Annotated in this window: 110 protein-coding genes (1 of these 110 only partly in view); 53 read left to right on the forward strand and 57 right to left on the reverse strand. The window is 59.0% G+C overall.

Annotation, left to right across the window (positions count from 1 at the left end):
• Positions 1–100 precede the first annotated feature (100 nt).
• The 4 genes from dnaA to gyrB are packed head-to-tail and all read left to right on the forward strand — an operon-like array spanning position 101 to position 6311.
• Positions 101–1621 carry a chromosomal replication initiator protein DnaA gene (gene dnaA, locus QFW87_RS00005; protein WP_046056621.1) on the forward strand — a complete coding sequence of 507 codons (1521 nt, stop codon included), beginning with the start codon at positions 101–103 and terminating at the stop codon, positions 1619–1621.
• Between the two features lie 39 nt (positions 1622–1660).
• On the forward strand, positions 1661–2764 hold the full coding sequence (gene dnaN, locus QFW87_RS00010) for a DNA polymerase III subunit beta (RefSeq protein ID WP_008155702.1): 1104 nt from the start codon (positions 1661–1663) through the stop codon (positions 2762–2764).
• A gap of 20 nt (positions 2765–2784) precedes the next feature.
• The gene (gene recF / locus QFW87_RS00015) at positions 2785–3888 is read left to right on the forward strand and encodes a DNA replication/repair protein RecF (protein ID WP_056738504.1); all 1104 of its coding nucleotides are present in this window, start codon (positions 2785–2787) and stop codon (positions 3886–3888) included.
• A gap of 5 nt (positions 3889–3893) precedes the next feature.
• Positions 3894–6311: a DNA topoisomerase (ATP-hydrolyzing) subunit B gene (gyrB, locus tag QFW87_RS00020; protein WP_283189516.1), complete on the forward strand. Its 2418-nt coding sequence runs from the start codon at positions 3894–3896 to the stop codon at positions 6309–6311.
• Between the two features lie 289 nt (positions 6312–6600).
• On the opposite strand, the gene QFW87_RS00025 is transcribed toward gyrB, so the two are convergent.
• From QFW87_RS00025 to glyQ, 4 genes are all read right to left on the reverse strand, one after another.
• Positions 6601–7380, reverse strand: a complete 780-nt coding sequence (locus QFW87_RS00025) for a lysophospholipid acyltransferase family protein (protein WP_283182337.1) — start codon at positions 7378–7380, stop codon at positions 6601–6603.
• Positions 7381–7462: 82 nt separating this feature from the next.
• Complete coding sequence (gene gmhB / locus QFW87_RS00030) at positions 7463–8002, reverse strand: D-glycero-beta-D-manno-heptose 1,7-bisphosphate 7-phosphatase (protein WP_165353315.1); 540 nt, start codon at positions 8000–8002, stop codon at positions 7463–7465.
• Between the two features lie 4 nt (positions 8003–8006).
• Positions 8007–10061: a glycine--tRNA ligase subunit beta gene (gene glyS, locus QFW87_RS00035; RefSeq protein ID WP_283182338.1), complete on the reverse strand. Its 2055-nt coding sequence runs from the start codon at positions 10059–10061 to the stop codon at positions 8007–8009.
• The gene (gene glyQ, locus QFW87_RS00040) at positions 10058–11011 is read right to left on the reverse strand and encodes a glycine--tRNA ligase subunit alpha (protein WP_008155694.1); all 954 of its coding nucleotides are present in this window, start codon (positions 11009–11011) and stop codon (positions 10058–10060) included. The genes glyS and glyQ overlap by 4 nt, the downstream gene beginning before the upstream one ends.
• An 81-nt stretch (positions 11012–11092) precedes the next feature.
• Between glyQ and tag the strand changes: the two genes are divergently transcribed.
• From tag to QFW87_RS00055, 3 genes are all read left to right on the forward strand, one after another.
• Positions 11093–11650, forward strand: a complete 558-nt coding sequence (gene tag, locus QFW87_RS00045; protein WP_283189517.1) for a DNA-3-methyladenine glycosylase I — start codon at positions 11093–11095, stop codon at positions 11648–11650.
• Between the two features lie 40 nt (positions 11651–11690).
• Positions 11691–12578, forward strand: coding sequence for a lysophospholipid acyltransferase (locus tag QFW87_RS00050; RefSeq protein ID WP_283189518.1), 888 nt, complete (start codon positions 11691–11693; stop codon positions 12576–12578).
• Positions 12579–12650: 72 nt separating this feature from the next.
• The gene (locus tag QFW87_RS00055) at positions 12651–12890 is read left to right on the forward strand and encodes a PilZ domain-containing protein (RefSeq protein WP_046056616.1); all 240 of its coding nucleotides are present in this window, start codon (positions 12651–12653) and stop codon (positions 12888–12890) included.
• On the opposite strand, the gene QFW87_RS00060 is transcribed toward QFW87_RS00055, so the two are convergent.
• The 5 genes from QFW87_RS00060 to def form a co-directional block, all read right to left on the reverse strand.
• Positions 12891–13205, reverse strand: coding sequence for a tetratricopeptide repeat protein (locus QFW87_RS00060; RefSeq protein WP_283189519.1), 315 nt, complete (start codon positions 13203–13205; stop codon positions 12891–12893).
• Positions 13206–13382: 177 nt separating this feature from the next.
• Positions 13383–14756, reverse strand: coding sequence for a Trk system potassium transporter TrkA (gene trkA / locus QFW87_RS00065; RefSeq protein WP_283189520.1), 1374 nt, complete (start codon positions 14754–14756; stop codon positions 13383–13385).
• Between the two features lie 22 nt (positions 14757–14778).
• Entirely contained in the window at positions 14779–16089 is a 1311-nt protein-coding gene (gene rsmB, locus QFW87_RS00070) for a 16S rRNA (cytosine(967)-C(5))-methyltransferase RsmB (RefSeq protein ID WP_282479388.1), read from the reverse strand.
• Positions 16086–17045 (reverse strand): methionyl-tRNA formyltransferase, encoded by a 960-nt coding sequence (gene fmt / locus QFW87_RS00075; RefSeq protein WP_283189521.1) that lies wholly within the window; start codon positions 17043–17045, stop codon positions 16086–16088. The genes rsmB and fmt overlap by 4 nt, the downstream gene beginning before the upstream one ends.
• Before the next feature lie 57 nt (positions 17046–17102).
• The gene (gene def / locus QFW87_RS00080; RefSeq protein WP_027926190.1) at positions 17103–17609 is read right to left on the reverse strand and encodes a peptide deformylase; all 507 of its coding nucleotides are present in this window, start codon (positions 17607–17609) and stop codon (positions 17103–17105) included.
• A 172-nt stretch (positions 17610–17781) separates the two neighbouring features.
• Here def and QFW87_RS00085 point away from each other — a divergent pair, with 172 nt between their 5' ends.
• The 3 genes from QFW87_RS00085 to QFW87_RS00095 all read left to right on the forward strand — a co-directional run bounded on the left by QFW87_RS00085 (position 17782) and on the right by QFW87_RS00095 (position 20599).
• On the forward strand, positions 17782–18807 hold the full coding sequence (locus QFW87_RS00085) for a LysM domain-containing protein (RefSeq protein WP_283182343.1): 1026 nt from the start codon (positions 17782–17784) through the stop codon (positions 18805–18807).
• Positions 18808–18886: 79 nt separating this feature from the next.
• Positions 18887–19987, forward strand: coding sequence for a DNA-processing protein DprA (dprA, locus tag QFW87_RS00090; RefSeq protein WP_283189522.1), 1101 nt, complete (start codon positions 18887–18889; stop codon positions 19985–19987).
• 54 nt (positions 19988–20041) lie between these two features.
• On the forward strand, positions 20042–20599 hold the full coding sequence (locus QFW87_RS00095; RefSeq protein ID WP_283182345.1) for an L-threonylcarbamoyladenylate synthase: 558 nt from the start codon (positions 20042–20044) through the stop codon (positions 20597–20599).
• A gap of 113 nt (positions 20600–20712) precedes the next feature.
• Here the strand turns inward: QFW87_RS00095 and QFW87_RS00100 are convergent, their stop codons facing one another.
• Complete coding sequence (locus QFW87_RS00100; protein ID WP_283182346.1) at positions 20713–21690, reverse strand: NADPH:quinone reductase; 978 nt, start codon at positions 21688–21690, stop codon at positions 20713–20715.
• A gap of 179 nt (positions 21691–21869) precedes the next feature.
• On the opposite strand from QFW87_RS00100, the gene hemF reads away from it, so the two are divergent.
• On the forward strand, positions 21870–22784 hold the full coding sequence (gene hemF / locus QFW87_RS00105; protein ID WP_283189523.1) for an oxygen-dependent coproporphyrinogen oxidase: 915 nt from the start codon (positions 21870–21872) through the stop codon (positions 22782–22784).
• Between the two features lie 13 nt (positions 22785–22797).
• Entirely contained in the window at positions 22798–23619 is an 822-nt protein-coding gene (gene aroE / locus QFW87_RS00110) for a shikimate dehydrogenase (protein ID WP_283182347.1), read from the forward strand.
• Between the two features lie 91 nt (positions 23620–23710).
• Here the strand turns inward: aroE and QFW87_RS00115 are convergent, their stop codons facing one another.
• From QFW87_RS00115 to betC, 3 genes are all read right to left on the reverse strand, one after another.
• Positions 23711–25279 carry a SulP family inorganic anion transporter gene (locus QFW87_RS00115; RefSeq protein WP_283189524.1) on the reverse strand — a complete coding sequence of 523 codons (1569 nt, stop codon included), beginning with the start codon at positions 25277–25279 and terminating at the stop codon, positions 23711–23713.
• Positions 25280–25529: 250 nt separating this feature from the next.
• Positions 25530–26450, reverse strand: a complete 921-nt coding sequence (gene choX, locus QFW87_RS00120; RefSeq protein ID WP_283189525.1) for a choline ABC transporter substrate-binding protein — start codon at positions 26448–26450, stop codon at positions 25530–25532.
• A gap of 19 nt (positions 26451–26469) precedes the next feature.
• The gene (betC, locus tag QFW87_RS00125; RefSeq protein WP_283189526.1) at positions 26470–27981 is read right to left on the reverse strand and encodes a choline-sulfatase; all 1512 of its coding nucleotides are present in this window, start codon (positions 27979–27981) and stop codon (positions 26470–26472) included.
• Positions 27982–28095: 114 nt separating this feature from the next.
• Between betC and QFW87_RS00130 the strand changes: the two genes are divergently transcribed.
• Positions 28096–29046, forward strand: a complete 951-nt coding sequence (locus QFW87_RS00130; protein ID WP_095126794.1) for a LysR family transcriptional regulator — start codon at positions 28096–28098, stop codon at positions 29044–29046.
• On the opposite strand, the gene QFW87_RS00135 is transcribed toward QFW87_RS00130, so the two are convergent.
• Positions 29033–29704, reverse strand: coding sequence for an NAD(P)H-binding protein (locus QFW87_RS00135; protein ID WP_283189527.1), 672 nt, complete (start codon positions 29702–29704; stop codon positions 29033–29035). The genes QFW87_RS00130 and QFW87_RS00135 overlap by 14 nt on opposite strands.
• A gap of 83 nt (positions 29705–29787) precedes the next feature.
• Between QFW87_RS00135 and QFW87_RS00140 the strand changes: the two genes are divergently transcribed.
• Entirely contained in the window at positions 29788–30114 is a 327-nt protein-coding gene (locus QFW87_RS00140) for a DOPA 4,5-dioxygenase family protein (protein ID WP_283189528.1), read from the forward strand.
• A gap of 5 nt (positions 30115–30119) precedes the next feature.
• On the opposite strand, the gene QFW87_RS00145 is transcribed toward QFW87_RS00140, so the two are convergent.
• On the reverse strand, positions 30120–30521 hold the full coding sequence (locus QFW87_RS00145; protein WP_283189529.1) for a GFA family protein: 402 nt from the start codon (positions 30519–30521) through the stop codon (positions 30120–30122).
• 318 nt (positions 30522–30839) lie between these two features.
• On the opposite strand from QFW87_RS00145, the gene QFW87_RS00150 reads away from it, so the two are divergent.
• Both QFW87_RS00150 and QFW87_RS00155 read left to right on the forward strand, forming a co-directional pair.
• On the forward strand, positions 30840–32147 hold the full coding sequence (locus QFW87_RS00150) for a CitMHS family transporter (protein ID WP_282379672.1): 1308 nt from the start codon (positions 30840–30842) through the stop codon (positions 32145–32147).
• A gap of 85 nt (positions 32148–32232) precedes the next feature.
• Positions 32233–33000 carry a TerC family protein gene (locus tag QFW87_RS00155; protein WP_283189530.1) on the forward strand — a complete coding sequence of 256 codons (768 nt, stop codon included), beginning with the start codon at positions 32233–32235 and terminating at the stop codon, positions 32998–33000.
• A gap of 150 nt (positions 33001–33150) precedes the next feature.
• Here QFW87_RS00155 and QFW87_RS00160 read toward each other — a convergent pair whose 3' ends face one another.
• Entirely contained in the window at positions 33151–33432 is a 282-nt protein-coding gene (locus QFW87_RS00160; protein ID WP_283189531.1) for a DUF6124 family protein, read from the reverse strand.
• A 458-nt stretch (positions 33433–33890) separates the two neighbouring features.
• Here QFW87_RS00160 and QFW87_RS00165 point away from each other — a divergent pair, with 458 nt between their 5' ends.
• The 12 genes from QFW87_RS00165 to QFW87_RS00220 all read left to right on the forward strand — a co-directional run bounded on the left by QFW87_RS00165 (position 33891) and on the right by QFW87_RS00220 (position 46482).
• On the forward strand, positions 33891–34388 hold the full coding sequence (locus tag QFW87_RS00165; protein ID WP_283189532.1) for a PAAR domain-containing protein: 498 nt from the start codon (positions 33891–33893) through the stop codon (positions 34386–34388).
• A gap of 18 nt (positions 34389–34406) precedes the next feature.
• Positions 34407–35564 (forward strand): hypothetical protein, encoded by a 1158-nt coding sequence (locus QFW87_RS00170; protein WP_283189533.1) that lies wholly within the window; start codon positions 34407–34409, stop codon positions 35562–35564.
• Positions 35564–36196: a hypothetical protein gene (locus QFW87_RS00175; protein WP_283189534.1), complete on the forward strand. Its 633-nt coding sequence runs from the start codon at positions 35564–35566 to the stop codon at positions 36194–36196. Before QFW87_RS00170 ends, QFW87_RS00175 begins: the two co-directional genes overlap by 1 nt.
• 50 nt (positions 36197–36246) lie before the next feature.
• On the forward strand, positions 36247–36840 hold the full coding sequence (locus QFW87_RS00180; RefSeq protein ID WP_283189535.1) for a hypothetical protein: 594 nt from the start codon (positions 36247–36249) through the stop codon (positions 36838–36840).
• Between the two features lie 281 nt (positions 36841–37121).
• Entirely contained in the window at positions 37122–38780 is a 1659-nt protein-coding gene (locus QFW87_RS00185) for a Na/Pi cotransporter family protein (protein ID WP_283189536.1), read from the forward strand.
• 56 nt (positions 38781–38836) lie between these two features.
• Positions 38837–40225 (forward strand): insulinase family protein, encoded by a 1389-nt coding sequence (locus QFW87_RS00190; RefSeq protein ID WP_283189537.1) that lies wholly within the window; start codon positions 38837–38839, stop codon positions 40223–40225.
• 124 nt (positions 40226–40349) lie between these two features.
• Positions 40350–41408 (forward strand): IS110 family transposase, encoded by a 1059-nt coding sequence (locus QFW87_RS00195; protein ID WP_283184626.1) that lies wholly within the window; start codon positions 40350–40352, stop codon positions 41406–41408.
• 477 nt (positions 41409–41885) lie between these two features.
• The gene (locus tag QFW87_RS00200) at positions 41886–42917 is read left to right on the forward strand and encodes a DUF5924 family protein (RefSeq protein WP_283182361.1); all 1032 of its coding nucleotides are present in this window, start codon (positions 41886–41888) and stop codon (positions 42915–42917) included.
• Between the two features lie 53 nt (positions 42918–42970).
• Entirely contained in the window at positions 42971–44119 is a 1149-nt protein-coding gene (locus QFW87_RS00205; protein ID WP_283182362.1) for an ABC transporter permease, read from the forward strand.
• Positions 44116–44919 carry an ATP-binding cassette domain-containing protein gene (locus QFW87_RS00210; protein ID WP_283182363.1) on the forward strand — a complete coding sequence of 268 codons (804 nt, stop codon included), beginning with the start codon at positions 44116–44118 and terminating at the stop codon, positions 44917–44919. Before QFW87_RS00205 ends, QFW87_RS00210 begins: the two co-directional genes overlap by 4 nt.
• A 1-nt stretch (position 44920) precedes the next feature.
• Positions 44921–45859, forward strand: coding sequence for an MlaD family protein (locus tag QFW87_RS00215; protein WP_283189538.1), 939 nt, complete (start codon positions 44921–44923; stop codon positions 45857–45859).
• A complete protein-coding gene (locus QFW87_RS00220; protein ID WP_283189539.1) occupies positions 45856–46482 on the forward strand; it encodes an ABC-type transport auxiliary lipoprotein family protein in 627 nt (208 codons plus the stop codon). Before QFW87_RS00215 ends, QFW87_RS00220 begins: the two co-directional genes overlap by 4 nt.
• A 118-nt stretch (positions 46483–46600) precedes the next feature.
• Here QFW87_RS00220 and QFW87_RS00225 read toward each other — a convergent pair whose 3' ends face one another.
• From QFW87_RS00225 to QFW87_RS00245, 5 genes are all read right to left on the reverse strand, one after another.
• Complete coding sequence (locus tag QFW87_RS00225) at positions 46601–47830, reverse strand: spore maturation protein (RefSeq protein ID WP_283189540.1); 1230 nt, start codon at positions 47828–47830, stop codon at positions 46601–46603.
• A gap of 205 nt (positions 47831–48035) precedes the next feature.
• Positions 48036–49367, reverse strand: coding sequence for a glutamate/aspartate:proton symporter GltP (gene gltP, locus QFW87_RS00230; RefSeq protein ID WP_283189541.1), 1332 nt, complete (start codon positions 49365–49367; stop codon positions 48036–48038).
• Between the two features lie 695 nt (positions 49368–50062).
• Positions 50063–50527, reverse strand: coding sequence for an inhibitor of vertebrate lysozyme family protein (locus tag QFW87_RS00235; protein ID WP_283189542.1), 465 nt, complete (start codon positions 50525–50527; stop codon positions 50063–50065).
• Between the two features lie 2 nt (positions 50528–50529).
• Positions 50530–50694, reverse strand: coding sequence for a DUF1328 domain-containing protein (locus QFW87_RS00240; protein ID WP_003177151.1), 165 nt, complete (start codon positions 50692–50694; stop codon positions 50530–50532).
• A gap of 81 nt (positions 50695–50775) precedes the next feature.
• Entirely contained in the window at positions 50776–51063 is a 288-nt protein-coding gene (locus QFW87_RS00245) for a hypothetical protein (RefSeq protein WP_056738445.1), read from the reverse strand.
• Positions 51064–51498: 435 nt separating this feature from the next.
• Here QFW87_RS00245 and algB point away from each other — a divergent pair, with 435 nt between their 5' ends.
• The gene (algB, locus tag QFW87_RS00250) at positions 51499–52845 is read left to right on the forward strand and encodes a sigma-54-dependent response regulator transcription factor AlgB (protein ID WP_283182370.1); all 1347 of its coding nucleotides are present in this window, start codon (positions 51499–51501) and stop codon (positions 52843–52845) included.
• A 10-nt stretch (positions 52846–52855) separates the two neighbouring features.
• Positions 52856–54646 carry an ATP-binding protein gene (locus QFW87_RS00255; RefSeq protein WP_283182371.1) on the forward strand — a complete coding sequence of 597 codons (1791 nt, stop codon included), beginning with the start codon at positions 52856–52858 and terminating at the stop codon, positions 54644–54646.
• A gap of 12 nt (positions 54647–54658) precedes the next feature.
• Here QFW87_RS00255 and QFW87_RS00260 read toward each other — a convergent pair whose 3' ends face one another.
• The 7 genes from QFW87_RS00260 to QFW87_RS00290 form a co-directional block, all read right to left on the reverse strand.
• Positions 54659–56272: an EAL domain-containing protein gene (locus QFW87_RS00260; RefSeq protein ID WP_283182372.1), complete on the reverse strand. Its 1614-nt coding sequence runs from the start codon at positions 56270–56272 to the stop codon at positions 54659–54661.
• A 75-nt stretch (positions 56273–56347) separates the two neighbouring features.
• On the reverse strand, positions 56348–57127 hold the full coding sequence (locus QFW87_RS00265; RefSeq protein WP_283182373.1) for an N-acetylmuramoyl-L-alanine amidase: 780 nt from the start codon (positions 57125–57127) through the stop codon (positions 56348–56350).
• Between the two features lie 103 nt (positions 57128–57230).
• Positions 57231–59309 (reverse strand): diguanylate cyclase, encoded by a 2079-nt coding sequence (locus QFW87_RS00270; RefSeq protein WP_283189543.1) that lies wholly within the window; start codon positions 59307–59309, stop codon positions 57231–57233.
• Positions 59306–60184: an endonuclease/exonuclease/phosphatase family protein gene (locus tag QFW87_RS00275; RefSeq protein WP_283189544.1), complete on the reverse strand. Its 879-nt coding sequence runs from the start codon at positions 60182–60184 to the stop codon at positions 59306–59308. The genes QFW87_RS00270 and QFW87_RS00275 overlap by 4 nt, the downstream gene beginning before the upstream one ends.
• Positions 60185–60198: 14 nt before the next feature.
• Complete coding sequence (locus QFW87_RS00280) at positions 60199–60840, reverse strand: thiol:disulfide interchange protein DsbA/DsbL (RefSeq protein WP_008156010.1); 642 nt, start codon at positions 60838–60840, stop codon at positions 60199–60201.
• Between the two features lie 200 nt (positions 60841–61040).
• Complete coding sequence (locus tag QFW87_RS00285; protein ID WP_283182376.1) at positions 61041–61652, reverse strand: cytochrome c4; 612 nt, start codon at positions 61650–61652, stop codon at positions 61041–61043.
• 46 nt (positions 61653–61698) lie between these two features.
• On the reverse strand, positions 61699–61989 hold the full coding sequence (locus QFW87_RS00290) for a c-type cytochrome (RefSeq protein ID WP_008156007.1): 291 nt from the start codon (positions 61987–61989) through the stop codon (positions 61699–61701).
• A 191-nt stretch (positions 61990–62180) separates the two neighbouring features.
• Here QFW87_RS00290 and yihA point away from each other — a divergent pair, with 191 nt between their 5' ends.
• A complete protein-coding gene (yihA, locus tag QFW87_RS00295; protein ID WP_283182377.1) occupies positions 62181–62822 on the forward strand; it encodes a ribosome biogenesis GTP-binding protein YihA/YsxC in 642 nt (213 codons plus the stop codon).
• 301 nt (positions 62823–63123) lie between these two features.
• Here yihA and polA read toward each other — a convergent pair whose 3' ends face one another.
• Positions 63124–65895: a DNA polymerase I gene (gene polA / locus QFW87_RS00300; RefSeq protein ID WP_283189545.1), complete on the reverse strand. Its 2772-nt coding sequence runs from the start codon at positions 65893–65895 to the stop codon at positions 63124–63126.
• Between the two features lie 74 nt (positions 65896–65969).
• Here polA and QFW87_RS00305 point away from each other — a divergent pair, with 74 nt between their 5' ends.
• Positions 65970–66260, forward strand: coding sequence for a DUF2782 domain-containing protein (locus QFW87_RS00305; protein WP_046055305.1), 291 nt, complete (start codon positions 65970–65972; stop codon positions 66258–66260).
• 58 nt (positions 66261–66318) lie between these two features.
• A complete protein-coding gene (locus tag QFW87_RS00310) occupies positions 66319–67269 on the forward strand; it encodes a homoserine kinase (protein WP_283182379.1) in 951 nt (316 codons plus the stop codon).
• 117 nt (positions 67270–67386) lie between these two features.
• Here the strand turns inward: QFW87_RS00310 and QFW87_RS00315 are convergent, their stop codons facing one another.
• Positions 67387–68307 (reverse strand): zinc ABC transporter substrate-binding protein, encoded by a 921-nt coding sequence (locus QFW87_RS00315; RefSeq protein WP_283189546.1) that lies wholly within the window; start codon positions 68305–68307, stop codon positions 67387–67389.
• A 66-nt stretch (positions 68308–68373) separates the two neighbouring features.
• Between QFW87_RS00315 and zur the strand changes: the two genes are divergently transcribed.
• The 4 genes from zur to QFW87_RS00335 are packed head-to-tail and all read left to right on the forward strand — an operon-like array spanning position 68374 to position 71176.
• Complete coding sequence (zur, locus tag QFW87_RS00320; RefSeq protein WP_033059798.1) at positions 68374–68856, forward strand: zinc uptake transcriptional repressor Zur; 483 nt, start codon at positions 68374–68376, stop codon at positions 68854–68856.
• Complete coding sequence (gene znuC / locus QFW87_RS00325; protein ID WP_283182381.1) at positions 68856–69641, forward strand: zinc ABC transporter ATP-binding protein ZnuC; 786 nt, start codon at positions 68856–68858, stop codon at positions 69639–69641. The genes zur and znuC overlap by 1 nt, the downstream gene beginning before the upstream one ends.
• Positions 69634–70422, forward strand: coding sequence for a zinc ABC transporter permease subunit ZnuB (gene znuB, locus QFW87_RS00330; RefSeq protein WP_046044875.1), 789 nt, complete (start codon positions 69634–69636; stop codon positions 70420–70422). The genes znuC and znuB overlap by 8 nt, the downstream gene beginning before the upstream one ends.
• A 37-nt stretch (positions 70423–70459) precedes the next feature.
• Complete coding sequence (locus tag QFW87_RS00335; protein WP_283182382.1) at positions 70460–71176, forward strand: PA5502 family lipoprotein; 717 nt, start codon at positions 70460–70462, stop codon at positions 71174–71176.
• Positions 71177–71310: 134 nt separating this feature from the next.
• Here QFW87_RS00335 and katE read toward each other — a convergent pair whose 3' ends face one another.
• The gene (katE, locus tag QFW87_RS00340) at positions 71311–73449 is read right to left on the reverse strand and encodes a catalase HPII (protein WP_283189547.1); all 2139 of its coding nucleotides are present in this window, start codon (positions 73447–73449) and stop codon (positions 71311–71313) included.
• Positions 73450–73713: 264 nt separating this feature from the next.
• Here katE and QFW87_RS00345 point away from each other — a divergent pair, with 264 nt between their 5' ends.
• From QFW87_RS00345 to QFW87_RS00355, 3 genes are all read left to right on the forward strand, one after another.
• Positions 73714–74721: a methionine ABC transporter ATP-binding protein gene (locus tag QFW87_RS00345; RefSeq protein WP_056738424.1), complete on the forward strand. Its 1008-nt coding sequence runs from the start codon at positions 73714–73716 to the stop codon at positions 74719–74721.
• Positions 74721–75395 carry a methionine ABC transporter permease gene (locus QFW87_RS00350; protein ID WP_149628620.1) on the forward strand — a complete coding sequence of 225 codons (675 nt, stop codon included), beginning with the start codon at positions 74721–74723 and terminating at the stop codon, positions 75393–75395. The genes QFW87_RS00345 and QFW87_RS00350 overlap by 1 nt, the downstream gene beginning before the upstream one ends.
• Before the next feature lie 104 nt (positions 75396–75499).
• Entirely contained in the window at positions 75500–76273 is a 774-nt protein-coding gene (locus tag QFW87_RS00355; RefSeq protein ID WP_283182384.1) for a MetQ/NlpA family ABC transporter substrate-binding protein, read from the forward strand.
• 148 nt (positions 76274–76421) lie between these two features.
• Here the strand turns inward: QFW87_RS00355 and QFW87_RS00360 are convergent, their stop codons facing one another.
• The 5 genes from QFW87_RS00360 to QFW87_RS00380 are packed head-to-tail and all read right to left on the reverse strand — an operon-like array spanning position 76422 to position 80330.
• A complete protein-coding gene (locus tag QFW87_RS00360) occupies positions 76422–77057 on the reverse strand; it encodes an SCO family protein (protein ID WP_283189548.1) in 636 nt (211 codons plus the stop codon).
• Positions 77054–77953: a heme o synthase gene (gene cyoE, locus QFW87_RS00365; RefSeq protein WP_008152463.1), complete on the reverse strand. Its 900-nt coding sequence runs from the start codon at positions 77951–77953 to the stop codon at positions 77054–77056. Before cyoE ends, QFW87_RS00360 begins: the two co-directional genes overlap by 4 nt.
• On the reverse strand, positions 77941–79020 hold the full coding sequence (locus tag QFW87_RS00370; RefSeq protein WP_283182386.1) for a COX15/CtaA family protein: 1080 nt from the start codon (positions 79018–79020) through the stop codon (positions 77941–77943). The genes cyoE and QFW87_RS00370 overlap by 13 nt, the downstream gene beginning before the upstream one ends.
• Positions 79021–79030: 10 nt before the next feature.
• Positions 79031–79624, reverse strand: a complete 594-nt coding sequence (locus tag QFW87_RS00375; RefSeq protein ID WP_095127244.1) for a hypothetical protein — start codon at positions 79622–79624, stop codon at positions 79031–79033.
• Positions 79590–80330, reverse strand: coding sequence for an SURF1 family protein (locus QFW87_RS00380; protein WP_283182387.1), 741 nt, complete (start codon positions 80328–80330; stop codon positions 79590–79592). The genes QFW87_RS00375 and QFW87_RS00380 overlap by 35 nt, the downstream gene beginning before the upstream one ends.
• A 70-nt stretch (positions 80331–80400) precedes the next feature.
• Between QFW87_RS00380 and QFW87_RS00385 the strand changes: the two genes are divergently transcribed.
• Positions 80401–80604 (forward strand): twin transmembrane helix small protein, encoded by a 204-nt coding sequence (locus QFW87_RS00385; RefSeq protein ID WP_283182388.1) that lies wholly within the window; start codon positions 80401–80403, stop codon positions 80602–80604.
• A gap of 3 nt (positions 80605–80607) precedes the next feature.
• Here the strand turns inward: QFW87_RS00385 and QFW87_RS00390 are convergent, their stop codons facing one another.
• The 4 genes from QFW87_RS00390 to coxB all read right to left on the reverse strand — a co-directional run bounded on the left by QFW87_RS00390 (position 80608) and on the right by coxB (position 84944).
• Entirely contained in the window at positions 80608–81495 is an 888-nt protein-coding gene (locus QFW87_RS00390) for a cytochrome c oxidase subunit 3 (protein ID WP_283182389.1), read from the reverse strand.
• A gap of 33 nt (positions 81496–81528) precedes the next feature.
• Positions 81529–82086 (reverse strand): cytochrome c oxidase assembly protein, encoded by a 558-nt coding sequence (locus tag QFW87_RS00395; RefSeq protein ID WP_150657828.1) that lies wholly within the window; start codon positions 82084–82086, stop codon positions 81529–81531.
• A 55-nt stretch (positions 82087–82141) separates the two neighbouring features.
• Positions 82142–83734, reverse strand: a complete 1593-nt coding sequence (gene ctaD, locus QFW87_RS00400; RefSeq protein WP_283182390.1) for a cytochrome c oxidase subunit I — start codon at positions 83732–83734, stop codon at positions 82142–82144.
• 82 nt (positions 83735–83816) lie between these two features.
• Positions 83817–84944: a cytochrome c oxidase subunit II gene (coxB, locus tag QFW87_RS00405; protein ID WP_283182391.1), complete on the reverse strand. Its 1128-nt coding sequence runs from the start codon at positions 84942–84944 to the stop codon at positions 83817–83819.
• Positions 84945–85315: 371 nt separating this feature from the next.
• Between coxB and QFW87_RS00410 the strand changes: the two genes are divergently transcribed.
• Positions 85316–85966: a hypothetical protein gene (locus QFW87_RS00410; RefSeq protein WP_283189549.1), complete on the forward strand. Its 651-nt coding sequence runs from the start codon at positions 85316–85318 to the stop codon at positions 85964–85966.
• 44 nt (positions 85967–86010) lie between these two features.
• On the opposite strand, the gene QFW87_RS00415 is transcribed toward QFW87_RS00410, so the two are convergent.
• The 3 genes from QFW87_RS00415 to QFW87_RS00425 all read right to left on the reverse strand — a co-directional run bounded on the left by QFW87_RS00415 (position 86011) and on the right by QFW87_RS00425 (position 89664).
• The gene (locus tag QFW87_RS00415; protein ID WP_283182393.1) at positions 86011–87540 is read right to left on the reverse strand and encodes a SulP family inorganic anion transporter; all 1530 of its coding nucleotides are present in this window, start codon (positions 87538–87540) and stop codon (positions 86011–86013) included.
• Between the two features lie 90 nt (positions 87541–87630).
• Positions 87631–88362, reverse strand: a complete 732-nt coding sequence (locus tag QFW87_RS00420; protein ID WP_056738405.1) for a carbonic anhydrase — start codon at positions 88360–88362, stop codon at positions 87631–87633.
• Between the two features lie 243 nt (positions 88363–88605).
• On the reverse strand, positions 88606–89664 hold the full coding sequence (locus QFW87_RS00425; protein WP_283189550.1) for a PA0069 family radical SAM protein: 1059 nt from the start codon (positions 89662–89664) through the stop codon (positions 88606–88608).
• Positions 89665–89894: 230 nt separating this feature from the next.
• Between QFW87_RS00425 and QFW87_RS00430 the strand changes: the two genes are divergently transcribed.
• Positions 89895–90200, forward strand: coding sequence for a hypothetical protein (locus tag QFW87_RS00430; RefSeq protein ID WP_283189551.1), 306 nt, complete (start codon positions 89895–89897; stop codon positions 90198–90200).
• 103 nt (positions 90201–90303) lie between these two features.
• On the opposite strand, the gene QFW87_RS00435 is transcribed toward QFW87_RS00430, so the two are convergent.
• Genes QFW87_RS00435 through QFW87_RS00445 form a run of 3 tightly spaced genes read right to left on the reverse strand, consistent with a single transcriptional unit; the run spans position 90304 to position 94145 of the window.
• On the reverse strand, positions 90304–91605 hold the full coding sequence (locus QFW87_RS00435; protein WP_283189552.1) for a cytochrome c: 1302 nt from the start codon (positions 91603–91605) through the stop codon (positions 90304–90306).
• A 12-nt stretch (positions 91606–91617) separates the two neighbouring features.
• Complete coding sequence (locus tag QFW87_RS00440; RefSeq protein WP_283182396.1) at positions 91618–93402, reverse strand: GMC family oxidoreductase; 1785 nt, start codon at positions 93400–93402, stop codon at positions 91618–91620.
• Between the two features lie 2 nt (positions 93403–93404).
• Entirely contained in the window at positions 93405–94145 is a 741-nt protein-coding gene (locus tag QFW87_RS00445) for a gluconate 2-dehydrogenase subunit 3 family protein (protein ID WP_283182397.1), read from the reverse strand.
• 299 nt (positions 94146–94444) lie between these two features.
• Between QFW87_RS00445 and QFW87_RS00450 the strand changes: the two genes are divergently transcribed.
• The gene (locus tag QFW87_RS00450; protein WP_283189553.1) at positions 94445–95089 is read left to right on the forward strand and encodes a tyrosine-protein phosphatase; all 645 of its coding nucleotides are present in this window, start codon (positions 94445–94447) and stop codon (positions 95087–95089) included.
• Positions 95090–95098: 9 nt separating this feature from the next.
• Here the strand turns inward: QFW87_RS00450 and QFW87_RS00455 are convergent, their stop codons facing one another.
• From QFW87_RS00455 to prlC, 3 genes are all read right to left on the reverse strand, one after another.
• A complete protein-coding gene (locus QFW87_RS00455) occupies positions 95099–97141 on the reverse strand; it encodes a M3 family metallopeptidase (protein WP_283189554.1) in 2043 nt (680 codons plus the stop codon).
• Positions 97142–97255: 114 nt separating this feature from the next.
• Positions 97256–97543, reverse strand: coding sequence for a YheV family putative zinc ribbon protein (locus QFW87_RS00460; protein WP_129439613.1), 288 nt, complete (start codon positions 97541–97543; stop codon positions 97256–97258).
• Entirely contained in the window at positions 97540–99591 is a 2052-nt protein-coding gene (gene prlC, locus QFW87_RS00465; RefSeq protein WP_283189555.1) for an oligopeptidase A, read from the reverse strand. The genes QFW87_RS00460 and prlC overlap by 4 nt, the downstream gene beginning before the upstream one ends.
• Positions 99592–99680: 89 nt before the next feature.
• Between prlC and QFW87_RS00470 the strand changes: the two genes are divergently transcribed.
• The 3 genes from QFW87_RS00470 to QFW87_RS00480 all read left to right on the forward strand — a co-directional run bounded on the left by QFW87_RS00470 (position 99681) and on the right by QFW87_RS00480 (position 101559).
• Positions 99681–100226 carry a gamma carbonic anhydrase family protein gene (locus QFW87_RS00470; RefSeq protein ID WP_283189556.1) on the forward strand — a complete coding sequence of 182 codons (546 nt, stop codon included), beginning with the start codon at positions 99681–99683 and terminating at the stop codon, positions 100224–100226.
• A 26-nt stretch (positions 100227–100252) separates the two neighbouring features.
• Positions 100253–100903 carry an HAD family hydrolase gene (locus tag QFW87_RS00475; RefSeq protein ID WP_283182402.1) on the forward strand — a complete coding sequence of 217 codons (651 nt, stop codon included), beginning with the start codon at positions 100253–100255 and terminating at the stop codon, positions 100901–100903.
• 191 nt (positions 100904–101094) lie between these two features.
• Positions 101095–101559 (forward strand): transposase, encoded by a 465-nt coding sequence (locus QFW87_RS00480; protein ID WP_283189557.1) that lies wholly within the window; start codon positions 101095–101097, stop codon positions 101557–101559.
• A 121-nt stretch (positions 101560–101680) separates the two neighbouring features.
• Here QFW87_RS00480 and QFW87_RS00485 read toward each other — a convergent pair whose 3' ends face one another.
• Positions 101681–102757: an aminopeptidase gene (locus QFW87_RS00485; RefSeq protein WP_283189558.1), complete on the reverse strand. Its 1077-nt coding sequence runs from the start codon at positions 102755–102757 to the stop codon at positions 101681–101683.
• 59 nt (positions 102758–102816) lie between these two features.
• Between QFW87_RS00485 and QFW87_RS00490 the strand changes: the two genes are divergently transcribed.
• Together QFW87_RS00490 and QFW87_RS00495 are read left to right on the forward strand one after the other, a co-directional pair.
• Entirely contained in the window at positions 102817–103239 is a 423-nt protein-coding gene (locus QFW87_RS00490; RefSeq protein WP_283182405.1) for a hypothetical protein, read from the forward strand.
• A gap of 40 nt (positions 103240–103279) precedes the next feature.
• Positions 103280–103702, forward strand: a complete 423-nt coding sequence (locus QFW87_RS00495) for a hypothetical protein (RefSeq protein WP_283182406.1) — start codon at positions 103280–103282, stop codon at positions 103700–103702.
• Positions 103703–103708: 6 nt separating this feature from the next.
• Here the strand turns inward: QFW87_RS00495 and QFW87_RS00500 are convergent, their stop codons facing one another.
• Together QFW87_RS00500 and QFW87_RS00505 are read right to left on the reverse strand one after the other, a co-directional pair.
• A complete protein-coding gene (locus tag QFW87_RS00500; RefSeq protein ID WP_074872359.1) occupies positions 103709–103942 on the reverse strand; it encodes a DUF1161 domain-containing protein in 234 nt (77 codons plus the stop codon).
• A gap of 155 nt (positions 103943–104097) precedes the next feature.
• Positions 104098–104529 carry an OsmC family protein gene (locus QFW87_RS00505; RefSeq protein WP_008152515.1) on the reverse strand — a complete coding sequence of 144 codons (432 nt, stop codon included), beginning with the start codon at positions 104527–104529 and terminating at the stop codon, positions 104098–104100.
• A gap of 241 nt (positions 104530–104770) precedes the next feature.
• Here QFW87_RS00505 and QFW87_RS00510 point away from each other — a divergent pair, with 241 nt between their 5' ends.
• Complete coding sequence (locus QFW87_RS00510) at positions 104771–105772, forward strand: LLM class flavin-dependent oxidoreductase (RefSeq protein ID WP_154978426.1); 1002 nt, start codon at positions 104771–104773, stop codon at positions 105770–105772.
• Positions 105773–105836: 64 nt separating this feature from the next.
• Here the strand turns inward: QFW87_RS00510 and QFW87_RS00515 are convergent, their stop codons facing one another.
• Together QFW87_RS00515 and QFW87_RS00520 are read right to left on the reverse strand one after the other, a co-directional pair.
• Positions 105837–106061, reverse strand: a complete 225-nt coding sequence (locus QFW87_RS00515; RefSeq protein WP_283182408.1) for a DUF1161 domain-containing protein — start codon at positions 106059–106061, stop codon at positions 105837–105839.
• Between the two features lie 122 nt (positions 106062–106183).
• On the reverse strand, positions 106184–106399 hold the full coding sequence (locus QFW87_RS00520; protein ID WP_008027736.1) for a dodecin: 216 nt from the start codon (positions 106397–106399) through the stop codon (positions 106184–106186).
• 155 nt (positions 106400–106554) lie between these two features.
• Between QFW87_RS00520 and QFW87_RS00525 the strand changes: the two genes are divergently transcribed.
• Positions 106555–106881 (forward strand): DUF883 family protein, encoded by a 327-nt coding sequence (locus QFW87_RS00525; protein ID WP_054047930.1) that lies wholly within the window; start codon positions 106555–106557, stop codon positions 106879–106881.
• Here QFW87_RS00525 and QFW87_RS00530 read toward each other — a convergent pair.
• Positions 106878–107771, reverse strand: a complete 894-nt coding sequence (locus tag QFW87_RS00530) for a LysR family transcriptional regulator (protein ID WP_283182409.1) — start codon at positions 107769–107771, stop codon at positions 106878–106880. The two genes, QFW87_RS00525 and QFW87_RS00530, sit on opposite strands and share 4 nt — an antisense overlap.
• Before the next feature lie 112 nt (positions 107772–107883).
• Between QFW87_RS00530 and trpB the strand changes: the two genes are divergently transcribed.
• Together trpB and trpA are read left to right on the forward strand one after the other, a co-directional pair.
• Positions 107884–109119 (forward strand): tryptophan synthase subunit beta, encoded by a 1236-nt coding sequence (gene trpB, locus QFW87_RS00535; protein ID WP_283182410.1) that lies wholly within the window; start codon positions 107884–107886, stop codon positions 109117–109119.
• Complete coding sequence (gene trpA, locus QFW87_RS00540; protein ID WP_283182411.1) at positions 109119–109931, forward strand: tryptophan synthase subunit alpha; 813 nt, start codon at positions 109119–109121, stop codon at positions 109929–109931. Before trpB ends, trpA begins: the two co-directional genes overlap by 1 nt.
• Before the next feature lie 302 nt (positions 109932–110233).
• Here trpA and QFW87_RS00545 read toward each other — a convergent pair whose 3' ends face one another.
• On the reverse strand, positions 110234–112195 hold the full coding sequence (locus tag QFW87_RS00545; protein WP_283182412.1) for a DUF4105 domain-containing protein: 1962 nt from the start codon (positions 112193–112195) through the stop codon (positions 110234–110236).
• On the reverse strand, positions 112192–112362 hold the 3' portion of the coding sequence (locus QFW87_RS00550; RefSeq protein ID WP_283182413.1) for a DUF2388 domain-containing protein. It continues 150 nt past the right edge of the window; only the last 171 of its 321 coding nucleotides appear in the window; the start codon falls outside the window, past its right edge; the stop codon is at positions 112192–112194. The genes QFW87_RS00545 and QFW87_RS00550 overlap by 4 nt, the downstream gene beginning before the upstream one ends.

A 112362-nucleotide genomic window follows, 5' to 3' on the forward strand; every position in this document is an offset into this window, starting at 1 on the left:
TCATGGATGGTGAACAACCTTCATGTGGATAAGTCGGGGCCTGGTCGGCTACAATGGCCGCTTGTTTTTGCCTCACCGGCTTTCAACTTAGGGGATATCCGTGTCAGTGGAACTTTGGCAGCAGTGCGTGGAGCTTTTGCGCGATGAGCTGCCTGCCCAACAATTCAACACTTGGATCCGTCCACTACAGGTCGAAGCCGAAGGCGACGAGTTGCGTGTCTACGCACCGAATCGTTTTGTTCTCGACTGGGTCAACGAAAAGTACCTGGGCCGCGTCCTTGAACTGCTGGATGAGCATGGCAATGGCATGGCGCCGGCGCTGTCCTTATTAATAGGCAGCAAACGCAGTTCGGCACCGCGTGCCGCCCCGAATGCTCCGTTGGCCGCCGCTGCTTCACAGGCTCAGGCCGCTCAAGCACCTGTCAGCGCCCCGGCGCCAGCCCAGGTAGCCGCTCCGACCAAGCGTGCAACGCAAAAAGTTGCCGAGGTTAATGAAGAGCCATCGCGCGACAGCTTCGACCCGATGGCCGGTGCCAGTTCGCAACAGGCACCGATTCGCGCCGAACAACGTACGGTGCAGGTCGAAGGCGCGCTCAAGCACACCAGCTACCTGAACCGCACCTTCACCTTCGAAAACTTCGTCGAGGGCAAGTCCAACCAACTGGCCCGGGCTGCGGCCTGGCAAGTGGCGGACAATCCCAAGCACGGTTACAACCCGCTCTTCCTTTATGGTGGCGTCGGTTTGGGTAAAACCCACTTGATGCACGCGGTGGGTAACCACCTATTAAAGAAGAATCCGAATGCCAAGGTTGTGTACCTGCATTCCGAGCGGTTCGTGGCCGACATGGTCAAGGCCCTGCAGCTGAATGCGATCAACGAGTTCAAGCGCTTCTACCGTTCGGTGGATGCGTTGCTGATCGATGACATTCAGTTCTTCGCCCGTAAAGAACGTTCCCAGGAAGAGTTTTTCCACACCTTCAACGCCCTGCTTGAAGGTGGCCAGCAGGTCATTCTCACCAGTGACCGCTACCCGAAAGAAATCGAAGGTCTTGAAGAACGCCTCAAATCCCGCTTCGGCTGGGGCCTGACGGTAGCCGTCGAGCCGCCGGAGCTGGAAACACGCGTGGCGATCCTGATGAAAAAGGCCGATCAGGCCAAAGTCGATCTGCCCCATGACGCGGCGTTCTTCATTGCCCAGCGTATTCGTTCCAATGTCCGTGAGCTGGAAGGCGCGCTCAAACGCGTGATCGCCCACTCGCACTTCATGGGCCGCGATATCACCATCGAGTTGATTCGCGAATCCCTGAAAGATCTGTTGGCACTGCAAGACAAACTGGTCTCTGTGGATAACATTCAGCGCACTGTCGCCGAGTACTACAAGATCAAGATCTCCGACTTGTTGTCCAAACGTCGTTCGCGTTCGGTAGCTCGTCCGCGTCAGGTCGCCATGGCGTTGTCCAAAGAACTGACCAACCACAGCTTGCCGGAAATCGGTGACGTGTTTGGCGGCCGGGACCACACGACTGTTTTGCACGCCTGTCGCAAGATCAACGAACTTAAGGAATCCGACGCGGACATCCGCGAGGACTACAAGAACCTGCTGCGTACACTGACCACTTGATGAACACCAGCGCAGCTTATTAAGGCAAGGGACTAGACCATGCATTTCACCATTCAACGCGAAGCCCTGTTGAAACCCCTGCAACTGGTCGCAGGCGTCGTCGAGCGCCGACAGACCTTGCCGGTGCTCTCCAACGTGCTGCTGGTTGTCGAAGGCCAGCAATTGTCGCTGACCGGTACCGACCTGGAAGTCGAGCTGGTCGGTCGTGTACAACTCGAAGAGCCTGCGGATCCAGGTTCCATCACTGTGCCTGCGCGCAAGCTGATGGATATCTGCAAAAGCTTGCCGAACGATGCGCTGATCGACATCAAGGTCGACGAGCAGAAGCTCGTGGTGAAGGCCGGCCGTAGCCGCTTCACCCTGTCGACCCTGCCGGCCAATGACTTCCCGACTGTGGAAGAAGGCCCAGGCTCGTTGACGTGCAGCCTTGAGCAAAGCAAATTGCGCCGTTTGATCGAACGCACCAGCTTCGCCATGGCCCAGCAGGACGTGCGTTACTACCTCAACGGCATGCTGTTGGAAGTTTCCGAAGGCATCATCCGCGCCGTGGCCACCGACGGTCACCGTCTGGCCATGTGCTCGATGAAGGCCGATATCGGTCAGCCGGATCGCCATCAGGTGATCGTGCCACGTAAAGGTATCCTTGAACTGGCGCGCCTGCTGACTGAACCGGACGGTATCGTCAGTATCGTACTGGGTCAGCACCACATTCGTGCGACCACTGGCGAGTTCACCTTCACCTCGAAACTGGTCGACGGTAAATTCCCGGACTACGAGCGTGTTCTGCCGAAAGGTGGCGACAAGCTGGTCCTCGGCGATCGTCAGGCCCTGCGTGAAGCCTTCAGCCGTACCGCGATTCTGTCCAACGAGAAGTACCGCGGCATCCGTCTGCAACTGGCCAACGGTCAGCTGAAGATCCAGGCGAACAACCCTGAACAGGAAGAAGCGGAAGAAGAAGTGGGCGTCGAGTACAACGGCGGCAATCTGGAAATCGGCTTCAACGTGAGCTACCTACTGGACGTGTTGGGCGTCATGACGACTGAGCAGGTTCGTCTGATCCTGTCCGACTCCAACAGCAGTGCGTTGGTGCAAGAGTCTGACAACGACGACTCGGCCTACGTTGTCATGCCGATGCGTCTGTAATCATGCTCAGCAGAAGCTAGATGTCCTTAAGTCGCGTCTCGGTCACCGCGGTGCGCAATCTGCACCCGGTGACCTTCTCCCCCTCCCCCCGAATCAACATTCTTTACGGCGCCAACGGCAGCGGCAAAACCAGTGTTCTGGAAGCCATTCATCTGCTGGGGCTTGCCCGTTCGTTTCGTAGCACCCGCCTGTTACCGGTCATCCAGTACGAGCAGCTCGCCTGTACGGTGTTTGGTCAGGTGGAGATGGCTGAGGGTGGGCACAGCGCCTTGGGGATCTCCCGCGACCGTCAAGGCGAGTTCCAGATTCGCATCGACGGGCAGAACGCTCGTAGCGCGGCGCAGCTAGCGGAAATTCTGCCGCTGCAGTTGATCAACCCTGACAGTTTCCGATTGCTGGAAGGCGCACCGAAGATTCGCCGGCAGTTTCTCGACTGGGGCGTGTTCCACGTGGAACCACGATTCATGTCCACCTGGCAGCGCTTGCAGAAGGCCCTGCGCCAGAGAAACTCTTGGCTGCGGCATGGTACACTTGACGCCGTTTCGCAAGCGGTTTGGGACAGGGAACTGTGCCAGGCCAGCGCTGAAATTGATGAATACCGCCGCGCTTACATCAAAGCCTTGAAACCAGTCTTTGAACAGACCTTGAGCGAACTGGTTGAGCTCGAGGGCTTAACGCTCAGCTATTACCGAGGTTGGGACAAAGACCGCGAGCTGAGTGCAGTGCTCGCCGGGTCCCTTCAGCGGGATCAGCAAATGGGTCATACCCAGGCCGGACCACAGCGTGCTGATTTGCGTCTTAGATTGGGCGCACACAACGCAGCGGACATTTTGTCTCGCGGTCAGCAGAAGCTGGTGGTCTGTGCATTGCGGATTGCCCAAGGGCACTTGGTCAGCCAGGCCCGACGCGGCCAGTGTATTTATCTGGTGGATGACCTGCCGTCCGAACTGGACGAGCACCACCGCCGCGCGCTTTGCCGCTTGCTGGAAGACTTACGCTGCCAGGTGTTTATCACCTGTGTAGATCACGAATTATTGAGGGAAGGCTGGCAGACGGAAACGCCAGTCGCTCTGTTCCACGTGGAACAGGGCCGTATCACCCAGACCCACGACCATCGGGAGTGAAGGCATTGAGCGAAGAAAATACGTACGACTCAACGAGCATTAAAGTGCTGAAAGGCCTGGATGCCGTACGCAAACGTCCCGGTATGTACATTGGTGACACCGACGATGGCAGCGGTCTCCACCACATGGTGTTCGAAGTGGTCGATAACTCGATCGACGAAGCTCTCGCCGGCCACTGCGACGACATCAGCATCATCATTCACCCGGACGAATCCATCACCGTTCGCGACAACGGTCGTGGCATCCCGGTAGACGTGCACAAAGAAGAAGGCGTCTCGGCAGCCGAGGTCATCATGACCGTGCTGCACGCTGGTGGTAAATTCGACGACAACTCCTACAAAGTATCTGGCGGTCTGCACGGTGTAGGTGTGTCGGTTGTGAACGCCCTGTCCGAAGAGCTGGTCTTGACCGTTCGCCGCAGCGGCAAAATCTGGGAACAGACCTACATTCACGGTGTTCCAAAAGAACCGATGAAAATCGTCGGTGAGAGTGAAAGCACCGGCACCCAGATTCACTTCAAGCCGTCCGACCTGACGTTCAAGAACATCCACTTCAGCTGGGACATCCTGGCCAAGCGGATTCGTGAACTGTCCTTCCTCAACTCCGGTGTCGGCATCGTCCTCAAGGATGAGCGCAGCGGCAAGGAAGAGCTGTTCAAGTACGAGGGTGGCCTGCGTGCGTTCGTTGAATACCTGAACACCAACAAGACCCCGGTCAACCAGGTGTTCCACTTCAACATCCAGCGCGAAGACGGCATCGGCGTGGAAATCGCCTTGCAGTGGAACGATAGCTTCAACGAGAACCTGTTGTGCTTCACCAACAACATTCCACAGCGCGATGGCGGTACTCACCTGGTGGGTTTCCGTTCCGCTCTGACGCGTAACCTGAACACCTACATCGAAGCCGAAGGTCTGGCGAAGAAGCACAAAGTCGCGACCACCGGTGACGATGCCCGTGAAGGCCTGACCGCGATCATTTCGGTTAAAGTGCCGGATCCGAAGTTCAGCTCCCAGACCAAAGACAAGCTGGTTTCTTCCGAAGTGAAGACCGCAGTCGAACAGGAAATGGGCAAGTACTTCTCCGACTTCCTGCTGGAAAACCCGAACGAAGCCAAACTGGTCGTCGGCAAGATGATCGATGCGGCTCGCGCTCGTGAAGCGGCGCGTAAAGCCCGTGAGATGACCCGCCGTAAAGGCGCGCTGGATATCGCCGGCCTGCCGGGCAAACTGGCTGACTGCCAGGAAAAAGACCCTGCCCTTTCCGAACTGTACCTCGTGGAAGGTGACTCTGCTGGCGGCTCCGCCAAGCAGGGACGCAACCGTCGGACCCAAGCCATCCTGCCTCTCAAGGGTAAGATCCTGAACGTCGAGAAGGCGCGCTTCGACAAGATGATCTCTTCGCAAGAAGTGGGCACCTTGATCACCGCGCTGGGCTGCGGCATTGGCCGCGATGAGTACAACATCGCGAAGCTGCGTTACCACAACATCATCATCATGACCGATGCTGACGTCGACGGTTCGCACATCCGTACCCTGCTGCTGACCTTCTTCTTCCGCCAGTTGCCGGAGCTGATCGAGCGCGGCTACATCTACATCGCCCAGCCGCCGCTGTACAAGGTCAAGAAAGGCAAGCAAGAGCAATACATCAAAGACGACGACGCCATGGAAGAGTACATGACGCAGTCGGCCCTGGAAGATGCGAGCCTGCACCTGAACGAGGAAGCCCCGGGTATTTCCGGACCCGCCCTCGAGCGTCTGGTGAATGACTTCCGTCTGGTAATGAAGACCCTCAAGCGTCTGTCGCGTCTGTACCCACAGGAGCTGACCGAGCACTTCATCTACCTGCCTGCCGTTAGCCTGGAGCAATTGTCCGATCACGCTGCAATGCAGGATTGGATGGCCCAGTACGAAGTTCGCCTGCGCACCGTCGAGAAGTCCGGCCTGGTTTACAAAGCCAGCCTGCGTGAAGACCGTGAACGTAACGTCTGGCTGCCTGAGGTCGAACTGATCTCCCACGGCTTGTCGAACTACGTCACCTTCAACCGCGACTTCTTCGGCAGCAACGATTACAAGACTGTTGTTTCTCTGGGCGCTCAACTGAGCACCTTGCTGGACGACGGCGCGTATATCCAGCGTGGCGAGCGCAAGAAGCCGGTCACCGAGTTCAAGGAAGCCCTTGAATGGCTGATGGCCGAAAGCACCAAGCGTCACACCATCCAGCGATACAAAGGTCTGGGTGAGATGAACCCGGATCAGCTGTGGGAAACCACCATGGACCCAAGCCAGCGCCGGATGCTCAAAGTGACCATCGAAGACGCCATTGGCGCGGACCAGATCTTCAACACCCTGATGGGTGATGCGGTCGAGCCTCGTCGTGACTTCATCGAAAGCAATGCCTTGGCGGTTTCCAACCTGGACTTCTGATCCAGAGCGAACCTGCCAAACGAAAAAGGCCAACGCTCAAGCGTTGGCCTTTTTTATTTCTGCGATTCCGTGAAAGCAGGCCCCGCGTGCCCTTTGTGCGAAGCCTGAAACCCAACAAACTCCAGGCATAAAAAAACCGGCTATATCAGCCGGTTTTTTTGCGCCCGAAAAAAACTTATGCACCATTTCCCGAATTTTATGTGTTTAGGAAATATGTATATAAATCATAAAGTTAAAAACATAAATCGCTACTTTTTGACAAAACGGTACACAGGTTATCCACAGAATCTCAGACAGCCATCTGATCGTTGGCCGAGGGGGTCGCAGGGGCTGCTGGAATCGAACCCATTTCCCGCTGCATCTGCTGGTTCCAGCTCTGCACCCGGTCATTCAGGTCAGCAATGGCTCGCGGCCCGCTACCCTCGGCATACATCGGTGCGCCGATGATCACGGTAATGACGCCCTGCTTCTTCGCCCAACCGGTTTTCGGCCAGAACTTGCCAGCATTGTGCGCAATCGGCAGCACGGGAAGTGCGGCGTTGACGGCTAAAGCGGTACCACCGCGAGAGAATTTTCCGATGGTGCCGTAAGGAACGCGCGTTCCTTCTGGAAAGATCAGGACCCAGACGCCGTCTTTCAGCAGTTCATCGCCCTTCTTCGCCACATGCTTGAGCGCCGCTTTCGGGTTGTCGCGGTCGATGGCGATCGGTCGCAGCATGGCCATCGCCCAGCCGAAGAACGGCACGAACAGCAGTGAACGCTTGAGCACTTGGCTCAACGGCTCGAAGTAAGCCGATAGAAAGAACGTCTCCCACGTGCTCTGGTGGTTCGACTGAATCACACAGGGCTGGTCTGGAACGTTCTCGGCCCCCTTCACTTCGTAGCTGATACCGAGAAAGACTTTGCTCAGCCACAAGGCGCAGCGGCACCAGTACACATTGATGAAGCGATAGCGCGCCTTGAACGGCAGAAAAGGCGCGATAAAAAAGCTCAGGCTGCACCAGAGCAAGGAACTGGTGCCCAGCAGCAGGTAAAAGAGGAAGGTTCTGATGGCCTGCAGTATCGACATGGCGACATTTACCGTTGCGGGCACTGCCCGCCTATTCAAGCGCACTCCCGATCAATCCTTGGCCAGGAATATCAGAAGCACTCTAATTGTGGATAAGTTCTGCGGCAATCGCCGCCAGATCGTCAAAAATCAAGGTGCCTACCGGTAGGGTCTTGCCCAAAGTCTTTTCGCCTTTCCCGGTCTTTACCAAAACTGGCTGAGAATCGACGGCTTTGGCGGCCTCCAGGTCACCAAGGGTATCGCCGACGAACCAAAGATTGGTCAGCGATACGTTGTAATGTGCGGCGATGGTTTTCAACATCCCGGGTTTTGGTTTGCGGCAATCGCAGCCATCGTCCGGCCCGTGCGGGCAATAGACGATCAGCCCGACTTCACCGCCCTGCTCCGCCACCCGCTCGCGCAAGCGCTCGTGCATGGCGTCCAGGGTGGCGATGTCGTAATAGCCGCGAGCGATGCCCGACTGGTTGGTAGCGACCGCCACCGTCCAGCCGGCCTTGCTCAACTGCGCGATGGCTTCGATCGAACCAGGGAGCGGAATCCACTCCTCCACCGACTTGATGTAAGCGTCGGAGTCGTAATTGATCACCCCGTCCCGATCGAGAATCAGCAGTTTCAACAGCAGCCCCTCAGCCCAGCAGCGAAATGTCGGCGACGCCGAGGAACAGCCCACGCAGGCGCGACAGCAACGCATAACGGTTGGCGCGGACCTTGGCATCTTCAGCGTTGACCATCACGGCTTCGAAGAACGCATCCACCGGCTCGCGCAAGGCAGCCAGACGTGCCAGCGATTCGCTGTACTGACGCGCCGCCGCCATCGGCTGGACAGCCTGGTCAGCTTGCTGGATCGCCGAGTACAGGGAGAACTCGTTGGCGTTGTCGAAGTACTTGGCTTCCACGACCGAAGGAACAGAGCCTTCGACCTTGCTCAGCAAGTTCGAAACGCGCTTGTTCACCGCGGCCAGGGCAGCGGCTTCCGGCAATTTGCGGAAGGCTTCTACCGCTTGTACGCGCTGATCGAAGTCCAGCGCCGAACCCGGTTTCAGGGCACGCACCGACAGGTAAGTCCCGACATCAACGCCTTCGTCTTCGTAACGGGCACGCAGACGGTCGAAGATGAACTCCAGCACCGAATCGTTGAGGCCGGCAACCTTGACCTTGGTACCGAACGCATTCACGGCAAACGCCACGGCATCGTTCAAGTCGAGGTCGAGCTTCTTGTCGATCAGGATGCGCAACACACCCAGCGCTGCACGGCGCAAGGCGTACGGGTCTTTGCTACCGGTTGGCAGCATGCCGATACCGAAAATGCCCACCAACGTGTCGAGCTTGTCAGCGATGGCCACGGCCGCACCGGTCAGGGTGGTCGGCAGTTCAGCGCCGGCACCGCGCGGCATGTACTGCTCGTTCAGCGCCAGAGCGACTTCTTCCGGCTCGCCGTCGTTGAGGGCGTAGTAGTAACCGGCGACACCTTGCATCTCCGGGAACTCACCGACCATCTCGGTCGCCAGGTCGCACTTGGACAGCAGGCCTGCACGGGAAGCCCATGCGGCGTTACCGCCAATGCGTTGGGCGATGAACGCAGCGAGTTTGGAAACGCGCTCGGCCTTGTCATAAACGCTGCCGAGTTTTTCCTGGAACACCACGTTCTGCAGGCGCAGGTTGAAGTCTTCGAGTTTCTGCTTCTTGTCTTGCTTGAAGAAGAACTCGGCGTCGGTCAGGCGTGGGCGAACCACTTTCTCGTTACCGGCGATGATCTGTTGCGGGTCTTTGCTTTCGATGTTGGCCACGGTGATGAAACGTGGCAGCAACTTGCCGTCGGCATCCAGCAGGCAGAAGTACTTCTGGTTGTCCTGCATGGTGGTGATCAGGGCTTCTTGCGGCACGTCGAGGAAACGCTCTTCGAACGAGCACACCAGCGGCACCGGCCATTCAACCAGCGCGGTCACTTCGTCGAGCAGCGCTGGCGGCACGATCGCCGTCCCTTCCTGCATCGTCGCCAGCTCTTCGACGCGCTTGCTGATCAGTTCGCGACGCTCGTTTGCGTCGGCGAGTACGTAAGCAGCACGCAGGTCGGTCAGGTAGTTGGCCGGCGAGGTGATGCGCACGCTTTCCGGGTGATGGAAGCGGTGACCACGGGAATCGCGGCCGGACTTCTGGGCGAGGATGGTGCAATCGATGACCTGGTCACCGAGCAGCATCACCAGCCACTGGGTCGGACGAACGAATTCTTCCTTGCGAGCACCCCAGCGCATGCGCTTGGGAATTGGCAGGTCGTTCAGGGAATCTTCGACGATGGTCGGCAGCAGGCTCGCGGTCGGTTTGCCGGCGATGCTTTGGCTGTAACGCAGTTTTGGGCCGCTCTGATCGATTTCGCTCAGGTCGACGCCGCACTTCTTGGCAAAACCCAAAGCTGCTTGAGTCGGGTTGCCTTCGGCATCGAACGCGGCCTGACGTGGCGGGCCATCGAGGTTGATGCTGCGATCCGGCTGCTGAGTCGCCAGATCGGTGATCAGCACAGCCAGACGACGCGGCGCGGCGTAGACGGTTTTGGTTTCGTAGTTCAGGCCAGCGGCTTGCAGGCCCTTGTCGATACCGGCCAGGAACGCGTCGGCCAGGGTGTTCAGGGCTTTGGGTGGCAGTTCTTCGGTGCCCAGTTCAACCAGAAAATCTTGAGCACTCATTGTGCAGCCTCCAGCTTGGCCAGTACTTCATCACGCAGGTCTGGGGTCGCCATCGGGAAGCCCAGCTTGGCGCGAGCCAGCAGATAGGCTTGCGCAACGGAACGCGCCAGGGTGCGCACTCGCAGAATGTATTGCTGACGCGCGGTCACCGAGATTGCCCGGCGCGCATCCAGCAGATTGAAGGTGTGGGAGGCCTTCAACACCATTTCGTAGCTCGGCAACGGCAGCGGCTGGTCGAGTTCGATCAGGCGCTTGGCTTCGCTTTCGTAGAAGTCGAACAGTTCGAACAGCTTCTCGACGTTGGCGTGTTCGAAGTTGTAGGTCGACTGCTCCACTTCGTTCTGGTGGAACACGTCGCCGTAGGTCACTTTGCCCATCGGGCCGTCCGCCCAGACCAGGTCGTAGACCGAGTCCACCCCTTGCAGGTACATGGCCAGGCGCTCAAGACCGTAAGTGATCTCGCCGGTCACCGGGTAGCACTCGATGCCGCCCGCTTGCTGGAAGTAGGTGAACTGCGTTACTTCCATGCCGTTGAGCCAGACTTCCCAGCCCAGGCCCCAGGCGCCCAGTGTTGGCGATTCCCAGTTGTCTTCAACGAAGCGAATGTCGTGGACCAGCGGGTCCAGGCCGACATGCTTGAGGGAGCCCAGGTACAGTTCCTGAAAGTTGTCCGGGTTCGGCTTCAGCACGACCTGGAACTGGTAGTAGTGCTGCAGACGGTTCGGGTTTTCGCCGTAGCGGCCGTCAGTCGGGCGACGACTGGGCTGCACATAAGCGGCGTTCCAGGTTTCCGGGCCGATGGCGCGCAGAAACGTTGCAGTGTGGAAAGTCCCGGCGCCTACTTCCATATCGTAGGGCTGAAGTACCACACAACCTTGCTCGGCCCAGTATTGCTGGAGGGCGAGGATCAAGTCTTGGAAGGTACGCACGGCTGGCGTAGGCTGGCTCACGAAATTCACCTGTTTCTTGGGCTGCGATTTAAAGAGCGGGAGTATACCCGATTCGGTCCAGCGCACGCCCCCTGGAGCCTTATGCCACGCTGCTTTTGGTGTTCCGAAGATCCGCTGTACATGGCTTATCACGATCAGGAGTGGGGCACGCCGCTACGCGATGCGCAGGGATTGTTCGAGTTGCTTTTGCTCGAAGGGTTCCAGGCGGGCCTTTCCTGGATCACCGTGCTGCGTAAACGTGAGCGATATCGCGAGGTGTTGTTCGGCTTCGACGTACAACGGGTGGCGCAGATGAGCGATGCGGAAATCGATGAATTGATGCTCGATCCGGGCATTATTCGCAATCGCCTCAAACTCAATGCGGCCCGGCGCAACGCCCAGGCCTGGCTGGCACTGGAGGATCCGGTGGAGTTTCTCTGGTCCTTCGTTGACGGCAAGCCTGTGATCAATCATTTCAAGGATCGCAGTGAAGTACCGGCCGTGACGCCGACCGCCGTGGAGATGAGCAAAGGCCTGAAAAAGGCCGGCTTCACGTTCGTCGGCCCGACTATTTGTTACGCGCTGATGCAGGCCTCGGGCATGGTCATGGACCACACCCGGGATTGCGATCGCTACGCGGCGCTGGCGAACGGCGGTTAGAATAGCCGCCTCGCGCACAGCACAAGATCAGGAGTGACCTGTGGATAAGTTTAAAGGCGCCTTGCTGGTAGGCGCTCTGCGGCTGTTTGCCCTGCTTCCGTGGCGGGCAGTGCAGGCAGTGGGCTCGGTCATCGGCTGGGTCATGTGGAAAACCCCCAACCGTTCCCGCGATGTCGTGCGGATCAATCTCGCCAAGTGCTTCCCCGACATGGACCCGGCCGAGCGTGAGCGTCTGGTGGGCCAGAGCCTGAAAGACATTGGCAAGTCGCTGACCGAAAGTGCCTGCGCCTGGATCTGGCCGGCTCAGCGCTCCATTGATCTGGTGCGTGAAGTCGAAGGTCTCGACGTATTAAAGGACGCCCTCGCCTCCGGCAAAGGGGTCGTCGGCATCACCAGTCACCTGGGCAACTGGGAAGTGTTGAACCACTTCTATTGCAACCAGTGCAAACCGATCATTTTCTATCGCCCGCCCAAGTTGAAAGCGGTGGACGATTTGCTGCGCAAGCAACGGGTGCAACTGGGCAACCGCGTGGCCGCTTCCACCAAGGAAGGTATCCTCAGCGTCATCAAGGAAGTGCGCAAAGGTGGTGCAGTGGGCATTCCCGCTGACCCGGAACCGTCCGAATCCGCCGGGATTTTCGTGCCGTTCTTCGCCACTCAGGCCCTGACCAGCAAATTCGTACCGAACATGCTCGCCGGCGGCAAAGCGGTCGGCGTGTTTCTGCATGCGCTACGTCTGCCGGACGGTTCGGGTTACAAAGTGATCCTCGAAGCCGCGCCAGAAGCCATGTACAGCACCGATACCGAGACGTCCTGCGCAGCCATGAGCCAAGTGGTCGAGCGCTATGTGCGGGCGTATCCGAGCCAGTACATGTGGAGCATGAAGCGCTTCAAGAAGCGTCCGCCGGGTGAAGAACGCTGGTATTGAGTTGATTGGCATGATCTGTGGATAACCTTGAGGCCAGGGTTATCCACAACCGTTCAATAAAGGGCGCAGAAGATGTCCGAACACCGCAAATCGTTTCGCATCAAGATCAGTCACCACAGCTTCGGCGAATGCCTGGGCCAGACGCGTAACCTGTCGACGACAGGCGTCTACGTCAAGCATCCGGGCCTGTCGACATTGCCCAAGGGCGCGGTGGTATACGGTCAGGTGCAGGACTTACCCACAGGCGCGCCGCGGGTGCGCATGGAGGTGGTGCTGGTGGATGCCGAGGGCATTGGCCTGCGATACCTCTGATCAGTGAGCCTGACGCTCAAGCTTCTTCAGAAACACGGTCATTTCCTTTTCGGCCTGCTTGTCGCCATGGGAGCGAGCGGCTTCCAGACCCTGTTCCCACGCCTGACGTGCGGATGCGAAATCCTTAAGCCCCAGATGGGCCTTGCCCAATAGCTTCCAGGCCGCTGAATACTTCGGATCAAATTCGACGCAACGCTGGAAATGCTCGGCGGCCTTGGCGTTTTCCCCAAGATCCAGATAACCCTTGCCCAGCCCGAAGCGCAGCAATGAGTTATCCACACCCTTGGCGAGCATTTTTTCCAGGGATTCGATCATGGTGAATTCCTTATTCGGGTGTCTCAGGGAGGGATCTGTTTTCGTGAGATCGCCTTCGCGAGCAGGCTCGCTCCCACAGTTGATCTTCAGTGAACACAGATTTTGTGTACGGCAAAAATCCATTGTGGGAGCGAGCCTGCTCGCGAAGAGGCCCGTCCGGCCACCGCAAATCCCGGATCAGAAGAAGCTGAGTCCCACATGGAACAGCTTTTCCACATCCCGAATATGCTTTTTATCCACAAGGAACAGAATCACATGGTCGCCAGCCGCGATCACTGTGTCGTCGTGGGCAATGATCACCTCTTCGTCACGGATGATTGCGCCAATGGTGGTGCCCGGCGGCAGGCCAATGTTCTCAATGCACTTGCCGATGACCTTACTCGACTTTTCATCGCCATGGGCAATCGCCTCGATGGCTTCCGCCGCGCCCCGGCGCAATGAGTGCACGCTGACGATATCGCCGCGACGCACGTGCGCCAGCAAGGTGCCGATGGTCGCCAATTGCGGGCTGATAGCGATGTCGATGTCGCCGCCCTGGATCAGGTCGACGTAGGCCGGGTTGTTGATGATCGTCATCACCTTCTTCGCACCCAGGCGCTTGGCCAGCAGCGACGACATGATGTTGGCTTCGTCGTCGTTGGTCAGCGCCAGGAAAAGGTCGGCGTCGGCGATGTTCTCTTCCAGCAGCAGATCCCGATCCGAAGCGCTGCCCTGCAATACCACGGTGCTGTCGAGGGTGTCCGAGAGATGACGGCAGCGCGCCGGGTTCATCTCGATGATCTTCACTTGGTAACGGCTTTCGATGGCCTCGGCCAGACGTTCACCGATCTGCCCGCCGCCAGCAATGACGATGCGCTTGTAGCTCTCATCGAGGCGGCGCATTTCGCTCATCACGGCGCGAATATTCGCCTTGGCGGCGATGAAAAAGACTTCGTCGTCTGCCTCGATCACCGTATCGCCCTGCGGCAGGATCGGCCGATCACGACGAAAAATCGCCGCCACACGGGTTTCGACATTCGGCATGTGTTCACGCAACTGACGCAGTTGCTGACCCACCAGCGGGCCGCCGTAGTACGCCTTGACCGCCACCAATTGGGCTTTGCCTTCGGCGAAGTCGATCACCTGCAAGGCGCCCGGATGCTGGATCAGGCGCTTGATGTAATTGGTGACCACTTGCTCCGGGCTGATCAGCACGTCCACCGGGATCGCTTCGTTGTCGAACAGCTCGGAGCGAGTCAGGTAGGCGGCTTCGCGAACCCGGGCGATTTTGGTCGGCGTGTGAAACAGGGTGTGGGCGACTTGGCAGGCCACCATGTTGGTTTCGTCGCTGTTGGTCACCGCCACCAGCATGTCGGCGTCGTCCGCGCCGGCCTGACGCAGCACTGTCGGCAGTGAACCGCGGCCTTGCACGGTGCGGATGTCCAGCCGATCACCGAGGTCGCGCAGGCGTTCGCCGTCGGTGTCGACCACGGTGATGTCGTTGGCCTCGCTGGCCAAGTGTTCTGCCAGCGAACCGCCGACCTGCCCTGCGCCGAGGATGATGATTTTCATCCAGTCACTCCCTTAAAACCCATTAACCGCGCGCGGCGGCGATCTTGATCAGCTTGGCGTAGTAGAACCCGTCGTGGCCGCCGTCCTGGGCCAGCAATTGGCGACCGTGAGGCTGCTTGATACCGGCTTGAGTGGCGAGGTCCAGTTCACGGGCGCCCGGCGTACGAGCGAGGAAGGCTTCGATCACTTCGGTGTTCTCGGTCGGCAGCGTCGAGCAGGTGGCGTAAAGCAGGATGCCGCCGACCTCCAAAGTTATCCACATGGCATCGAGCAGCTCACCTTGCAGCACCGCCAGCGCAGCGATGTCGTCGGGTTGACGAGTCAGCTTGATGTCCGGGTGACGACGAATCACACCGGTGGCCGAGCACGGCGCGTCCAGCAGAATGCGTTGGAACGGCTTGCCGTCCCACCAGGTCGCGGTGTCGCGGCCGTCGGCGGCGATCAGTTCGGCGCTCAGGCCCAGGCGTGCGAGGTTTTCCCGCACTCGCACTAGACGCTTGGCTTCCAGGTCCACCGCCACCACGCCGGCGAGTGCCGGCTCGGCTTCAAGGATGTGGCAGGTCTTGCCGCCCGGTGCGCAGCAGGCGTCCAGCACCCGTTGGCCCGGTGCCAGGTCGAGCAGATCGGCGGCCAGTTGCGCGGCTTCGTCCTGCACGCTGATCCAGCCTTCGGCGAAACCCGGCAGGCTGCGCACGTCGGCAGCGGCTTCGAGAATGATGCCGTCCTGACTGTAAACGCATGGCGTGGCGGCGATGCCGGCGTCGGTCAGCAACCCGAGGTAAGCATCGCGGCTGTGATGACGACGGTTGACCCGCAGGATCATCGGCGGATGCGCGTTGTTCGCCGCACAAATGGCTTCCCATTGTTCAGGCCAGAAGGCTTTCAGGGATTTTTGCAGCCAGCGCGGGTGGGCGGTGCGCACGACCGGGTCGTGTTCCAGCTCGGCCAGCAGCGCTTCGCTTTCACGCTGGGCGCGGCGCAGCACGGCGTTGAGCAAGGCCTTGGCCCAGGGCTTTTTCAGCTTGTCGGCGCAACCCACGGTTTCACCGATGGCGGCATGGGCCGGAACCCGGGTGTAGAGCAACTGGTAGAGACCGACCAGCAACAGCGCTTCGACATCGGCATCGGCTGCCTTGAACGGCTTCTGCAGCAACTTGGCCGCCAGCGCCGACAAACGCGGCTGCCAGCGCGCGGTGCCGAATGCCAAGTCTTGAGTGAAGCCGCGGTCGCGGTCTTCGACCTTGTCCATTTGCGTCGGCAGGGAACTGTTGAGTGAGGCTTTTCCGTTAAGAACAGCAGCAAGTGCCTTGGCGGCGGCCAGACGTGGATTCATTGAGCGTCTGCCGCTTGACCGAGGACGGTGCCGACGGCGAATTTCTCACGACGGCTGTTGAACAAGTCGCTGAAGTTCAGCGCCTTGCCGCCGGGCAATTGCAGACGAGTCAGACACAGGGCTTGCTCACCGCAGGCGACGATCAAACCATCCTTGCTGGCGCTGAGGATTTCCCCCGGTGCGCCCTGCCCTTCAGCGAGGCTGGCGGCCAGGACTTTCAGCGCTTCGCCGTTCAGCGTGCTGTGGGTAATCGGCCATGGATTGAAGGCGCGAACCAGGCGTTCCAGCTCAACCGCCGGGCGACTCCAGTCGATGCGCGCTTCGTCCTTGTTCAATTTGTGAGCATAAGTGGCGAGGCTGTCGTCCTGCACTTCGCCTTCCAAAGTGCCCGCAGCGAGGCCGGCAATCGCCTGAATCACGGCTGGCGGACCCATTTCGGCCAGACGGTCGTGGAGGCTGCCACCGGTGTCTTCACCGGTGATCGGCGTGGTGACTTTGAGCAGCATCGGCCCGGTGTCGAGGCCCAGTTCCATGCGCATCACGGTCACACCGCTTTCGCTGTCGCCCGCTTCGACGGCACGCTGGATCGGCGCCGCACCGCGCCAGCGTGGCAGCAAGGAGGCGTGGCTGTTGATGCAACCCAGGCGCGGAATATCCAGCACCACTTGCGGCAGGATCAGGCCGTAGGCGACCACCACCAGCAAGTCCGGTTTGAGCGCGGCCAGTTCAGCCTGAGCGTCTTCGTTGCGCAGCGTCGGCGGTTGCAGCACAGGAATGTTGTTTTCCAGAGCCAACTGCTTGACCGGGCTGGGCATCAGTTTTTGCCCGCGACCCGCCGGACGGTCCGGTTGGGTGTAGACCGCGACGATCTCATAAGGGCTGTCGAGCAGGGCCTTGAGGTGATCGGCGGCGAATTCCGGGGTGCCGGCAAAGACGATGCGCAGTGGCTCAGTCATTCAAAAGGTCTCGCAAAAGAAAAAGGCTTGCCGCAGCAAGCCTTTGAAAGGAGGGCATCAAGCGTTCTGGCGATGGAGCTTTTCCAGTTTCTTCTTGATTCGGTCGCGTTTGAGACTGGACAGGTAGTCAACGAACAATTTGCCGTTCAGGTGGTCGCATTCATGCTGGATGCACACCGCGAGCAGGCCTTCGGCGATCAGTTCGTAAGGCTGGCCGTCGCGGTCCAGGGCCTTGATCTTGACCTTCTGTGGGCGATCCACGTTTTCGTAGAAGCCCGGCACCGAGAGGCAGCCTTCCTGATATTGCTCCATCTCGTCGGTCAGGGTTTCGAACTCGGGGTTGATGAACACCCGTGGTTCGCTGCGGTCTTCGGAGAGGTCCATCACGACGATACGTTTGTGCACGTTGACCTGGGTCGCGGCGAGGCCGATGCCTGGCGCTTCATACATTGTTTCAAACATGTCATCGACCAACTGACGCACTTCGTCGTCCACTACGGCCACAGGTTTGGCGATAGTGCGCAGGCGCGAATCGGGGAATTCGAGGATGTCTAAAATGGCCATAAGCTTAATTGCTGCACGTTTGAGGTAATGTCGGGTCGATGGCCTGGCGGGTCCGAAGATGCAGGCTACCGTTGTAAAACGTAGCTTCCTGCTCTTTTTGGTGAAGAGTCGGGAGCGAGCCACGAGGGCTCTGGCGTTCTACGCGAATGCACATAATAAAGGGATTCACCGCATGAGGAAATCACTACTCGCCTTGCTCCTTCTGGCCTCGGCCGGTTTGGCACACGGGCAAGTGCAACTCAAGGAAGGTTTTCCACAGCAATACACCGTGGTATCGGGTGACACACTCTGGGACATATCGGGGAAATACCTTCGTGAACCGTGGAAATGGCCGGAACTCTGGCAGGCCAATCCACAGATCGAAAACCCCAATCTCATTTACCCCGGCGACTCGCTGTCGCTGGTCTACGTCAACGGGCAGCCACGCCTGACCCTCAATCGCGGCGCTTCCCGGGGCACCATCAAGCTGTCGCCACGCATCCGCAGTAGCCCGGTTGCCGATGCGATCCCGAGCATTCCGCTGCAATCGATCAACAGCTTTCTGCTGAGCAACCGCATCGTCGATAAGGTCGAGGACTTCGACAAGGCGCCTTATATCGTCGCTGGCGATGCCGAACGCGTACTCAGTGGCACCGGTGACCGAATCTTCGCTCGCGGCCACTTCGACCCGGCTCAGCCGGTTTACGGCATCTTCCGTCAGGGCAAGGCCTACACCGATCCTGTCAGTAAAGAATTTTTGGGGATCAATGCCGATGACATCGGCGGTGGCGAGATTGTGGCCACCGAAGGCGACGTCGCCACCCTGGCGCTGCAACGCACCACTCAGGAAGTTCGCCTCGGCGACCGCTTGTTCAGCGGTGAAGAGCGCTCCATCAACTCAACCTTCATGCCCAGTGCGCCCAAAACCGAGATCAACGGGTTGATCATCGACGTGCCGCGCGGGGTTACCCAAATTGGCGCGCTGGACGTGGTCACGCTGAACAAGGGCCAGCGCGATGGCCTGGCCGAAGGCAACGTGTTGGTGGTGATGAAAACCGGCGAAACCGTGCGTGACCGGATCACCGGCCAGCCATTGAAAATCCCGGATGAGCGCGCCGGTTTGCTGATGGTTTTCCGCACCTACGACAAGCTCAGCTACGGGCTGGTGCTCAACGCATCACGCTCCCTGGCGGTGCTGGACAAGGTGCGAAATCCTTAACAGGCTCCACAAGTTACCAACAGAGTTATCCACAGCTTATTCCCGTTTGAACGGGGCTCATAACGATCAAGGATGATCCATGTCGCTGTCTGCTTTTGCACCGGTTTCCCCTGCGGAACTGGAAGCTCGTTTACGTTTGCATCGCCTGCCGGAACTCGGTCCTGCGCGATTCAAGAAATTGCTTGAGGCCTTCGGCTCGGCGTCCAAAGCTATCAGCGCGCCGGCCAGTGCCTGGCGTTCGTTGGGTTTGCCCCTCGCTTGCGCGGAGGCCAGGCGCTCCAGTGAAATCCGTGATGGCGCGAGCCATGCATTGGCCTGGTTAGAGCGTCCGGGCCAACATTTACTGATGTGGGACCAATCTGACTATCCGGCACTGTTGGCGGAAATCAGTGATGCGCCGCCGCTGTTATTCGTGGCGGGCGATCCCGGCATTCTGGAAAAACCGCAGCTGGCGATGGTCGGCAGCCGTCGCGCTTCGCGGCCGGGCATGGACACCGCCGCCGCCTTTTCCCGCAGTCTGGCCGGCGCCGGTTTTGTCATTACCAGCGGTTTGGCACTGGGCATTGATGCCGCCGCGCATCAAGCCGCTTTGGACGTGGGGGGGCGAACGGTCGGTGTACTTGGCACGGGACTTGAAAAGTTTTATCCACAGCGTAATCGACGACTGGCAGACGCCATGATCGCCTCGGGCAGCGCAGTGCTTTCGGAGTTCCCGCTGGACGCCGGGCCGACCGCCAGTAACTTCCCCCGGCGCAATCGAATCATCAGCGGTTTATCCCTGGGCGTGCTGGTGGTCGAGGCGAGTGTCGCCAGCGGTTCGTTGATCACCGCGAGGCTGGCGGCGGAACAAGGGCGCGAGGTGTATGCAATCCCAGGCTCGATTCATCACCCGGGCGCAAAGGGTTGTCATCAGCTGATCCGCGACGGCGCGGTGCTGGTAGAAACCATCGAGCATATCCTCGAAGCGTTGCGCGGCTGGCAGCATTTGCCATTATCCACAGCGACACCAGCGGTGACACATCCGTTGCTCATGCTGCTGCATGCCGCGCCCCACACCAGTGAAGCGTTGTCCGTCACCAGCGGCTGGGCCTTGCCGAAAGTGCTGGCAGCGCTGACGGAGCTGGAAATGGACGGCCGTGCGGTCTGCGAAAGCGGGCGCTGGTTTGCGCGGGTGAGCTAGGTTTTATAAGGAAGATCGGTAAACTGCGCAGAGCCTTATTCCGGAGAGTTTTTCATGGTCAACAATTGGCGTGTGCAACAAGCCGCGCAAGCCATTCGCGCAGGGGCGGTGATTGCCTATCCAACCGAGGCAGTCTGGGGCCTGGGTTGCGACCCGTGGGACGAAGAAGCGGTAGAACGTCTGCTGCTGCTCAAGGGTCGGTCGGTGGATAAGGGCCTGATTCTGGTCGCCGACAACATTCGCCAGTTCGATTTTCTCTTCGAAGACTTCCCTGAACTGTGGATGGATCGCATGGCCAGCACCTGGCCGGGGCCGAATACCTGGCTGGTGCCGCATCAGAATCTGTTGCCGCAGTGGATTACGGGTGTGCACGAGACGGTGGCGTTGCGGGTCAGCGATCACCCGTTGGTGCGGGATTTGTGCGCGGTGGTCGGGCCGCTGGTTTCGACCTCGGCCAATCCACAGGGCCGGCCGGCGGCGCGCACACGGATTCGCGTGGAGCAGTATTTCCGTGGGCAGGTTGATTTGGTGCTGGGTGGGAATTTAGGTGGTCGCAAGAACCCGAGCGTGATCCGGGATCTCGCGACCGGGAACGTAATTCGCCCGGATTGAGACCGCAGTGCGGCCATTCGCGAGCAGGCTCGCTCCCACATTGATTTTCAGTGGACACGAGATTTGTGTTCAACACCGATCCTGTGGGAGCGGGCTTGCTCGCGAAGAGGCCCTCAAGGCAACAGAACAGTCGAACCAGTCGTACGCCGCGCCGACAACTCGGTCTGCGCCTGCGCCGCTTCGGCCAATGGATACTTCTGGCTGATGTCCACCTTCAGCTTGCCGCTGATGATCATCTCGAACAGTTCATCCGCCATTCGCTGCAAGTTCTCGGCGTTATTGGCGTAGGTCGCGAGCGTAGGCCGGGTCACGTACAACGAACCCTTTGCCGAGAGAATCCCCAGGTTCACCCCGTCTACCGCACCCGACGCATTGCCGAAGCTCACTACCAGCCCGCGAGGCGCCGCGCTATCAAGCGAAGTCAGCCAAGTGTCCTTGCCCACGCCGTCGTACACCACCGGGACTTTTTTCCCGTCAGTCAATTCCAGTACACGCTGTGCGACGTTTTCATGACTGTAATCGATGGTTGCCCAAGCGCCGTTGGCCATGGCCAGTGCGGCTTTCTCCGGTGAGCTGACCGTGCCGATCAACTTCACGCCCAAGGCCTTTGCCCACTGGCAGGCCAGGGAACCGACGCCACCCGCGGCAGCGTGAAACAGGATGGTTTCGCCACCCTTGAGTTCATACGTCTGACGCAGCAGGTACTGCACGGTCAGGCCCTTGAGCATTACGCCCGCGGCCTGTTCGAAGCTGATCGCGTCCGGCAGGTGCACCAGATTGGTCTCCGGCAACACGTGAACGTCGCTGTAGGCGCCCAACGGACCGCTGCCGTACGCCACGCGATCACCCACTTTGAACCGGGTGACTTCACTGCCCACCGCCTCGACCACGCCCGCGCCTTCCGAGCCCAGGCCCGATGGCAGGGCTGGCGGCGCATAGAGGCCGCTGCGGTAATAGGTGTCGATGAAATTCAGGCCGATGGCCTTGTTAGTCACGCGAACCTGCTGCGGGCCGGGCTCGGCGGGTTGGTAATCGACATAATCGAGCACTTCAGGGCCGCCATGGGCGCGGAACTGGATACGCTTAGCCATCAGAACTCTCCTTAGGTCTTAGCTACTAGAGTTGTAGCGCGAAGCTCCCTATCGAACTCCCAAGCTTGATCTTCGTCAACTGCGGCAGGTCCATCTGCGATGTTATGCTACGCGCCCATTTGCGCCGGCCCCCGCTCCCATGGAGCGCCGCGTAGCTTTGCCCGATTCAAGGTGATGACATGACGACCCGCACCGAGGCCGTAAAAGCCTACCTGCTCGACCTGCAAGACCGCATTTGCGCGGCCCTCGAAGCTGAAGACGGCGGCACGCAGTTCGTCGAAGACGCCTGGACCCGGCCTGCCGGCGGTGGCGGTCGCACCCGGGTGATCGAAAACGGCGCGGTCATCGAAAAGGGCGGCGTCAACTTTTCCCACGTCTTCGGCAGCGGTCTCCCACCGTCCGCCAGCGCCCATCGCCCAGAACTGGCCGGCCGTGGCTTCGAAGCCCTTGGCGTCTCTTTGGTTATTCACCCGCACAACCCGTATGTGCCGACGTCCCACGCCAACGTGCGCTTTTTCATCGCTGAAAAAGAAGGCGAAGAACCGGTCTGGTGGTTCGGCGGTGGCTTCGACCTGACCCCTTATTACGGCAATGAAGAAGACTGCGTGCATTGGCACCGCGTCGCGGAGCAGGCCTGCGCGCCGTTCGGTCCGGATGTTTACCCGCGCTACAAGGCCTGGTGCGACAGCTATTTCCACATCAAACATCGCCACGAGCCGCGCGGCATCGGCGGCCTGTTCTTCGATGACTTGAACGAGTGGGACTTCGACACCAGCTTCGCCTTCATGCGTGCCATCGGTGATGCGTTCATCGACGCCTACCTGCCGATCGTGCAGCGCCGCAAAAATGATGCGTTTACCGCCAAACAGCGTGAGTTCCAGGAATTCCGCCGTGGGCGCTACGTTGAATTCAACCTGGTCTACGACCGCGGTACGCTGTTCGGTCTGCAATCGGGCGGGCGTACCGAGTCGATTCTGATGTCTCTGCCGCCGCAAGTACGCTGGAGCTACGACTGGAAAGCCGAGCCGGGCAGCGAAGAAGCACGGCTGACCGAGTACTTCCTGCAAGACCGCGATTGGTTGGCCAAGGCCTGAACGAGGAATCCTGATGGACCGTTACGTCGTATTCGGTAACCCGATTGGTCACAGCAAGTCGCCGCTGATCCACCGTCTGTTCGCCGAGCAGACGGCTCAAAAGCTGGACTACAGCACGTTGCTGGCGCCCCTCGACGATTTTTCCACGTGCGCCCGGACGTTTTTCCTCGAAGGTCGCGGGGCGAATGTGACGGTGCCGTTCAAGGAAGAGGCCTATCGTCTGGCGAACAGCCTGACGGCGCGGGCGCAACGCGCCGGTGCGGTGAACACTCTGAGCAAACTGGCCGATGGCAGTCTGCTGGGCGACAACACCGATGGCGCCGGATTGGTGCGGGACCTGACGGTCAACGCCGGTTTCAGCCTCAAGGGCAAACGCATCCTGCTGCTCGGTGCTGGCGGCGCGGTGCGCGGCGCACTGGAGCCGTTGCTGGCTGAGCAACCCGCCTCGGTGGTCATCGCCAACCGCACGGTGGAAAAAGCCGAACTGTTGGCGGAATTGTTCGCGGACCTGGGGCCGGTGTCGGCCAGTGGATTTGATTGGTTGAAGGAGTCGGTCGATCTGATCATCAACGCGACGTCCGCCAGTCTGTCAGGGGAAGTACCGCCGATTGCCAGCAGTTTGATCGAGCCGGGCAAGACGGTGTGCTACGACATGATGTACGGCAAGGAGCCGACCTCGTTCTGCCGTTGGACCAGTGAACATGGTGCGGCGGTGTCGATGGATGGCTTGGGGATGCTCGCGGAACAAGCGGCAGAAGCCTTCTTCCTGTGGCGCGGTGTGCGCCCGGATACGGCGCCGGTGCTCGCCGAACTTCGCCGCCAGTTGGCCCTTTAAAAGCTTCGCGAGCAGGCTCGCTCCCACAGGGGATCACCGAAAACCTGTGGGAGCGAGCCTGCTCGCGAATGGCTGCGATACCGATTCCGGATCAGTCTTCGAACCTTATGGGACATTTCTCCGCGCCTTCCAGCTTCCTCAATTCTTCCACCACCTGCGGCCGTGCACGCCGCAGGGTCAGGCTGCGATCCTGCCGCAGCAGCCGTCGCGCTTCCTGGTGCAGCATCTCCACGCCTGAATAGTCGATGAAATTGATCTGCTGCGCTTCAATCACCACGCGCGCGCCGTGCATTCGTTGCAGGCGTACTTGCAGGTAATGGCTGGCGCCAAAAAAGATCGAACCACCAACCCGAAGAATGTCTTCATCCCCATCTCGCCAATGCTGAACACGCGGTTGCGAGGTGCGTTTGAGGTAGAAGAACAGCGAGGCCAGCACCCCGGCGTAGATCGCAGTCTGCAATTCCAGCAGCAGCGTGGCGACACAGGTCAGCGCCATGACCAGGAACTCGGCGCGGCTGACCCGCAACAACGCGCGAATACCGCGATGATCCACCAGCCCCCAGGCGATCAACAGAATGCTGCCGGCCATGGCCGGGATCGGAATGTGCGCGATCAAATTCGCGCCGAAGATGGCGAACAGCGCCACCCACACCGCCGAAAAAACGCCAGCCATCGGCGAGCAGGCACCCGCTTCGTAGCTCAGGCCGGAGCGGGTGAAAGAGCCGGCTGACAGCGATCCGGAAAAAAACGCACCGACCATGTTCGATAAACCCTGGGCGCGGACTTCCTGATTGGCGTCGAGCAACTGTTGGGAGCGGGCCGACAAGGATCGGGCGATTGACAGACTGGTGACCAGCCCGAGCATGCCCACCGCCACCGCGCTGGGTAGTAAACGCAGAATCAGGTCCAGATCCAGCGGCAGCGGGCTGAAGGGCGGCAGCCGCCCGACAAATGCGCTGACCAACTTCACATGACCGAACATCGATGGCCAGAGCCAGACCAGCAATCCGCTCAGCACCAGGGTGATCAATAGCGTCGGCCAGCGTGGCAACAGCAGTTTCAACACCACGCCCACCACGACAGTCGCCAAGCCCAGCATTAACGAAGGTTTATTCACTTCGCCGAGGTGACTGAACAGCATCATCAAACTGTTCAGCGCTGTTGCCTGGTTGGGCAATTCCAGCCCCAACAGATTCGGCAGTTGGCCGATGGCAATCACCACCGCCGCGCCGAGGGTGAAACCCAGTACTACCGAGTGCGAGACGAAATTCACCAAGGCACCGAAGCGCAGCAAACCGAGCAGCCACTGGAAAATGCCGGCAAGCAGCGTCAGCAACAGGATCAGGGTGACGTAGTCCTCTGACGCGGGAACGGTCAGCGGACTGACGCTGGCGTACAAGACAATAGAGATCGCCGCCGTAGGACCGCAGATCAAGTGCCACGAAGAACCCCAGAGACACGCGATCAGCACTGGGACAATCGCAGCGTACAGACCGTATTCAGGTGGGAGACCGGCGATCAGCGCGTAGGCAATGGATTGCGGCAACGCGAGAATCGCACCGCTGAGGCCGACGATCAGGTCACGACCGACGCTGGCGCGGGTTTGCCGGGGCATCCAGCTGAGGAAGGGGAAGAGCGAATGGCGGCTAGGGAAGGCCATGGGTCCTCTCGGGTGAGATTTTGCGCAAGGGTAGCAGGGTGTGAGGAGTGTCAGGTTGATCGACCCCTCACCCTAACCCTCTCCCCAAGGGGTAGAGGGGACTGATCGAGGTGTTCTTTCGAGCTACATCGACCTGAGATATCGAGTCGAACTCATGTTAGAACAGCATGAAGATCGGCCCCCTTTCCCCCTCTCCCCTCTGGGGAGAGGGCTGGATCCTGAGTCAGACACAATACTCAGGATCGATCCATCAAAGCTTCGCCTTCACCGCCCCCAACGCATCCTTCCCATCCACTGTCTTCACCCCATCCAGCCATTTATCCAACACGGCCGGATTCGCCTTGATCCACGCCTTGGCCGCATCAGCATTGCTGACCTTCTTATTCACCACCTCGGCCATGATGCTGTTCTCCATTTCCTGGGTGAAACTCAGGTTGGTGAGCAGTTTGCCGACGTTCGGGCAGGCCTGTGCATAACCTTTGCGGGTCAGGGTGTAGACGCTGCCGGTGTCGCCGAAGTATTTCTCGCCGCCCTTCAGGTAATGCATTTTCAGTTGCACGTTCATCGGGTGCGGGGTCCAGCCGAGGAAGGTCACGAACTTCTGTTTCTTCACCGCGCGAGACACTTCGGCCAGCATGGCCTGCTCGCTGGACTCGACCAGTTTCCACTGGCCCATGTCGAAGTCGTTCTTCTTGATGATTTCCTGCAAGGAGATGTTGGCCGGAGCGCCGGAGCCGATGCCATAGATTTTCTTGTCGAACTTGTCGGCGTATTTGTTCAGGTCGGAAAAGTTATGCACACCCGCGTCCCAGACGTAATCCGGGACCGCGAGGGTGAATTCGGTGCCATCGAGGTTCTTCGCCAGTTGCGTGACATCGCCGGTGGCCACGAACTTGTCGTAGAAGCCCTGTTGTGCCGGCATCCAGTTACCGAGAAACACGTCGACCTGACCATCTTTCAAGCCGCCAAAGGTGATCGGCACCGCCAGCGTGTCGACCTTGGCCTTGTAGCCCATGCCGTCCAGCAGAAACCCGGTGATGGCGTTGGTCGCGGCAATGTCGCTCCAGCCCGGGTCGGCCATTTTCACCGTCTCGCAACTCTGCTCGGCATACGCCGATGCACTGCCCAGAGCCAGAAGCCCGACCGTCATTGCTGTGGATAACCTACGCATGGCATTCCCCTTAACATTATTAGTTTTGGCAGGGTTGTGGATAACGTGCTTTACGCTCCAGATCGTCGAGGTCGATGTGGTTGCGCATGTACTGCTGACTGGCGTCCACCAGCGGCTGGTGATCCCAGCTCTTCAGTTTGCCGATGGTTAACGCATCGGCGACAAAACGTCGGCGCCGTTGGCTGGCGAGCACTTGTTGGTGGATCGCCGGGATATCCCATTTAGCCCGTGCTTCGGCGAAAAATTCTTCGAAAAGCGGCCGATGTTGCGGCGATTGACTGAGTTCTTCCTGTTCGCGCGGGTCGTTGTGTACATCGAAGAGTAGGCAAGGGTCGTCTTCGCTGTAGATGAATTTGTAGGCGCCACGGCGAATCATCATCAGCGGGCTGATAGTGCCTTCGGCCATGTACTCGCCGAAGACCTCGTCATGACCGCCCTGCCCTTGCAGGTGCGAGACCAGTGAGCGGCCATCCAGCGGCAGCCCCGGCTCCAGCGACCCGCCGGCCAGTTCGACGAAGGTCGGCAACAGATCGGCAGTCGAGACCGCCGCGCTGACCCGGCCAGCCCCGAATTGCCCCGGTGCACTGATCAACAGCGGCACGCGGGCGGCCATTTCGTACCAATGCATTTTGTACCAGAGCCCACGCTCGCCGAGCATGTCGCCGTGGTCGCCGGAAAACACAATGATGGTGTCATCGATCAGGCCGGTTTCCTCGAGTGTTTGCAGGAGTTTGCCGACGTTGCTGTCGATATAGCTGCACGCACCAAAGTACGCCCGACGCGCATCGCGAATCTTATCCACAGGCAGCGGTTTGTCCCACAGGTCGTAAACCTTGAGCAAACGCTGGGAGTGCGGATCAAGTTCGGTCTGCGCCGGGGTTTCAGGCAACGGGATGTCGGCGTCGTCGTACATATCCCAGAAAGCCTTGGGAATGGTGTACGGGTCGTGTGGGTGAGTCATCGAAACGGTCAGGCAGAACGGCTGATCGCCGTCCTCACGGATGTGATCGAACAAATACTGCTGGGCCTTGAAAACCACCTCTTCGTCGAAATCCAGCTGATTGGTGCGTACGCACGGCCCGGCTTGCAGCACCGAAGACATGTTGTGAAACCAGGTTGGACGCACGTCTGGCTCGTCCCAGTTCACAGACCAGCCGTAATCGGCCGGGTAGATGTCGCTGGTCAGGCGTTCTTCATAGCCGTGCAGCTGATCCGGGCCGCAGAAATGCATCTTGCCCGACAGCGCGGTGCGGTAGCCGAGTCGACGCAGGTAGTGAGCATAAGTCGGTACATCGGCGGGGAAATCGGCCGCGTTGTCGTAGGCGCCGATCTTGCTCGGCAACTGACCGCTGACCAGGGTAAAACGCGACGGCGCGCACAATGGGCTATTGCAATAAGCGGCGTCAAACACCACGCCTTGGGCGGCGAGGCGGCTGAGATTCGGCAGTTTGATGGGCGAAGGGCCGTAGATCGGCAACATTGGCGCGGCCATCTGATCGGCCATGATGAAAAGAATATTCTTGCGCTTCATGTGATCGCGGCATTCCATAGTGAATATTTATGCGAGAGTGCTGCGATCGAGCATGTAGCCCATGCAATTTGTGGTAAAGCCCATGCGCGGCAATGACTAGGATAAGCACAGCTTATGTATGATGCCCTCGGTGATTTGTCTCTGGATTTGCTTCGCGCTTTTGAAGCGGCGGCCCGTCAACGCAGCTTCACGGCGGCCGCAGTGGAGCTTGGCACCACACAACCGGCCATCAGCCAGCAGATCAAACGGTTGGAAGAACAACTCGGGACGCGGCTGTTCGACCGGATCTATCGCGGCATCGAACTGACCGAAGCCGGGACGATCCTGTTTGAGCAGGTTCAGCTCGGATTGCAGAATATCGACGCAGGATTGAGCGCGATCAGCGCACAGCACCAACATGAAGTGTTGCAGGTCGCCACCGATTTCGCCTTCGCCGCGTATTGGCTGATGCCGCGGCTGCACCGCTTTCATGCCGCCAATCCTCAGGTGGATGTCAGTCTGGTCACCAGCGAACGCAGCCTCAACATGCTGCGCACCGATATTGATGTGGCAGTGTTGTTTGGTGATGGCCGATTCAAACAGGGCGAAAGCCATTGGCTGTTCAGCGAGGAAGTATTTCCGGTGTGCAGCCCGCTGCTGTTGAAGGATCGTCCCCTGCCCTTGCCCTCCCAGTCATTGCTCGAGTTCCCGCTGCTGCACCTTCGAGGCGAAAACAGCAGCAACTGGTTCGACTGGAGCGGCGTGTTTCGTGAGTTGGGGATTGCTTCTGCGCCAGCGCCCGGGCAATTGCGCTTCGACAATTACACGCTGTTGATTCAAGCGGCGATTGGCGGCCAAGGTGTGGCGATTGGATGGCGGCACCTTGTGGATAACTTGCTTGCGCAGGGATTGTTATGCCGACCGATTGCGGAAACGGTGATTTCCAGGCTCGGCTATTACGTGGTCCTGCCCCAGCGGAAACGGCGTGGAGCGCTGATTCAACAGTTTGTGGACTGGCTGATGGCTGAGCAGGCCAGCAGTGCGCAATCGTTGAACGGCCTGCCGCTGCCATCTATCGCTGTATAGCCTCGGTCGCGACGAAGGTCACGTGTTCGCCGACATGCAGGTTCAACCGCAATTCATCGGCAATCCCCACGGCCGCCCGGCTCAACCGTTCAAGCGGTTCGGCGAGGCCCGGCTCCAGGCTACTGCTGACGTGGCTGAAATGTTCGATGGTCAGCCCGGGCACCCCGCGGGGCGCATTCACCAGCGTCCAGTGCAGGGTGCTGCTTTGCAGGGCCTCGCGAATTTCTTCGGCGGCGTGGCGTTGAAGTTGATCTTCTATTTCCGGATCGTCCAATACCTCGAAATCGCCCACCAGAAATAACCGGGCAATTCCCGAGGCCTGCATGCCATCGATCAGAGCATCCACCGCCAGGACTTGCTCGACCGGGCCGGGCACGATGGATTTTTCCACGTGCTCGCTGTTCATCGGTAACCCGGGTGCATCCAGCAGACAGATCACCGCTGAACAACCGGCGACGCTTTGCTTGACCCGCTTGGCGTCGAACAAATCGCCGGTCTTGGTCCGCAGTCCCGGGCGCGGCGCGAGCGCCGTCAAATCATCGAGAATCGCGATCACTTCATGTTGGCGCCGCAGCATTTCAGCCATCAGCGCACTGCCCAGGCTACTCATGGCACCATAAAGCACCACTTTCACCACCGGGGTTTCGGCATTTTTCATGGCCGTGCTCCGTTCTTCCTATCTATATGGCGTGTGACCTGTGGGAAACAGCGCCAGTTCGACTCGGTTTCAGAGGGTTTCAAATGCAGCGGATCAGGGGCTACCACGCGCATGTCTATTTCGATGCCAGCACCCTCCCACAGGCGCGAGCCTTGTGTGAGCAGGCGGCGCAATTGTTTCCAGTGAAGATGGGCCGCGTCCATGAACGGCCGGTGGGCCCACACCCGGACTGGAGCTGCCAGTTGGCTTTCGAGCCGCAATACATCGGCGACGTGCTGCCCTGGCTTGTGCTCAACCGCAAGGGTTTGGTGGTGTTCCTGCACCCGGACACCGGCGACGATCTGCTCGACCACACCGAGCATGCCATCTGGATGGGCGCGATTCGGCCTCTGGATCTGTCTATTTTTTGATCAGTTTACAACTGTTCCTCGGGATCGCCGGGCAAATGTTCGTCCAGATGCAGCCAGGGCAGTCGGTTGTCAGTCCAGATATGCCTTTCGGCGGGTGCGTGCTCGGGATGATCGAGGGTGGCGATGGTCACGTCGATGCTATCCAGGCTGAGGTGCGTGACCAGCGCCAGTTGCGCCCCACAGTTTGAGCAGAAATACCGCACGCAGGTTGTTGAAGAGTCGTACTGCGCGGGTGTCCCTTTCACCCATTCAAAGGCTGACGCGGGCACGGTGATCCAGGTGGTCACAATCCCGCCGCTGACCCGTCGGCAAATCGAACAATGACAGTGGGCGATGTCGTGCAAAGGCCCGCTGAATTGATAGCGCAGATGTCCGCAGTGGCAGCCGCCTGTATGAATGTCGGCCATGTTTTTTCCTCCTGCCCCGTATTCAGGGACTGTGAACCCGTCCGACGACCGGTTGCACATCGGGTCAATGCTTTCATTCGCGAAAGCTGGGTGAAAGCTTCCCCGATTAGGATCGCCCCACTACCGGCAGCAGACCGGTCGGCCAATGCCAGTGTTTTATCGCTCGCACAGCCCATTTAACAACAACAATGGTGATCCTGATGTCCGCTTCTACCCGCCGCTTCGCTGTCACTCCGCCCATACGCCTCGTGCTTCCCGTTCTGCGCTGACCCACCCGGTTCGCCCATTCCCTAGCCGCGCTATGCCTGGAGTATTCCTATGCTGACTTTCCTTGGCTTTGCCATGGTCATCACGTTCATGTTCCTGATCATGACCAAGCGCCTGTCCGCGCTGATCGCTCTGATCATCATCCCGATCCTGTTCGCGCTGTTCGGTGGTTTTGCGCCGAAGATCGGCCCGATGATGCTCGAAGGCATCACCAAGCTCGCACCGACCGGTGTGATGCTGATGTTCGCCATTCTGTACTTCGCCTTGATGATCGATTCCGGCCTGTTCGACCCGGCCGTGCGCAAGATCCTCAAACTGGTCAAGGGCGACCCGTTGAAAGTTTCGGTCGGCACCGCCGTACTGGCGCTCGTCGTCTCCCTCGATGGGGACGGCGCGACCACTTATATGATCTGCGTGGCCGCCATGCTGCCGCTCTACAGCCGCATCGGCATGAGCCCGCGGATCATGGCCGGTCTGATCATCCTCGCCGGTGGCGTGATGAACATGACCCCATGGGGCGGCCCGACCGCCCGTGCGGCCAGTGCGCTGCATGTGGACCCGTCGGACATCTTCGTACCGATGATTCCGGCGATGGCTGCCGGGGTGCTGGCAATTCTCGTGATCGCCTACTTCTACGGCAAGCGTGAGCGTGCGCGTCTGGGTGAGTTGCACCTGGTGGGCGATGAAATCGACCACAGTGAAATCAGCGTTTCGCAATTCCCCGATGCCCGTCGTCCGAAGTTGATCTGGTTCAACGGCGCCCTGACCCTGGGCTTGATGTGCACCCTGATCGCGGGCCTGTTGCCGCTGCCGGTGCTGTTCATGGTGGCGTTCAGTATCGCGATGATCGTCAACTACCCGTGCCTCCAACAACAGAAGGACCGCGTTGCGGCCCACGCCGGTAGCGTGCTGGCGGTGGTCGGGTTGATCTTTGCCGCGGGCATCTTCACCGGTATCCTGACGGGCACCGGTATGGTCGACGCGATGTCGAAAAGCCTGCTGGCGGTCATCCCGGATTTCCTCGGCCCGTATCTGGCCGTGATCACTGCGCTGGTAAGCATGCCGTTCACGTTCTTCATGTCGAACGATGCATTTTATTACGGCGTGTTACCGGTACTTGCGGAAGCCGCCAGTCATTACGGTATAACCGCGGTGGAAATGGCACGTGCCTCGATCGTCGGTCAGCCCGTCCACTTGTTGAGCCCGCTGGTACCATCGACCTACTTGTTGGTGGCCCTGGCCGGTATCGACTTCGGTGACCATCAGCGCTTCACCCTGAAATGGGCAGTGCTGGTGTGCATGTGCATACTGGTTGCCGCGTTGCTGATGGGGATTTTTCCGCTGTTCAGCACTCTATAAGCCCAAGACTCACCATGACGGGTCCAGGCTTTGCTGTTTGAAGCCCGGGCCCTTCGTGGTTTAACAATCGCTCAAAGGAATACACATGGAATGGCTGACCAACCCTGAAATCTGGGTTGCCTTCTTCACCCTGACCGCCCTGGAAATCGTCCTGGGTATCGATAACATCATCATGATTTCGATCCTGGTCAGCCGCATGCCCAAACACATGCAGCAGCGCACCCGGATTTTCGGCCTGGCGCTGGCCATGGTCACGCGGATCCTGTTGTTGCTGTCGATCACCTGGGTCATGCGCCTCACCGCCGACCTGTTCGAAATGTTCGGCCAGGGTATTTCCGGGCGAGACCTGATCCTGTTCTTCGGTGGTCTGTTCCTGCTGTGGAAGAGCTCGCAAGAGATGTACCACGCACTGGAAGGCGAGGATGAGACCCACGAGGAACCGACCGCCAAGGGTGGCAGCTTCCTGTACACCATCATCCAGATTGCGATTATCGACATCGTGTTCTCCCTGGACTCGGTGATCACCGCCGTGGGTATGGTTTCCCATGTGCCGGTCATGGTCGCTGCGATCATCGTCGCCGTACTGGTGATGATGCTGGCGGCTGGCACCATCAGCGAATTCATCGACAAGCACCCGTCGCTGAAAATGCTGGCGCTGTCGTTCCTGTTGCTGGTCGGTACCGTGTTGATTGCCGAGTCCTTCGAAGTGCATTTGCCAAAAGGCTACGTGTACTTCGCCATGGCGTTCTCGCTGGCGGTGGAAGCGATCAACATCAAGATGCGCACCGCGATGATGAAAAAGAAGAAGCAGCAAGACCCAGTGAAACTGCGCAAGGACGTTCCGGGTCAGTAACCCGAACCTGTGCACTGGCTGGTGTCAGCCAGTGCACAACACCTGTGGGAGCGAGCCTGCTCGCGATAGCGGCCTGTCAGTCAGCATCAATGTTGAATGTGACGGCCCCATCGCGAGCAGGCTCGCTCCCACATTTTTTTTGCTCTGTGATTACCCTGGTGGATCGAGGTTATCCAGCACTCGATTTACCGCCAATTCCCCCAACATGATGCTTTGCTGAATCCCCAGCAGAGTGCTGCGCTGTGGGCCATCCAGAAACCCTGCGAAATCACTGGCCATTACGCTGGCTGACGCCAACGATTCGCAGGCGTGCGCGAGCAAGGTTTCGTTATCGACCTTGGGGTCTATGAAGAAAATGCCGCTGGGTTTGCGCGGCGGGAAGTCGTGGGGGACCAGATCGGTGTCCGGTGGGTTGGGCGTTACCTTGAACATAGATAGAACTCCAGTACTGATTACGTGGAGCCATCACTCTCGCTACCAAACGAAGGGTGGCGGCCATACACAGGTTGGTAGACCGGAGTACTGGAACCGGCGCCCCCGAAGGGACCCTGCGCATGGCCACCATAAAGCTGCGACCTCAATAAGCGTCCGCAAGAAGTGGCTATGCGCCAGACTCCGGGCTACCAAACCCGATCACTGTTTTTCAGCGACTGGGAAACGATAGAGACCCGGGCCAAGGCGCACAAGCCGGCGGATTCTGGCGTAACCGTAGGCAACGGCGCAAGGCGTTGTAGCCTCCGAGAAGTAACGCAGGGTGTCACTAAACGAACGCGTGAATCGCGTCGGAGAAATTGAAGAATTAGCCGACAGTCCATTCCAGAGGTTGACGCATCATGCTTGGGTGGTTAGCGTCCCCCGCTCGCTTCAAACGACAATGACAAGGAATGCATATGTCTGGAAAACCGGCTGCACGCCTCACGGACCCGACCACCTGTCCCCTCCCCGGTCACGGCACCAACCCGATTGCCAGCGGCTCACCCGATGTCTTTTTCAACGGTCTCGCCGCCGCTCGGGTCAGCGACAAATGCACCTGCGGTCAAGCCCTCAGCGGTGGATTCTCTTCAACGGTGTTCATTAACGGCCTGAACGCCATGACCCTCGACAGCACCGCCAGCCATGGCGGCGTGGTGATCGGCGGATCCGGTAACGTCATCATCGGCAGCAGTCACTCCTCCGCGCCATTCATTCCGCCCCTGCCGATCATTGGTCAGCCTTTGGTTGAATTCAAAGCCGTCAGCGCCGGCAATGGCGAACCGATTGCCCAACAAGACTACGAAATCGAAACCGCCGAAGGCCGCATCGTCAAAGGCCAGACCAACGCTCAGGGCATGACCCAAAGCGTCGCCACCTTACAGCCCGACCTCGCCGTAGTCCGCTGGACCGTCTGAGCCTCAAGGAAGAATGAAATGACCGGACAATGCATCGCTCCAGACGATCTGGACATGAAAAAACTCTGGGACAGCACCTGCGAACTCCCCGCCTGCAAACGCGAAACCACCACGGGCGGCCCCAACCCGAAAACCCGCGTCGAAGTGCCGTTGCTGACCTGCAACTGCCTGTGGCGCAGGTTTCAGAAAGAAGCCGAAGATTGGGTCGCACCGGGCGGTGTATTGATTGCTGATCCGCAAGCACGCAACCGCAAGATCAACGCGGCCTATGCGCAGTTGTGGCTGGCGGATAACCGGTTTCAATGGGCGGGGTTGGCGGCGTTTGCTTCGAAGCAGGTGGGGTGTGGGTTGATTCATGCCACCAAGTTGCAAACGGCTATTGCGGCGCAGAAGACGGCGCAGGAGAAATTGCGGACGGGTAAGTCGGAAGCCATTTTCGAAGGGTTTGGGTTCAAGCTCAGCAAGACTGATCCCGAAATCGAGAAAGAGTTAGCGAACGCCAAAGCGGCCAATCCTCTTCCCACTGAGGATATTACCTTCGGCGACAACTCCCGTTCCGCTGTTCAGCAGCAGTTGGACTACGTGTATGAAATGCTGGCGCTTGGGAACACTTCGCTATTTCTGGACGTTTATCCGTTGCATCGGTTTTTTATGGTGCGCGGCTTCAAAGAAATGGAAGCCTGTCTTCCCAAACGCAACAAACTCAAAAATGAAGTTCTCTGGCCCATCGCTGACAAAGTAGAGTTCGGTGCAGTGCGGGCAGAAGTGACCGATACTTTTAAAGCCATCGATGAAGGAAGAATTACCAAAAGCGTCGAATTTATGGCCGGTCACGAACAGCTGAACATTCTGCAACCTGCGATGTATGACGATTCCCACTTCGCTTATCTAATGCGCGGCACCCATGCCGGAGATGTCGTATCCGTGGTCACGGGGATACTGTCCGGGGCTGCAGAAGAAATCCAGTTGACTCTGGCAAGTCAATGCAAGACGGCAGACGGACGAAAGGTTACCTTCGGTAGTAATCCGTTGGCCAATCTGGCAAACAAGGATCAGCGAATGGAGTTCGTACTTCGTGCTGCAACACAATTCGATGCCTTATTAAAAAATCCCGAGTCAAAAGCCCAACTGAAGCAGTCCATTACAGAAATCTCCAAAGGCGGGGGGATCCGTTGATGAGATTCCTCAGCAGGTTGTCTCTGATAAGTATGAGTGCAATTCTTATTGGACTGGGTGTCGCCTACTTCAATTGGAACACGGAAATTTTAAGTGCGCATATTGGAAAGTCTTACAACGACACCGTTGAGGACTCCACATTTTCGGTGACTGCAAATACCGCTTTTTATCCAAGCAAGCCGCCGCACCCTAGCTCTACTTGGATATCGAAGCCAGTCATCATCCATTTTGATGATCCTGAGCATGGTTTTACGCTACCAGCAACCAAGTTTGGCGCTATTGGTTTTGATGAAGGCAAAGTCTCGACCATGACGACTTCTCCAATGCTGGAGACCCTGCCTTTCGATCAGATGATGCCCTTACTCAATCAGTTGCAGGGGATGCTAAAAGACTCGGGCTGGGTACCGCGCAACCGAGAGGAAAACTCTTGGTTAACTTTAGGCAGCGAAGTAGAAAAAAACGCGCTGCAGAAGCAGTTGTTCGATCAGGTCGTCGTCGTGATGCTCCTGATACCCCACAAATACAGTCTTGCGCTTAACGTCAAATGTTACGCCCGCTGTAATGAGCGCGACCCGAAAACGGCGAAGTATCTGATCGATGTCAGTGTAGGCTCGGATTACTACAGCGAATGAAGAGTCGCTCCAGACGGCGGCGTCGATGCTTGCAAAGAGCAGAATTTTTTATGCTGTTCATTTGTCTGACTTCCTTTCACCACCCGGTTGATTTTTTGAACGTTTATATCGGGAAGCCATACAGAGAAGTCGCACGAGACTCGACCTTCCCTGTTCAAGGCAACACGGCAATTTATCCTGGGGATCCTAACGACGCTAAAGATCCACCTCATCCGAGTTCTACCTGGATCAGCAACCCAGTTGTCATCCGATTTGATGATCCCGACTATGGCTTTACGCTGCCCGCTACCACGTTCGGTGCGATCGGGTGGTCCGAATTCAAAGCGATCACCCTGACTACGTCGCCGATGCTGGAAACCTTGCCGTTCGAGCAAGCGGTAACACTCCTTGAGGAGTTACACCAAAAGTTCAAACAAGTCGGGTGGACTCCAGAGCCTGTAGAAGGTAACGACTGGCTAAAAATAGAAACCAAGGAGGATAAGGTGCGGCTTCAGACAAAACTCTTTGATCAAGCGGACGGTGTCATCTTGTTGATTCCGCATAAATACAGCTTGATCCTTCACATCAAATGCTATGCCCGCTGCGCCGAACGAAACCCCCGAGACAGCCAAGTATCTGATCGACGTAGGGCTGGGCGACGATAACTTCAGCGATTGAACGCTGCTGCGCAGCCCCGCGGGAGCAAGCCCCTTCACCCAGGGGTTGTGTTCGTGCACCTTTTCAACTGAGCGGCAGGGGCCTTCTGGCCCCTTTTTCATCGACGCATCAACCTGTTTTCATGACAGTTTTGTTTCAATCGCTTCTTTAGCTGTGCGATGCTGGCGCACAGACCGTTAGCCAACTACAGCTTAAGTACACGAACGTAGAACGTCGCGCGGCACCGTCAACTTGCCCCTTTGGGGCGCTACCACCACAGGGGGCCTGCATGCTCACCCTGCTCAATTTGTTATCTGCCGTGGCCTTGTTGATTTGGGGCACGCACATCGTCCGAACCGGCATCCTGCGGGTCTACGGTTCCAACCTGCGCCATGTGATTGGCCGGAACATGTCCAAGCGCTGTCTGGCGTTCATCTCGGGGATCGTCGTGACGGCGATGGTCCAGAGCAGCAATGCCACCGCCATGCTCGTCACTTCCTTTGTCGGTCAGGGCCTGATGGCGCTGACCCCAGCCCTGGCGACCATGCTCGGGGCCGACGTCGGTACCGCGCTGATGGCGCGGGTGCTGACCTTCGACCTGTCATGGCTGTCACCGCTGCTGATCTTTCTTGGGGTGATTTTCTTCCTGTCGCGCAAACAGACCCGAGTCGGACAGATGGGCCGGGTCAGTATCGGACTGGGGCTGATCATTCTGGCGCTGCAACTGATCGTCGAGGCTGCCGCGCCGATTACTCAGGCCCAAGGCGTGAAGGTGATTTTTGCCTCGCTGACCGGCGACATCCTGCTGGATGCCTTGGTCGGCGCGCTGTTTGCGATGGTTTCCTACTCCAGCCTGGCCGCCGTCCTGCTGACGGCGACCCTGGCCGGCGCCGCAGTGATCAGCCTGCCCGTGGCCATCGGCCTGGTGATCGGCGCCAACATCGGCAGCGGCATCCTCGCCTTCCTCAGCACCAGCATGCAAAACGCCGCCGGCCGCCAGGTTGCGTTGGGCAGCTTGCTGTACAAGTTGATCGGCCTGTTGCTGATCATCCCGGTACTCGACCCGTTGGTGCACTGGATCGACAGCCTGGACTTCAGCCCTCAGGAAATGGTCATCGGCTTTCACCTGCTCTACAACACCGCGCGCTGCCTGCTCTTGCTGCCGAGTGTCGGGCCGATGGCCAGGTTCTGCGCGTGGGTGCTGCCGGAGCGCCCGCAAGTCAACGGTACTGCCAAATCGCGGCATCTTGATCCAACAGCGCTGGTCACGCCCAGTCTGGCGCTGGCTAATGCCGCCCGGGAAACCCTGCGTATCGGCGACCTGATCGACAACATGCTCGAGGCCATGCTCGACGTGCTGAACGGCAAGCAAACCGCCGTTACCCAGGAAATGCGGCGCCTGACCGATGATGTGGAATCGCTCTATGGCGCGATCAAACTGTATCTGGCGCAAATGCCCCGCGAAGACCTCAGCGAGCAGGACAGCCGGCGCTGGGCGGAAATCATCGAGCTGGCGATCAACCTTAAACTGGCCAGCGACCTCATCGAACGCATGCTGCGCAAGGTTCAGCAGCAGAAAACCTCGCAGCGTCGGTCTTTTTCCGAGGTCGGCCTCGAAGAGTTGGCGGGGCTGCACAGTCAGTTGATTTCCAACCTGCGCCTGGGGTTGTCCGTGTTCCTCAGTGCCGATAAGGAAAGTGCCCGCCAGTTGTTGCGTGAGAAACGTCGCTTTCGCGCACAGGAACGGCGCCTGGCCCATGCTCACGTCAGCCGATTGCAACGTAAGATCGTGCAGAGTATCGAGACCAGCTCGTTACACCTTGAGTTGATTGCCGACATGAAGCGTCTGAATTCGCTGTTTTGCAGCAGCGCCTATGTGGTGCTGGAAACTTCCGACACCGGTGCCCTGGCGGTCGACGATTTCGCTGACATCACTCATTCACCCTGAACGTCCACAGTTGCCTGAAGTCTGTTGAACTTACGCTAGCCGTATGGAAACCCGTTATGCGTTGTCTGTTGTTCGCCTGTCTGTTGCTTGGCTCATTCCCTTCATTTGCCCTGGATCGCTTTCAGGTCGAGGGCTATACGTTGCCCAACGGCCTGCAATTGCTGCTCAAGCCCGGTACCGAGCGCGGGCATGTGGCGATTCGTCTGGTGGTCGGCGTCGGCATCGATGATTTCAGCTGCGCCGACAAGGAGCTGCCGCACCTGCTTGAGCACTTGCTGTTCAGCGGCATCGACGCCACGGGCGAAGGCGGGCTGGAAGAGCGTATGCAGGCCTTGGGTGGCGAGTGGAACGCTTACACCAGCAATGCCGACACGACGTTCGTCATCGAAGCCCCGGCGAAAAACCAGCGCAAGGTCCTCGATCTGCTGCTGGCGCTGCTGACCCAGACCCGAATCGACGACAACGCCATCAACGCCGCCAAACAAGTGGTCGAGCGCGAAGACGGCGGCCATTACTCGCACCTGCAACGCTGGCTGGATCGACAGGATCTTGGCCACACGGCGAGTAATCAGCTGGCGGTGGAACTGGGCCTCAAATGCCCCGAGCGGCCTGAGGTCAATCACCTGACCCGCGATCAGTTGGAAAAGGTACGCAAGGCCTGGTACGCGCCCAACAACATGACCCTGATCGTCGTCGGCGACCTCGACCGGTTGCTGCCGGCCTATCTGGAACGGTCTTATGGCGCGCTTGACGCGGTCGACCCGAGTGATCACCCGCCCCTGCCGGCGATCCAGGCCAGTGCTGCCCATGAGCGCACCCTGAGTCACGGTTTTGTCGGCGGCAGTGCCAAGTTGCATTGGCTGGTGCCAGAGCCGGTGCTGGAAGATCAGCACGACGAAACCTTCGACTTGCTCAAGGACTATCTGGACTGGGCGCTCTACCGCCAATTGCGCCTGGCCCATGGCTTGTCCTACGGCCCCTCGGCCGAGCGCGAGGTGTTTGGCGGTGTGGGCTTCATGAGCCTGAACGCGGACCTTGAGCGCGACGACGTGCCCGAGGCCGAACAGGTGCTGGATGATCTGAAGGCCGGGTTGCTCAGGGACGGTCTCAATGCCGACACCTTCAACCGCCTCAAGCAGGCCGCCATCGCCCGCCAGGCCTGGGCCGTGCAAGGCAACAGCGCGTTGGCCGATTATTACTGGAGTGCCCTTGGGGACTACGAGGACGGCCGGTTCGCCAACCCGGCCAAGGAACTGCAAGGAGTGACGCTGGAGGAAGCAAACAAGGCCATGCGTGAATTGCTCATGCAGCCGGGCTACCTGCGGATCGAAAAGCCGTTGACCAGTGATGATCAGTTTATGTGGGCGATTGCCGGGATGCTGGGGCTCATCGTATTGATGCTGCTGGGGTGGCGCTTGCATCGAAGGACACCGCAAACCGCGTAATTGGATGGACTCGCCCAAGCCGAGGCGTCAATGCGCCACGGTGGCAGTCTAAACAGCCAACGACAGCGAGGGCGAGTCCATGAAAAAGCATACTTCGATTGATCAATTCCTGTCTTCTTCCGATTTGTCGGCCTGCACAACCGTGGCGGTCGATCTGGCCAAGCAGGTCTTTCAGGTCGCCGGTGAAGACGTCCTCGGCCAGGTGCACTACGAGCAACGGATCAAGTCGCGCGAGGCGTTTTATGAGTTTCTACGCCAGTTGCCGCCTCATGTCGTGGTTCTGATGGAGACCGGCCCGGGTGCTCAAGCCTGGGCCCGGCAGCTGCAAGACCAAGGCAATCTGGCGCGGATTCTTCCAGCCGGCTTGGTGACCACACATCGCAGCGGGCCTAAAAATGATCGCAACGATGCGCTGGCGATCCTGCGGGCTGGTCGCGATGAAAAGATCTGCGCAGTGCCGGTCAAAAGCGTTGCGGCGCTGGCAATGCAGGCGTTGCATCGCGCCCGCCAGGGCTATGTGCGTCGACGCACGGCGGTGAGTAATCAGATGCGCGGCCTGCTGCTCGAGCATGGCGTGGCCTTGGCGCAGGGCGATGTTGCGATCAGCCAGAAAATTCCGCGGGTACTGGAAGATGCCACCCAGCCGGTGCCGGGTCTGCTGCGTGAACTGATCGACGAACTGTTGGCCGAGTGGCGCCATTTGGGCGAACGCATCAGCGTGCTGACGGGGCGCCTCGAAGTGGCCGCCAACGCCGACATGACGGCGAAGCGACTGATGACTGTGCGCGGCATCGGCCCAGTCACTGCCACGGCACTGGTGGCCAAGGAAACCAAGCCTGAGCGATTTCCCAATGCCCGCAAGTTTGCCGCGTACTTTGGCATGGTGCCTGACCAGCACAGCAGCGGGCAGACGGTCCGGCTGGGGGACATGACCAAGCGAGGCGATGTTTATTTACGCAGCCTGATGATCCAGGGAGCCCATGCGGTACTGCAACAACTACGACCTGATTCCCAGCAACCCGATGACCGCCGCTTGTTGCGCTGGATGAGCCGACTGGGCCGTAAGGAGGCTGCGGTCAGGTTAGCCAACCGCAACCTGCGAATCGTCTGGGTGCTTCTACAGAATGACCAGACTTATCGTCGCCAGGCTGGTGATGGCCGGCAAGCGACGATGAGCCACTGAGCGACAGAGTTCTGCCACCGAGGTACTAACTGTCCGGCCCTTTGCTGAAAAAAAATTGACCCCAGGTAAGACCGGCGTGGATTGATGCCTTAGCTGCTACTGGCCTTCGAGGCCTGACTGTAATCGGCATGCCACGAGCTCTTCCAATTTTGGCCAGAAGCCGACGACGGCTTCCTCGAGTAGGCCTAATACATAGATGCAACGGGGCGGCAGTTTTTTTAAAAGCGGGTAGACAGTGGGGGCGAGTCCATACATAGCAGCTGGCGTAGCCTGCGTTCGGCTGCGCAGCAGTCGTAAACCATTCAACGCAGTCCATCAGGTATATCTGACGTAACGGATTTGCGCCTGCTGCGCAGCCGAACGCAGCCTTCGGCAGCTGCTACAAGGATTCGTGATCCGACCGCAGCCCCTCGCCACGCCGACCTCTCGGCGGTTACCCTGTCGAGGATTTTTCCCACGACGATTGCGAACCGCCGAATGCCTACTCTGACCCTATACGTCCAGCGCATCCTGGAGTTGATGAAGCGCTACCCAGGGGTCATTGCGCTCGGCGGTTTCATTTCCGGGGTCGGCAGCTTCATTCTGGTGGATCGCCAGCAAGGTCTGGCGACCTGGATCACCACCATCATGCTCGTCAGCTGGATCTGGCTGATGCTGGAAAACAGCCTCACCAAGCTGTTCGCCAGGATCTTCAAACGCGAAATCCCCAAACCTCTGCTGCGTTACGCCACGCAGATGATCCACCAGGAAAGCCTGTTCTTCGTCCTGCCGTTCTTTTTTATCACCACCACCTGGAACAGCGGCCAGCTGTTCTTCACCGGTCTGCTGGGCATCGCCGCGCTGATTTCTATCATCGACCCGCTCTACTACAAATGGCTGGCCCCCCGGCGCTGGGCGTTCCTGGCGCTGCATACCCTGACGCTGTTCGCTGCACTGCTGACCGCCCTGCCCGTCATCCTGCACCTGACCACCGCTCAGAGCTTCAAACTGGCCCTGGGCACCGCCGTCGTGCTGTCGTTCCCGAGCCTGGCGTCGATCTTCCCGATTCGTACCGTGCGCAACGCGCTGGCGATTCTCAGTATCACGCTGGGCATCGGCGCGCTCGGTTGGGTGCTGCGATCCTGGGTGCCACCGGCGACCCTGTGGATGACCGACGTGGCGATCAGCACGCAAATGCAGGACCGCACACCTGGCAAGAGTCTGGAAGAAGTCAGCGCCGACCAGATCCGTGGTGGCGGCCTGTACGCTTACACCGCGATCAACGCCCCGCGCGGTCTGGAAGAGCGGATCTATCACGTGTGGCAGTTCAACGGCAAAGAGGTCGACCGCATCCCCCTGGACATCCACGGCGGGCGCAAGGAAGGTTACCGGGCCTGGACCCACAAACAGAATTTCCCCGGCAACCCCGCGGGTAAGTGGCAGGTTCGGGTGCTGACCGAAGATGGCCAGGTCATCGGTGTGTTGCGCTTCGTGGTAAAGGACAACAAGCCTGCAACTGCCGCAAAGTAACCCGTTCGTGCTATTACGTAGAGCTGCGTAATAGCCGATAAAGCACGGAGCTTATGACCAGCAGCACAATGGCCGGCAGTGCCCGACTGGACACCTCTCACTCCCCTGCTCAGTTGCGGGTCACGGGTGACTGGACGCTTGCCCATTACGCCGATCTCAAGCAACTGAGCGAAAAGCTCCACGGCCAATACGACGACAGCACTCACATCGACCTCAATGGCCTCGGCGCGCTCGACACCGCCGGCGCGTCGCTGCTGGTGGAATTGCTCGGTTCCGAGCGTTTGGGGCGATCCGCCGAACACCCCGATTGCACACTGTCCTCGGCCGACCGTGCCTTGTTGCAGACGGTCTATTGCTCGCTGACCGACTTCTGCGTGCCGATCAAGGAACCGGAAATCAGCGTCGGCATTCAACTGCTGACCCGCATCGGCCGCGCGGTCGACGCGGTCTGGCAGGACACCCTGCAACTGTTGGGTTTCGTCGGCCTGATTCTGGAAACCATCGCCCGCGGTCTGTTTCGCCCCAAGCGCTGGCGTATCACGCCGATGGTGGCGCACATCGAACAGACCGGCCTCGACGCCGCGCCCATCGTTGCCCTGCTGACCTTTTTGGTGGGTGCCGTGGTGGCGTTTCTCGGGGCGACGGTGTTGGCGAGTTTCGGCGCGAGTATTTTCACCGTGGACCTGGTGGCGTTTTCCTTCCTGCGCGAATTCGGTGTGTTGCTGACCGCGATCCTGATGGCCGGCCGCACCGCCAGTGCATTCACCGCGCAGATCGGCTCGATGAAGGCCAACGAAGAAATCGACGCCATCCGCACCCTGGGTCTCGACCCGATGGAGTTGCTGGTGGTGCCGCGCGTGTTGGCCCTGCTGGTCGCGCTGCCGATGCTGACCTTTCTGGCGATGCTTTCGGGGATCGTCGGCGGCGGCGTGGTTTGCGCGGTGTCGCTGGATATCTCGCCGGCGATGTTCCTGTCGCTGCTGCAAACCGACATCGGCGTTCAGCACTTTCTGGTCGGGATCGTCAAAGCGCCGATCTTCGCGTTCCTGATCGCCGCCATCGGCTGTCTCGAGGGTTTCAAGGTCAGTGGCAGTGCCGAGTCCGTCGGCGCGCACACCACGTCGAGCGTGGTGCAGTCGATTTTTGTGGTGATCGTGCTCGACGCCGTGGCCGCGCTGTTTTTCATGGAGATGGGCTGGTGAGTCGACTACCCCGAGCGCCCTCCGAGGCGGTGATCGAAGTCCGCGGGCTGTGCAATCGCTTCGGCAGTCAGAGCGTGCATGAGAACCTCGACCTGGATTTGTACAAGGGCGAAATCCTGGCTGTGGTCGGCGGTTCCGGCAGCGGTAAATCGGTGCTGTTGCGCAGCATCGTCGGCTTGCGCCAGCCCAGCGAAGGGGTGGTGAAGGTCTTCGGTAAAAACCTGCCGACGCTGTCCGAACACGAACGCTCGCTGGTCGAACGGCGCTTCGGCGTGCTGTTCCAGAAAGGCGCCCTGTTCTCTTCGCTGACCGTGACCGAGAACGTCGCCCTGCCCCTGATCGAGCATGCCGGTTTGAGCCGAGAGGACGCCGAACACCTGGCGGCAGTGAAAATGGCCTTGGCCGGGCTGCCGCTGTCGGCGGCCGACAAGTACCCCGCTTCGCTGTCCGGCGGGATGATCAAGCGTGCGGCACTGGCCCGCGCGCTGGCGCTGGACCCGGACATCCTGTTTCTCGACGAACCCACCGCCGGCCTCGATCCGATTGGCGCGGCCGCGTTCGATCAATTAATCCTGACCCTGCGCGATGCGTTGGGCCTGAGTGTGTTTCTGGTCACCCACGACCTCGACACGCTCTACACCATCACCGACCGGGTGGCGGTGCTGGCGCAAAAGAAAGTGCTGGTGGCGGATGCCATCGACAAGGTCTCGGAAACCGACGACCCGTGGATTCACGAATACTTCCATGGCCCTCGCGGCCGCGCGGCGCTGACCGCCGCTCAACAGCTTAAGGAGGTCTGACATGGAAACCCGAGCCCATCATGTATTGATCGGCCTGTTCACCGTGATTGTGGTGGCAGGCGCCCTGCTCTTCGGCTTGTGGCTGGCCAAGTCCAGCGTCGACACCGAGTTCAAGGATTACGAAATCGTCTTCAACGAGGCGGTCAGTGGCCTGTCCAAGGGCAGCGCCGTGCAGTACAGCGGGATCAAGGTCGGCGACGTGGTGACCCTGCGTCTGGACCCGAAAGACCCGCGACGGGTGCTGGCGCGGATTCGTCTGGGCGGTGATACGCCGATTAAGGAAGACACCCGGGCCATACTGGCGTTGACCGGGATCACTGGGACTTCGATCATTCAGCTCAGCGGTGGTACACCGCAAAGTCCGACGCTCAAGGGCAAGGACGGTAATTTACCGACCATTATTGCATCGCCCTCGCCCATCGCCCGTTTGCTGAATGACAGCGGCGACCTGGTGGCCGGTGTGAACATGCTGATGCACAACGCCAATCAGATGTTTTCTTCGGAGAATGTCGAGCGCATCAGCAAGACCCTTGAACATCTGGAACAAACCACCGGCACCATCGCCGACCAGCGCGGCGATATTCGCCAGGCGATGCAGCAACTGGCCTCGGTCGGCAAACAGGCCGGCGTCATGCTGGAACAGACGTCGGCGCTGATGCGCAACGCCAATGGCATGCTCAACGATCAAGGCAAGCAGATGTTCGGCAGTGCCGAGCAGGCGATGAAGTCGCTGGAACAGAGCAGTGCGACCATCAACAAGCTGCTCACGACCAATCAGGATTCGCTCAACAGCGGCATGCAAGGCCTCAATGGTCTCGCCCCGGCGGTGCGTGAACTGCGCGACACCCTGACGTCGTTGCGGGCTATTTCCCAGCGTCTGGAAGCCAATCCCACCGGTTATTTGCTGGGCAATGACAAGAACAAGGAGTTCACGCCATGAAGCTGACTCAACTCGCCCTCCTCGCCAGCTTCATTGTGCTCAGCGCCTGCTCGATCCTGCCCAAGTCCGAGCCGTCCGATGTCTATCGGTTGCCTTCGGCCCAGAGCAGCGCATCGGCCAGTCACGGGACGCCGCAGCGCTGGTCGCTGCGTCTGACCAAGCCGCAGGCCAGCGAGGCCTTGAACAGCCCCAGGATCGCCGTGATCCCTCAGGGTGATCTGATCAGCAGCTACAACGCTTCGCGTTGGAGCGACCCGGCACCGGTGTTGCTGCGCAATCGTCTGTTGGATGGTTTCCAGCGTGATGGTCGGGTGCCGCTGCTCAGTACAGATGACAGCAATTTCCAGGCGGATTTGGAGTTAGGCGGTAGCCTGCAGGCATTCCAGACTGAATACCAAGGAACGCACGCGAGCGTCGTCGTGCGTCTGGATGCGTTGCTGGTGCGCGGTTATGACCAGCGAATCCTCGCCAGCCGACGCTTTGAAGTACGCCAGCCGTTGAGCGATGCGAAGGTGCCGGCGGTGGTGGCCGGGTTTGGCCAGGCCAGTGATCAACTGACGGCGCAGGTGGTGAGCTGGGCGGTTGAGCAAGGTCAAAAGGTTGCACCGCCGCTGAGGCCTTGAAGACCTACATATATCAATGTGGGAGCGAGCCTGCTCGCGATGGCGGTTTAACAGCCAACAGAGTTGTTGAATGTGCCGACCTCATCGCGAGCAGGCTCGCTCCCACAGGGTTTTTGGTTTATCCGAAGAACCAGTAGCAAACCCCGATCGCGCCGAGAACGCCGGCAAGCTCCGCCAGCAACGCACACCCCACCGCATGCCGCGCCCGCTGGATCCCCACCGCGCCGAAGTACACCGCCAATACATAGAAGGTCGTTTCGGTACTGCCCTGAATCGTCGCCGCCACCAGCGCCGGGAAGCTGTCCACGCCAGACGTTTTCATGGTTTCGATCAGCATCGCCCGGGCGGCACTGCCGGAGAACGGCTTGACCATGGCGGTCGGCAGCGCATCGACGAAGCGCGTGTCCCAACCGGCCCATTCCACCAGATGCCGAATCCCGTCCAGGCCAAAGTCCAGCGCTCCGGATGCCCGCAGCACGCCGACGGCACACAGCATCGCCACCAGATACGGCAGCAGGTTCTTGGCCACGTCGAAGCCTTCTTTGGCGCCTTCGACGAACGCTTCGTACACCTTCACCTTACGTAATGCGCCGATCACCAGAAACAACATGATCAGCCCGAACAGCGTCACGTTGCCGAGGATCGACGATAGGCTGGCCAGAGCGGTCGCTGAGAGCGTCGCCAGCAGCGCCATGAAGGCACCGAGGGTCAAGGCACCGGGAATCAGGTACGCGAGCACTACCGGGTCCCACAGGCGCAGACGCTGCATGAACGCCACCGACAGCAGGCCGACCAATGTCGAGCAACTGGTGGCGAGCAGGATTGGCAGGAACACCAGGGTCGGATCGGGCGCACCTTGCTGGGCGCGGTACATGAAGATCGTCACCGGCAGCAGGGTCAGGGAAGAGGCGTTGAGCACCAGAAAGAGGATCTGCGCGTTGCTGGCGATGGTGTCGCTGGGGTTGAGCTCTTGCAGCGCCTTCATGGCTTTAAGGCCGATTGGCGTGGCGGCGTTGTCCAGGCCCAAGCCGTTGGCGGCGAAGTTCAGCGTGATCAGGCCAATGGCTGGATGCCCGGCCGGCACTCCCGGCATCAGCCGTAGGAACAACGGGCCCAGCGCTCTGGCCAGCCACTCGACGATCCCGGCCTTCTCGGCAATCCGCAGAAAGCCAAGCCAGAGCGTCAGGGTGCCGAACAACAGGACCATGACTTCGACCGACAACTTGGCCATGGCGAAAATGCTTTCCACCATCGCCGCGAATATCCCGGCGTTACCGCCGATCAGCCATTGCGCCAGTGCCGAAACGGCAGCCACGATGAAGAAGCCAAGCCACAGGCCATTAAGCATCAGTCAAATCCCCCGAAGAATGCGGCGAATGATAGCGGGGTAGCCAGAAACGACAAACCCCGGATTTCTCCGGGGTTTGTTTAGCGCGATGTACGCGGACCAATGTGGGAGCGAGCCTGCTCGCGAAAGCGGTGTGTCAGTCAACAAAGATGTTGAATGTACCGACCCCTTCGCGAGCAGGCTCGCTCCCACAAGGGGTTTTGCATTAGTTGCTGGAAATCTCGCCAGCTGGCAATTTTTCCTTGCTGCGCCAGTGCGGCAAGGAGTTCCAGTAGCGCTGGCCCTTGGCGTCGTCGTACATGCCTTCCCAGCGGGCGATGACCAGCACCGCCAAGGCATTACCGATCACGTTCAGTGCGGTACGGGCCATGTCCATGATGCGGTCGACACCGGCGATGAACGCCAGGCCTTCGAGCGGAATACCCACGCTGCCCAGGGTGGCCAACAGCACCACGAAGGACACGCCCGGTACGCCAGCGATGCCTTTGGAGGTGACCATCAGGGTCAGCACCAGCAGCAATTGCTGGCTGATCGACAGATCAATGCCGTAGAGCTGGGCAATGAAAATTGCCGCGATGCTCTGGTACAGGGTCGAACCGTCGAGGTTGAACGAGTAGCCGGTCGGTACCACGAAGCTGCAAATGGCTTTCGGCGCGCCGTAGGCTTCCATTTTCTCGATCACGCGCGGCAGCACGGTTTCGGAACTGGCGGTGGAGTAGGCCAGCACCAGCTCATCCTTGAAGATGCGCATCAGCTTGATCACCGAGAAGCCGAACAGGCGAGCGATCAGGCCCAGCACCACGAAGGCAAAGAAGGCGATGGCGACGTAAACCAGGATCACCAGTTTGGCCAGCGGTATCAGCGAGGCGAAGCCGAAGTTGGCCACGGTCACCGCGATCAGTGCGAAAACGCCGATCGGGGCGTAGTTCATGATCATGTGAGTGACTTTGAACATGCTTTCCGACACGCCCTGGAACATCTTCACCAGCGGCTCGCGCAGGTCCGATTGCAGGCTCGACAGACCGAGGCCGAACAATACGGAGAAGAAGATGATCGGCAGCATCTCGCCGCGGGCCATGGCCGCGAAGATGTTCGACGGGATCAGGTTGAGGATGGTTTCGATGAACGCATGTTCATGCTGAACCTCGGCGGCAGTGGCCTGGTACTTGGAAATATCCACAGTACCCAGGGTGCTCATGTCGATGCCGGTGCCCGGATGGAACACGTTGGCCAGTATCAGACCGACCACGATGGCAATGGTGGTGACGATCTCGAAGTAAATGATGGTCTTCAGACCGATACGCCCGAGCTTCTTCGCGTCGCCGACGCCTGCAATACCGACGATCAAGGACGAGATCACGATCGGGATCACAATCATCTTGATCAGACGGATAAAGATATCGCCTGCTGGTTGCAGGACGTTGCTGATCCACCAGGCTTTTTCGGCACTGAAATGGTTGAGCAGCGCACCGATTGCAATCCCCAATACCAGACCGATGAGGATCTGCCAGGCGAGGCTAAGCTTTGCCTTCTTCATATCTTTACCCTTACTTGCGTTTGACTCAGACAGATGCAAGAACTGGAACGCTTGTGGCGAAAAAGTCTTGTGCATCCACCCCCGTATAAGGTGCCCCGGAGCGCTTGTTATCGGCTTTCTGGCAGGCGAAAAAAGGCGCAACTATTCAGATGCAAGGAAGCGACGTCTAATGCCGTAAACGCCTACCCTATGCCGAATCGGCATGAGCTTTTTTAATTGAAACTCGCGTCCCAACCGGTTCGAATACGACATTTCGGCAGGCATAAGTGCCGTGAACCGGCCATCGCAGAGGAGGTTGGTTGTTTTTTGAACAAGGGGGTGTGGGCTAAAACTTGGGAAAAAGCCTACGTTTAAGCGCGAGAATTCTCGGTCTTTGAGTCGCAGTTTCTCGATATACGGTCACTAAAGAAACACCGCGAAATGGTTTTGCGAGGGATTAACGGAGCAGGCGAGCAGAACGCTCTAGGACAACACTTTGCGCTGAGGAAGCTCTTCGCAAGTCCGTCGATCCATGAGTGACCGGCGAACTTGCGTCGCAGCTTCTGCCTGACCCGGCCCTTGCGCAGGCACTCCCTGTACCCGTAGGTCACTCCGCCCCTGAAACAGGCAGAACGTCCCGGCCCCTTGATCATGCGTCTACCGTCCTCGGGTAGCGCAGTGGTAAGAAGCCATGCTGCTTCTTTCATGTTACGAATTCAGTACCAGTGTGGATCTTTCTTCAGCTGTTCCATCAACAAGTCCTGCATGCCCTGGTCCGGCTTTCCAAGAAAGCGGTAGTCGGCATGTCGCGTGGGCGACTTGTCGGCCGGCAGCCCCGCAGGCACTTCGACCAGCATGGCGTAGGCATCCTTCTTGTCGAAGCTGACGGCAACGATCAAGCGCTTGCTGAGGCATGTCGCCTGTGATTCGCAGAGCGGCCCAACCAGATACTTTTCGCCATCCTCTTCAACGGCATTCATTTGCTCGGCGTCGCCGGACAGGTTCATGACCCATTCCGGCAGGCGTTCTTCCTTCTTCACCACGCCTTGCCAGGTTTCACGGTACTGCGGGTCTGCATTGAGCAACTCATTGACCCGCGCCTGGCCGTCATTGGCCGCTGTTGCCATGGCACTGCCGCCCAGAAGCAGGGCGGCTGCCAGTGTCTTTAACAAAACGCTCATATTCACCCTCGACCGCGACGGCCAAAGAAGAAGGAAGCAATGAACATCACCAGGAACACGACAAAGAGAATCTTGGCGATACCCGTGGCGGTGCCCGCGATACCACCGAAGCCCAGTACCGCAGCGATGATGGCAATGATCAAGAATGTGATTGCCCAGCTCAACATGGTGATTCTCCTTACGCTTCTATTTAGAGATGTTGCTTGTGGTGCTTTTCCCGGCGCATCGAGCGCGCCAAGTTCATGTGTTTAGAACACCCAACGTTCCTGGCGAGGCATCTCATCCGCAGGCTGAGCCTGGTCGACGTCCATCATTCGCATTGGGGGGCTGTCAGCCTGGTTACTGCTGGCCGCGCTGAAATGGGTTTGGGTCGGGTGCTGAATCGACAAGCGTGGCGCTTCTTGCTGCTGGTTTTGCTCCCAACGCTGAAACTGCTGGCCGGCGATCAAGGTGATTAATAGCGCCAGAACAGCAAACAGACCTTGCTGGATATGCAGTGGCGAGATACGCAACTGGGCGGCACGTTGGCGACTCATCCTGAAGCTCCTCCCACTCTGTGGTGATCTTGTTAGGGGCGACTTCTTGAATGCCCCGGTTAATCAGACCATTGCAGTCTGCATGCCAGCTTTTCATGATAATAAAAACCAATAAAATCAAGTTGTTATGAATGATGTTGAATTCGGATCGGACGCATCCTGCACGATGGTCCTGTTGAGGTCGTGCGTAATGCACGATAGATTCGTAGGAACTTTCAATATTTTTGAATTGCGAGGAGGGCGTGGATGTCACAAGGGGACACCGGCAATCGCCTGCGAACCGGCTATCTGATAAAAAAACAACAAAATCAGGCGATTAGCCGTAGGGTGACGAGAGAGCTACGCTGCTGTGGCTGGAATCGACCAGAATCAACCATGCAACTTGCCCGATTTTTCCGGGACTAACCAAGATCATTCATTAAGGAGCGTAGGAAAATGGAGTCAGCCACTGAGCATCAAGGCCGCATTTTGCTGGTGGACGATGAGTCCGCCATCCTGCGTACTTTCCGTTATTGCCTCGAAGATGAAGGCTACAGCGTCGCTACCGCCAACAGCGCCGCTCAGGCTGATGCACTGCTTCAGCGTCAAGTCTTCGACCTGTGCTTCCTCGACCTGCGCCTGGGTGAAGACAATGGCCTCGATGTGCTGGCCCAAATGCGCATTCAGGCGCCGTGGATGAGGGTGGTGATCGTCACCGCTCATTCGGCTGTGGACACCGCCGTGGATGCCATTCAGGCCGGCGCCGCCGACTATCTGGTCAAGCCTTGCAGCCCCGATCAATTGCGCCTGGCCACCGCCAAGCAGCTGGAAGTGCGGCAGCTGTCGGCACGTCTGGAAGCCCTTGAAGGCGAAGTGCGCAAACCCAAGGATGGCCTGGACTCTCACAGCCCGGCGATGAAAGTCGTGCTCGAAACCGCCCGACAGGTGGCCACCACCGATGCCAATATTTTGATTCTCGGCGAGTCCGGTACCGGTAAAGGCGAACTGTCCCAAGCCATTCACGGCTGGAGCAAGCGCGCGAAGAAATCCTGCATCACGATCAACTGCCCGTCCCTGACCGCCGAACTCATGGAAAGCGAGCTCTTCGGCCACAGCCGTGGCGCGTTCACCGGGGCCAGCGAAAGTACTCTGGGTCGTGTCAATCAAGCCGATGGTGGGACGCTGTTTCTTGACGAGATCGGCGATTTTCCGTTGGTTTTGCAGCCTAAACTGCTGCGTTTCATCCAGGATAAAGAATACGAACGGGTGGGCGACCCGGTCACCCGCCGCGCCGATGTGCGCATCCTCGCGGCCACTAACCAGAACCTCGAAGACATGTTGCGCGACGGCCGTTTCCGTGAAGATTTGCTCTACCGCCTGAATGTCATCACCTTGCACCTGCCGCCACTGCGGGAGCGCAGGGAAGATATTCTTAACCTGGCCGATCGCTTTCTGGCCCGTTTCGTCAAGGAATACGCGCGTCCGGCTCGGGGCTTCAGCGACGAAGCCCGTGAAGCGCTGCTCGGCTACCGCTGGCCTGGGAACATTCGCGAACTGCGCAACGTTGTGGAGCGGGCAAGCATCATTTGTCCACAGGAGCGAGTCGAGATCAGTCATTTGGGCATGGCTGAAACCCCGGTCAACAACGCACCTCGCATCGGCGCTGCGTTGAGTCTGGATGAATTGGAAAAAGCCCACATCGGAGCGGTCCTCGCCACTGCAGATACGCTGGACCAGGCCGCCAAGACCCTGGGTATCGATGCCTCGACGTTGTACCGAAAACGCAAGCAGTACAACTTGTGAGCTGTCTCCGATGAGACTGGCGATGAAGCTGCGCACGCGGCTGTTTCTGAGTATTTCCGCACTGATCACGGTGGCGCTGCTTGGGCTGTTGCTCGGGCTGGTCAGCGTGATGCAGATGGCGAGTTCCCAGGAAGCGCTGATTCGCAATAATTTCGTCACGCTCGACCTGGGACTGAAATTGCGTCAGACCCTGGGCGATCAACTGATGATCATGCTCAGCGAGAAGCCGGATCCTGCAGCGTTCGAGGCGTCCAGGCAGCATTATTTTCAGTTGCTTGATGAAGGCATTGTCCATGCCCAGGCTGGCGATGAGCTCCAACACGGTTTCGAACAGGCCAAGACTGACTACCTGAGCTTTCTGCAGGCGTACGACCTTTCACGTGACTCGACGCAGGTGTTGAGTGGCAACGAAGAACTCACCGAAAAATTCAATGCGTTGCGCAATGGTTTGATCGTCGAGCAACAGCGTGCGCTGGATAACATCAATGCCACCGAACGGCAGGCTCGGGAGAGGGCGCTGCTGGTTGCCGGCCTGCTCGGGCTGGTGGGGCTGGCGGTGTTGATCATCGGCTTCGTCACCGCCCACGCTATCGCTCAACGTTTTGGTGCGCCGATCGAGGCTCTGGCCCAAGCGGCGGACAACATCGGCCAAGGCAATTTCGAAGTGACGCTACCGATTTCCTCGGCCGTGGAAATGAACCTGCTGACCAAGCGCTTCGGGATCATGGCCGAGGCCCTGCGCGAGCATCAGGCCACCAATGTCGATGAACTGCTCGCAGGCCAGCAGCGTTTGCAGGCCGTGCTCGACAGCATCGACGATGGGCTGTTGATGATTGACCGCGATGGTCGTTTGGAACACCTCAATCCAGTGGCGCAGCGTCAGTTAGGTTGGGACAGCGATCGTCTCGGTCAAGGTCTGGGTACGGCGCTTGAGCGTCCCGAACTCGATGATCAGTTGCAACTGGTACTGCGCGGCGGCACCCTGGAGCGGGCGCCTGAGGACCTGAGTATCGAGGTCGACGGTGAGTCGCGGTTGCTGACCTTTAGCCTGACGCCGGTCAGCCATACACAGGGGCATATTCTGGGCGCCGTGATGGTGCTGCATGACGTCACCGAACAGCGGGCGTTTGAACGGGTACGCAGCGAGTTCGTGCTGCGCGCCTCCCATGAATTGCGAACGCCGGTCACCGGGATGCACATGGCATTCGGCCTGTTCCGCGAGCGCGCGCACTTTGCCAAGGACTCGCGTGAAGCTGATCTGCTGGACACCGTGAATGAAGAGATGCAGCGCTTGATGCAGTTGATCAACGACCTGCTGAACTTCTCCCGCTACCAGAACGGATTGCAGAAGCTCACGTTGGCGCCGTGCTCCATCGAGGATTTGCTGGAGCAGGCCCGGGCACGTTTTGCCGGCCCTGCAGAAGAGCAGGGCATCGACCTGCTAGTGGAAGTGCAAGGGCCATTACCGCGATTGCAGGCCGATCAGCCGCAGCTGGACCGGGTGCTCGATAACCTGATCGACAACGCGTTGCGCCACACCGCTTCCGGCGGGCAAATACGTTTGCAGGCTCGACGCCACGGGGAGCGAGTGATTATCAGCGTCGAGGACAACGGCGAAGGCATTGCCTATGGTCAGCAGGGGCGGATTTTCGAACCCTTTGTACAGGTGGGTCGCAAGAAGGGCGGTGCCGGACTCGGTCTGGCACTGTGCAAGGAAATCGTGCAGTTGCACGGCGGTCGGATGGGTGTTTATTCGCGGCCAGGGCAGGGTACTCAGTTCTACATGGCGCTGTCGGTTTAAGCCGCAGCCGCTTCAGGCTTCGTCATCGAGACGTCGGGCAGCCAATCGGCGACCACGGGTAATCAGCTCGATGAACTGCACCGCACTCAGCGCATGGGCGAATAGCCAGCCCTGACCGAACTTCACGCCTTCACTGCTCAGAAGCGCCGCCTGGGATTCAAGTTCGATGCCCTCGGCAATTACCTTGAGTTGCAGTGCCTGGGCCATGTGAATGATGTGCGGGGCGACACCGCTACTCGCGGCGTCATGGCCCAGTGCATCGATAAACGCCTTGTCGATTTTCAGGCAATCGACGGGCAGGGTTTGCAGATAGGCGAGGCTGCAATAGCCGGTGCCAAAGTCATCGATCAGCACTTGATGCCCGACATCCCGCAAGGCTTGCAGGTTTTCCCGGGCTACCACGACATCGATCAATCCCCGCTCGGTAACCTCAAAGGCAATTTGCTTTGCCGCGACGCGGTGCAAGGTCAGCAGTCTCGCCATTACCTGACCGATGCGCGGCACCATGACGTCGCAGGCCGCAAGGTTGACCGAGATGTACAGTTGCGGATTGGCCCGCAACAATTGACCCAGTTGCTCAAGCAGGCGTTGCAGGACGAAGTCGGTCATCTGGCGGATCTGGCCGGTGTTCTCCGCCATCGGAATAAACAGGTCGGGGCTGGTCAGGGTGCCGTCCGGTCTTCGCCAGCGCAGCAAGGCTTCTGCCCCGACACAGTTGCGACTGTCGAGGTCGAAGATCGGTTGATACAGCACCTGCAATTCGCCTCGTCGTATGGCGCCACTCAGCTCGGCGTCCAGCGACTGTCGCTGGCGCACCAGCAGAAGCACCAGAAAACCCACGCATAAGGCGAGTGCCAGGCTGGCCGGCAGCAACCACCACCAGACAGCGGGCACATGCATACCGGTGCGCGGGCTGATCAGTACCAATTGGTATTCTGGATTGTTGGTTGGCATGCGGTAAATCAAGCGGGTCTGCGTCACTTGTAGCGCGTCGAGGCTTTTCGGGGGCCAGGGTTCGGTGGGTGGCCAGGCCTGCGAGACACCCAGTACCGGAATCGCGCGCGTACCGTGGTCGAGCACCACTAGCAGGCTGCTTCCCGGTGGCAAGTCGACCATGTCGGTCAAATGCCCGCGAGACGTCGCGACACGAAAATTGCCGCGTCCGAGCATCAGCGCGGCGCGGTTTTCATCGGGTTCGGTGGTGGTGTTCAGCCAGTAGCTGTAGGTCGGCCCCCTGATGTCTGGCGGCCTTATCATCGACAGCCCTTCCTGGCGGGGGCGGTTGGAACAGATCCGCGAGGCGTCCATATAAGCGGCTTCGTAAACGAAACGGTAATTGAAGCTAACCTGTTGCAAGGTCGCGATCATTTCGTCATCGCAGCCGCGTAACGGCTGGGCTTCCAGGTCGTCGAGGCTTTCACGCAACTGCCCGAAAAGTTGCTCCAGACGAGCAAGGAAGCGCTTTCCCTGGGCATTCATTTCTTCGCTTTCGCTCTGCTCGACTTGATGCATGGCCACGAACAGGCTGCCGGCCATCAGGAGTGTCGCGCTCAAGGCAGCAGCCAGTATCGCCAAAAACCAAGGGCGAAAGAACCAACTACGTAGTGTCTCTCGAGCAGCAGGCATAGGGAATATCCGAAGAATTACCAATGAGTTATAGCTGCTGATTGGAAAAAAGCCCTGACCGTCGGGCGGGCGTCATTATTTTGTCTGGTTCAATACTTGTAGAAGTGCCGCGGTTTGCGCATCCGGTGTGCCATCGAAACGTGACGGTCGGAAATGCATCTGGAAGGCCGCAATCACATGACGTGTCGCAACATCCAGTTCGCCGGTTTGCGGCGTGGGATAACCCGCGCGGGCCAGCTGTGCCTGAAACCAGCTGATGGTTGGCAGTTGTACTTCGAACTGTACTTGCTGACGCGTTACGGCCTGCTCGTTCGGCCAGACTCCCAGGCCTTCGGCAGCCAGACGCTTCCAGGGGAACAGCGGCCCCGGATCGAGCTTGCGCAGCGGGGCGATGTCGCTGTGGCCGATGATGCTGCGGGGATTGATGGCGTAACGCTTGCTGATGTCCTTGAGCAGAACGATCAGGGACTGGACCTGATCTTCGCTGTAGGGATACCAAAGGCGCCCGGCAGGGGTGTCTTTAAAACCCGGATTGACGATTTCGATCCCGATGGAACTGGAGTTCAACCAGGTCCGGCCTTGCCATTCGCTTTCCCCGGCGTGCCAGGCTCGGAGGTTTTCATCCATCAGCTTGTAGATGGTGGCGCCCTTGTCGTCGCCAATCAGATAGTGGCTGCTGACGTCGCCGTGGGTCAGCAGTTGCAGCGAGCGTTCCAGTGACGCGGAGGTGTAGTGCACCACCACGAACTGAACGCGGCTGTCGTAATTGGCTGAAGGGTGACGGGTGTCGAACCGGGGGCCGCTGGCACAACCGGCTAACAGAATCAGCGACACGATGAGAGATAGATATTTCATGGCAGAAGGCAATACACGCAAGACAGTAATGCAACAGTGTAACGTACTGCCTTGCGGGCAGACGGCCCACGCGAAGTTTTAAACAAAATGGAACAATTGCCCGTCAGCCCAGTGCGACTTGGTTACGGCCGGCATGTTTCGCGCGATATAGGGCCTGATCGGCTCTTTTAAGGACCAGATCGCTATGTTCGCCGGGCTTGAATGCAGTCAGACCCATGGAAATAGTGATGGTTACTGGCTCACCCTTAAAGTGGAAAGGGCAGGCTTCGATCGAGGCGCGCAGCTTTTCCAGCAGTTTCGCACCAGCAGCTGGCACCGTGTCTGGCATCAACAGGACAAACTCCTCACCGCCGAATCGGGCAATGAAATCCGTCCCGCGCAGGCGCTTGCGTAGCACGCTGGCGATGATTTTCAGTACTTTGTCGCCCGCCAGGTGACCATAGTTATCGTTAATGCGTTTGAAATGGTCGAGGTCGAGCATTGCCAGCAACAGGGTGTTGCCGTGTTGCTGCCATTGGTTGATTTCGTGATCCAGCCGTTCGCTCCAGGCTGCCCGGTTAGGCAGGCCGGTGAGCGGGTCGATCAAGGCTTTCTGACGCTGCTCTTCAAGATGCTCGCGGTAGCCCAGGGCTTCCTGCTCCATGTGCGCAACGCGTTCGGCCAGACTATGGAGGCGGGCCGCGACTTCCTGCTCGCGCTCGTCACGCTGCTTCTGGTGCTGGTCCATGGTGCCGAGCAGCCCTTCCAGATGGTTTTCCAGGACGTGCTTGAGATCGTCCAGGTCGGCGGCTTCCTGCATGCTGCTCTGCAAGCCGTCGACCTGCTCGCGGATCTGCGTGTCCATCTCGCGTGCGGCGGAACGGTTGTCGGCATGGCCTTCGCTGGCGGCTTGCAAGTTGCTTTGGAACGACTCGAGGCGTTCGTTTAACTGTTGCAAGTAGGCTTCGAATTCATGCTGGCCACTGTCGGTGATTGCCAGCATCAAGGTTGCAAGATCGTCGAGGATTGGCAGCAGTTCGTACCAATTCAAACCGTTTTGCAGGCGATCACGCATCGCTTCGGCTTGCGGACGATGACGCTCGGGCAGCGTCAGGTCGTCGAGCAGGCCCAGTAGCGTGTCTTCGATATGCTTGGCCACCGAGCTGTAGGACGGCTCGGGTGAGTCCGGCAGGGCGTAGAGAACATCCGGCTCGGATTGTTCAGTGTCTACGGCGGCCAGCACTTCAGCCATGGCCGGGGGCAGCGGCAGGCTGTCGAGATAGACCACCGGGGTCAGTTCGTCGGGATTGCTTTCCGGTTGAGCCTGTATTTCTGGCTCGATGATTGATGGAGCGGGTTCTTCTGGATGTTCTATGTCCGGTTGCGGTTGCGTCTCTGGAGTCTGGGCGCGCGCTCGCTCCGGCTCAAGCACCGGCGGGACAAACGCTACGACCGCAGGAGAAGGCGCTGCTGCGGGCGGAGCCTCGATCGTCGGTGGCTCGGATGCAGTAGCGGGTGCGGCAACTTTTGCGACCGCAACTTGGGGCCTATCGACCTCTGGCGCGAGATCGACAGATACCTGTGGTTTCTCGGCATGAGGCACAGCAACCGCTTCGGCATGCTGCAGGGTGGGCGTCGGGACAGCGCCGGGGACAACCTGTAATGCCGCTTCATCCGCTTCACGGCTACCAAACAGTCGCTGCAGCAAACCAGGGCGGCCGGGTTCTGTCGGGTTTTCAAGCTGATTCAGGGCTTTTCCTTGCAGACCGCTCAGTTCGCTGAGCAGCAGCGGAATTTCGCGCGCCTGCCCGACTCTTGCATCCAGATGCTTGGCGAAGTTTTTCAGCGGCCGGCTTACTTCGCGGGGCAGCGGTAATGTTTGCAGCTGCGAGACCAGCGCGGTCAATGCGGCGCTGGTCTGATTAACCCGGGTTTCCCGGCGTTGTTCGGAGTCGAGCACGGCTTTTTCCAGCCGCGGAAGCAGGGCGGCCAGGCCGGCGTCCATGTCGTCGGTGCGCACGACTTCACGCATTTCCTTCATGCATTGGTCAACGACGCGGTCGGTGCCCTCGGCTGCCAGCGTGCTGCGCACCAGGCCACGACGCAGCAGGTCGAGCCGGGTGTCCCATCGACGTTCGAGCTTTTCCTGTTGTTCGATGCTTTTGAGGTATTTTTCTTTCCAGCGCTGTGCTTCGTCGCTCATTCATGGGATCCGCGAGGGGCAGGACTCAACGCGGGCAATGCATCGGCCGTGAGCGAACCCGGCAGACGAATCTCTACCGCGACCGGCAGGTGATCGGAAATGGGTTGTGCCAGCACCTCGACCTTTTCAAGGGTCAGGGTGGGGCTCAGCAGAATATGGTCCAGACAGCGCTGCGGGCGCCAGCTAGGGAACGTCGCTTCCAGTTGCGGCGCGAGCAGGCCGAGGTCACGCAACGGGGAGTTTTGCAGCAAGTCACTGGCATGGGTATTCATGTCGCCCATCAGCACCTGGTGTTTATAGCCGCCGATCAACTCGCGGATGTAAGCCAGTTGCATGCTGCGGGCGCGAGCGCCCAGAGCCAGGTGCATCATGACCACCACCAGCGCCTCAGGACCTTCGCCAAAGCGCACCAGAATCGCCCCGCGACCCTTGGGTCCCGGAAGCGGATGATCTTCAATCGCCCACGGGCGCAGGCGGCTGAGCACACCATTGCTGTGCTGGCCGAGGCGTCCGAGATTGCGATTGAGTTGTTGATACCAGTAGGGGAATGCGCCGAGCTGGGCCAGGTGTTCGACCTGGTTGACGTAGCCTGATCGCAAGCTGCCGCCATCGGCTTCCTGCAAGGCGACCAGATCGAAGTCGCCCAGCAGATTGCCGATTTTTTGCAGATTGTTGGCACGCCCGGTGTGTGGCAACAGATGCTGCCAGCCTCGGGTCAGGTAATGCCGATAGCGCTCGGTACTGATGCCGACCTGGATATTGAAGCTGAGCAAGCGCAGACGACTGTCTGCGGGCAGGCCCGTTGATTCCAGATGATGTTCGTTGACCCGCGGATTATGCAGGCCAACGACGCGTTCAGTGCCCCAGCGGCGCATGGCAGTCGCGGCGCTTAGTTGGCAGCAGCCTTGTTAGCCGCTCGCTCTTTGTCGATCAGCTTGTCGGCCAGTTGCAATGCTTGCTCGGCGCCGCCGGCAGAGCCCACATCGAAGCGATACTTGCCGTTGACGATCATGGTCGGAACGCCGGAGATTTCGTACTTTTTGGCCAGGTCAGTGGCCTTGACGATCTGGCCCTTGATGGCGAAGGAGTCGAAGGTGGCCAGGAACTTGTCCTTGTCTACGCCCTGAGTGGCCAGGAAATCTGCCATTTCATTTTTGTCGACCAGCTTCTTGTGCTCTTTCTGAATTGCGTTGAACACCGCAGCGTGAACCTTGTTTTCGACGCCCATGGCTTCAAGGGTCAGGAACATCTGGCCGTGTGCGTTCCACGGGCCGCCGAACATGGCCGGAATGCGGACGAAGTTCACGTCGGAAGGCAGTTTCTCAACCCATGGATTGATCACGGGTTCGAAAGCGTAGCAGTGCGGGCAGCCGTACCAGAACAACTCCACCACTTCGATCTTGCCAGGCACAGCTACCGGGACGGGATTGGTCAGTTCGACATATGGCGCTGCGGGTGCTTCAGCAGCTTGGGCGGTCATGCCGAACAGGCTGGCAGCGACGAGTGCGGCGCTGATGATCAGATTACGCATGCTTTACTCCTGGACAATTTTGGTCGCCACGCGCGACCTGTTTTCAGACAGGTCCTGGCGGGCTTGAGTTCTGTAGTGTAACGGCAGCAGCCACAAAAAAGGGCGGCCAAAGCCACCCTTTTTATGCTTGCATCGACGGATTAATCGAGCGTTAACGTTGCGGGAGATGTACACCTCGCGCAACGCCCGATTCGCCGGCCTTAGTGCAGGCCTTGAATGTAGCTGGACACCGCTGCGATATCTTCGTCGCTCAGCTTTTTGGAGATGCTCTGCATCGGCTTGGTGTCGCCATCGTTGGTGCGGCCGGCTTCTTCCTTGCGGAAGTCGGTCAGTTGCTTGGCGATGTATTGAGCGTGCTGGCCGCCCAGGTGCGGGAAGCCGGCAGCTGCGTTGCCTGTACCATTCGGCGAGTGGCAGCCGGTGCAGGCTGGCAGGCCCTTGGCCAGATCGCCGCCGCGAAACAATGCTTCACCGCGAGAAACGACTTTCGGGTCGGCGGCGCCAACACTGCCTTTCTGACTGGCGAAGTAGGCGGAGATATCGGCCAGATCCTGATCACTCAGGTTGGTCAGCAGGCCGGTCATTTCCAGTACCGTGCGTTTGCCGGACTTGATGTCGTGTAGCTGCTTGTTCAGATAACGCTCGCCCTGGCCTGCCAGTTTCGGAAAGTTAGGCGCCATACTGTTGCCATCCGGGCCATGACAGGCGCCACATACTGCGGCTTTCGCCTGACCAGCAGTCGCATCACCTGCAGCATGGGCAATGCCGGAGATCCCCACGGTCAACAGCAGACTCACGATCAATTTGTTCATCAGCTAATCCAACTACGGCTAAGGGTTAAAGAGTTATGGACCGGGATCACTCGCTCATCCACTGGATGATTGCTTGGTAATCCTCGGCACTGCAGTCCATGCACAAACCACGCGGCGGCATCGCCTTGAAACCCTGGGTCACGTGTTGCACCAGCGTCTCCATACCTTTCGCCAACCTCGGCGTCCAAGCTTCCTGATCACCCTTTTTGGGCGCCATGGGTAGTTGGCCGGAATGACAGGCACCACAAACACGGTTGTACACAGCTTCCGGATCCTGTGTAGCCTGAGCGCTGTAAAGCGGCATCAAGACACCGGCAGCTAGCAGCCATTTCGTCATAAAACGACCTTTTCAGGGTTGAGAGCGTTCTGCGTTCTAGTGCGCAATCAAGGTCAATCGCTCTCGTGAACTTCATCCTACGCTGGGACAAAGCGCACACAAAATCTGCGGCATTATATACTGGCGTCACTGAAACGGAAACGACACTGCTCGCCGCGTCCATTCCCGGCGCCGCCCACATCGGAAATCCCATGCAACTCAAGAACCCCATCCTCGGCCTGTGCCAACAGTCCACCTTCATGCTCAGCGCTGCCAAAGTCGATCAATGTCCCGACGACGAAGGCTTTGAAGTGGCCTTCGCCGGGCGTTCCAACGCCGGCAAGTCCAGTGCGCTAAATACCTTGACGCACGCCAGCCTTGCGCGGACCTCAAAAACTCCGGGTCGCACGCAGCTCTTGAACTTCTTCAAGCTAGACGATGATCGTCGTCTGGTCGACCTGCCGGGGTACGGTTACGCGAAAGTGCCTATCCCGTTGAAGCTGCACTGGCAGCGTCACCTGGAAGCCTATCTGGGTGGTCGTGAGAGTTTGAAAGGCCTGATTTTGATGATGGACATCCGTCATCCAATGACCGACTTCGACCTGCTGATGCTCGACTGGGCTGTCGCCAGCGGCATGCCGATGCACATTTTGCTGACCAAAGCCGACAAGCTGACCTACGGCGCGGCGAAAAACGTCCTGCTCAAGGTTCAGGCAGACATCCGCAAGGGTTGGGGAGATGCGATCAGCATCCAGCTGTTCTCGGCGCCAAAACGCATGGGCCTGGAAGACGCCTACACTGTACTGGCGGGTTGGATGGAACTGGCGGACAAGGGCACCGAGCTCGCGGAGTAAGCTCATTTACAAAAACCGCGGGCAAAAAAAACCCCGGACTTCTTATGGGGAGGGGGAAGTTCCGGGGTTCAAGTTCCGGACCGCTAGGGCGGAGTCCAGATATCTGCCAACACTTAACACAACATTAGGAGCATCGAAGGGCTTCACCACCCATTCAGTAACTCTGAGTGGCGATTCAGGTGATTAGTTCAGAATTTTTTAACAAGCCTTTGGAATAGGCCATCGAATTTTCCGAACTAAGAGCCCTTCGGTCTTTCTGCCGCGGCACTATGCCGCAGCGGAAAACGCCTTTTCAGACGGTTCAGTGAGCCTCATCCCAGTTATTTCCTACACCAACCTCTACCAACAGCGGCACATCAAGCTTCGCTGCGTCGCTCATGTGTGCGCGAATTTCATCGCGGACCTGGTCGACCAAATCTTCACGCACTTCCAAAACCAATTCATCGTGCACCTGCAGGATGACTTTGGCGTCGAGGCCTGACGCTGTCAGCCAGCTATCCACGGCAATCATGGCTTTCTTGATGATGTCCGCCGCAGTGCCTTGCATCGGGGCGTTGATCGCCGTGCGTTCGGCACCTTTGCGCAGGGCCGGGTTTTTCGCGTTGATTTCTGGCAGGTACAAGCGACGACCGAAGATGGTTTCGACGAAACCTTGTTCGGCGGCTTGGGCGCGGGTGCGCTCCATATATTCCAGCACGCCTGGGTAACGGGCGAAGTAACGGTCGATGTAGGCCTGGGATTGCTTGCGATCAACACCAATCTGCTTGGCCAGGCCAAACGCGCTCATTCCGTAGATCAAGCCGAAGTTGATCGCCTTGGCGCTGCGCCGTTGGTCGGTGGTGACATCTACCAGTTCAACCCCAAAGACTTCAGCTGCGGTGGCTTTGTGCACGTCCAGATCGTTGCGGAACGCGTGCAGCAAACCTTCGTCCTTGGCCAGGTGAGCCATGATTCGCAGTTCGATTTGCGAATAGTCCGCTGCCAGCAGCTTGTAGCCTTTTGGCGCGACGAACGCCTGACGAATCCGACGCCCTTCAGCGGTGCGGATCGGAATGTTCTGCAGGTTCGGGTCGCTGGACGACAAGCGCCCGGTCGCCGCGACGGCCTGATGATAAGAGGTATGAATTCGCCCGGTGCGCGGGTTGATCTGTTCTGGCAATCGATCGGTGTAGGTACTTTTCAGCTTGCTCATCGAGCGGTACTGCATCAGCACTTTGGGCAGCGGGAAATCCTGTTCGGCCAGTTCCGCCAGCACGGCTTCGGCGGTGGACGCCTGGCCCTTGGCGGTTTTGCTGAGGATCGGCAGGCCGAGTTTTTCGTACAGGATCACGCCTAATTGCTTCGGCGAGCCAAGGTTGAATTCTTCCCCGGCGATGGCAAATGCCTCACGCTCGAGGGCGACCATTTTCTCGCCCAGCTCAACGCTCTGAATGCCCAGCAGGTTGGCATCGACCAGCGCGCCTTGACGTTCGATCCGTGCCAGAACCGGCACCAGCGGCATTTCGATTTCGCTCAGGACCTTGCTCAGGCTCGGGATGGCATTGAGCTTTTCCAGCAGGGTTTGATGCAGGCGCAGCGTGACGTCGGCGTCTTCGGCGGCGTAAGGTCCGGCCAGTTCCAGGGAGATCTGATCAAATGTCAGCTGTTTGGCACCCTTGCCGGCGATGTCCTGAAAACTGGTGGTGGTGTGATTCAGGTACTTGAGCGCCAGGCTGTCCATGTCGTGGCGGGTCGCGGTGGAGTCCAGCACGTAGGATTCGAGCATCGTGTCGAAGGCGACGCCTTGGACGGTGATGCCGCAGCTCTGATCGCCACCGATGGCGCAGTTGGCCAGGATGTTCATGTCGAACTTGGCGTGCTGGCCAACCTTGAGTTTGCTCGGGTCTTCCAAAATCGGCTTCAGCGCGCGCAGCACGGTATCGCGATCGAGTTGATCCGGCACGCCCATGTAGGAATGGGTCAGCGGGATGTAGGCCGCTTCGTTGGCTTGTACAGCGAAAGACAGGCCCACCAGTTGTGCCTGCTGTGCATCGATGCCAGTGGTTTCGGTGTCGAAGGCAATCAGTTTGGCGTCGTTGAGCTTCTTCAGCCACAGGTCGAAATCAGCCTGGGTGAGGATGGTGGTGTACTTGAGTTCGGTGTCGACGGCCGCTTCTTCAGCCACCGGAGCGGCGACTTCCTGGCCGGAACGCTTGGCGTCGCGCTGGTTCTCTTCGAACCAGCTCTTGAACTCAAGCAGGGTGTAGAGCTCAGCGAGCTTGTCGTGATCCGGCTTGCCCATTTGCAGGTCGTCGAGGCCGATATCCAGCGGCACGTCGATCTTGATGGTTGCCAATTGAAAGGAGAGAAACGCCATCTCCTTGTGCTCTTCGAGCTTGGCCGGCAGGGTTTTGGCCCCGCGAATCGGCAGTGTCGGGACGATGTCGAGCTGAGCATAGAGGTCGGTCAGGCCGCCGTTCACGCCGACCAACAGGCCGGAAGCGGTCTTCGGGCCAATGCCCGGAACGCCCGGAATGTTGTCGGAAGAATCGCCCATGAGTGCCAGGTAATCGATGATCTGCTCGGGAGCGACGCCGAATTTCTCCTTCACGCCCTCCACGTCCAGCGCGCTACCGGTCATGGTATTGACCAAGGTAATGTGGCCGTCGACCAACTGCGCCATGTCCTTGTCGCCGGTGGAGATCACCACCGGACGGTCGGCCGCCGCACTGCTGCGGGCCAGGGTGCCGATCACGTCATCGGCTTCGACGCCTTCGACGCAAAGGAGCGGGAAGCCCAAGGCGATCACGCTCTGGTGCAGTGGCTCGATCTGAACACGCATGTCGTCGGGCATGCTCGGACGGTTGGCCTTGTATTCGGCGTACATGTCATCGCGAAATGTCCCACCCTTGGCGTCGAACACCACGGCGAACGGACTGTCCGGGTACTGCTTGCGCAGACTCTTGAGCATGTTCAGCACGCCTTTGACCGCACCGGTCGGCAAACCTTTGGAGGTGGTCAGCGGCGGAAGGGCGTGAAAGGCGCGGTACAGGTAAGAAGAACCGTCCACCAGGACGAGGGGGGCTTGGCTCATGAGCAGGATCAACCTTTTCGGCGGGTCCGGCGCTAGAATAGCGGGACCGTTGACGACAAAGGGACAAGGTTATCATGCGCACACTAAATCGCCTGTTGCTGGCTGGGTTGTTTGCATCCGTTCCGTTGGCCGTCATGGCGGCGGACGATGCACCGACACCGGAGCCGGAAGTCACTATCCGCACGGAAGGGGATAAAACCATCCAGGAGTACCGCCAAAACGGTTTCCTGTACGCGATCAAGGTCACACCGAAGGGCGCACCGCCTTACTTTCTGGTGCGTGCGGACGGAACGGATGCAAACTTCATCCGCTCGGATCAGCCGGATATGCTGATTCCTTCGTGGAAGATTTTTGAGTGGAAGTAGTTTCTTAATTTCAATCGGCGCTGGCTCAAGCAGCGGCGCCCGTACTGGCAGTTCAAACATGTCTGTGTTCACCCCACTGGCTCGGCCCGAGCTGGAAACCTTTCTCGCCCCTTACGGGCTCGGCCGCCTGCTTGATTTCCAGGGGATTGCCGCTGGTAGCGAAAACACCAATTTCTTCATCAGCCTGGAGCAGGGCGAATTTGTCCTGACCCTGGTTGAGCGTGGTCCGGTTCAGGAGATGCCGTTCTTCATAGAACTGCTCGACGTGCTACACAACGCCGACCTGCCAGTGCCTTATGCCTTGCGCACCACCGACGGCGTCGCGTTGCGCGAACTGGCCGGTAAACCTGCGCTGTTGCAGCCACGTCTGGCTGGCAAGCACATCAAGGAGGCCAATGCGCAGCATTGCGCTCAGGTGGGCGAGTTGCTCGGCCATCTGCACCTTGCAACCCAGGCCAACATGATCAAGCGCAAGACCGATCGCGGCCTGGACTGGATGCTGGAAGAGGGCACGCAGTTGCTGTCGCACCTCAATGCCGAGCAAAGCGATCTGCTGCAACGGGCGCTGGACGAAATCACACAGCAGAAGACAAAAATTCTGGCGCTGCCGCGAGCCAATATCCACGCCGACCTGTTCCGCGATAACGCGATGTTCGAAGGCACTCACCTGACTGGGTTGATCGACTTCTACAACGCGTGTTCGGGGCCGATGCTCTACGACGTGGCGATTGCCTTGAACGACTGGTGTTCGGGCGAGAGCGGGTTGATCGACGGGCCGCGGGCGAGGGCGTTGCTTGGCGCTTATGCAGCGCTGCGACCGTTCACGGCGGCCGAGGCGGAGTTGTGGCCGACCATGCTGCGGGTGGCGTGTGTGCGGTTCTGGTTGTCGCGGTTGATCGCCGCCGAGTCGTTTGCCGGGCAGGACGTGCTGATTCACGATCCGATGGAGTTTCAGCAGCGTCTGGCGCAGCGGCAGCACGTCAGTACTCATTTGCCTTTCGCGCTCTAAAAGCTTCGCGAGCAGGCTCGCTCCCACAGGGGATCTTTAGTGGACACAAAATCTGTGTTCGCATCGATCAATGTGGGAGCGAGCCTGCTCGCGAATGGAGCGACACAAATGTCTGGGTTACAACGACTCCAGGCACCCAGCCAAATCATTCCCCAACTTCTCCAACACCTGCTCATACCCCTGAGCGGTCGCCGGCGTGTACCCGCCCAGCGCGTCCAGTTCCGCCAGCTTCACCGGTAGACCCGCCACCAGGGTTTCCGCCAGGCGCGGACGCAGAGGCGGTTCGCTGAACACGCAGGTTTTGCCGACTTCCTGCAATCGAGTGCGCATCGCCGCGACGTGCTGGGCGCCGGGCTGGACCTCAGCGGCGACGCTGAATACGCCGGCGTGCTTGAGGCCGTAGGCGTCTTCAAAGTAGTCGAAGGCCTCGTGGAATACGAAGTACGGTTTGCCCGCGATGCCGGCCAGGCGCGCCTTCAAGCGAAGATCCATGGCATCCAGACGCTCATCGAACGCCTTGAGGTTGCTCTGATAACGCGCGGCATTGGCCGGATCGGCTGCACTCAAGTCAGCAGCCATTTTTGTGGCGATAACACGGGCGTTGACCGGCGAAAGCCACAAGTGCGAGTCCAGACTGCCGGGACGGTGGTCGTGATCATGTTCGTCGGCTTCTTCTTCATGGGACTGGCTATCTTCGGCGAAATGTCGCAGTTTCAAGCCCGGTAAATCCTGCACGGCGACACTGGGCAGCGTACGACCATTCAGCACGCGGGGCAGGAAACCTTCCATGCCCGGACCGATCCAGTAAACCAGATCCACCGATTGCACCTTCCGTACATCGGATGGGCGCAAGGCATAGTTATGAGGCGAGGCACCAGGCGGCAGCAAGACTTCCGGAATCGTCACGCCGTCCTGCACCGCCGCGGCGATCAGCTGTAGAGGCTTGATACTGGCGAGAACTTTGACTTCGGCGTGCGCTGAACTGATCAGCAGAAAACTTGCGACAAATGCGACAAAGATAGAAAAAAGTCGGGACACGATGACCACTCGAAGAGGTGAGAACGGGTAACATAATAACGTCTCTCACAAAACTCGTCGCCGCTCATGCCTAAAACACCGATTGCCAGCCGTCCCCACGACCACTCTCATTGCGTCCATAGCGCATTGTCTGAGGCCGATGCTCTGTGCGCACGTCAAGGCTTGCGCCTGACCGCCTTGCGCCGGCGGGTGCTGGAACTGGTCTGGCAAAGCCACAAACCGTTGGGTGCCTACGACATTCTCGCGGTGCTCAGCGAGCAGGACGGCCGCCGCGCCGCGCCGCCGACCGTGTACCGTGCGCTGGACTTCCTGCTGGAAAACGGCCTGGTACACCGCATCTCCTCCCTGAACGCCTTCGTCGGCTGCAATCACCCGGGACACGCCCACCAGGGCCAGTTCCTGATTTGCCGCGAATGCCACGCCGCCATCGAGCTCGAACAGAAATCCATCAGCGACGCGATCATCAGTAGCGCCAAGGATGTCGGATTTGTCGTCGAAGGCCAGACCGTTGAAGTGGTCGGCCTCTGCTCAGGTTGCCAGGGGGTTTGATGAGCAACGCGCTGATCCGCCTCGAGCAGGTTGCCGTCACCTTTGCCGGGCAAATCGTGCTGGATAACATCGAGCTGAGCGTCGAGCCCGGGCAGATCGTCACCCTGATCGGCCCTAACGGCGCCGGCAAGACCACGCTGGTGCGCGCTGTACTCGGTCTGTTGAAACCGGACAGCGGCAGCGTGTGGCGCAAGCCGAAACTGCGGGTCGGTTACATGCCGCAAAAACTTCACGTCGATCCGACGCTGCCGCTGTCGGTGCTGCGCTTCTTGCGTCTGGTACCGGGCGTGGACCGCGCCATGGCCTTGGCGGCACTCAAGGAAGTCGGCGCCGAACAGGTGATCGACAGCCCGGTGCAAAGTGTTTCCGGTGGCGAAATGCAGCGGGTGCTGCTGGCCCGGGCATTGCTGCGTGAGCCGGAACTGCTGGTACTCGATGAACCTGTGCAAGGCGTCGATGTGGCCGGTCAGGCCGAGCTCTACAGCCTGATCACACGATTGCGCGACCGCCACGGCTGCGGCGTGTTGATGGTGTCGCACGACCTGCATCTGGTGATGAGCACCACCGACCAGGTGGTCTGCCTCAACCGTCACGTTTGCTGCTCCGGGCATCCCGAGCAGGTCAGCGGTGATCCGGCTTTCGTCGAGCTGTTCGGAAAGAACGCACAAAGCCTGGCGATTTATCACCACCATCACGACCACGCCCATGACCTGCATGGCTCGGTGGTCAGCGCCGCCCCGTCGGCCCCTACCCACGTTCACGGAGATAGCTGCAAGCATGGCTGATTTTCTGCTCTACGCCCTGCTTGCAGGCCTGGCCCTGGCGTTGGTCGCGGGCCCGTTGGGTTCGTTCGTGGTCTGGCGGCGCATGGCCTATTTCGGCGACACCCTTTCCCATGCCGCGCTGCTCGGCGTGGCGCTGGGTTTTCTGCTGGATGTCAGCCCTACCGTTGCGGTCACCGTAGGCTGTCTGCTGTTGGCGGTGTTGCTGGTGACGTTGCAACAGCGCCAACCGCTGGCGTCCGACACGCTTTTGGGAATTCTCGCACCGAGCACGCTCTCTTTGGGTTTGGTCGTACTAAGCTTCATGCACGAAGTGCGGATCGACCTGATGGCTTATCTTTTCGGCGACTTGCTGGCGATCAGCCCGACCGATCTGGCCTGGATACTCGGTGGCAGCGCGGCCGTTCTGGCCTTGCTGGTGACGTTGTGGCGGCCATTGCTGGCAATCACGGTGCATGAAGAACTGGCCAGGGTTGAAGGCCTGCCGGTGGCGGCGTTGCGCTTGACCCTGATGTTGCTGATCGCTGTGGTGATCGCGGTGGCGATGAAAATCGTCGGTGTGTTGCTGATTACGTCCTTGCTGATCATCCCGGCGGCTGCGGCACAACGTCACGCCCGGTCACCGGAGCAGATGGCACTGGGCGCGAGCCTGCTGGGCATGCTCGCGGTCTGTGGTGGGTTGGCGTTGTCGTGGTTCAAGGACACCCCGGCGGGCCCATCGATTGTTGTGACAGCCGCCGCACTGTTTCTGCTGAGTTTTGTCCTGCCCCGTCGAGGGGTGTAGACTTGCTCGTTTTTTGCGCAAATAGAGAGTCGCAGGAATGAAGCCGTTCGCCTCCCGTTATCTGCTCCTTGTCGCATTTTCGCTGCTACTGGGCGCTTGCCAAAGCACGCCACCGGCGGCCACCGAGGCTACCGGTGCACGGGCCACGGCCATCGCGCAGCTGCAACAAAGCCTAGCCAGCAGCGAACTGGCGACTGCTGAAGATCAACTCGCTGCCTTGCAGGCCGAGTCGCCCAACGATCAATCCCTTGAGCAATACCAGCGGCAACTGGCCGAAGCCTATCTGCGCCGCAGCCAGATCGTGCTGCAAAAAGGTGATGTGAATGCGGCTGCCACGGCGCTGAGCCGTGCCCGGGCGTTGATGCCCAAGGCTCCGGCGCTGACTGGCGGGGTCAACAACGCCATCGTCAATGCCCGCAAAGCCGAGCTGGATAGAGCCGAAGCTGCGCTCATGGCTGCCGAAGCCAAGCCACAGGCCAAGGTCATTGATCCGACGGCTGAAAGCACCACAGTTGCATTGAACCTGACTGATATGACCAAGCTTCGTCGTCAACTGGATGCGATCGCCGCCGATGTGGTGAATTACCAGTGCGACGTGAGTATTCAGGCGCCACGCACCCAGGACTTCCCTTGGTTGACCACGTTGCTGACCAAGCGCGTGAAGAAACTCGATGCGGATTTTGACCTGAATCTGGAGAAGCAGATTCTGCGCAACGTTCCGGCGCAGATGGTTCTGAGTCCGCGTAAGCCCTAAAAGCATCGTCGGATCGCCGCCCGGAGCAAGCTCGCTCCCACAGTGAATCGGGGTGTTCACACTTCTGTGATCAGCTCCGAATCCTGTGGGAGCGAGCTTGCTCGCGATAGCGTCCTCCCTATCAATACAAATCTTTAAGCCGGAATCGCCTTGGCCTTAGGCTCCCTGTCCCACACCCGATGCTGCCCGATCGCGGCAAAAAACGGTTTGATCAACTTCGCATCCGTACCCACGATCAACCCCGCATCAGCCTCGAGTTTCAACACATCCAGCAACTGTTTGGCCTCGCCCTGCAGCGCAATCGCCTTCAAGTGCTTGTATGCCTCCAACAGATAATGCAGCGCCACCCCGTCAGTGCTCAACGCCTTGATCGACGCCGCGCCACCGGGCACAAACACCGCATCGAACGCCACCGAAGGCAAGCCTTCCATCGACGCATCGACCGGCAATGCTTTGCCATCGGCGGTGGTCACAGGAGCAGAAGTCGGACCGAGCAGTTTGGCGTGCGCACCTTCGGCCTTCAGCGCTTTCTTCATGGCATCAATCGCTGCACCATCGACGCCATTGGCTGCCAGGATTGCCACTTTGCGGGTTTTGATATCCGCCGGCAGCAAGTTGGCCTGGCTCAGGGCCGGCGAGCGATCCAGTGAGGTTTTGCGTACTTCGATCGTCCCGGCTTTGGGCGCTGGCAACCCCAGGTTCTGCGCCACGCGTTTAGCCAGTTCCAGATCGATGTTGGCCAGAATCTCATTCACCTGGCGCGCGCGGATGAACTCCCGCTCAACCTTGCCCAGCTCGAAGCTGTAAGCCGAGATGATGTGCTCCTGCTCGTGCTTGCTCATGCTGTGGTAAAACAGCCGCGCCTGGGAGAAATGGTCGCTGAATGATTCGCTGCGCTGACGGATCTTGTTGGCGTCAATGCGCTCTGGATAACTTTCGAAGCCGCCATCCTGGGCTGTCGGCGGCGTTTCTTTTGGCCAACCGCTATCAATGGAGTTTGGCTCGTAGGACGCGCGGCCCTTGTCGATGGTGGTGCGATGCAGCGCATCCCGTTGACCATTGTGGAACGGTGCGACCGGGCGGTTGATCGGGATCTCGTGAAAGTTCGGCCCGCCAAGTCGGCTGATTTGCGTATCGGTGTAGGAAAACAGTCGACCTTGCAGCAATGGATCGTTGGAAAAGTCGATCCCCGGCACGATATGCCCAGGGCAGAAGGCAACCTGTTCGGTTTCGGCGAAGAAGTTGTCGGGGTTGCGGTTGAGGGTCATTTTGCCCAGTGGGGTGATCGGCACCAGTTCTTCCGGAATCAGCTTGGTCGGGTCGAGGATGTCGAAGTCGAATTTATGTTCGTTCTCCTCCTCGATGATCTGTACGCCCAGTTCCCATTGTGGGTAGTCGCCCATCTCGATCGACTCCCAGAGATCGCGACGGTGGTAGTCCGTGTCTTTACCGGCGAGTTTCTGCGCTTCATCCCACACCAGCGAACAGGTCCCGGCCGTGGGGCGCCAGTGGAATTTGACGAAGCGCGATTTACCTTCGGCATTGATCAGGCGGAAGGTGTGCACGCCGAAGCCTTGCATGCTGCGCAGGCTTTTCGGGATCGCCCGGTCGGACATGGTCCAGATCACCATGTGCGCCGACTCTGGTACCAGAGAGACAAAATCCCAAAAGGTATCGTGAGCTGAGCCACCGGTGGGTATCTCATTGTGCGGCTCGGGTTTCACCGCGTGCACGAAATCAGGAAATTTGATCGCATCCTGAATGAAAAACACCGGCATGTTGTTGCCCACCAGGTCGAAGTTGCCTTCGTCGGTGAAAAACTTCACCGCGAAACCTCGTACGTCCCGCACGGTATCGCCCGACCCACGAGGGCCCTGCACCGTGGAGAAACGGACGAAGACCGGGGTTTTTTGGCTTGGGTCTTGTAGGAACCCGGCCTTGGTCAGCACGGAATGGGTTTCATAGCTCTGGAAGTAGCCGTGAGCACCGGTGCCGCGGGCGTGGACGATGCGCTCGGGAATGCGTTCATGGTCAAAGTGCGTGATCTTTTCACGCATGATGAAATCTTCCAGCAACGATGGCCCGCGGGCGCCGGCTTTCAACGTGTTCTGGTTGTCCGAGACTTTCACGCCCTGGTTGGTGCGCAGGGCCTGTTCAGTGGCGTCGGAGCGAAATTGCTCCAGGCTGTCGAGCTTGGCATTGGTGTTACCGCGGTCCGGGGTATCGGTCCCGGCCAGTGCGCTTTTGGTTGCGGCAGGTTTTTTAGTACTCATCAGACAAAACTCCTCGTTGCGATTCCCGCCGTAGCCAGGACTCTTGAGCAAATACCCCAGGCACGGACCGGGGGCGTTTTCGAGTTGCCTAATTAGTGACTGATGACGTTTTGCGCCGTTCCTTTTTTCTAACCTTTGATCGCGTTATTGCCAAATGGAAGGTTGAATGCGGAATAAATGCTAATAACCTCTATACGGACAGGCTAAAATGCGCGCCCGGCTAACCGCTGATCCTTTTCCAACGCGCCCCACAAGGTTCGCTACGTGATCGAGTTTCAAAACGTCCACAAAACCTACCGCGTCGCCGGTAAGGATATTCCCGCCCTGCATCCGACCAGTCTGACGATTGAGAACGGTCAGGTCTTCGGTTTGATCGGCCATTCCGGTGCGGGAAAAAGTACCCTGCTGCGTCTGATCAATCGCCTTGAAGAGTCCAGTGGCGGCAAGATATTCGTCGACGGCGAAGAAGTCACTGCGCTCGACGCCAACAGCCTGCGACGCTTCCGTCAGCAAGTCGGGATGATTTTCCAGCACTTCAACTTGCTGGCGTCCAAGACCGTGGCCGACAACGTCGCGCTGCCATTGACCCTGGCCGGTGAGCTGTCCCGCAGTGAGATTGACCGGCGTGTGGCCGAGTTGCTGAAGCGGGTCGGCCTGTCTGACCACGCCAAGAAGTACCCGGCGCAGTTGTCCGGTGGCCAGAAGCAGCGCGTCGGCATCGCCCGCGCCCTGGCAACCAAGCCGAAAATCCTGCTGTGCGACGAAGCCACCAGCGCACTGGACCCGCAGACCACTGCGTCGGTCCTGCAATTGCTGGCCGAGATCAATCGCGAACTGAAGCTGACCATCGTGTTGATTACCCACGAGATGGACGTGATCCGCCGGGTCTGCGACCAGGTCGCGGTGATGGACGCTGGCGTGATCGTCGAGCAAGGTTCGGTAGCCGAGGTGTTCCTGCATCCGAAGCACCCGACCACCAAGCGCTTCGTGCAAGAAGACGAGCAGATCGACGAAAGCGAACAGCGCGACGACTTCGCTCACGTGCCGGGCCGCATCGTGCGTCTGACCTTTCAGGGCGAAGCGACCTACGCACCGCTACTGGGCACTGTCGCTCGTGAAACGGGTGTGGACTACAGCATCCTGGCCGGTCGTATCGACCGCATCAAAGACGTGCCCTACGGGCAGTTGACCCTGGCCGTTACCGGTGGCGACATGGAAGCGGCGTTCGCCCACTTCACCGCAGCTGACGTCCACATGGAGGTGCTGCGCTGATGGAAGTCCTGGCAAGTTTCTTCGTCAACATCGACTGGTTCGAAATCTGGCTGGCCACCGGCGATACCTTTCTGATGCTCTTCGGTTCGCTGTTGTTCACCGTTTTGCTCGGCCTGCCCCTGGGCGTGCTGTTGTTCCTCTGCAGCCCGCGTCAGTTGCTGGAAGCCAAAGGCGTCTACGCGATGCTGTCGCTGGCGGTGAACATCCTGCGTTCGCTGCCGTTCATCATTCTGCTGATTGTGATGATTCCGTTCACGGTGTTGATCACCGGTACGTCCCTCGGTGTCGCCGGTGCGATTCCGCCGCTGGTGGTGGGCGCTACGCCATTCTTTGCGCGACTGGTGGAAACCGCCCTGCGTGAAGTGGATCGCGGCATCATCGAGGCAACCCAGGCCATGGGCGCGACCACGCGGCAGATCATCACCAATGCCTTGCTGCCGGAAGCCCGCCCGGGCATCTTCGCGGCGATTACAGTGACAGCCATTACACTGGTGTCCTACACGGCGATGGCGGGTGTGGTCGGCGCGGGTGGTTTGGGCGACCTAGCGATCCGTTTCGGTTACCAGCGTTTCCAGCCTGATGTGATGGTCGTGACGGTGATGTTGCTGCTGGTGATCGTTCAGGTTCTGCAAACCGTTGGCGACAAACTGGTTGTCCATTTCTCCAGGAAATAAACAGTTCTCGTAAATGACAATTGAGCCGGCCATTCGCTGGCAGGCGCCGAATTCAGGCGCCTCAAACGGGCACCGCAAGCGGGCGCCCACAAGGAGTTAGCTGAATGAAAAAACTACTCGTAGCGCTCGCAACAGTTGCAGCGTTCTCTGCTCAGGCCGATGAAACCCTGACCGTCGCGGCTACCCCGGTTCCGCACGCAGAAATCCTCGAATTCGTTAAACCGGCCCTGGCCAAAGAAGGCGTGGACCTGAGGGTCAAAGTCTTCACCGACTACATCCAGCCGAACGTGCAGGTGGCCGAAAAACGTCTGGACGCCAATTTCTTCCAGCACCAGCCGTACCTCGACGAATTCAACAAGGCCAAGGGCACCAATCTGGTGGCCGTTGCCGGCGTGCACCTGGAACCGCTGGGCGCTTACTCCAGCAAGTACAAAGCGCTGACCGAGCTGCCAGGCGGCGCCAACGTGGTGATCCCGAACGACGCCACCAACGGCGGCCGTGCGCTGTTGCTGCTGGCGAAGGCTGGCCTGATCAAGTTGAAGGATTCGAACAACATCCTCGCGACCGTCAAGGACATCACCGAGAACTCCAAGGACCTGAAATTCCGTGAACTGGAAGCCGCGACCATCCCGCGCGTGCTGACCCAGGTCGACCTGGCACTGATCAACACCAACTACGCGCTGGAAGCCAAGCTTGATCCGTCCAAGGACGCGCTGGTCATCGAAGGCAACGACTCGCCTTACGTGAACATCCTCGTTGCCCGTCCAGACGACAAGGACAGCGAAGCGATGAAGAAGCTGATTGCTGCCCTGCACAGCCCGGAAGTGAAAGCCTTCATCCTCGAGAAGTACAAAGGCGCGGTATTGCCAGCGTTTTGATCTGAAGCTTTAACAAAAATGGGGCGCATCGAATGCGCCCCATTTTTTTATGCCTGAAACACTAACCTGTAGGAGCCAGGCTTGCCGGCGAAGGCGGTCTTACGGGCGCCTTCGCCGGCAAGCCTGACTCCTACAGGGGGCGTGGTGCTTAGTTACGGTTAAGCATCACCGGCAACTGTGCCACCAATTTCACGTTGTTCAACGGCGCCCGAATGAACCCACGCTGCGTCCCGTCCGGCCCGATCACCGCCAGGTTGCCGCTGTGGTCAACGGTGTAATTCGGTTTGCTGGTGTCCGCTGGAATGAACGGAATACTCACCGCGTTGGCCAGTTTCTGGATGTCTTCAACCGACGAAGCCGTCAGCCCTTTGAACTGAGGATCGAAGTAGCCCAGGTACTGCTTGAGCTGCTGGGGCGTATCGCGATTCGGGTCGACGCTGACCAGAATGATCTGCAACTTATCCACAGCCTCTGGCGGCAGTTCGCTCTTGATCTGACGCAACTGGGCGAGGGTGGTCGGGCAGATGTCCGGGCAGAAGGTGTAGCCGAAGAACAGCAGCGACCATTTGTCTTTCAGCTCGTTGACCGCCACTGGTTTGCCGTCCTGATCGGTCATCGTCACGTCCGGCAGGTTGCGGCTTTGCGGCAGCAGAATGATCCCGGCATCGATCAGAGCCGTCGGGTCGCCCTGGCCTTTTCCGGACAGCACTTTGTTGATGGTCAGGCCCAGGACCAGCGCGATCAGGGCGACGAGGATGAAGACGGTTTTCTGGGTTCGAGTCATAGGTTCAACAGTAAGTAGTGATCTACGAGCAGCGCGATAAACAGCAGGAACAAGTAGTAAATAGAGTACTTGAAGGTGTTGATCGCCGCGTGCGGCCGAGTGCCACGGTACAGCACCACGGCCCATTGCAGAAACCTCGCGCCAAGTCCCAGCGCGCAAATCAGGTAAAGCACACCGCTCATGTGGATCACGTACGGCATCAAGCTCACGGCCAGCAGCGCGAAGGTATAAAGCAGGATGTGGACCTTGGTGTAGTGCTCGCCATGGGTCACCGGCAGCATCGGGATGTCAGCCTTGGCGTACTCCTCTTTGCGGTGAATGGCCAGGGCCCAGAAGTGCGGTGGGGTCCAGGCGAAGATAATCAGCACCAATAGCAAGGGTTCGGCGCTGACATGCCCAGTGGCGGCGGTCCAGCCGAGCAGCGGCGGGGCGGCGCCGGCCAATCCGCCGATGACGATGTTTTGCGGTGTCGCGCGTTTCAGGAAGCCGGTGTAGACCACCGCGTAGCCGAGCAGCGAGGCCAGGGTCAGCCAAGCCGTCAGTGGATTGGTGAAGGCCAGCAGTATGGCTTGCCCAAGCACCGCCAATACCAAGGCAAACGTCAGCGCGGCCGCCGGTGACACTCGACCTTCGGCCAGGGGACGTTTGTGCGTGCGGGCCATGACCGCATCGATGCGTCGGTCCACCACATGATTGACGGCTGCCGCACCACCGGCACACAAGGCGATCCCCAGATTGCCGAACACCAGCACCGTCCACGGCACCCCGGCGCGGGTCGCGAGGAACATGCCGACCAGCGAGGTGATGAGCATCAGCACCACCACTTTCGGCTTGGTCAGCTCCAGGTAGTCACGCCAGATCGCCTGACTGTGACGTGCGCCGATCAGAGTCGCCATGGCATCTCTCCTTTTATTGTTATGGGCCCGGCTGAGTGTTTACGCGGGCTGAACCGCCAGCGTGCAGGGGGTTGCTGCTTGACCCGAACCAGACTGGTTCGCGCGTGATAATTGACCAGCACCATCGTCAGCAACAGTGCCGCGCCGCCCGCGTTGTGCGCGACGGCCACTGGCAGTGGCAGGTGAAACAGCACATTGCTGATGCCGAGGGTGATTTGTGCGGCGAGGGCGATCAGCACCAACCCGGCCAGCCGCGTCATGCCGACCACCTTCAGTTGCCACGCCAACCCGAGCAGCACCAGCGTCACTAACAATGCGCCTATGCGGTGAGTCAGGTGAATGGCGGTGCGGGCATCGCTGTCCAGTTGCCCGCCGAGGTAATTGGGGCCGATGTGTTGGGTCAGGTGAAAACCGTTGGCGAAGTCCGCAGGCGGCAGCCATTGCCCATGACAGGTCGGGAAGTCGATACAGGCCACCGCCGCGTAGTTGGAACTGACCCATCCACCCAAGGCAATTTGCAGAATCACCAGCAGCAACCCGGCGGTCGCCCAGTACTGCAAACGCCGTGGTACGGTCAGCGCCGGCAACACGCCGGACAATCGCAACGTCAGCAAAAACAGCAGGCTCAACGTCGCAAAGCCGCCGAGCAAATGCCCGGTGACCACTTGCGGCCAGAGCTTGAGCGTTACCGTCCACATGCCGAATGCCGCTTGGGCAATCACCACCGCCAGCAGGAACAACGGCAACTTCACTGGCTGCCCCGGGTGACGACGATGAACCCAGGCGCGGCCGGCCAATACCGAGATCAGCAGCCCCAGCGCGCCGGCGAAGTAGCGGTGAACCATCTCGTTCCAGCCCTTATGGGCTTCGACGGGAGCGTCGGGAAAATGCAGTTCGGCATGGGCCAATTGAACTTCGCTTTTCGGCACGCTGATAAAGCCATAGCAACCCGGCCAGTCCGGGCAGCCGAGGCCGGCGTGGGTCAGGCGGGTGTAGGCGCCGAGCAACACCACAATCAGTGCCAGCAAGGTGGCAAACAGCGCGAGGCGAAATCCAGGTTTGGCCATGACGATGCCCTTATCCGATGTTCGACAGTTTCAGCAAATGGCGCAGGTCGTTGAGCAGATCCTTACCCTTCACCGTCGGGTCGTAGCGCAGCACCAGATTGCCATGCGGATCGATGATCCACAGCTGTGGCACTGACTGGTCGCCGGCGGTCTTATGGAAGTCGGTCAAATTCAGGGGATAACGCTGTAATTGAGGATACTCGCGCGTCAGCTTGGCGTCGTATTCACTGCTCAGCGGTTGTGCCGCGGCCAAGGCGTGACTGGCGCGCCCGGCATCACGGCCGAGGCCGATCTGGATCTGCCGCGCCAGGTACACCAGTTGCTGGCAGTCCACCGAGCAATCCTTGGGCGCGGTCACCAGTATCTGCCAACGATCCTCCTGCGCCTGCACGCCGAGATCGGCGCGGGTCTGGCCGTTGCCGATCAGTTCGCCGTGATAGCTGCGACCTTCCGGCACCCAGAACTGCAATTTGTACATGCCGGTGGCGAGGATCATCGGACCGATCACCCCGAGCAGGATCAGCAGTAACTGCAAGCGACCTTTACGCCGACTCGCCGGCGTTTTCGCTTCAGACATGCTGGGTGGATTCATGGCCGCTCCCATGGTGTTTCTCCTTTGCGTTGTGCCAGCCGAGATAGAGATAGAGGCCGAACAGGGCGATCGACATGGCGAACCACTGCACGGCATAAGCCAGGTGTTTTTCCGGTCCCATGGCGATTACTGGCCAGTCAGCCTGGTAAGTCGCGGGACCGCTTTCTGCGCGTAATTCGTAGGCAAAACCTTCGCGATCCAGCGCCGTCCAGAGCCTGGCCGGTTCGACCGCGGTGATCAGTTGTGGCCAGGTCGTGGTGTTCGGGTCGGCGTGCAACTGGAAAGTGGCGCCGGGGGAGACGTAGACCCAGGCAACGAGGCTCAAGGCCTGAGTCGGTGTAGTGAATTGCGGTGGGGTGCGGCGATCCGGCCACGGCAGCCAGCCGCGATTGACCAGCAGCCAGAGCCCGGTCGCCTGATCCTGAAACGGTTGCAGCAGTTCGACGCCAACCTTGCCGTCGCGCTGACGGTTATCCAGCAACAGGCTGTGTGCGGCATCGAACTGGCCGTGCAGGTGAACCCGGCGGAAGGCCGGATCTGCGGTGGATTGCAGCTCGGTGCTGGCCATTGGTTCGGCGGCACGGCGCTCGGTGTAGCTTTGCAACAGCGCGCTTTTCTCTGCGCCCCGGCTCAATTGCCAGAACCCGAGTGACACCAGCATGGGCAACAACACCGCGACCACCAGGGTCGGCACGATGCCCGGCCGGAAACGCTTCATGGCGTCGCCAGAAAGTCGGTAGTCGCGATAGCTATACTCAAGTGCATCGCCTTTCCCCTGGAGTCTCACCATGCTCAAAGCAGCCATCGTCCTGATGCTGATTGCCACGGTTGTCAGCCTGTTCAGCGGCCTGTTTTTTCTGGTCAAGGACGACAGCAGCTCGAACCGCCTCGTCATTGCCTTGAGTGTTCGTGTCGCGCTGGCCGCCATCACCGTCGGCTTGATTGCCTGGGGGTTTCTCAGCGGCCAGCTGGTTTCAAACGTGCCTTGGTAAGCCTCAGAGCACGTAGACGAAAACGAATAGTCCGATCCACACCACGTCTACGAAGTGCCAGTACCAGCTCGCGGCCTCAAATCCGAATTGGTGATCGGCATCGAAATGCCCGCGCATGATCCGCATCAGCATTACAAACAGGATGATGGTGCCCATGGTCACGTGGGCGCCGTGGAAGCCGGTGAGCATGAAGAAGGTCGCGCCGTAGATCCCGGAACCCAGGGTCAGGCCCAGTTCCTTGTAAGCGTGGATGTACTCTTCGGCCTGGAAGCCGAGGAACGCGCAACCGAGCAATACGGTCAGCGCCAGCCAGATTTTCAGTGCGCCGCGATGGCCCTTTTTCAAGGCGTGGTGGGCGATGGTCACGGTGACGCTGGAACTCACCAGCAGCACGGTATTGAGCAGCGGCAGGCCCCACGGGCTGATGACATCCTTGGGGGCGGGAAAGAGTTTCGGGTCCGGGTTATTCAGCAACGGCCAGGTGAATTCGAACGTCGGCCAGAGCATGTGGGCGAGGCCTTTGGCGCCTTCACCGCCCAGTGACGGGCCAGTGATGTTGCGTACATAAAACAGTGCCCCGAAGAAGGCGATGAAGAACATCACCTCCGAGAAGATGAACCAGCTCATGCCCCAGCGGAACGAGCGATCCATCTGCGCACTGTACAACCCCTGGCGACTTTCCTTGATCACCGTGCCGAACCAGCCGAACAGCATGTAGGCGAGCAGCAGGCTGCCGACGAAAAAGATCAGTGGGCCGTGGGATTCCGGCCGCGCCGCCTTCAGGTCGTTGAACCAGGTGGCCAGGCCGAGCACGGTGACGAACATACCGACCGTGGCAATGATCGGCCATTTGCTCTGGGCCGGTACGTAATAATGTTCATGAATTGCCATTTATTGTTCTCCTTATCGGGCACGCTTTAACGCCTAGCCACCGGTATTTGCAGCAACAGCCGCGGGTGGATGACGTGCGGTGATATCGAACAGCGTGTAGGAAAGCGTCAGGTGCTTCACATCCTTGGGCATGTCACGGTCAACGATGAAACGTACCGGCATCTCGATCCGTTGACCGGGCTGCAGCACTTGCTGGGTAAAGCAGAAACATTCGGTCTTGTGGAAGTACGCCGCCGCCGCGCTGGGCGCGATGCTCGGAACCGCCTGGGCGCTCATCGGGCGATCGGTCGGGTTATGGGCGATGAAAATCATCTCGTTCACCGCTCCCGGATTCGCCACCAGTTCGTCGCCCTTGGGATAGAAGTCCCAAGACATGTCGGCGGAATTGGTCGACAGAAACTGCACGCGGACTTGCCGCGAGGTGTCGACCGTTTGTTCGCCCTCATACTGCCCGCCGGTCTTGCCGTTGATGCCGAACGCTTTGCACATCACGTCGTAGATCGGCACCAGGGCAAACCCGAAGACAAACATCGCCACCACCACCAGCAGCAGGCGCGTGACCAGCTTCTTCAAAGAAATAGAGTCAGCCACGATACAAGCCCTCCACAAAAACCCATGTGGGAGCGCCGCACCGCCGCTCCCACAGTCATTTCACTTCCGGCGGCGTGGTGAAGGTGTGATACGGCGCCGGTGACGGAATACTCCATTCCAGGCCTTCGGCCCCATCCCACGGTTTGGCCGGTGCCGGCTCGCCGCCACGGATGGTCTTGATCACGATGAACAGGAAGAAGATCTGCGTGGCGCCGAACATGAACGCACCGATCGACGACACCATGTTGAAGTCGGCGAATTGCAGGTTGTAGTCGGGAATCCGCCGCGGCATGCCCGCCAGCCCCACGAAGTGCATCGGGAAGAACGCCATGTTCATGCCGATGAACGACAGCCAGAAGTGCAGCTTGCCGAGGGTTTCGTCGTACATGTGACCGGTCCATTTCGGCAGCCAGTAGTAGGCCGAGGCGAAGATCCCGAAGATCGCCCCCGGTACCAGTACATAGTGGAAGTGCGCGACCACGAAGTAGGTGTCCTGGTACTGGAAGTCCGCCGGTGCGATGGCCAGCATCAACCCGGAGAAACCTCCGATGGAAAACAGGATCACGAACGCCACCGCAAACAGCATCGGTGTCTCGAAGGTCAGCGAGCCTTGCCACATGGTGCTGGCCCAGTTGAACACCTTGACCCCGGTGGGTACGGCGATCAGCAACGTGGCGTACATGAAGAACAACTCGCCCACCAATGGAATGCCAACCACGAACATGTGGTGCGCCCAGACGATGAACGACAGGAACGCGATACTCGCCGTCGCATAGACCATCGAGGTGTAGCCAAACAGCGGTTTGCGTGAGAAGGCCGGAATGATCGAGCTGACGGCACCGAAGGCCGGCAGGATCATGATGTACACCTCGGGGTGACCGAAGAACCAGAACACGTGCTGGAACAACACCGGGTCACCGCCACCGGCGGCACTGAAGAAGCTGGTGCCGAAGTGGATGTCCATCAGCATCATCGTCACGCAGCCGGCCAGTACCGGCATCACCGCGATCAGCAGGAACGCGGTAATCAGCCAGGTCCAGACGAACAGCGGCATTTTCATCAACGTCATGCCGGGGGCGCGCAGGTTGAGGATGGTGGCGATCACGTTGATCGCGCCCATGATCGAACTGATCCCCATCAAGTGGATGGCGAAGATGAAGAAGGTCACGCTTTCCGGTGCGTAGGTCGTCGACAGCGGGGCGTAGAACGTCCAGCCGAAGTTCGGTCCACCGCCGGGGGTGAACAGGGTCGATACCAGCAGGATGAATGCTGCCGGCAACAGCCAGAAGCTGAAGTTGTTCATCCGTGGCAGGGCCATGTCCGGCGCGCCGATCATCAACGGAATCATCCAGTTGGCGAGGCCGACGAACGCTGGCATCACCGCACCGAAGACCATCACCAGACCGTGCATGGTGGTCATCTGGTTGAAGAACTCCGGCTGGACGATTTGCAGTCCCGGTTGGAACAACTCGGCACGAATCACCATCGCGAACGAGCCACCGAGCAAGAACATGGAGAACGCGAACCACAGGTATAGCGTGCCGATATCCTTGTGGTTGGTGGTCAGCACCCAGCGCATCAGGCCTTTGGCGGGGCCGTGGGCGTGGGCGGTGCCGGTATGAACATGGTCATCGACGACAGCAGTCATGTCCTGTCTCCTGCAAACAGATGGGCTGGGCAGGCCGGGACGCGATGCCCCGACTGGTTCCTTACGTGCGCAATAGACCGGGTCATTTGCTTTCCGCCTGTTTCAGCTCCAGCACTTCTTTAGGGGTGACCATGTCGCCCTTGTTGTTGCCCCAGGCGTTACGTTCGTAGGTCACGACCGCTGCGATATCGACTTCCGAGAGTTGCTTGCCGAACGCCGCCATGGAGGTGCCGGGCTTGCCGTGGAAGACAATGCCCAAGTGATCCTTGATCGGTCCGGTAGCGATTTTCGAGCCCTTGAGCGCCGGGAACATCGGCGGCAAGCCCTGACCTTCGGCCTGGTGACAGGCCACGCAGGTGGTGTGATAAACCTTGTCGCCGCGCTCCTTGAGTTCGTCGAGGGTCCATTCCTTGCTGGTCAGCTCTTTAAGCTGCAGGGCTTCAGCCTTGCGCTCGGCCAGCCATTTTTCGTAATCGGCCTTTTCCTTGACCTCGACCACGATCGGCATGAAGCCGTGGTCCTTGCCGCATAATTCGGCGCATTGACCGCGGTAGATGCCGGGCTTGTCAACGCGGGTCCAGGCTTCGTTGACGAACCCCGGGATCGCATCGCGCTTGACCGCAAAGGCCGGCACCCACCAGGAGTGGATGACGTCGGCGGAGGTCACCAGGAAGCGCACCTTGGCGCCGATCGGCAGCACCAATGGCTTGTCGACCTCAAGCAGGTAATGCTCGCCCTTGGTTTCCTTGTTGTTGATCTGATCGGCGGGCGTGTTCAGGTTGCTGAAGAAATCAACGTCCTGGCCCAGGTATTTGTAATGCCACTTCCATTGATAACCGGTGACCTGGATATCGATATCCGGCTCACTGGCGTCGTACATCTTGATCAGGGTTGCAGTCGCGGGAACCGCCATGGCCACCAGAATCAGGAAGGGCACGATGGTCCAGAGGATTTCAACGGTGGTGCTTTCATGAAATTTTGCAGCCACCTGCCCGGTCGAGCGGCGGTGGAGAATCATCGACCAGAACATGGCGCCGAAGACGATGATGCCGATCACTACACAGATCCAGAAAATGGTCATGTGCAGGTCAAATACTGCGTGACTGATTTCAGTCGCTCCCGGCGCCATATTCACAGCCCATTCGGCGTGTGCCGGACTGAAAATCGACCACAACAGGAGGCCCATCCAGACATGTGGATGTCGCATCATTGCGGGTTCCCCTTATCGTTCTTGTTATCCCGCCGGCTTTCACCTGCGGCAAGGGAGCGGCTTTTTCAGACTACGAACTTGAATCGCCGAGCCTTGCTGCGTGTGCAGTCGGGCGTCATCAGCTAACTCCATTCCCACCCGAGTATAGACAGCGACCGCCACCTCGCAACGTGATGGCGTAAATCATCTGAAACAGCTGGGACTTGCGTTCCAGGGCACGAATGGAGAAGGATGCAGACGAGTGGTGGCAAACCGATATAACTTTGATGTCTCAAGGATGAAATAATTATGACAAATGCGTCTTAGCATTTTTCGTATGCCAGCTAAGTTATGTCCTCCCTATTTCATTGCCTTTGTTTCCTGGAGTTTTCATGAACACCGCCGCATTGCGCGAGCAGATCCAAAAAGCCCAACAACACGAAGCCGAAACCGGCCTGCTGACTCGTCAGCTGGAAACCCAACTGCCACACCTTCACTCCGCCATCCAATTGCCGGATGTCGACGCCAACGGCGTGATGACGCGTTTTGTGGCCGCGTATATAGAGCAAGTGCCGGACCTGCTGGACGCAGCCAATGAAGTCGCCAGGGAAGCGGGTATCGAATCACAGATCAAACCGGTGCTGAAAATCGCCGAGCAGTTCTTCCTCCAGCCGCCGGCGATCATGGCCGGTCACGTCGGTCTGGACAGCCTGCTGGACGAAGCCTATCTGGCGCACCGCCTGGTCGAAGAGGTCAATGACCTGTACATCAAGCATTTTGGCCAGCCACTGATCCCCTTGGACATGACTGTTGCCAACCTGATTGCCCACCAACTGATCGGCGAGGAGTTCGCCAATCAACTGGATGAGGCGGTGCATCACGCCGTGGACGAGATGCTCAATGAAGACAGTTTCGCGCTGGACTCCGTCGAGGCCTACCGCGAGAAACTCAACAGCCCGGACACCGGCGCTGCATGGAAGCGCTGGCCGTGCCTGTCGCGCCAATTGGGCGTAGGCCTTGAGCTGGATCAGCCAGCGGCTTGATACGTTGCCCCTAAAGAAATCGCAGCCTATTGGCTGCGATTTTTTTAAGCGGCTGCGGAGCCGACGCCCGTCGTGGTCCGCAATCGCCCTTCCAACCTGCGCTTCAACCCCCGCGCTTCAATCAACAGTTTTGATCCCTTGGCCGCATTGGCCCGCCCCCATTCCTCCAGCAATTCCAGACACGAGTGATCGATGTAGCTCAGGTTATTGAGCGGCACATGGACCGTCGCGCCTGCCGGAATGGTCCCCAGCACCTGGGTCAGCGCCGGCACTTTGAGAAAGGTCGCTGCACCTATCAATCGCAGTTCCATTTCGCCGTCCTTGGGCAGATCGATCAGGCTGATTTTCAGACGCGAAGCCTTCCAGGCCAGTTTGGCCAAGGTCAGGCCGAAGCCGATCAGCACGCCGGTCAGCAGGTCGGTGAAGATGATTGCCAGGGCGGTCGCCGCGTAGGTGAACATCGGCATCCGGCCATATCGGCCCAGACCGCGGAAGGCCTTGAGGTCGACCAGTTTGAAACCGGTATAAACCAGAACGCCCGCCAGGCTCGCTACCGGAATGCTTTGCAGCACGCTGGACAGCAGCAACACGAAAGCCAGCAGCCACAGGCCATGGAAGATCGCCGACAGTCGCGTGGTGGCGCCCGCCTGGACGTTGGCCGAACTGCGCACGATCACGCCGGTCATTGGTAGCGCGCCAAGCAGACCACAGAGCATGTTGCCGACGCCTTGAGCCGACAATTCCCGGTCGAAGTCGGAACGCTGGCCGCTGTGCATGCGGTCGACCGCGGCGGCCGAGAGCAGGGTTTCGGCGCTGGCGATAAACGCCACGGCAAATGCGGCAATGAGCAGCGTCGGGTCAGCCAGATTGAGCAGATCCGCAGGTTTCAACCAGTCGATGGCTTCTGCCAGGTTGGCTGGGACTTCCACTCGTTTGACCTGCAAGGCGAGCACCAGGCTGGCGACAGTCGCCAGGCCTACGCCAAGCAGTGCGCCGGGAATGAAGCGCAGGGAATGGGGGCGGAATTTCTCCCACAACCACATCACCGCAATCGTCGACAGTCCGAGCAAACCGGCTTGCCAACCCAAGGAGGGCAAGGCCTGCACGACGGCAGCCGGGAAGGCTGCCAGGTTATCCAGCCCGGAAGGCTTGGGCACGGCGTCGAGCATCACATGCACCTGTGACAACACGATCAGCACGCCAATTCCGGCGAGCATGCCGTACACCACCGCAGGCGCCGTGACCCGAAACCAGCAGCCCAGCTTTAAACGCCCAGCCACCAGTTGCAGAAAACCGGCCAGCAGCAGGATTGGCCCGAGCATGGCGATACCGTGCTGGCGCACCAGTTCGAACACCAGAACCGCCAAACCGGCCGCCGGGCCGCTGACTTGCAGTGGCGAACCGGCAATCCAGCCCACCACCAAGCCACCGATGATCCCGGTGATCAAACCCTTGGACGGCGGCAGCCCCGAGGCGATAGCGATGCCCATGCACAAGGGCAGGGCGACGAGAAACACAACCACGGACGCCAGCAGCTCCCGTGGCAGAACAGCTTTAAGTTGAGCAGCACGCATGGTGACTCTCCCGAAGTTTTCTTCAGGCGTGGCGAAGCCAGGCTGCCTGATCGGCAGCCTTGGCTAAACCACACAGGGATTTAGGAGGATTTAGAAGCGCGCTTTGGGCGTCGCCACCGGAATCGGATGGCTGCCGTCGAGCGGTAGGAAACAACCCTTGTCCGCGTCGTAAGCTCTGATTTCGCTGGTTTCGATGTTGTAGATCCAGCCATGGATAAACAGCTGACCATTGGCCATGCGCGAGGCTACCGACGGGTGCGTGCGCAAATGTTGCAGCTGAGCGATCACATTCTCCTCGGTGAGGACGTGCATGCTTTCGTTTTCGTCAGCGCAATGGCAGTTTTCCTGGACCATGGTTTTTGCCACTTCGGCATGACGCAACCAGGCTTTGACCGTCGGCATTTTTTCCAGGCTTTGCGGGTTGAGCACTGCGCGCATCGCGCCACAGTCAGAGTGCCCGCAGATGATGATGTGTTGCACGCCGAGGGCCAGAACGGCGTATTCGATTGCCGTGGAAACACCGCCGTTCATTTGCCCATATGGCGGCACAACGTTGCCGACGTTACGGGTCACGAACAGGTCGCCAGGGGAGCTTTGGGTGATCAGCTCAGGAACGATGCGCGAATCGGCGCAGGCGATGAACATCGCTCTGGGGCTCTGGGCCGTGGCGAGTTTTTTGAAGAGTTCTTCCTGCTGTGGAAAAACCTCGTGATGAAAATGCAAAAAGCCGTCAACGATATGCTGCAGCGCTGCATCGGCGGTTTCCGCCTCCGGTTGGGCTGAAGCCGACGCAGCCAACGGCTGTTTATCCTTGTCACTCATGATTCATCCTCTTTGGCGGAGTCAGGGAATTTTCCCGTTTTGTCCGGTGTAAAGCCAGTGGCTGTTTAAAAAACATCCAGGCCGAGAATATCGACCCGTCAGTCACTCGATGAACAAGGTAGCGGTCGAAACTTAACTCAAACTGAATAAAACGCTCTAGAACGTGTGTTCCAGGTCACAAAAAACGTGACCGGTGCAGTGGCAAGGTGCATTTCACACTACTCAATCATAGGCCAAATGTCCTCAAATCAACGACATCTGGCGACCCGGCGGACAGAAGGCTTCGCAGTCCAGATTGAAACCTTCCCGACGATTGAGCCCCAGACGTTTGATGGTTTTGGCAAAGCGTTGCGCCAGCAGATCGGCAAACGGCCCTTCGCCACGCATCCTGGCACCGAAGCGACTGTCGTAGAGCTCGCCACCACGGCTCTGACGAATCAGGCTCAACACATGAGCGGCACGCTGAGGATAGTGGGCTGCCAGCCATTCTTCGAACAGCGGCGCAACTTCCAGCGGCAGGCGCAGCATCATATAGGCCGCACTTTGCGCCCCTGCGGCATGAGCCTCGGTGAGCAGGCTTTCGAGTTCGCTGTCGTTGATCATCGGAATCATCGGCGAGCACAGAACACCCACCGGAATTCCCGCTTCACGCATCACGCGGATCGCCCGCAACCGAGCCTTGGGTGCAGCGGCGCGCGGTTCGAGGATGCGTTTGAGCTCATCGTCCAGGGTGGTGAGGCTGATCATCACCGCCACCAGCCTTTGCTCGGCGAGTTCGACCAGCAGGTCCAGATCCCGAAGAATCAGCGAGCCCTTGGTTATGATGGTCACGGGATGGCGATAGCGAAGCAGCACTTCGAGGGTTTTGCGGGTAATTTTGTGTTCGCGTTCGATCGGTTGATAAGGGTCCGTATTGGAACCCAGATTGATCGGCGCACATTGATAGCCGCGCTTGGACAGTTGTTCTTCCAGCACATCGGCGGCGTTAGTCTTGGCGATCAGTTTGGTTTCGAAGTCCAGCCCAGGCGACATGTCCCAATAAGCGTGGCTGGGACGCGCGTAGCAATAGATGCAGCCGTGCTCGCAGCCGCGATAGGGATTGATCGAACGATCAAAGGGCAAGTCCGGCGAGTTGTTGCGAGTGATGATGGTTTTCGCCGTTTCGATGCGCACCTCGGTGCCTTGGGTGATCGGCGCTTCCTGATACCAGCCGTCATCCTCGGCCACCGAGCGATTCGGCGCGAAGCGGTTGTGCGGGTTGGTGGCGGTGCCGCGGCCGCGAGGTGGCAGGGAAGTAGGCATCGACAAGGTCCTTTGGCTGTATGTTCATACAGTACAGAGGCTCGGCGGAATCGGCCAGTGCCGTTCGGCGCTCGATCATTCGAAAAACAACTTCGCTCTTTGTGTTTTACGGTCAGGTTAAATATTCGTCATTATGAGATACATATAACGAGTAGCGTGTTTGTGAGGGATATTAGTAATATCCGTCTCACACGAAGCTGTCGTGTTTAACTATTAAATGGAATTAATTAATGTCGAATTACAATCGTCGTGGTATTTTTCTGCAACTGATGCGGGCGTCTGTTGTTAGTCCAAAAGAAGTCCGGGTTTCCATGCAGTTTGCACTAAAGGAAGAGGGTTACGATCCGGAAAACCGTGCGGTCACTTACGCTCTGCTGGATACGAGCACCCGCGAGGCCGTATCGAACGATGGCGGCATGACGTTCACCATGGGGGCCGCCCGTGCTGATGTGGACGGTGATGGTGACATCGACGCACAAGACAAGGCCGTTCTGCTGGCCTTGGCGAGTGCCTATTCGAAGATCGTCAATCCGTAATCGCGATTGAGCGCAGCCAGTAGGTAAGTATTGAGTGCGCGGTAGGTTGTAACTGACACTTAAAAAGCGGTACGGAGTTTCCGTACCGCTTTTTCATGTTGCTTTAATGAGTCGTCGCTTGGCCAATGTCATCATTAGAAGTCGTTTTCATATCGTCTTCCCTTAACGCCATTACATCACTGGCTTTAACAGTGGCACCTTTATTTCCCCAACTAGTGGCAATGAAACTCACCACATCCGCCACTTTCTGATCCGACAAGCGCCAGGCGAATCCCGGCATGGTAAAGGTCGAAGGCGCCGTGTGAGTCGCTGGCAGCGTACCGCCCTTGAGCACGATGTGAATCAGCGATGTCGGATCCTCCGACTGCAACACCGGGTTGCCCGCCAGCGCCGGGAACACTTTGGTGTAGCCATGGCCATCGGTACGGTGACAGGCCGCGCAGTTGTCGATGTACACCGACGCGCCGGGCTTGCTGTCGTCCCCGTTCCACAGCGCCTGTGCGACCTGTTTGTCGTACTGGTGCGGCTGATCGTCGGGATCATTCGCCGGCAAGGACTTGAGGTAACGGGCAATCGCGGTCAGATCGTTGTCGGTCATGTACTGCATGCTGTGCGTCACCACATCACTCATGCCTCCAAACACCGCGCTACGATCGCTGCGACCGGTCTTGAGGAACTGCACCAGTTGTTCTTCGCTCCAGCTACCGAGGCCGTCCTTGTGATCGCCCCGCAGACTTTTCGCGATCCAGCCTTCAAGCGGCGCACTGCCTGACAGAAACGCGCTGCCTTCGCCTGCATTCAGGGCTTTTTCCTGCATGGTCAGGGCACGCGGCGTATGGCACGCGCCGCAATGTCCGAGTCCTTCCACCAGATAAGCCCCACGACTGACCACCGCATCTTCGCCGGGTGCTGCTTTGTAGTCCGCCACAGCCGGGGCAAACATCCAGCGCCAGCCCGCAAGCGGCCAGCGCATGCTCAAAGGCCAGGGAATATCGCTGGCCTTGTTCTCCTGAGCGACAGGCGCCACGCCGTGCATGAAGTAGGCGTACAAGGCTTTCATGTCGGTTTCGTTGACGCTGGCGTAGGACGGATAGGGCATCGCCGGGTACAAGGTACTACCGTTTTTGGCGACACCATGGCGCACGGCTTTGTCAAAGTCCTCAAAGCTGTAGTCGCCCAAACCGGCTTTATCCGGCGTGATATTGGTGGAGTAGATCGTCCCGATCGGCGTTTCCATCGGCAGACCACCGGCGAACGGCTTGCCATCCTTGGCGGTGTGGCAGGCCACGCAGTCACCCGCTCGGGCGAGGTACTCGCCTTGTTTGATCAGGTTTTGATCGATTTCAGCGGCGTTGATCGAGCCACAACCGAGCAGCGCCAGGGTCGCGATAACAAGTGCTTTCATGGTCATCGCTCCTTAATCCTGAACCAGCGGGCCGGGGTTTTTCAGGTACTGCTCGCGGATAGCCCGGGCCGACCAGTAGGTCAAAGCTGCCACCAGGCCGGTAGGGTTGTAGCCCAGACCTTGTGGGAAAGCTGACGCTCCGGGGACGAAAACGTTGTGTACGTCCCAGCTCTGCAAGTAACGGTTCAGGGCGCTGGTTTTCGGATGGGTGCCCATGATCGCGCCACCGTTGAGGTGGGTGGTCTGGTAAGACGCGGTGTTGAAGTGATCGCCAACCTTCTTGCCCAGTACGGCGATGGCCTTGGGGCTCATCGCTTCGGCGATCTTGCCCATTTTCTCGACCATGAAGCGGTTCATCTTGATGTCGTTTTCCTGCCAGTCGAAGGTCATCCGCAACAGCGGCAAGCCGTAGGCATCGCGGTACACCGGGTCCAGATCGAGGTAGTTGCCACGGTAGGATTGATGCGCGCCGTGGGCATCCATCGACACTTGATGGGTGTAGTAATCGGCGGTGGCACGTTTCCAGGCACTGCCCCAGGCCGGGGTGCCCGGCGGGTTGGATGTGCCTGCGATCGGTCGGCTGCCTGCCTGGTTGACCCACATCGGCGAACCACCGACGAAGCCATGGGGTCCGTGATCGAAGTTGTCGGCGTTGAAGTCGTCCACCGCCACGCCGTTACCGCCGGCACCAATAAAGTTATTGGTGTGGGTGTCTTTATCGAAGTAGGCCTTGATAGTGGCCATGTTCTGGTAGGCGAAGTTTTTGCCGACCACGCCTTCGCCGCTGATCGGGTCGTACGGTTTGCCGATACCCGAAAGCAACATCAGCCGCACATTGTGGAACTGGAAGGCACCGAGGATCACCAGGTCTGCGGGCTGCTCGATCTCCCGGCCCTGGCCGTCGATGTAGGTCACGCCTGTCGCCTTGCTCTTGGTGCTGTCGAGATTGACCCGCAGTACGTGGGAGTTGGGCCGCAGCTCGAAATTGGGCAGCGGTTTGAGCGCCGGCAGAATGTTTACGTTCGGCGATGCCTTGGAATACATGTAGCAGACGTAACCACTGCAAAAACCGCAGAAGTTGCACGGGCCCATCTGTGCGCCGTAGGGGTTGGTGTAGGGGCCTGACGTATTGGCCGAGGGCAGGTTGTAGGGTTTGTAACCCACTGCGGTGGCCGCTTTCTGAAACAGCTGTGCGGAAACAGTGTTCTTCTGCGATTCCAGCGGGAAATGATTCGAACGATCCGGCGCGTACGGGTTGCCGCCCTTGCCTTCGCCGACCAACTGACCCTTCACCGTCCAGGCTTGACCCGACGTACCGAAGACCTTCTCGGCGTAATCGAAAAACGGTTCCAGCTCTTCATAGCTGACGCCGAAGTCCTGGATGGTCATGTCCTTGGGGATGAAGCTTTTGCCGTAGCGTTCTTCGTAGTGGCTGCGCATGCGCAACTCGATCGGGTCGACCCGAAAGTGCACGCCGGACCAGTGCAAACCGGCGCCGCCGACACCATTGCCGGGCAGGAAGGCGCCCAATTGGCGATTCGGCAGCGCGATGTCATTCACGCTATGGCGAATGGTCACGGTCTCCTTGGAAATGTCCTGGAAGAGTTTTTTACGCACGCTGTAGGTGAGTTCGTCGATCACCTGTGGGTAGTTGCCATCGGGGTAAGTGTCCTGCATCGGCCCGCGCTCCAGCGCCAGCACATTCAGGCCGGCTTCTGTCAGCTCCTTGGCCATTATCGCGCCCGTCCAGCCAAAACCGACGATCACTGCGTCGACCTTCTTCATTACCGTTGCCATGCTTACGCCCTCTCGCCGCGAATCGAAACTGCCGGGAAGGGGTATTGCTCGTTGCGTTCCACCCAATCCATGAAATCGGCGCGGGCGCCGGGGAAGCCGATCATGGTCCAGCCGACCATGCCTTTATTGCCGCCATGAATCGGGTCGCAGAAGAACCCTTCTTTGGTGTTTTGCAGCAACAAATTGAAGAAAATCTTCGCTGGAACACTGTCGAACTGAGGTGTTCCGGTCTCGAGTTGCTTGAGCAAATCGTCTCGGGTAGCGCTGTCTTGATCAGCAAATAATTTACCGTTGAACGTTTTCGACCAAGCATCCGTGGCGGCGATGCCCAGGCGATAAATCTCTTTGGGCACCAGTTTGCTCTGCCAGCCCATTTCCGGAGCGGCGTCTGCGTTGAACGGTCCCTGCATGAACCACAGCGCGCCGGCCGCGTAAGGCGTATTCATCTGGCGGTCGATGTATTCGGGCACACCGGCTTCCAGAGCGCCTGGCCCTTGGGCATCGCTCGGAATCAGCTGGGCGACAGCGGCCTGGATGAACGTCCATTCTTCTGCGGTGAAGTAGCTTGGTTCATAGGTGCTGGTGCTGACCGGCGCTTTGCCGGAACTGGCCGGGGGGGCTTCGGGCGCGGCCATCAGGACCGTGCTGCCCAGACCGGTGCTGGCAACGGTGACCACCGGGATCAAGGTCAGGGATTTGCGCAAAAACTCACGCCGCGGGTTGTCTCGATCTTGATCAGACATAGGGTGGCACCTCATCAGGCATAGCGGTTTTTCAGCCGTCTCGAAGGACGACTTTTCGTTTTGGCACCGATGCAGATCGCCAGCAAGCGGGGAGTAATAGGGCGCATCGGTAATATGGAGAAACAAATGGTAGCAGGCTAAGCATAAAGATGAACCGATTCAGCTAAAAAACCTCGGTTTTGCGACGAAAGCGATCGGCTGATTCACGATTCTTTGACAGAGGGGTCACAGGCCTTTGACCGCTCGGGGTTGAAGCTCGGCGTCATCTTCCCGACTCTTCCTGAACGGTCACCTCGAGCATGTCTCTACCGCGTTGTATCCCAGCGATTTGCCTGTCGCTGGCCGCACTTTTAAACCTGACGCTGGCCCTTGCCGACGACAGTGCGTTGCCCCGACCTGCGGAGTGGGCTCAATCGGTCGAGGTGCAATACAACCTTTTCAAAATGTCCCCGACGCTCTATCGCAGTGCATTGCCCGACAGAGGCGCTGTGCCGTTACTGGAAAAACTCAAGGTCGGGACGGTTATCACGTTCCTGCCCGAGTCGGATTCAAGCTGGTTATCGACGCCAGAAATTGCGCAAATACAGCTGCCCTACCGCACCAACCATGTGGATGACGCGGATGTACTCAACGCCCTTCGTACGATCCAGACTGCCGAAGCCATGGGACCGGTGCTGATGCACTGCAAACATGGTTCGGACCGCACGGGCCTGATGGCGGCCATGTACCGGGTCGTGTTGCAAGGCTGGAGCAAGGAAGACGCCCTGAACGAAATGACCCAGGGCGGCTTTGGTGACAGCACTCATTTCAAGGACGGCATCCGTTACATGATGCAGGCCGATGTCGACAAGCTCCGCAGCGCGTTGGCTATTGGCGACTGCAGTACGAGCCCGTTCGCCAGTTGTTCGATGAAGAGCTGGTTCAAATCGGCCCATGTCGAGTAAACCGTTACGTCAGCCGGCAACGGCCTCTGACGAAAGCGCGAGCAGATCTTCGGCGATCGGCCGTTCAAGAAACGCTTCCAGGGCGGTCAGCAAGGAGCGCGAATCGCCCGGAGAAAAAAACGCCTCGCGAAAGGCTCGCCCTGTTTGCGCATTGAAGACCCAATCCTGACGGAATCGCTTGAAGGCTTCGATGGCCAGTACGCCTGACCACGTGTAGGCGTAAACGGAGGCTGCGTAACCGGTCACCATGTAGTCAAAGCTGTTTGCGAACCGACAATAAGACGGCAGTTGCACGTGGGGAACCTCCCGCTGAACGTCTTCGAATACTTGCTGGGTGCTACGACCATCGCCTTGGCTGTGGTGCACGTCGAAATCGAACATTGCACCCGTCAGCAAGAGTGCGGCTTGTCGGCTGGTCTGGGTTTCGAGGGCTGCCAGTGCCGCATCTACCCGCGCCTCGGTCAAGCGTTCACCGCTTTGGTGGTGGGCACCCAGCCATAATAGAAACTCCCGTGACAGGCACCACTGCTCGAATACTTGCCCTGCGAACTCCACCGTATCGCGCCCCAGTTGGGAAATGCCGGAAAGGTTGTGATGCGGCGAACTCGTCAGCACGTGTTGCAGACAATGACCGAATTCATGAAAAAGCACCCGCAGGTCCTTGTGCTCAAGCAGGCACGGATGGCCGTCGACCCCAGGCGTGAAGTTGCAGTGAAGATCGGCAATCGGTAGCGCTATCCGGCCTTCGGCGTTTCTTCGTCGGTTTCGCAGCGTGCCGGTCCAGGCGTAATCCGGAGCTTCTTTGCGGCGGAACGGATCAAGATAAATATGCCCGATGGTCTGACCATGCTCGCTGATCTCAAACAGGCGCACGTCGTTATGCCAGCGACTGAATTCAGCCTGCTCGAGGATCCGGATCCCGAACAGCCGTTCGCAGAACAGGCAGAGTCGTCGCAAGGTGCCGTCCAGGGGAAAATAGTCGCGCAGATTCTTCAGGGCTTCAGGGAAACGATGGTGGCGCAGTTGTTCCGCGAGAAATTCGTGGTCCCAGGCGTGTACTTCCGAGATGCCCCGTTCGAGCGCAAACTCTTGTAGCTCCTTTGAATCCCGTGCAAGGGGCGGTGTGTTCAATGTCACTTGCCGACGCAGGAAACTACGAACTTGATCGGTGGACTCGGCCGCTGCGGTGGCCAGACGCAGTTGCGCGAAATTATCGAAACCTAGCAGTTCGGCTTTCTGGTGGCGCAGCGAAAGCAGCAACGTCAGTACAGGATCATTATCGAACTCGTCGGCATGCGGGCCTTGATCGGACGCGCGCGTGGAGTACGCCACGAAATACTCCTCTCGCAATGCCCGATTTTCGGCATACCTCATGATTTGCTGGTAGGTGTTGTGGTCCAGGGGAATCAGCCAGCCGTCATGTCCTGCCTCTTTGGCCAGGCGCATCAGACGATCTTTTACGGTGGGGTATAAACCTTCCAGTACCGCAACGTCATCGACGTGCTTGGTCCATGCAGCGTTGGCGCTTTTCAGATGGATGAGAAACAGCTCTTCGAGCTGATCGATGTCGAGGTTCAACCGGGCCAGCTCTTCCCGTTGCGCCAGTGGCAAGTCAATTCCCGACAATTGAAATTTGCGCAGAATCTTGGCCAGTGCGGCCTTGCGCGGTACATCGAAGTTGAGGGCGATCGAACTGTTCGCCAACCGCTGGTATGCATTAAACAACGGACGATTGCGCATTCTTTCGGATCGGTACTGCGCCCCAGCGTCGTTGCATGCGGCAGTTGCCGTGTTCCAGGCGGTATCGTTGTGCTTCGCCATCGACAGGATCTGGATGATGCCCAAAGCCTCGTCCAGGCGCGCATCGATTTCATCGATGGCCAGAACCAGGTCATCCCAATTGGGAAATACGGATTGGCTGATGATGGTTTCGGCAATGATCTGCCGGTTGTCGGTAATGATGGCTGTGATTGCCGGCACGAGGTGTTCGGTGCGGACCTCCGACCAGGGCGGCAGATCCCAGGCCTGCAAAAGCGGATTGGTATCGGGCATGGCGTCTTCCTTGAGTAGAGGCTGAATGTGGTCAGCCTATAAAGGAAGCGCAGGGGAAAGGTGGTAGATAGATACCACCTTCCAATCCGTTCAAGAGTGGAAGGTGGTGTTGACTCAGTGTTGCTCGTCAGGCTTTTTCTTCAGCTTAGGGTTCGGGAAAAACTGCACGGCCTGAACCTTGGCGTCCGGCACCTTCAGCGCCGAAGTGTTGACCCGCGTGCCCAATTCCTTGGGTACCGACAGGCCTTGTTCATTCAACGTGTCGGAATAACCGCAGGCCACGCACTCGCGGTGCGGGACTTCGTCTTCGTTCCACATCATCAACTTGTCCGGCTCGCTGCACGCCGGGCAAACCGCCCCGGCGATAAAGCGTTTTTTCGTCTTCACAGGCCCCTCGCTCATGCTGCCGCGACCTCACTCAGGCCGCTGTGGCGCAAGAGTGCGTCAATCGACGGCGGGCGTCCGCGGAAGTCGACGAACAGCACCATCGGTTCCTGGGAGCCACCGCGCGCCAGGATCGCTTCGCGGAAGGCGCGGCCGGTCTCGGCGTTGAGTACGCCTTCTTCTTCGAATTTCGAGAAGGCATCCGCCGACAGCACTTCGGCCCATTTGTAGCTGTAGTAGCCCGCCGCATAACCGCCGGCGAAGATGTGCGCAAAGCTGTTCGGGAAACGGTTGTAGGCGGGTGGACGCATGACCGACACCTCGGCGCGCACACCTTCAAGTACCTGCGCCACGCTACGGCCATCACCGTGGGTGGCGTGCAGGTCGAAGTCGAACAGCGAGAACTCCAACTGACGGACCATCATCAGACCGGACTGGAAGTTCTTCGCGGCGAGCATTTTCTCCAGCAGGTCCTGAGGCAGCGGTTCGCCGGTTTCGTAGTGACCGGAGATCAGCGCCAGACCTTCCGGCTCCCAGCACCAGTTCTCCATGAACTGGCTTGGCAGCTCGACCGCATCCCAGGCCACGCCGTTGATGCCGGATACGCCGGCGTGTTCAACGCGGGTCAACAGGTGATGCAGGCCGTGACCGAATTCGTGGAACAGGGTGGTCACTTCATCGTGGGTCAGCAGGGCTGGCTTGCCGCTGTCGGCCGGGGTGAAGTTGCACACCAGGTTCGCCACTGGACTTTGCAATACGCCGCTGATCGTGCGGCGACGGTCGCGGGCGCCGTCCATCCAGGCACCGCCACGCTTGTTGACGCGGGCGTAGAGGTCGAAGAAGAAACGGCCGACGTGCTGGCCGTTTTCCTTGATTTCGAACAGGCGAACATCCGGGTGCCAGGTGTCGAAACCTTTCAGTTCGGCGATTTCGATGCCGTACAGACGCTGGACGATAGCGAACAGACCGCCCAGCACTTTGTCGATCGGGAAGTAAGCGCGAAGGGTTTCCTGGGCGACGCTGTAGCGCTGCTCGCGAAGCTTTTCACCGTAGAAACCGCTGTCCCAGCTTTGCAGGTCCGGGCAGCCTTGTTCGGCGGCGTACGCCTTGAGCTGTTCCAGATCCAGGGCGGCGAACGGCTTGCTGCGCTTGGCCAGATCGCGCAGGAAACTCAGTACCTGATCGCTGGATTCGGCCATTTTGGTGGCCAGGCTCAGCTCCGAGAAGCTGGCGAAACCCAGCAGCCTGGCCAGTTCCTGACGCAGGTCGAGGATTTCTTCCATGACCGGGCCGTTATCGTTCTGACCGGCATTCGGTCCTTGGTCCGACGCACGGGTGCAGTAGGCGGCGTAGACTTCTTCACGCAGGGCGCGGTCCTGGGCGTAGGTCATCACCGCGTAGTAGCTCGGGAATTCCAGGGTGATCAGGAAGCCTTCCAGACCTTTGGCCTGTGCAGCCGCGGCCATTTGCGCCTTGGCTGATTCGGTCAGGCCGGCGAGGGTAGCTTCGTCAGTGACGTGTTTGGTCCAGGCCTGAGTGGCATCGAGCAGTTGGTTGGAGAAGCGGCTGCCCAGCTCCGAGAGTTTGCTCTGCACTTCGGCGTAACGCTTTTGTTCGGCTTCCGGCAGGTCGATACCCGACAGACGGAAGTCACGCAGGGAATGTTCCAGGATAGTTTTCTGCGCCACCTCGAAACCGGCAGCTTCGGGACTGTTAGCCAGCGCTTCGAACGCCTCGAACAACTCGCGATTTTGGCCCAATTCGGTGGAGTAGGCGCTCAAGGCCGGCAGGCAGGACTCGTAGGCTTCGCGCAGTTCGGCGCTGTTGCATACGGCATTCAGGTGGCTGACCGGGCTCCAGGCGGCGCCCAGTCGATCATTCAGCTCGTCCATCGCCAGCACCAGGCCAGCCCAGGTCGGTTGTTTGCCCTGGGTTTTGAGGATCTCGATAATGGCGGCGCGGTTGTCAGCCAGGATCTGTTCGATGGCCGGTTGTACGTGTTCGGCACGGATCGCCGAGAACGGCGGCAGGTCGTAGGACTGCAAAAGAGGGTTGTTCACGCTCACGGTTGGCACCTTGGCTGGAAGAAACATTGCGCCATCTTAATTACAATCGACGCTCACCGCAGCTATCAGCAAAAGAGAGAGAGCCTATCGTGACCCTTCGCAAGTATCAGAACCACACGCCGCTACTGGGCAAAGGCGCCTTTGTCGACGGTTCGGCGGTGGTGATCGGCGACGTTGAAATCGGCGAAGACAGCTCGGTCTGGCCGCTGACGGTGATTCGTGGCGACATGCACCGCATCCGTGTTGGCGCGCGCACCAGCGTGCAGGACGGCTGTGTGCTGCACATCACCCACGCCGGGCCGTTCAATCCCGATGGCTTTCCGTTGTTGATTGGCGACGATGTGACCATCGCGCATAAGGTCATGCTCCACGGCTGCACCGTGGGCAATCGGATTCTGATCGGCATGGGCAGCATCGTCATGGACGGTGCGGTGGTCGACGACGATGTGATCATTGGCGCTGGCAGTCTGGTGCCGCCGGGCAAACGCCTTGAAAGCGGCTTCCTTTATGTGGGCAGCCCGGTGAAGCAGATTCGGCCGCTGACTGACAAGGAAAAAGCCTTTTTCACCTACAGCGCGGCGAACTACGTGAAGCTCAAGAATTTGCATCTGGCCGAAGGCTACGACCAGCTCTGACCCTGCGCCCTTATTCAGGATTCAACATGCATTACCAAACCGTATTGTTCGACCTCGATGGCACCCTGACCGACCCGCGCGAGGGCATCACCCGTTCGATCCAGTTCGCCTTGAGCAAACTGGGCATCGATGAACCTGACCTGACCAAACTTGAACACTTCATCGGCCCGCCGTTGTTGCAGGCGTTCATGCAGTTCTACGACTTCAACGAACCCAAGGCCTGGGAGGCGGTGAACTTCTATCGCGAACGCTTCAAAGTCACCGGCCTGTACGAGAATCGTGTATTTGATGGCGTCACGCCGCTGCTGGAAACACTCAGCGGGCAAGGGCGACAGCTGTATATCGCGACCTCAAAACCGTGGATCTTCGCTCGGGAAATCGCTCGGCACTTCGACTTCGCCAAACACTTCAAAGTGATCTATGGCAGCGAACTGGATGGAACCCGGACCAACAAAGTCGAGCTGATCGCCCACTTGATGGCCGAAGAAGGCCTGGACCCGGCCAGCACCCTGATGATCGGTGACCGTAAACACGACCTGATCGGTGCGCGCAGTAACGGGCTGGATGCAGCGGCTGTTGGTTATGGTTTTGGCAGCCGGGAAGAGTTGAGCGCTGAAGCACCGACCTGGCACTTCGAGACGCTGGAAGAGATGCATCAGGCGTTTTTGCAGCGTTAATTAAACCGCCATCGCGAGCAAGTCGGATCGCCGCATCGCTCGCTCCTACGGAATTTACGCGGCTCCCCGTAGGAGCGAGGCTTGCCCGCGAAGGCGTCCGCCCGGACACATCCTGCGCAAAAGTCATCACCCCAATTCCTTCTAATCGTCCTAGCCTCAAAGGCTGAGGCCACGATCAAGGAAGATCATCAATGTCGGAGTTAAAACATGCTCATCGATTACGTACCGGGCGATATTCGGAGGCCGGACAGGTTTATCTATTAACGGCCGTGGTTTTGAATCGAGAGCCGTTGTTTCGCGACTTCAAGAATGGTCGATTGGTGGTAGATGCCTTTATAACGGCAGAGCGAGAAGGGTTTGCGACGTCTCTAGCCTGGGTCGTCATGCCCGATCATTTCCATTGGCTGATCGAGTTACAGAATACTCAGTTACCCAAGTTGATGGCGCGAACCAAATCACGCATCGCAGTAACGCTAAATCGCTCTGTAGGACGCCAAGGTTCGGTTTGGCAACATGCCTATCACGATCGCGCCATTCGTAAGGAAGAAGATCTACAGGCGCAGGCGGTTGCGCGATACATCGTCGCCAATCCATTACGCGCGGGGTTGGTGGAGAAAGTAGGCGATTATCCGTTGTGGGATGCTATTTGGTTTTGAGCAGTTCAAGAATGCCTTCGCGGGCAAGCCTCGCTCCTACAGGGGGCGCGTAAATTTCTGTAGGAGCGAGCAATGTGTCGATCCGACTTGTCCGCGAAGAGGCCCGCTCAGCCAAGAAGTTTTATGGTCCAGCCAAGTCCTTCAACGCCGCCTTGCGCTCCACAACCGACAACGCACCAAGCTGCTCGACTGCCGCATAAAACTTCACCCAATCCCCAGCCACCTGTCTGAACAACGCCGCAAACGCCGGCACCCATTGGTCGTACAGCCCAAATGGCAACAGCCGGGCATTGTTCATCGGCGCATTGATCCACGCGTCATAGCGTTTGTCCCCAGCCCATTGGCTGTCGCGCAGCTGCCGGTATTCACTCCGCAATCGCTCGAACTCGTCGGCTTTGCGCTGGCGCATCTGGTCGGCGGGCAGTGGCAGGGTGTACAGCCGTTCGAGTCGCGTGCGGGTATCCAGAACCAATTGAATGAACTGGTCCCGTTGCTGCACCTGCGCGCCGCTGTCTGGCGCCAAGCCGCGGAATGCACGCCATTGGCGGGTGCCTTCCTGTTCGACGAAGGTGGCGAAAGACTCATTGAACTCGGTGTCGTCCTTCACATAAAAACGTTGATGCGCCAGCTCATGGAAGATCAGCGTGGCCAATCGTTCGTCACCCCAGGCCATCATTGAACTGATAATCGGATCGTTGAACCAGCCGAGCGTCGAATAAGCCTCGACGCCACCGATCGACACGTCCATACCTTGCAATCGTTGCAACGCAGCCTCACCGCGGGCCGCGCTCTGACTGTAATAACCGCGGTAGGCGACGCATCCGGCGATCGGGAAGCAATGGTTCTGTGGTGTCAGGGAAAATTCCGGCGTGGCAAACACGTTCCAGACTACGAACGGCCGGCCAATGTCGGCGTACAAACGGTAACTCTGGTTATGCGGTAGCCGCAGCTGTTGGCTGGCGAACGTGCGGGCCTTTTGCGATTGAGTCAGGTGCGCACGCAATAGTTGATCGCGACCGGGATCGGCAATCACTCTGGAAACCGGCTCGCGTGCCCGCAGCAATTGCAGCTGACCACTGGCCAATTGGCCGTAATAGCTGACGCCGGCGCAACCGTTGAGAAACAAAAGCAACACACCCGGAAACAAAATGCGTAAAACGCGATCAAGTAACCCAAGGCTTGGAAGCGGCCTGATCAAAATGAATCATCCTTGGAGAGTCTGCCCGCAAGACTATCCCGCCTGACTGGAGCTCCGCTATGCGCACGTTGATGCTGACAGGAATCCTGCTGATGCTGGCAGGTTGTGCTGGATTCGGATTACCCCCCCATGATCCGGCTCAAGCGTGGATCGACCTGGATTCGAAGCAGGAAGACACCGCGCTGCAAGCGGTGGAAGTCGATGACAAGGCCGCCACCGACAAGCGCTATTTCGAGGTTCAGCCGGGTAGCCATGAGTTGACGGTTCGTTACCAATTCCCGGTCGCACCCACCAACATCGGACCAGACGCCGAGCCGCTATGGCGTGACTGCCGGCTAAACGTGAAATTCAACGACTTCAATGCCGGCGAGCGGTATCAGCTGAAAGCGGGGAATATCGGTTTTCGGCCGTGGGCAAAGCTCTATGATCAGCAGCGAAAAGTGATTGGCCAGGGTGTACCGGCAGGCTGCCAACGCACCTGATCGGCGTTATTCTAAAGGACTAGTCCTTGAGAAAATCATCATGCGCAGGTTAACGCTGTTACTTGCTGCAAGCATCGTTGCTGGCTGTCAGAGCCCGTTGCCAGCGGTTAATCCGCAGATGGCCTGGGTCGAGTTTTCTACGCCATTCCCCAACGATAAATTGCTGATGGCCGAACGACTGGACAATCAGCGATTGCGTGACGGGCGTTTTTTTCAGGTCACCCCCGGTAGCCATGAGCTGATCGTTCGATTCGACTTTGAAGTGCCCGGTGGTGGGGGCCTGGGCATGATGAACGGCCCCTCGGAACGTTTATGCTACCTGACCATCAACTACGATCATTTCGAAGCCGGCCAGCGTTATGTGCTCGAAGGCCGTTCTATAGCGTTCACCCCCGGCGCCCGGTTGTACAACGCCAAGCGCGAAATCGTCGCGGAGGATCGAGAGTCCTATTGCCTCATGTGAGGTGAATCAGCGGTCGTTCTTCTGGTAGATGATTTTCTTCGTGCCCCCTTCGCACGAGCCAACGACCATATTCTGATCGTGTACTTCGTCGTTGGTGACGATTTCCAGCGTGTAGGACGAGACGTTATTGGCCTGGATCTTGGCTTCAATCTCGGCCTTGAGTTCTTCACAGGATTTTGTTGCCGCCAGGGCCGATGTGGCCAGCGCGCAACAGATAATCGCCAAGGCAAAACGTTTCATGGTTGAAGCTCCTTTGAGGCAGCGCGCAAGGTAATGCGCTTTAGCTGCTGTCATTTATTCGACCACAATCTCGCCAGCCAGGTTTTGTTTCAGCGCAAAAAAGATCGCAGCCGCCGAGGCAGCGATCTTTTATAGGGGAACGCGACAACCCACTATCAGCTGACCAACGTTGCATCCAGACTGATTTTCGCATTCAGCACTTTGGAAACCGGGCAGCCTTCTTTGGCTTTATTGCTCAGTTCTTCGAACTGCGCTTGAGTCGCCCCGGGGATTTTCGCCTTGAGGATCAGTTTCACCGCCGTGATCGCAAAACCACCGTCCACCTGGTCCAAGGTGACTTCGGCATTGGTATCGATGCTGTCAGCCTTGAGACCGGCATCGCCGAGAATCATCGAAAACGCCATGGAGAAGCAGCCCGCGTGCGCCGCGCCGATCAGCTCTTCCGGATTGGTGCCCTTGCCGCCTTCGAAACGTGCCTTGAAGCCGTAAGGTGCTTCTCTGAGGACACCGGTTTCCGTGGAAATCGAGCCGATGCCGGTTTTCAGGTCACCTTCCCAATGAGCCGATGCTTTCTTTGTGATAGCCATGAATGCCTCCTCAAGATCCGGCGCGAAGCGTCGCGCCTTTATGGTTTTCGGTTGCTAGGGTTCTGAGGATAGACCGTGGTGCAAAGTTCACTTGATCTGATAGGTCCTCTTATTTCGTAGGAATTTTGGCTCTGCCATTGAAACTCGGGTATATGCCCTCATTGCATGAATCACGCTTATAGATTCGGCAGGTTTTCGTTTGTAAGAAAAAACCTGCGCCCTCAATTGGAGAAGCAGGCTTATGAAACGACTGTCCGATATCAAGTTCTCGACCCTCGATCTGGTGCCCGTGCGGGAGAACGGCAGCGCGGCCCAGTCGCTGCGCAATTCCCTGGACCTGGCTCAGCACGTCGAAAAATTCGGCTACAACCGTTTCTGGGTTGCCGAACACCACAACATGGACGGCATTGCCAGTTCGGCGACCTCGGTACTGCTTGGCTACCTGGCTGGCGGCACCTCGACCATTCGTGTTGGCTCCGGCGGTGTGATGCTGCCAAACCACGCGCCGCTGGTGATCGCCGAGCAGTTCGGCACGCTCGAAAGTCTGTACCCGGGCCGGATCGACCTGGGCCTGGGCCGTGCACCCGGTTCCGATCAGATGACCGCTCGCGCCTTGCGTCGTGAACGCTCCGGCAGTGCCGACGAGTTCCCGGAAGATGTGACGGAGCTGATGCGCTACCTCGGCCCGCGCACCCCGGACCAGCGGATCATCGCAATGCCAGGCACCGGCACCAATGTCCCGGTCTGGCTGCTGGGCTCCAGCCTGTTCAGTGCACAACTGGCTGGTGAACGCGGTTTGCCCTACGCCTTCGCTTCACATTTCGCACCGCGCTTCATGCATGAGGCCATTCGCGTCTACCGCAATCACTTCAAGCCTTCAGCCGTATTGGATAAGCCCTACGTGATGCTCGGTGTGCCGTTGGTGGCTGCCGACACCGACGAGCAGGCCGATTATCTCGCGACCTCGGTCTATCAGCGGATTCTCGCCCTGATGCGTGGCCAGAGCCTGGTGCAACGTCCGCCGGTAAAAACCATGGACGGCCTGTGGCTGCCTCATGAAAAAGAGGCCGTCGGCGATTTCCTTGGTCTGGCGATGGTTGGCAGTCCGCAGAAAATCCGCGCCAAACTGGAAGTGCTGATCGAGCAGACCCAGGCGGACGAGCTGATTTTTACCTGCGACCTGTACGAACATGCCGATCGCGTGCACTCCTATGAGCTGCTGGCGCAGGTCATGAAGGGCTGACACTCAAATAGCGAGCACAAAAAAGCCGACGTCATTGCGTCGGTTTTTTTAATTTCGAGGGAGTTCAGCCCTGCTTGTAGACGATTTGCTTGGAACCCTTTTCACAGGTGCCGACGACTTTGCCGTCAGCGGCAGCGCCTTTATCGACGATCTCCAGTGAATAATTAGAAATGCCCTTGGCGTCAAGTTTCGCTGTGATTTCGGCTTTCAGCTCTTCGCACGACTTGCCCTGAGCCAGGGCTGTTCCCGCGAGACTCAACAAGCCTAGTGCCAAAATAAAATTCTTCATCGGTCGCATTCCCTGGTCGGATCAATAGGGGCACCCAGCAAGCAGCCGGATTTACATATGTAGCGCTTTGCCATTCCCTATGGCGCTCGGCCAGCGCGCAAGCTCAGAAGATTAGCTCAAACTCAGCTACTGGCAATCCGGAACCCGACTTTGAGCGTCACCTGAAAGTGCGCTGCCTTACCGTCCTTGATGTGCCCGCGGGTTTCGGTCACTTCAAACCATTCCATATATTTGAGGCTTTTGCTGGCCTCGGCCAGTGCGTTGTTGATGGCGTCTTCAATGCTGCTGGTGGACGAGCCGACGAGTTCGACTTTCTTGTAGGTGTGATGGTCAGTCATGGCGTTCTCCTCAGGGTGTGAAATACAGCCTAGCAGTGATTTTTCGTATTACTTCTGTCGGCCAATCCGAAGTGGAAGTTCAGATTTACTGCACTTTCTCGAACCCCTGAAGTCCCAACCAACACACGCAACTCAATCAATGCAGGAGAGCCACCATGGCCAACACCTCTTTACGTAAAGCCTCATTGCAAAGCATGGAAGCCGAGATCGAGAGTCTGCTGAAGTCTTTGGAAAACCTGAAGGACGACGCCTCGGACGAGTCGCGTAAAACGCTGAAGGCCTTGAAAAGCAACGCCGAGAACGCGCTGAAGCATTCGCGCCATCTGCTCAGCGATGCGTACGAAGAAGTCAAAGTCAAAACCCGTGAAACCGGGATTGCCACGCGGGACTACGCCCAGGAACACCCTTGGACGACAGCGGGTGTCGCCGTCGGTGCATTAGGTCTGCTCGCGGCTTATCTGCTGTGCAAACGCGGTGACTAATCCGTCTGGCGCAGCTCGTTTTTGAGCCACTGCGCCAGTTGCCGAGCGCGCCCGTCCGCGGCGCGCTTGGGTAGCCACAACGCCAGTTGCGCCGGGGTTTCACTGAAGCCCCATGGCGCAACCAGGCGACCGGCCTTCAAGTCCTCGGCCACCAGCGGCTCGGGCGCAATCGCCACACCCAGGCCGGCCACTGCGGCCTCCAGCAGATAATACAAATGCTCGAAACCCTGTCCGTACTTCAACGCTTTGGCGTCGAGGTCGCTTTGCTGTGCCCAGCTTGGCCAGGCCTGAGGGCGTGAGGTGGTGTGCAGCAATGGCTCGTTCAGCAGCGCTGTGGGCAGTGCGTTTTGCAGTCGTTCGTAGCCCGCGAATCGCGGGCTCATGACCGGGCCGATCCGTTCGCTCGCCAACTCATAGACTTGCATGTCCGCTGGCCACGGTGGTTCGGCAAACACCAGCAAGGCGTCCAGTCCCGGGCGGCGTGGATCGAGATCACCCTCGCCAGCCGACAGGTGCAGGCGCAGGTCCGGCAGGTCGGTATTCAGCCGTCCCAACCTGGGAATAAACCAGCGTGCCAACAAGCTGCCCGAGCAACCTAGTACGAACGGTGCATCGACGGTGCTTTGGGTCAGCTCTGCACAAACAGTCCGTAAACGCTCGAACGCCTCGCTGCTGGCATCGCGCAAACGAACGCCGGCATCTGTGAGTTTAAGGCCGCGTCCATCCTTGATGAACAGGCTCACGCCCAAGTGTTCTTCAAGCACCTTGAGTTGCCGGCTAACCGCACCATGGGTGACGTGCAGCTGTTCGGCCGCCTTGCTGACACTGTTCAGGCGGGCAGTCGCTTCGAAGGCCCGAAGGGCGTTCAGCGGAGGAAGGTCATGGCTCATGAGATATGTGAGTTTTCCTGACAGGTTGCAGCGATCTTATCGGTTTTCAGCTCAAGGCGTCAGGGGTAGAGTTAAAGCCATTGTCATCCCACGCATTCAACTGGAGCGACCCATGACCCAGACTAATCTGCGCAACGGCCCCGACGCCAACGGCCTGTTTGGCGCGTTCGGCGGCCGTTACGTCGCCGAAACCCTGATGCCGTTGATCCTCGATCTGGCCCGTGAGTATGAATTGGCCAAGGATGATCCTGCATTCAAAGAGGAATTGGCCTACTTCCAGCGCGACTACGTGGGTCGTCCAAGCCCACTGTACTTTGCCGAACGTCTGACAGAGTTTTGCGGCGGCGCAAAGATTTACCTCAAGCGCGAAGAGCTCAACCACACCGGCGCGCACAAGATCAACAACTGCATCGGCCAGATCCTGCTGGCGCGGCGCATGGGCAAGAAACGCATCATCGCCGAGACCGGCGCTGGCATGCACGGCGTGGCGACCGCCACCGTGGCTGCACGTTTTGGCCTCGATTGCGTGATCTACATGGGCACCACTGACATCGAACGTCAGCAGGCCAACGTATTTCGCATGAAGCTGCTGGGCGCCGAAGTGATCCCGGTCGTGGCCGGTACCGGCACCCTGAAAGATGCGATGAACGAAGCCCTGCGTGACTGGGTGACCAACGTCGACAGCACCTTCTACCTGATTGGCACGGTGGCCGGTCCGCACCCTTATCCTGCAATGGTTCGCGACTTCCAGGCCGTTATCGGCAAAGAAACCCGTACTCAACTGCAAGCCCAGGAAGGTCGTCTGCCGGACAGCCTGGTGGCGTGCATCGGTGGCGGCTCCAACGCCATGGGCCTGTTCCACCCGTTCCTCGACGACAAGAGCGTCGAGATCATCGGCGTTGAAGCGGCAGGTTACGGCATCGAAACCGGCAAACACGCAGCCAGCCTGAACGGCGGCGTACCCGGCGTACTGCACGGCAACCGTACCTTCCTGCTGCAGGACGACGATGGTCAGATCATCGACGCTCACTCGATCTCTGCCGGCCTCGACTATCCAGGCATCGGCCCGGAACACGCCTGGTTGCATGACATCGGCCGCGTCCAGTACACCTCGGTAACCGACGACGAAGCCCTCGACGCGTTCCACAAATGCTGCCGTCTGGAAGGGATTATTCCTGCACTGGAAAGCGCCCATGCCCTGGCCGAAGTGTTCAAGCGCGCACCGAACCTGCCGAAGGATCACCTGATGGTGGTCAACCTGTCCGGCCGTGGCGACAAAGACATGCAAACCGTGATGCACCACATGGAACACTCTCAGCAAGAGCAGTCCAAGCAGGAGAAACACTGATGAGCCGCCTGCAAACGCGTTTTGCCGAACTCAAGGAACAGAATCGTGCCGCCCTGGTGACCTTCGTGACCGCTGGCGACCCGAGCTATGACACCTCGCTGGCGATCCTCAAAGGCTTGCCCGGCGCGGGTGCCGACGTGATCGAGTTGGGCATGCCCTTCACCGATCCAATGGCCGATGGCCCGGCAATCCAGCTGGCCAACATCCGCGCCCTCGGCGCCAAGCAGAACCTGGCGAAAACCCTGCAAATGGTTCGCGAGTTCCGTGAAGGCAATACCGAGACGCCGCTGGTGCTGATGGGTTACTTCAACCCGATCCACATGTACGGCGTTCCGCGCTTCATCGCCGATGCGAAAGAGGCCGGTGTTGACGGTCTGATCGTGGTCGACTTGCCGCCCGAGCATAACGGCGAACTGTGCGACCCGGCCCAGGCAGCAGGTTTGGATTTCATCCGTCTGACCACCCCGACGACTGATGATGTACGTCTGCCGACCGTCCTGAACGGCAGCTCAGGCTTCGTTTACTATGTGTCTGTTGCCGGTGTGACCGGTGCGGGTGCGGCGACGCTGGAGCATGTTGAAGAAGCCGTTGCGCGTCTGCGTCGCCATACTGATCTGCCGATCAGCATCGGTTTCGGTATTCGTACCCCAGAGCAGGCGGCGTCCATCGCGCGTCTGGCTGATGGCGTGGTGGTGGGTTCAGCGTTGATTGATCACATCGCCAATGCCGCGACGCCGGATCAGGCGGTTGATGGTGTGTTGAGCCTTTGCTCGGCTCTGGCAGACGGTGTGCGTAAAGCCCGCGCCAGCTGAAGGTAAAGTTCCTGATACAGAGGAATGAGAGCCTCGCGGTACAGACTAAACAGCAAGAGCGAAGGCTTCAGGACTACGTTCTGAAGCCCTTTTTGCTGTATGTGCAGTGAGGAAAGACCCGATGAAAATGCCGAAACGTCTGATTGCCAGCCTGGGTGTGCTGATGCTCAGTGTCACCCCGTTGCTGAGTGCGAGTGCTGATCAGCCGTAGGAACCGGGATCGTTTATGAAACTCTCGAAGGGGTGCTTTGAATAGCAGGTAGGTGTTGAAGGCTTCGCGGATTAGCCGCGAAGCCTGCTGTTTACGGCAGCTCCAACCCGCCCGCAGCCTTGTGCAACTTCCTCAGATGCTCGCCAACCTGCTTCAGGTTGGCTTCATTGGCGGCCATTTCGGCCGCACGGCTCGGTTCGAGCAGCGCTCTCACTTCTTTGTCCAGATCGCCTGTCAGCGCCTGAAGCTGCTTCTGCCGCAGGCTGCTTTCCGATTCCAGACGCTGCCACTCACTCGGCTGCGGCAATCCATAACCACCGGTGCCAAGCAGCTCCGCCGGGCGGCTGAGGAAGCCGCTGTTGGCAAGAATTTGCTGCAAAGTTGCGTTGGCCTTGTCCATGCCGCCGTTCTTCAATTCCCGAGCGCCCAGATAACGTTGCTTTACTTCGTCCTGGGCCAGCACCAATTGTTGGCGGAAGGCTGCCTGCTCCAATAACAGCAAGGCTGCGCTGGTGCGCAAATCGGCTTGGTCGATCCATTGCCGGCGCTCTTCAGCTTTCAGGGAGAGCCAGTCTTCGACCTTTTCCTGCTTGATCGGCAAGTGCTTCTTCAGCACTTCGAACATCGCTTGATAACGATCGCGGAAGGAGTCGAATCGGTAGCCCAGGCGCAGCGCTTCGCGGGGATCGTCCAGCACGCTGGTGTCCGCCAGTCCGCGGCCCTTGAGCACTTCCAGCAAACCGTTGGGCATGATGCTGTCCAATCCGACCAGTTTTGAATTGTTGGTGCTGCTACGCAGTAGCTTCAGGCCCTCTACAGCGCAGTTATTGGACAGGAAGAAGTAGTTGCCGTCGTAACTCCAGTGCATTTCGGCGGCGTGTTCCACCACGTCTTCGATCTCGTTGCGCGACAGGTTCAGCGGCACCGAAGCCAGGCTGCGCAGTTCGGTTTTGGTGTATTCGTCGATCACCTGGGCCAGTGGCAGGACAAACAGGCGTGACGGATATTTGCCCACCAATCCGTCCCAGCTCGACAGCTGCACGTCACCGACGAAGGCGCGGTAGGACAACACCAGATGCTGATCGAGATCCAGTCGACAATCCGGCCCACGGGGGCGGCCGGGTGCACAGATCACCAACCGCAACATGCTGTGACCCCAGCGGCTGACCCAGTTCTGGTTGGCTTCAGCCAGCAGATAGTCGACGGCGTAGACCCGTTCCGGATCGACCTGGCCCAGTGGCGTTTTGGCGAAATCATTGCCGGCATTGAGGAAGGAAAAGGATTTGCCGCAGGTGTCTTTAGCGGCGGGCGCCCAGCCGAAATGTTCTTTGTAGTAGCGGTATAACGCAGGACGGCGACAGGCGTAGGCCGGGTCGAGAAGGAAATACTCCATGTTGACCGCGACGAACTCCTTGGGGCTGCTCGTCTCGTAAATGTCGGGGCTGCGGGCAATTTGCCGGTTGTGCTGTTCGCGCTCGCCACGACGGCCGACATACTGTGGCCAGCCGGCGAGGTCGAGCAGGTGCGGGTCGTCGCTGAGCGTAAAGCGTCGGTCGGACTGGCCGCGGCATTGATCGGGAATGCCAATTAGCCCTGTGCTGCTGTTGCGCCGGGTGCAGCGCTGAATCAGCGTGCGCTCCGCGTCTGGCCACAGGCGCGAGCGATCATAGATGTGGGTGAGTTCGTGTAACACCGTGGCAAGCATTTCGCGGCGCACGGTGCCATGGGGACGATAAGTCTTTTTGGTCGCGGCGTTGCCGTCAGTGAGGCTGGCAAGCAGGTTGCGGTTCAGATCGAGCTCGGACACCAGCGATGCCTGGCCGTAAGCGTTGCTCGGCATGTCATCGGTCCAACCGACGTCGATGCGTCGGTCGAGCTGCTCGATGAACCGCGGCGGCAGCGCCTGCATGGCTTCATCGAGCAACGCCTGACTGGCCTGTTGTTGAGCGGGGCTGAGGCCGTCGGTCTTGAGCCTTAATTGCAAGTCAGCCTGGGCCGTGTTGCCGAGCAGCAACATGACCCCGGCCAACAGCCAGGCGCCTGGCGACCTCACAGTGCGAGGATGGCTTCGGCGAGCACCTGATCACTGGCGTCGCGGGCTTCCGGCACGCGGGTGCGCAACGTGGTGAAGGCCGCTTCCAGGTGCGCGCCACGAATCTCGCCATCGCTGGCGACGAAGCTGGCCGCATCGTCGTGGGCTTCACGAACGATCTTCGAGTC

Origin of the sequence: Pseudomonas sp. PMCC200344, assembly GCF_030053095.1 — a bacterium.
In the GTDB taxonomy this organism is placed as follows: Bacteria; Pseudomonadota; Gammaproteobacteria; order Pseudomonadales; family Pseudomonadaceae; genus Aquipseudomonas; species Aquipseudomonas svalbardensis.

Excerpts from the sequence above, each read along its gene's own strand:
- dnaN (WP_008155702.1), top strand. The coding sequence starts at position 1,661 with ATGCATTTCACCATTCAACGCGAAGCCCTGTTGAAACCCCTGCAACTG.
- recF (WP_056738504.1), top strand. The coding sequence starts at position 2,785 with ATGTCCTTAAGTCGCGTCTCGGTCACCGCGGTGCGCAATCTGCACCCG.
- QFW87_RS00025 (WP_283182337.1), bottom strand. The coding sequence starts at position 7,380 with ATGTCGATACTGCAGGCCATCAGAACCTTCCTCTTTTACCTGCTGCTG.
- glyS (WP_283182338.1), bottom strand. The coding sequence starts at position 10,061 with ATGAGTGCTCAAGATTTTCTGGTTGAACTGGGCACCGAAGAACTGCCA.
- tag (WP_283189517.1), top strand. The coding sequence starts at position 11,093 with ATGCCACGCTGCTTTTGGTGTTCCGAAGATCCGCTGTACATGGCTTAT.
- QFW87_RS00055 (WP_046056616.1), top strand. The coding sequence starts at position 12,651 with ATGTCCGAACACCGCAAATCGTTTCGCATCAAGATCAGTCACCACAGC.
- QFW87_RS00060 (WP_283189519.1), bottom strand. The coding sequence starts at position 13,205 with ATGATCGAATCCCTGGAAAAAATGCTCGCCAAGGGTGTGGATAACTCA.
- trkA (WP_283189520.1), bottom strand. The coding sequence starts at position 14,756 with ATGAAAATCATCATCCTCGGCGCAGGGCAGGTCGGCGGTTCGCTGGCA.
- rsmB (WP_282479388.1), bottom strand. The coding sequence starts at position 16,089 with ATGAATCCACGTCTGGCCGCCGCCAAGGCACTTGCTGCTGTTCTTAAC.
- fmt (WP_283189521.1), bottom strand. The coding sequence starts at position 17,045 with ATGACTGAGCCACTGCGCATCGTCTTTGCCGGCACCCCGGAATTCGCC.
- def (WP_027926190.1), bottom strand. The coding sequence starts at position 17,609 with ATGGCCATTTTAGACATCCTCGAATTCCCCGATTCGCGCCTGCGCACT.
- QFW87_RS00085 (WP_283182343.1), top strand. The coding sequence starts at position 17,782 with ATGAGGAAATCACTACTCGCCTTGCTCCTTCTGGCCTCGGCCGGTTTG.
- dprA (WP_283189522.1), top strand. The coding sequence starts at position 18,887 with ATGTCGCTGTCTGCTTTTGCACCGGTTTCCCCTGCGGAACTGGAAGCT.
- QFW87_RS00095 (WP_283182345.1), top strand. The coding sequence starts at position 20,042 with ATGGTCAACAATTGGCGTGTGCAACAAGCCGCGCAAGCCATTCGCGCA.
- QFW87_RS00100 (WP_283182346.1), bottom strand. The coding sequence starts at position 21,690 with ATGGCTAAGCGTATCCAGTTCCGCGCCCATGGCGGCCCTGAAGTGCTC.
- hemF (WP_283189523.1), top strand. The coding sequence starts at position 21,870 with ATGACGACCCGCACCGAGGCCGTAAAAGCCTACCTGCTCGACCTGCAA.
- aroE (WP_283182347.1), top strand. The coding sequence starts at position 22,798 with ATGGACCGTTACGTCGTATTCGGTAACCCGATTGGTCACAGCAAGTCG.
- QFW87_RS00115 (WP_283189524.1), bottom strand. The coding sequence starts at position 25,279 with ATGGCCTTCCCTAGCCGCCATTCGCTCTTCCCCTTCCTCAGCTGGATG.
- choX (WP_283189525.1), bottom strand. The coding sequence starts at position 26,450 with ATGCGTAGGTTATCCACAGCAATGACGGTCGGGCTTCTGGCTCTGGGC.
- betC (WP_283189526.1), bottom strand. The coding sequence starts at position 27,981 with ATGAAGCGCAAGAATATTCTTTTCATCATGGCCGATCAGATGGCCGCG.
- QFW87_RS00130 (WP_095126794.1), top strand. The coding sequence starts at position 28,096 with ATGTATGATGCCCTCGGTGATTTGTCTCTGGATTTGCTTCGCGCTTTT.
- QFW87_RS00135 (WP_283189527.1), bottom strand. The coding sequence starts at position 29,704 with ATGAAAAATGCCGAAACCCCGGTGGTGAAAGTGGTGCTTTATGGTGCC.
- QFW87_RS00140 (WP_283189528.1), top strand. The coding sequence starts at position 29,788 with ATGCAGCGGATCAGGGGCTACCACGCGCATGTCTATTTCGATGCCAGC.
- QFW87_RS00145 (WP_283189529.1), bottom strand. The coding sequence starts at position 30,521 with ATGGCCGACATTCATACAGGCGGCTGCCACTGCGGACATCTGCGCTAT.
- QFW87_RS00150 (WP_282379672.1), top strand. The coding sequence starts at position 30,840 with ATGCTGACTTTCCTTGGCTTTGCCATGGTCATCACGTTCATGTTCCTG.
- QFW87_RS00155 (WP_283189530.1), top strand. The coding sequence starts at position 32,233 with ATGGAATGGCTGACCAACCCTGAAATCTGGGTTGCCTTCTTCACCCTG.
- QFW87_RS00160 (WP_283189531.1), bottom strand. The coding sequence starts at position 33,432 with ATGTTCAAGGTAACGCCCAACCCACCGGACACCGATCTGGTCCCCCAC.
- QFW87_RS00165 (WP_283189532.1), top strand. The coding sequence starts at position 33,891 with ATGTCTGGAAAACCGGCTGCACGCCTCACGGACCCGACCACCTGTCCC.
- QFW87_RS00170 (WP_283189533.1), top strand. The coding sequence starts at position 34,407 with ATGACCGGACAATGCATCGCTCCAGACGATCTGGACATGAAAAAACTC.
- QFW87_RS00175 (WP_283189534.1), top strand. The coding sequence starts at position 35,564 with ATGAGATTCCTCAGCAGGTTGTCTCTGATAAGTATGAGTGCAATTCTT.
- QFW87_RS00180 (WP_283189535.1), top strand. The coding sequence starts at position 36,247 with ATGCTGTTCATTTGTCTGACTTCCTTTCACCACCCGGTTGATTTTTTG.
- QFW87_RS00185 (WP_283189536.1), top strand. The coding sequence starts at position 37,122 with ATGCTCACCCTGCTCAATTTGTTATCTGCCGTGGCCTTGTTGATTTGG.
- QFW87_RS00190 (WP_283189537.1), top strand. The coding sequence starts at position 38,837 with ATGCGTTGTCTGTTGTTCGCCTGTCTGTTGCTTGGCTCATTCCCTTCA.
- QFW87_RS00200 (WP_283182361.1), top strand. The coding sequence starts at position 41,886 with ATGCCTACTCTGACCCTATACGTCCAGCGCATCCTGGAGTTGATGAAG.
- QFW87_RS00205 (WP_283182362.1), top strand. The coding sequence starts at position 42,971 with ATGACCAGCAGCACAATGGCCGGCAGTGCCCGACTGGACACCTCTCAC.
- QFW87_RS00215 (WP_283189538.1), top strand. The coding sequence starts at position 44,921 with ATGGAAACCCGAGCCCATCATGTATTGATCGGCCTGTTCACCGTGATT.
- QFW87_RS00220 (WP_283189539.1), top strand. The coding sequence starts at position 45,856 with ATGAAGCTGACTCAACTCGCCCTCCTCGCCAGCTTCATTGTGCTCAGC.
- QFW87_RS00225 (WP_283189540.1), bottom strand. The coding sequence starts at position 47,830 with ATGCTTAATGGCCTGTGGCTTGGCTTCTTCATCGTGGCTGCCGTTTCG.
- gltP (WP_283189541.1), bottom strand. The coding sequence starts at position 49,367 with ATGAAGAAGGCAAAGCTTAGCCTCGCCTGGCAGATCCTCATCGGTCTG.
- QFW87_RS00235 (WP_283189542.1), bottom strand. The coding sequence starts at position 50,527 with ATGAGCGTTTTGTTAAAGACACTGGCAGCCGCCCTGCTTCTGGGCGGC.
- QFW87_RS00240 (WP_003177151.1), bottom strand. The coding sequence starts at position 50,694 with ATGTTGAGCTGGGCAATCACATTCTTGATCATTGCCATCATCGCTGCG.
- QFW87_RS00245 (WP_056738445.1), bottom strand. The coding sequence starts at position 51,063 with ATGAGTCGCCAACGTGCCGCCCAGTTGCGTATCTCGCCACTGCATATC.
- algB (WP_283182370.1), top strand. The coding sequence starts at position 51,499 with ATGGAGTCAGCCACTGAGCATCAAGGCCGCATTTTGCTGGTGGACGAT.
- QFW87_RS00255 (WP_283182371.1), top strand. The coding sequence starts at position 52,856 with ATGAGACTGGCGATGAAGCTGCGCACGCGGCTGTTTCTGAGTATTTCC.
- QFW87_RS00260 (WP_283182372.1), bottom strand. The coding sequence starts at position 56,272 with ATGCCTGCTGCTCGAGAGACACTACGTAGTTGGTTCTTTCGCCCTTGG.
- QFW87_RS00265 (WP_283182373.1), bottom strand. The coding sequence starts at position 57,127 with ATGAAATATCTATCTCTCATCGTGTCGCTGATTCTGTTAGCCGGTTGT.
- QFW87_RS00270 (WP_283189543.1), bottom strand. The coding sequence starts at position 59,309 with ATGAGCGACGAAGCACAGCGCTGGAAAGAAAAATACCTCAAAAGCATC.
- QFW87_RS00275 (WP_283189544.1), bottom strand. The coding sequence starts at position 60,184 with ATGCGCCGCTGGGGCACTGAACGCGTCGTTGGCCTGCATAATCCGCGG.
- QFW87_RS00280 (WP_008156010.1), bottom strand. The coding sequence starts at position 60,840 with ATGCGTAATCTGATCATCAGCGCCGCACTCGTCGCTGCCAGCCTGTTC.
- QFW87_RS00285 (WP_283182376.1), bottom strand. The coding sequence starts at position 61,652 with ATGAACAAATTGATCGTGAGTCTGCTGTTGACCGTGGGGATCTCCGGC.
- QFW87_RS00290 (WP_008156007.1), bottom strand. The coding sequence starts at position 61,989 with ATGACGAAATGGCTGCTAGCTGCCGGTGTCTTGATGCCGCTTTACAGC.
- yihA (WP_283182377.1), top strand. The coding sequence starts at position 62,181 with ATGCAACTCAAGAACCCCATCCTCGGCCTGTGCCAACAGTCCACCTTC.
- polA (WP_283189545.1), bottom strand. The coding sequence starts at position 65,895 with ATGAGCCAAGCCCCCCTCGTCCTGGTGGACGGTTCTTCTTACCTGTAC.
- QFW87_RS00305 (WP_046055305.1), top strand. The coding sequence starts at position 65,970 with ATGCGCACACTAAATCGCCTGTTGCTGGCTGGGTTGTTTGCATCCGTT.
- QFW87_RS00310 (WP_283182379.1), top strand. The coding sequence starts at position 66,319 with ATGTCTGTGTTCACCCCACTGGCTCGGCCCGAGCTGGAAACCTTTCTC.
- zur (WP_033059798.1), top strand. The coding sequence starts at position 68,374 with ATGCCTAAAACACCGATTGCCAGCCGTCCCCACGACCACTCTCATTGC.
- znuC (WP_283182381.1), top strand. The coding sequence starts at position 68,856 with ATGAGCAACGCGCTGATCCGCCTCGAGCAGGTTGCCGTCACCTTTGCC.
- znuB (WP_046044875.1), top strand. The coding sequence starts at position 69,634 with ATGGCTGATTTTCTGCTCTACGCCCTGCTTGCAGGCCTGGCCCTGGCG.
- QFW87_RS00335 (WP_283182382.1), top strand. The coding sequence starts at position 70,460 with ATGAAGCCGTTCGCCTCCCGTTATCTGCTCCTTGTCGCATTTTCGCTG.
- katE (WP_283189547.1), bottom strand. The coding sequence starts at position 73,449 with ATGAGTACTAAAAAACCTGCCGCAACCAAAAGCGCACTGGCCGGGACC.
- QFW87_RS00350 (WP_149628620.1), top strand. The coding sequence starts at position 74,721 with ATGGAAGTCCTGGCAAGTTTCTTCGTCAACATCGACTGGTTCGAAATC.
- QFW87_RS00355 (WP_283182384.1), top strand. The coding sequence starts at position 75,500 with ATGAAAAAACTACTCGTAGCGCTCGCAACAGTTGCAGCGTTCTCTGCT.
- QFW87_RS00360 (WP_283189548.1), bottom strand. The coding sequence starts at position 77,057 with ATGACTCGAACCCAGAAAACCGTCTTCATCCTCGTCGCCCTGATCGCG.
- cyoE (WP_008152463.1), bottom strand. The coding sequence starts at position 77,953 with ATGGCGACTCTGATCGGCGCACGTCACAGTCAGGCGATCTGGCGTGAC.
- QFW87_RS00370 (WP_283182386.1), bottom strand. The coding sequence starts at position 79,020 with ATGGCCAAACCTGGATTTCGCCTCGCGCTGTTTGCCACCTTGCTGGCA.
- QFW87_RS00375 (WP_095127244.1), bottom strand. The coding sequence starts at position 79,624 with ATGGGAGCGGCCATGAATCCACCCAGCATGTCTGAAGCGAAAACGCCG.
- QFW87_RS00380 (WP_283182387.1), bottom strand. The coding sequence starts at position 80,330 with ATGAAGCGTTTCCGGCCGGGCATCGTGCCGACCCTGGTGGTCGCGGTG.
- QFW87_RS00385 (WP_283182388.1), top strand. The coding sequence starts at position 80,401 with ATGCTCAAAGCAGCCATCGTCCTGATGCTGATTGCCACGGTTGTCAGC.
- QFW87_RS00390 (WP_283182389.1), bottom strand. The coding sequence starts at position 81,495 with ATGGCAATTCATGAACATTATTACGTACCGGCCCAGAGCAAATGGCCG.
- ctaD (WP_283182390.1), bottom strand. The coding sequence starts at position 83,734 with ATGACTGCTGTCGTCGATGACCATGTTCATACCGGCACCGCCCACGCC.
- coxB (WP_283182391.1), bottom strand. The coding sequence starts at position 84,944 with ATGATGCGACATCCACATGTCTGGATGGGCCTCCTGTTGTGGTCGATT.
- QFW87_RS00410 (WP_283189549.1), top strand. The coding sequence starts at position 85,316 with ATGAACACCGCCGCATTGCGCGAGCAGATCCAAAAAGCCCAACAACAC.
- QFW87_RS00415 (WP_283182393.1), bottom strand. The coding sequence starts at position 87,540 with ATGCGTGCTGCTCAACTTAAAGCTGTTCTGCCACGGGAGCTGCTGGCG.
- QFW87_RS00420 (WP_056738405.1), bottom strand. The coding sequence starts at position 88,362 with ATGAGTGACAAGGATAAACAGCCGTTGGCTGCGTCGGCTTCAGCCCAA.
- QFW87_RS00425 (WP_283189550.1), bottom strand. The coding sequence starts at position 89,664 with ATGCCTACTTCCCTGCCACCTCGCGGCCGCGGCACCGCCACCAACCCG.
- QFW87_RS00430 (WP_283189551.1), top strand. The coding sequence starts at position 89,895 with ATGTCGAATTACAATCGTCGTGGTATTTTTCTGCAACTGATGCGGGCG.
- QFW87_RS00435 (WP_283189552.1), bottom strand. The coding sequence starts at position 91,605 with ATGAAAGCACTTGTTATCGCGACCCTGGCGCTGCTCGGTTGTGGCTCG.
- QFW87_RS00440 (WP_283182396.1), bottom strand. The coding sequence starts at position 93,402 with ATGGCAACGGTAATGAAGAAGGTCGACGCAGTGATCGTCGGTTTTGGC.
- QFW87_RS00445 (WP_283182397.1), bottom strand. The coding sequence starts at position 94,145 with ATGTCTGATCAAGATCGAGACAACCCGCGGCGTGAGTTTTTGCGCAAA.
- QFW87_RS00450 (WP_283189553.1), top strand. The coding sequence starts at position 94,445 with ATGTCTCTACCGCGTTGTATCCCAGCGATTTGCCTGTCGCTGGCCGCA.
- QFW87_RS00455 (WP_283189554.1), bottom strand. The coding sequence starts at position 97,141 with ATGCCCGATACCAATCCGCTTTTGCAGGCCTGGGATCTGCCGCCCTGG.
- QFW87_RS00460 (WP_129439613.1), bottom strand. The coding sequence starts at position 97,543 with ATGAGCGAGGGGCCTGTGAAGACGAAAAAACGCTTTATCGCCGGGGCG.
- QFW87_RS00475 (WP_283182402.1), top strand. The coding sequence starts at position 100,253 with ATGCATTACCAAACCGTATTGTTCGACCTCGATGGCACCCTGACCGAC.
- QFW87_RS00480 (WP_283189557.1), top strand. The coding sequence starts at position 101,095 with ATGTCGGAGTTAAAACATGCTCATCGATTACGTACCGGGCGATATTCG.
- QFW87_RS00490 (WP_283182405.1), top strand. The coding sequence starts at position 102,817 with ATGCGCACGTTGATGCTGACAGGAATCCTGCTGATGCTGGCAGGTTGT.
- QFW87_RS00495 (WP_283182406.1), top strand. The coding sequence starts at position 103,280 with ATGCGCAGGTTAACGCTGTTACTTGCTGCAAGCATCGTTGCTGGCTGT.
- QFW87_RS00500 (WP_074872359.1), bottom strand. The coding sequence starts at position 103,942 with ATGAAACGTTTTGCCTTGGCGATTATCTGTTGCGCGCTGGCCACATCG.
- QFW87_RS00505 (WP_008152515.1), bottom strand. The coding sequence starts at position 104,529 with ATGGCTATCACAAAGAAAGCATCGGCTCATTGGGAAGGTGACCTGAAA.
- QFW87_RS00510 (WP_154978426.1), top strand. The coding sequence starts at position 104,771 with ATGAAACGACTGTCCGATATCAAGTTCTCGACCCTCGATCTGGTGCCC.
- QFW87_RS00515 (WP_283182408.1), bottom strand. The coding sequence starts at position 106,061 with ATGAAGAATTTTATTTTGGCACTAGGCTTGTTGAGTCTCGCGGGAACA.
- QFW87_RS00520 (WP_008027736.1), bottom strand. The coding sequence starts at position 106,399 with ATGACTGACCATCACACCTACAAGAAAGTCGAACTCGTCGGCTCGTCC.
- QFW87_RS00525 (WP_054047930.1), top strand. The coding sequence starts at position 106,555 with ATGGCCAACACCTCTTTACGTAAAGCCTCATTGCAAAGCATGGAAGCC.
- QFW87_RS00530 (WP_283182409.1), bottom strand. The coding sequence starts at position 107,771 with ATGAGCCATGACCTTCCTCCGCTGAACGCCCTTCGGGCCTTCGAAGCG.
- trpB (WP_283182410.1), top strand. The coding sequence starts at position 107,884 with ATGACCCAGACTAATCTGCGCAACGGCCCCGACGCCAACGGCCTGTTT.
- trpA (WP_283182411.1), top strand. The coding sequence starts at position 109,119 with ATGAGCCGCCTGCAAACGCGTTTTGCCGAACTCAAGGAACAGAATCGT.